Raw genomic sequence first — 110154 nt, forward strand, 5'->3', positions numbered from 1 at the left:
ATAGCAAAAGATGTCAATGCGAAAACATATTTTACACGACCATATACCTCTCAGGATAAAGGAACTGTCGAAAATAGAATAGGTGTTATAAGGAGGTTTTTTCCAAAGAAAACAGACCTTAGAGAAGCCTCAGTCAAGAGAATAAAAGAAGTAGAAAAATTGCTAAATTACAGACCAATTAGAAAGTTTAATTATAATAACCCTATTGAAGTCCTAAATAATAAGTGTGTTGCACTTATGGGTTGAACTCAGCAATAACGTTATTTAGTAATTTTAAATTAGTTTTTATGTTGTTACTGCTACGCTTTACGAAATATGCTAAAATCTAATTAAATGGTAGAAACTCCATTTAAATCGGTAGTCAATACGTTACTCATATAATTAAAATATGGACGAATAGCTTTAAATGAATCACTTACAAGGTCGGTGAAGTTAGGATCTAAAACTTCGGCATCAGTAAAGTTTTTAGTAAATATAAATTGCTTCTTTCTTATTAAATCTATGTTTTTATGATCGCGGCTAAATCCTTTGGGTGCTGTTTTTACTTCATCCCCAGTAAGTGTTCCCCAAGTGTTTTTTAAGACTGCTCCTTCTAAAACCTCACGCATTTCACTCGCATCAGTTTCAAATTCTTTGCGGATTCTTAATAAATCGGTTGGCTCTGGATTCCAAAAGCCTGCAGCCATAAAACTTTTATTATTAGGTTGGATTTGCAAATAATACCCACCTCTTAGTTCTGGTTTCACCCTATGAAAAGACCCTCCAAAATGTATTTTATAAGGTAGTTTGTTTTTAGAAAAACGCACATCGCGATAAATCCTAAAAATCTTCACTTTATCTACATTGTCGTGTGTATTCAGGACTTCTAAAATTGAATTATAGACTATTTTTATTTCGGTTTCAATATTTCTAAATTCTTGTTTATTGTCGGCAAACCATTCTCTATTATTATTTTTTTCTAATGCGTTTAAGAATTTAAATATAGGCTTTGCATTCATTTTTGTGACTTTTTTTAGTTTTTAAAAATAGAAAAAGCCTCGGAATACCCGAGACTCTAAGCTAATTAGTTATTATAACTAATTATTTTAATGGTGTACAGCACATTAATCTACTGCATCTTCAATATCATCTGCAACATCTTCAATAGCGTCTCCTGCAGATTTTTCTTCTCTACATCCTGTAAAAACAGTTGCCATTGTAAATAATACAATAAATGTATAGGCTAATTTTTTCATTTTTGTGGTTTTTAAAGTTAATATTAGTTTTTAGTTTAAATAAATATAATCAATTTTCAACTAATTTTCGCTTCTTATTATAATTTTATTATTGACTACATTTTATTGTTATTATTACTTTTTTAACCCGCCATTTATAAGTGACAGTATAAAAAGCACTATAAATATGAAGAAACATATTTTAGCTATTCCAGCTGCTCCTCCGGCAATGCCTCCAAAGCCTAAAACCCCAGCGATTAATGCAATAATAATGAATGTGATGGTTCAACGTAACATAATTTCTGGTTTTAAGGTTAATATTAAATTCTATTGCTTTTCTTCTTTTGGTTGTTTCTCAACGTTATTTTTGTCTAATGTTAATTCGTTATCAAATTGTAATGTTCTTATAGGGAACGGTATATTAATATCGTTTTTATCGAATGCTTTTTTTAATGCGATAATGGCCGTATTGATGGCTCTAAGTTTATAAATGGCTTTATCACCCTCAATCCAAAATCGGCATAAAAAATTAATAGAACTCCCCCCAAACTCTTGGTAATAAAATTCTACATCCTCCTCTTTTTCAATGCCTTTAAAAGCATTGACTATGGTTTTTTTTGTTAACTCTTCAACAAATTCAAGGTTAGACTCGTAACCCACACCGCAATTAAAAGAGACTCTTATTTTTGGCGTTAAAGAATAGTTTTTTACTGGATTTTCTAGAATATTCTTATTCGGTATCATTACCATATTATTATCAGCCTCTCTAACAACAAAATTTTTAAGGCTAATTTCTACAACTTCTCCAGAGAATCCATTGGTTTCTACCCAATGTCCTAATTCTATAGATTTTCTAAAACTAAGTACAATACCAGCAAATGTATTACTTAGTGTACCTTGTAATGCCAAACCGATAACCAATCCGGAAACCCCTGCCGCTCCAATTAACGTTTCTAACGTTTTGCTCAAATTGAGCACTCCTAACGCTAGAAATAACCCTATAGCAACAACAACAATAGTGGTCATTTTAGAAATGATATTGACTAGCGAATCTTGGTTTATGCGTTTAGAAATTAATCGTTTTACTAATTTTGAAGCATATTTGGCGATATAATAAAAAGCGACTAATACTATAATTGCTATTAGTAAATTAGGCAGATTTTTTACAAAAGCATTAAACCAACTTAAAAGTTTCTCTGATAATAAATTAAATGATTTGTTAATTTGATCTTGCATTTTTAGTCGTTAGTTATGGGTTAATCAATAGGTGGTTAGAACATTTTTGTAATGACATTATAAAACGGTGAGTTACCTTTTTACCGTTTTTAATTCATTTACGTTTAAATGTTCTTTTGCTTTTTTAGACCAAGCATTTAACATCCAACTCGATTTTTCTAACTCACGAATGTAAGCTCCAATTAAGTCGATAGTTCCCTCGTCGCCCGCACTGTTAGCTTTCTCGATAATTTCAGACATTTGCGCTAAGATTTTTTTATGATCGCCTATTAACTCAGTAACCATATCTTGGTCTGACACTAAAGCATTTCCTTCTTCTAATGATGATATTTTTAAGTAGTCACTAAATTTACTAACAGGGTGATGTCTTAGTGTTAATATGCGTTCTGCAACTTCGTCTATCTTAACTTTAGCATCGTTATACATTTCTTCGAACTGAATATGTAAATCGAAGAAGTTTTTCCCTAAAACATTCCAGTGAAACGTTCTTAGTTTTTGGTAGTAAATATGGTAATCTGCCAACAACGTATTGAGATCCATTACTACAGGTAATAATTTTTCGTCTTGTATATTTAAATAGCTCATAATTGAATAGTCTTTTTTGGTTTCCATTCAATATAAACAGAGTATTAGGCGAAGTCAATTATTTTAACATATTTTAACCTTACTGTCAATCTCTTAACGTAAATTATGTTAAAATAAAATATAATTACAAATAATTTTAACAGTTTTAAATCATATTACTCAAAATCTATTTTGCTTAGAATTAATCCTGAAGCTGGTGCGATATACTCCATTTTGGCAGTATTTTCTACGGTTAGTGAGTTCTTAATATCGTCTAAACTCAATTTACCTTTACCCAAATCGAATAAAGCCCCCATCATTAATCGTATTTGGTTTCTCATAAAACCTTTCCCCTTTACTCTTAACATATACGTGGTTTCTGGAAAGAAATTGGCAGTGTATTTTGTGTTTTCAACAAGTTCACACAACAAGAGGGTTCGGGTATAAATACCGTGATCGGTTGGCCGGTAACTATAGCTTTTAAAATAGTGTTCTCCCTCAAAGAGTTTGGCGCCTTCTTTCATTATCTCGATATCTAAATCGTCTAAAATAGTTGTTAATATAGGCGCACAAAAGGGGTGAAACTTATCTCCATAAGCGAAAACATAATTGTATTCTTTAAGTTTTGAATGCTGAATAATATTAAACTTAGCGTCGACTTCACGAATGCCCGTTGCTCGAATATCTTGTGGTAAGTTATGATTAAATAACGTTAAAAACGTGGTTAAATCTTCTATGGGCTCGTATAGAAATAATTCGAATGCAGCATTTTCTGCCGAAACCATAGCATCCGTTCTGCCGGAGCTTAAACTTTTAAAACGTTTTCCTTCTAAAATAAAATTCAGTGTTCTGTCCACCATTAAATGAACCGTTTTCAGGTTAGGCTGCTTTTGCCATCCGTGAAATCTATATCCTAAATATTGTAAAGTAATAACGTAGAAAAACTTCTTCAAAATTATATAATTTTGGCCGAAAGTAGTTTATAAAATTACATTTCGCAAAATTTTAATACCTTGTATTTTATAAACTAAATAAAACATTAATATATGTCTAAAATCATTAAACAAAAACTACCCATTTGGTATTGGATTATTGCTGCCTTTGCCTTGCTTTGGAATGCTTTAGGCATTTACAAATATTTACAACACGCTTACCAAACCGAAGCTTTTAAAGCGCTGTACCCCGATCTAGAAACCCTAACAATGGTTATAAACACTCCAGATTGGGTAATGGCTGCATTTGCTACCGCTGTCTTTTTTGGTTTTTTAGGAAGTGTGGCGCTTTTATTAAGAACAAAATGGGCGAAACCCCTTTTACTAATATCTTTAATAGGGATTACTATCCAACTCACCTATAATTTGTTTATAAGTAACGCTTTAGAAGTTTACGGACCAGGGGCGATTATTATGCCAATGATGGTTTTAGTTTTTGGTTTCGTGATTTTTTACTTGGCTAAAAAAGCGGAAAGTAAGGGTTGGATTTTATAGCGGATTTAAATTAAAAATATCAAGTCTTGATTTAACTTAAATATACTAAGGATAAACCAAGACTTTTAAAATAATAAGTCTCACTTCGCACGAAGTTATTTTGTTTCCTACTTCTCTCTCTCCTTTAAAACAGTTACCACATCGTCAATTTTAAAGCCTTTTGCTTGCAATAATAATAAGTAATGAAACAGTAGATCTGCACTTTCACTTAAAAATAGCACATCGTTATTATCTTTAGCTTCAATAACCACTTCAATGGCTTCCTCTCCTACTTTTTGTGCCACTTTATTAATTCCTTTTTCAAAAAGTGATGCGACATACGATTTTTCAGTATTACCAACTTTAATTCGAGCTTCAATAGTTTTTTCTAAATTAGAAATAAACCCATAATGTACCTCGTTTTTGGTGTTCCAACACGTATCAGATCCTTTATGGCACGTCGGTCCTTCGGGTTTAACGAGAATTAATAAGGTATCGTTATCGCAATCTAGTTGTATGTCGACTACGTGTAATACATTTCCACTTTCTTCACCTTTCATCCAAAGCCTCTGCTTTGTTCTACTATAAAATGTTACTTTTTTAGTTTTTTCAGTGGTGTTAAAAGCGTCTTCATTCATATACCCCAACATCAATACATTCTTGGTATTGCTATCTTGGATTATTGCAGGCACTAATCCATCATTATTTTTATTAAAATCTATATTCATTCTTTTATTTTTTTATGTTGTAGCCTTTTTTATATTATAATTTGCTTATAGACGCATAGGAATACCCTTATTTTGAAGTTCTCTTTTTAAATCTGGGATAGTGATTTCATTAAAATGAAAAACACTGGCAGCCAAAGCGGCATCTGCTTGTCCTAAAGTAAAAGCCGCTACAAAATGTTGTATAGTTCCTGCGCCGCCTGAAGCAATAATAGGAATATTCAGACTCTGAGATAATTTCGCTAACGCTGAATTTGCAAAACCAGATTTTGTACCGTCATTGTTCATAGAAGTAAACAAAATTTCTCCTGCCCCCCTACTTTCAACTTCTTTTGCCCAATCGAACATATTTAATTTTGTTGGTATGCTTCCGCCGGCTAAATGCACAATCCACTCCCCATCGATTTCTTTCGCGTCGATAGCCACCGTAATACATTGTTTACCAAATTTCTTAGATAACGCATTAATAAGCTCGGGATTTTTAATGGCTGAAGAATTTACAGACACTTTATCTGCTCCCGATTTTAAAAGCCTATCAACATCCTCTATTGAAGAAATACCACCACCAACAGTAAACGGAATATTAATGTGCTCTGCGACCTTTAAAACCATCTCTAAAGTGGTGTTTCGTTCTTCTAAAGTAGCAGAGATGTCTAAAAATACAAGTTCATCTGCCCCCATATCGGCATAGCGTTTTGCTAATTCTACAGGATCGCCGGCATCTCGTAATTGCTTAAAATTAATTCCTTTTACGGTGCGTCCGTTCTTTATATCGAGACACGGAATAATGCGTTTTGTTAACATAATATGTGATTTGGATTCTATAATATTCTTTAAATTAGTTAAACAAAACGTTCTAGTTCTTTTAAACTGATTCGGTTTTCGTAAATGGCTTTTCCTATAATTACAGCTTCACAGCCTAGCGCTTTTAGTTTTGGCAACTCATCGATACTTGAAATACCACCAGAAGCTATTAATTTTATAGATTGATCTGTACTGTTACCGTTAGAACATTCTGAAATAATTTTTTTATATAAATCGAACGACGGCCCTTCTAGCATTCCATCTTTCGCGATATCGGTACAAATAACGTATTGAATTCCTTTTTTCTGGTATTCTTTTATAAAAGGTACCACTTTTAAACTGCTTTCTTCTAACCAACCACTAATGGCAATATTTTCGTTTTTACAATCGGCTCCCAAAATAATTTTCTGAGAACCGTACTTAGCCACCCAACTTTCGAAAATTTCGGTATCATGCACCGCGATACTTCCTCCCGTTATTTGCTTTGCTCCAGAATTAAAAGCCGTTATTAAATCGTCACTAGATTTTAATCCGCCGCCAAAATCTATTTTCAAATTTGTTTTTGTGGCAATATTTTCTAACACTTTGTAATTCACAATATGCTTTGCTTTAGCCCCATCTAAATCCACTAAATGTAGGTAAGTAATCCCTGAATCTTCAAACTGTTTGGCAACCTCCAAAGGGTTTTCGTTATATATTTTTTTTGTGCTGTAATCGCCTTTCGTTAAGCGTACACATTTACCGTCTATTATATCTATTGCTGGTAGTATTCTCATAAGTTTCTTTGCTGCTAGTCATTATTAAAATGACGATCTCTTTCTTTATTTTTTACTGAATGTTTTTAAAATAGCTTACTCTAAGGTCAAAAAGTTCCTTAAAAGTTGCGCGCCAATTTCACCGCTTTTCTCCGGATGAAATTGTACCCCATAAAAATTATTATGTTGTAAGGCTGAAGCGTAATCCAAATCGTAATGGGTTGTTGCAATGGTTTGCGCGTTTGTTACCGCATAAAAACTATGCACCAAATACATAAACGCGTCTTCTTTAATGTTTTTAAACAACCCCGATTTTAAATTGGTAATAGTATTCCATCCCATTTGAGGCACTTTAACAGCCGTAGAAAATTGTTTCACTTCGGTGTTAAAGATCCCTAAACCTTTAGTACTCCCCTCTTCTGAGCTGTTACATAATAATTGCATACCTAAGCAAATGCCTAAAACGGGTTGTTTTAAAGTAGGGATAAGAAGGTCTAATTTACTGTTTTTTAACATTTCCATAGCGCTACTCGCTTCTCCGACACCAGGAAAGATAACTTTATCTGCCACACTAATCTCTTCTGGATTACTAGTTAGTTTTGCCGATACGCCTAAGCGCTTAAAAGCAAATTGCAAGCTTTTAATATTTCCAGCGCCGTAATCTATAATAACTACATTCATTATCTGTTCTTTAATATTCATTAATAAATACCTATAGCACACCTTTTGTGCTGGGTAACACCATTTTCTCTGTATCGCGTTTTACAGCCATTTTTATGGCTTTAGCAAAGGCTTTAAAAATAGCTTCAATTTTGTGGTGTTCGTTTGCACCTTCAGCTTTTATATTTAAGTTACACTTTGCCCCATCGGTAAAGGATTTAAAAAAGTGAACAAACATTTCTGTGGGCATTTTACCAATCATCTCGCGTTTAAAATCGGCTTCCCAAACTAACCAATTTCTACCGCCAAAGTCGATCGCTACTTGTGCTAAACAATCGTCCATTGGTAAACAAAACCCGTAGCGTTCCACTCCTAATTTGTTACCTAATGCTTCTGCAAAAACGTCACCTAAAGCGATTGCCGTATCTTCAATGGTGTGGTGTTCATCGACATCTAAATCCCCAACAACTTTAATGTTTAAATCTAATTGACCGTGTCGTGCAATTTGATCTAACATATGGTCGAAAAAAGCAATCCCCGTGTCTATTTCACTATTGCCTGTTCCGTCTAAATTTAATTCAATAGCTATTTTAGTTTCATTAGTATTTCTAATACTACGCGCAGAGCGTTCTTTAAGCTTTAAAAACTCGTAAATCACCTTCCAATCGTTTGTTTCTAGAGCTATAAAAGATTGTAAATCGGTTTGTTTTACTGTAATTTCACTCGTTCCTAAATTAGTATTATCATTTATAAAAATAGCCCGAGCATTTAAATTTTTTGCCAATTCTACATCGGTTAAGCGATCTCCAATAACAAAGGAATTTGTTAAATCGTAATCTTTAGAGAAATACTGGGTTAATAACCCTGTATTTGGTTTGCGTGTGGGCGCATTATCTTTAGCAAAAGTTTTATCTATAAATTGTTCTTTAAAGATAACACCTTCTGCTTCAAAAGTTTTTAGAATAAAATTCTGAACGGGCCAAAACGTGCTTTCAGGATACTCTTTAGTGCCTAAACCATCTTGGTTGGTAACCATTACAATTTCAAAATCTAATTCAGTCGCTATTTTACTTAGATATTGAAACACTTTGGGATAGAATTCCAGTTTATCGAATGCATCAATTTGTTCATCGGCCGGTTCCTTAATTAGTGTACCGTCTCGGTCTATAAATAATACTTTTTTCATTTTTAAATTCTATTTTAAAGCTTCTAAGCTTTGTATTAATAATGCATTTTCCTTGGCTGTCCCAACGGTTAAACGTAAACAATTATGGCATAACGACTCGTTTGTTCTGTTTCTAATCACAATGCCCTTATTAATTAATTCACTATACCGTTTTGTAGCATTATCAACTTTTATAAGCACGAAATTACAGTCTGACGGATAAATTTTCTCAACGCAATAAATGGACTTTAAAGCTGAAATTAGAGTGGATCTATTGTTTTTAATCCGTTCAATTTCTTCAGAAACAGTATCGATGTTTAACAGTCTCTCTTTTGCTTTTTCTTGAGTTAATGCGTTTACATTATATGGTGGTTTTATACTGTTAAGTACGCGCGTTATTTCTGCAGAAGCGTAACACACACCAAGTCTAATCGCCGCTAAACCATAGGCTTTAGATAAGGTTTGTGTAATAATAAGATTAGGGAATTGCTCTAATTTGTTTAACCAACTTTGTTGCTCTGAAAAATCGATGTATGCTTCATCTATCACTACAACACCCTTAAATTTACGCAATAATTCGTCAACACTATCTCCCGAGAAACTATTTCCAGAAGGATTATTAGGTGAACATAAAAACAAAATTTTACTATGTGCTGTGGCCGCCTCTAAAATAGCGTCGACTCGTGGTTGAAAGTCTTCGGTTAACACTACTTTTTTAACCGCTACAGCATTTATATTAGCCAAAACCTCATACATACCATAGGTTGGCGGCAGGGTGATTATATTGTCTTGATTGGGCTCACAAAACGCTCTAATGATTAGGTCTAAGATTTCATCGCTTCCATTACCTAAAACTATATTTTCTATCGGACACTCCTTTATTTGTGACAATAGATTTTTTACTTCTAATTGTTGCGGATCGGGATACCGATTAACGCCATTTTCGAACGGATTTTCGTTAGCATCTAAAAACACCATCGCATTGCTTTTTTCCTGAAACTCGTCGCGTGCTGAAGAGTACGGTTTTAAGGCCTTTATGTTTGCTCTTATTAAATGTTGTATACTCATTATAAATCTTTTAATCGGATGGAAACGGCATTTTTGTGAGCGTGTAGGCCTTCAGCTTCTGCCATTATTTCAATTGTTTTACCAATATTTAACAACCCTTTTTTAGTGATTTTTTGAAACGTCATACTCTTCATAAAACTATCTAAATTTACTCCCGAATAGGCTTTACTAAATCCATTAGTAGGTAAAGTGTGGTTGGTTCCCGACGCATAATCGCCAGCACTTTCAGGTGTAAAATTACCAACAAAAACGGAGCCTGCATTGACGATACCGTTACAATAGAACGCTTCGTTTTCTGTACAAATTATAAAATGCTCGGGGGCGTATTCATTTATTAAATCTAAAGCTTCTGCATCATTCTTCACCAAAATTAACTTAGAGTTTTCTATTGCTTTTTTTGCCATTGCCTGCCTTGGCAAAACCTTTAACTGTTTTTCAACCTCCTTTTCGACAGCAGTAATTAAAGGTTTTGAAGTTGACACTAATAGCACTTGACTATCGGCCCCGTGCTCTGCTTGACTTAACAAATCAGAGGCCACGTATTCCGCATTAGCGGTAACATCGGCCATTACCAATAGCTCACTGGGACCAGCAGGCATATCGATTGCAACACCGTATTTTGTAGCTATTTGTTTCGCAACGGTTACGAATTGGTTTCCGGGACCATAGATTTTGTAGACTTTAGGAATGGTTTCTGTACCAAAAGTTAGTCCGGCAATAGCCTGAATTCCACCAATTTTAATCACTTTTGAAACGCCACATAGCTGCGCCGCATACAAAATTTCGTTAGCTATTTTACCCTCTTTATTTGGTGGCGTACATAAAACAATATCTTTACAACCCGCAATCTGGGCAGGAATGGCCAACATTAAAACCGTTGAAAATAAAGGAGCCGTCCCACCAGGGATGTACAATCCTATTTTTTGAATCGCTCTTTTTTCTTGCCAACACGTAACACCTTCTTGGGTTTCAATTTCTATTTTTGTGGTCTTTTGAGCTGTGTGGAATTTTTCAATATTAGATTTAGCTTGCTGTATGGCCTTCTTTAATTCTGGCGAAACCGCTTGAGTTGCTTGATTTATCTCTTCTTCTGATGCAGTAAAGCGCGTTAATTGCACACCATCAAATATATGTGTGTATTTTGAAACGGCTACATCGCCATTTCTATTAATATCATCGAATATTTCATTGACAGTTTTTTCAATGTCATTTACTGTTTGAGTTGGACGCTTTAAAAGCTCAGCCCAACAGTCTCTTTTAGGGTTTTCAATTATATTCATTACACTACCATTTTTTCGATTGGACATACTAAAATTCCTTGGGCACCTGAGTCTTTTAACGCATCTATTACCGCCCATAATTCATTCTCATTAATTACTGAATGTACAGAACTCCAACCTTTATCATCCAAAGGCAATACGGTTGGACTTTTCATTCCAGGTAGTAATTTTATAATTTGCGCTAGTTTTTCGTTTGGTGCGTTTAAGAGTACATATTTCGAGTTTTGACCTTTTAAAACCGCACGCATTCTAAATTGGATGGTATCTAATAAGACTTTATTTTCTTCTGAAATTTTAGGAGATACAGCTAGCACAGCTTCAGATTTTAATAAGACTTCAATCTCCTTTAATCCGTTTTTAAATAAAGTACTACCGCTAGAAACGATATCGCAGATAGCATCTGCCAACCCAATATTTGGGGCAATTTCTACCGATCCACTAATAACGTGCAAGTCGGCCGTTAACTTATTTTTCTCTAAAAACTGATTGACCGTGTTGGGGTAAGAGGTGGCTATGCGTTTACCTTCTAAATCTCTTAAACATTTTGCTTTAGAAGACTTTGGCACAGCAATAGAGACCTTACATTTAGAAAAGCCTAGACGTTCTACAATAGGTAAATCTTCCCCTTTTTCGATTAAAACATTCTCCCCGATAATAGCGATATCTACAACGCCATCTCTTAAATACTGTGGAATGTCGCCATTTCTAAGATAAAACACTTCTAACGGAAAATTTCGTGCCGATGCTTTAAGTTGTTCTTTACCGTTATCGATTGATATTCCAATGTTTTTTAGAATTTGCATTGACTCTTCGTTGAGTCGTCCAGATTTTTGAACTGCAATTTTTAATTTACTCATTTTAATTAGATTTATTAAATTTGAGTAAATCGATAGTGAGTAGAAACAAAAAACCCGTTTGATTTACTCAAACGGGTTTTAAAAATATCTTGGTTTTATTCAATACACTTTCACTTCGCTTGAGAGCAACTATGAAAATGATGATGGAATTGAATAAATGTCATTGTTCTTGTTTTATTGAGTGCAAATATCGTTAATTTTATTCTGTAAAACCAAATGTTTTATGATAAAATTCTAACATTAGCTTATTAAGACGTTTAGTTTCCTAAAATTATTGGCATTCCGCTATCTCCAGCTCCAATTACAACCACCTTACTATTAGGTGATTCTGATAATTTTATCGTAGCTTCAATACCTTTGTCTTGAAGGATTTTATCGGTTATCGATGCGCTTAAAATTCTATTCGCATCTGCTTTACCTTGCGCTTCAATAATTTGTTTCTGTGCTTCTTTAGTAGCTTTAACTAATCTAAATTCATATTCTAAAGACTCTTGCTCTTGCTTTAATTTACGCTCAATAGCGTCTTTTATAGTGGATGGCAACGTTACATCTCTAACTAAGACTTCGTTTAACTGGATATATTGATCTTGCACTATATTTTTTGTTTCTACAAAAATTTCTTGCTGAATGGCATCACGTTTACTAGAGTATAATTGTTCTGGTGTATAACGTCCTACAACGCTACGAGCTGCCGATCTTATTGCTGGTAATAGCACACGATCTTTGTACATCTGACTTTTTTCTTGATGTAATTTAGCCAAATCTTCGAATCTAGGCTGAAACCAAACTGAAGCTTCTAATCTAATATCTAACCCGTTTGAAGATAACACATTCATTTGCTCTAAAATTTCTTGCTGACGCACTTCGTAAACAGTCACTCTGTTCCAAGGGGCAACAATATGAAATCCTTCACCTAAAGGTGGCTCGTCGGTTACTACACCGTTATCAAAGGTTCGATATAACACACCTGCTTTACCGGAGTCAATCGTTACTGTCGATTTAAATAATACTATTAAAAGTATTACAATTCCTATTATTATTGGTATTCCTACTTTTGGTAATTTGTCCATTTACTTCTTTTTTATTTATTTAAATTAATCCTTTATATTTTCTTAAAAACCATTCTACTGAAAGACTTAACGCTATTAATGCTAATAAATACTTCCAATCTATTAATGGCACTGTACTTTTATTACTTTTCTGAAGCGGTTTAAAGGCCTCATTTTCCGAGAGATTATTAAACATCTCACTATAATTATCTATATAATAACTTTGTCCGTTACTATTTTTGGCAATGTACTCTAATTTTGATGCATTAGCATTATAAAACTGTTGTTCTACGCTATATTCTAAAATTTTAAATTGGCCTGCTTTTGAAATATTTTCAGACTTAGTTCGCACTGTAAAACTATATTCGCCGGCGGGTAAATCGTTCAAATCGGCTTCGTATACATTATTATTTAACAAGAAAGGCACTGCTTTAACTAGTGTATTGTCCTTATTTTCAATCGATAAGGACAGCGCTTCTGTCTTATCAAACTCGTAATTTTTATTAAAATAGTGTGCTTTTATAACCACATTAGTCGCTCCTTGATAAAACGAATCGAAATCTAATTCCAGTCTATTCTTTCGTTTATTAGAACTTAAGTACTGAATAATTTTACCAAAAAAGTTATCAAACTCATTAAAATTTTCGGTATTTAGGTAGTTTTGAGCCCGCCATCTCCAAATGTTCTCTCCAAATAAAATGGCTTCACGTTTCGAGCCGACTTCAAAAGTGGCTAAAAGCGGCTCGTCTGTTTTAAAGTTTCCAATGGTTTTATACAATAGTGTTTCTAGAGGTACAGAAAATTCGGGTGCTCCAAAAGATGACACTAAAGGTGGTAAAGATACGAAATTTAAATCTTCAACAATAAACGCAGAATAACTCGTATTTAAATGGGCTTGGTAGTCTTCGGTTTGTGAGGTAATATCTTGCCTGTAATTTTCGGACTGCGCATTTAAAAAAGTCCAATCGGTTTTTGTGCCTGTTATTACAAATTTATTCTTGTTAACATCTTTCATTTCAGCAAATAACTGACTAAAACTATTGTCTGGCTGGTAAACAATAACCAACTGAAAATCGTCGAGCTTCCCTAGTAATTCATTCGGTTTAAAGAGGGTTACAGAGCGTTGCTCGTTTGTTTCTATACTTTTTTTCAATGCGCCTAAATCGGGATGTAACAACGCACTCACTAAAGCTACATTTGTTTTCTGGTCGATGACTTCAACCGCAAAATCTCTTACGTTATTAACTTTGTTTTTTTCGGTGTTAATTGGCACTAATGTCGCCTTGTAAGCGTGCACTCCAACCTTGTTTGCTGGTAAATTAAAAGAAATGACTTCAGACGTTTTTGTTTTTGAAAACGACACAATTTTTGAAAATACTACAGCATTACCCTGTGTGACTTGAAATGTAGTTGAAAAATTGCTGTTACCTGAATATACCGCTATCGCTTCAACTGGAAATTTATTTTTTAAAAACACATATTTATTCACATTTAACTGTTGCAATTTAATATCTACATACAGCGTGGTATCTCCTAAAATAATAGGATAAATTTCCTGATTATATTTCTTCGCCGAAAATTCGTAATCGTTACCAAAAGTCTGGTTTCCATCGGTAATTAAAAGGGTTGGTGAGACCGTGTTTTTATAAATTTGGTGTAAACTGGAAAACGCTGAAGAGATGTTGGTTTGATTTTCGCTAAAACCCAACGTATCTAATGATTGTAATAGGCTTCCGAAGGAGTATAAATCGACAGTAAACCGATCATTTATAGCTGTGTTTTCTTTTAACGCTATTAAAAACTGATTTACTTTATCGTCTTGATTCAAGTGTTTTATAGAGCTCGAATTATCTACAGCCACCACTAAGGTAGGTTTTTCTGTAGTAATAGTTAACTGTTCGAATTCCGGGTTAATTAACAACAGAAACACAGAAAACAAAGTAATCGTCCTTAAAATCACAAAAAGCGCAGTCTTGTTAGAAGCGCTTTTTGTTTTGTATTTGTATTGAAAAAGCGCTAATAAAAGAGCTGCAATTCCAGCTAGAATGATATATAAAAGAGTTTGATAACTCATTAATTTTTAAATTCTATTATGTTAGCATTCCGCCATCTACATTTATAGTTTGCCCGGTGATATAAGCCGACATATCGCTAGCTAAAAACACACACACGTTAGCGATATCTTCTGGAGTACCACCACGTTTTAAAGGAATAGCATTACGCCATCCTTTTACCGTTTCTTCATCTAATTTCGCCGTCATTTCAGTTTCAATAAAACCTGGCGCGATTACGTTACTTCTAATATTTCTTGATCCTAACTCTAAAGCTACAGACTTAGAAAAACCTATAATTCCTGCTTTTGAAGCCGCGTAGTTTGTTTGCCCCGCATTACCTTTTAATCCAACAACCGAACTCATATTAATTATAGAGCCTTTTCGTTGTTTAAGCATTGTGCGCTGCACCGCTTTCGTCATATTAAAAACCGATTTCAAGTTCACTTCTATCACTTTATCGAAATCATCTTCGGTAATACGCATTAATAAATTATCCTTTGTAATTCCGGCATTGTTTACTAAAATATCGATACTACCAAATTCTTTCACCACCTCTTCGGCAAGCGTTTGTGCTTCGTCGAAATTTCCAGCGTTACTTTTATATCCTTTTGCTTTAACACCTAAAGCGTTTAATTCTTTTTCTAAGGTGTTCGCCGCCTCTACCGAAGCGCTGTATGTAAAAGCCACGTTAGCGCCTTGTTGAGCAAAAACCTGAGCAATCCCTTTTCCTATTCCGCGACTTGCTCCTGTTATGATGGCTGTTTTTCCTTCTAAAATTTTCATTTTTCTCTATGGTTTATTCGTATTCAAATATAATAATTACTACCGGTTATAAATACAAAAAACCTCACAATTATAAGAAAAAGTGAGGTTTTACTGTAACTATATTAGTTTTAAAATACTAAGACTTTAAAGGGATTAGCTTTTTATTTCTGAAGGTATGGCGTAATTAAATAAATAATCGGCCTCTACTTCTTTCACTTCACCTAATTTTTTAAGTGTTTGGAAATCGATATCTTTTTTGTTTCCGATTACTATAACAGTGTATTCTTCACCTTTAATAGTGGTATTGAAAAACGTTTTTAAATCTGATAAAGTCATTTTTTCAATAGCGTTATAAATCGCTTCTCTATTATCGTTATCTATTCCTTGCTTTTGCAAACGTTCGTAATTCCAAAAAATATTGGCTTTAGTAATACGCTCTGCCGCTATTTTTTTAAGTGTAGCATCCTTAGCCGAATTAAATTGATCTTCTACTTCTGGCATCTCACTTAATAATGCTAACATCGCACTTACAGCCTCTGGCATTTTGTTGGCTTGAGTTCCCATATACGCCATTAAGTAATTAGAATTATCGTTGTCTCTTGCCATTGCATAATTTGCCCAAGCAGAATACGCTAAGGCTTTCGATTCACGGATTTCTTGAAACACAATGGAAGATAAACCAGCGCCAAAATAATTATTAAATAAAGTACTTACGGCAATATCTTCAGCATTGAACGTATTACTTTTTGCTAAAAACATCACTTCTGATTGTACCATATCGTAATCTACGAAATACACATTACCTCCTGTTTCATTTTCTGTAAACGTAAGCGCTTCTGGGTACGCCTTAAGCTCTTTAGCTGTTTTATAGCTCTTATTTAAAGCATTAATAGCAATATCTACATTCTTTCCGTAATAGAAAATGCGTTGCTTATAATTTTTTAAATCGTTAGTAATGTCTACTAATTCCTGCGGATTAATCGCTACCATTTCTGTGATAGGAATAATGTTACGCACTGCCGATTGCTCGCCATATTTAGCATAATTTAATAATCCACCTCGTAAAATAGCCGCTTTATTCGTTTTATTGTTTTGTCTACTTTTAGCAATAGACTCCACGTATTTAACATACGCTTCTGGGTCTGCTTTTGCAGTAGACCAAAGACTTTCTAGCAATTCTAACCCTGCTGGCAAATTTTCTTTTAAACCACTTAACGATACGTATGTATTTTCTAATCCTGTTCTAAATGAATAATCGATACCTAACTTATAAAATTCTTTCTTTAAGTCTTCAGCTGAAAACTTTTCAGTTCCCAAATAGTCAATATAACCGATAGCTAATTCTAGCTTTTTATCGTTATTAGCACCCATATCGAATATAAAATTCAGGCTAAATAAATCGTTAGTCTTATTATTAATATACGACACTTCGATTCCGCTTTCTGTACTTGATTTCTTAATTTCAGACTTATAATCGATATAAACAGGCGCTAAAGGTTTAGACTCTGTTGCATTGAAATTTACAATATACTCCGATGCTTTATCTCTATTTAAGTTAACTTGCGTAATCCCAGGATTGGAGACTTTAACAATAGAATTGTCTACACCTTTACGTTTGTACGTTAGCACATAATTTTCGCCGTAAAAAGACGCCGCAAATGCTACAATTTCTTGTTTTGTAATCGCTTTTAAATCGTCTAAAAACGACACTTTATCTTCCCATTTCTCGTGGTGAATAAACGCTTCGTAATAAGCAGAAGCTAAACCGGTATTATTTTCGTATTCCTCTAATTGCGATTTTTTAAGATCGTTAATAACAGCAGTTAACATCCAGTCTTCGAACGCACCTTTTTTAAGTAATTCAATTTGGTCTAAAAGCAACGTTTTCACATCGTCTAGCGTCTGCCCATCTTTTGGAGCGCCATAAAATCTATGATAGCCGTAGTCGTTAAAAAATGACGCTGAAGCACCGGCACTTTGCACTAATTGCTTTTGCTTTAAATTTAAATCGATAAGTCCCGCTTTTCCATTTGCTAATAACATATCGCAAAGCGTTACTAATTGTTGTTCTTTTGTATTTACACCTTTAGAACGAAATGCCAAAGACACACTTTCAGAGGTTGGCCCAAACACTTCTTTAATTACGATTTCTTCAATAGGCGCTTCCGTTGGTAATTTTGGATGAACAACTGCCTTACCTTCTAATTTTCCGAAGGTATTATTTACTTTTTCAATCGTTTTTTCGAAATCGATATCCCCCACTAAAACCATTGCCATATTATTAGGCACATAATACGTATCGAAATAATTATTGATATCTACTAACGATGGATTTTTAAGATGCTCTGCCGTACCTATTGTACTTTGTTGCCCATAAGGATGATTTGGAAATAACCCTTCTAACATTGCCGTGGCAGCCTTTCTACCATCACTATCTTGCCCACGGTTAAACTCTTCGAAAACAGCTTCTAACTCTGTGTGGAATAAACGTAATACTAAAGTACTAAAACGCTCTTCTTCTAAAGCTAACCACTTATCTAATTCGTTAACAGGGATTTTATTTTTGTATACTGTCTCTTCGTACCAAGTATGTGCATTGGTTCCTGTTGCACCAATAGAGCTCGTCATTTTATCGTATTCGTTAGCCACAGAAAACTGTGATGCGGCAAGCGATACTTCGTCTATCTGTTTATACAACGCCAATTTTTTATCTGGATCTTGCTCAACACGGTGTTGCTCGTAAAGACTAGAAATAGAATCGAGATATACTTTTTCTTTTTCCCAATCTAAGGATCCAATTTTATGCGTGCCTTTAAATACCATATGCTCTAAATAGTGCGCTAAACCAGTAGATTCTTTTGGATCGTAATTAGAACCCGCACGAACCGCAATATAGGTTTGAATTTTAGGCTCGTCTGTGTTTTTGCTTAAATACACTTTGAGGCCATTGTCTAAAGTATATAACCGCAAACCTGTGGGATCGTTAGCAACGGTTTCGTAAGCGAACCCATTAACATCCTTTTTAACTTCTGTTTTAGCAGTAATCCCCGCTTCGTTATTATTGTTTTTACAACTGTAAATAAATGCGACAAGCATTACAACAACAATCCATTTTAAATGTTTCATTTTTGGTACTGTTAGTTAACTACTTTTAGTAGCTATTATTATATAAAAAAGTTTGTGAGCTAAAGTACATCCAACGCATTGATAAGCACTATGGATTATACATATTTTAACAGTATTTAACAATAAGAATACGCTCTAATTATGAAATTACATTTAATACCATTGCTATAATAATTAACCTTTTTTTTCTTAAACCAAGTACACATTATTAAAACCTTCATTTATCATAGAAATACTTCTAATTACTCTCTTAACTAAATTTAAAACACCCTTCAGTTTAAAGCAAAAAAAAGGCTATCTAAGTATAGATAGCCTTTTTTAAAATTATGTAATGCTTATGCGTTAACTTTCGCTAATACTTCAGCAACTTTCTTACCTATTTCAGCTGGAGAATCTACTACGTGAATACCACATTCTCTCATAATTGCTTTTTTAGCTTGAGCAGTGTCATCACTTCCACCAACAATAGCACCTGCGTGGCCCATTGTACGGCCCGCTGGAGCAGTTTCACCAGCGATAAAACCAATAACTGGCTTTTTACTACCACTAGCTTTGTACCAATTAGCAGCATCTGCTTCTAACTGACCTCCAATTTCACCAATCATTACTACTGCTTCCGTTTCTGGATCGTTAATTAATAACTCAACAGCTTCTTTAGTTGTTGTTCCAATAATTGGATCTCCACCAATTCCAATAGCAGTTGTGATACCTAATCCTTGTTTTACAACTTGATCGGCAGCTTCGTATGTTAAAGTTCCTGATTTAGAAACGATACCAACGGTACCTTTTTTGAAAACGAAACCTGGCATAATACCAACTTTAGCTTCACCTGGAGTAATTATTCCTGGACAGTTAGGCCCAACTAAACGACAGTCTTTACCTTTAATGTAATCGGCAGCCTTAATCATATCAGTAACAGGGATACCTTCAGTAATTGTAATAATTACTTTAATACCCGCGTCTGCAGCTTCCATAATTGCATCTGCAGCAAATGCTGGTGGCACAAAAATGATTGTTGTGTCAGCTCCTGCTTTTTCAACAGCTTCTGAAACAGTATTGAAAACCGGTCTATCTAAATGTGTTTGACCACCTTTACCTGGTGTAACACCACCAACTACGTTAGTTCCGTATTCAATCATTTGTCCTGCGTGAAACGTACCCTCACTACCAGTAAATCCTTGAACTATTATTTTTGAATTTTTGTTTACTAAAACGCTCATCTCTATAGTTTATAATTTAAAACGCTGCAAAAATAAGGTTTTGAGCGCTATTTATTAATGATTTTTATATATTTATTTCTGAAAAGGTAGAGATATTTTCAGCTTTATCATCTAATAGCTGACTTATCTCATATCCTCTGTACAATTTGCCTTCTTTAACCTCCCAAATAGAGATAAAATGAGCTATTGCTTCTTCGTTGTTATCGTCATTATCTTGCTCGATTGGTGTTCCATAAATGGTATATCGTGCTGTAACTGTATTATTATCTTCTAATAAATGACTTAACTTATAATTGAAGGTTAAAAACGATTCTTTTATACCCGTTATTTTTTCTTCGATATCTTTATAATCTAAACTCGTATAGCCTTTACTACTATTCCAATTTAATTCGCATTCTGGATGAATAAACTCTAAAACGCCATTGTCTTTAGCAAAATCAAGAGCGTAAAATTGTTTAACTACTTCTTTAGCTGTCATATTATTTCGTTTTTAATTGTTCTATTATTTCTGGAAGTTTTCTAAGCGTCGCTATTTCTCTCAGTTTTGCGCGCGCTTCATTTATTGGCGTTCCAGAATATGTTTTATTACCGGGAATAGATTTGGTTACACCTGCTTGGCCCAAAACGACGGCATTTTCACCAATCGTAATACCGCTTGTTGTACCGACTTGTCCCCAAAGAGTTACGCCATCTTCAATAATACAACATCCAGCAATTCCTGTTTGAGAAGCAATTAAACAGTGTTTTCCAATAACTGTATCGTGTCCCACCTGGATTTGATTATCTAATTTGCTCCCCTCGCCTATTGTAGTATCTCCGGTTACGCCTTTATCTATAGAACATAATGCACCAATATGCACGTTGCTTTCTATAACTACGCGTCCGCCAGAAATTAACTGATCGTAACCTTCGGGGCGTTTTTTATAATAAAAAGCACTGGCACCTAAAATAGTCCCTGCGTTAATAACTACATTGTTACCAATAACCGTATCATCATAAATACTAACATTAGAATGAATAATACAGTCGTCTCCTATAGTTACGTTATGACCAATAAAACAGTTGGGTTGAATTGTGGTGTTTTTTCCAATAGTTGCTGAAGGTGAAATGCTCACATTGGCACTTTCAAACGGTTTAAAATGATGCGTTAAAGCATTGAAATCCCTGAACGGATCGTCGCTAATGAGCAACGCTTTTCCTTCTGGGCAGTCCACTTTTTTATTAATGAGAACAACAGTGGCTTCCGACTGCAGTGCTTTGTCGTAATATTTAGGATGATCTACAAAAACGATATCTCCTGAAGTTACCACGTGAATTTCGTTCATTCCTAACACAGGGAAATCGTCATCGCCAACATAATCGCAATTAATTAATTGCGCTATTTCCTTTAAAGAATACGATTTGGAGAATTTCATATAAAAACTAGTTTATGGAAAATAAAAAGATCTTGTTACTATTCTTTTACCCTTTCTTTATAGGTTCCTTTTTCAGTTTCTATTTTAATTTTATCGCCTTCATTTATAAATAAAGGTACGCTTACTTCTGCTCCTGTTTCTACGGTTGCAGGTTTAGAAGCATTGGTTGCTGTGTTTCCTTTAACCCCTGGTTCTGTATGTGTAACTTCTAAAACAACACTAGCCGGCATTTCAACAGATAATGGCATATTGTCTTCTGTGTTAATAATTACAGTTACAATTTGCCCCTCTTTCATTAAATCTGGTCTATCTAAAGCGGCCTCTAATAAACGAATTTGCGTATAATCTTCTTCATTCATAAAATGATAGAACTCTCCATCATGGTACAAAAACTGAAATTTATGGGTTTCAACACGAACATCTTCAATTTTATGTCCCGCAGAAAACGTATTATCTAATACTTTTCCGTTAGTAACACTCTTCATTTTGGTTCTTACAAATGCAGGTCCTTTTCCTGGTTTTACATGCAAAAATTCTGTTATCTTATAGATATCATTATTATATTTAATGCACAGTCCGTTTCTAATATCTGATGTTGTTGCCATTGTGTTTATTAATGTTTTAATATTTGATTGTTATAGCTATAGAGATTAATTAGACTTGAAATAGCCTTTCATTATTCCTCTTTGAGAATCTTTTATAAACTGAAGGATTTCGTCACGTTCGTGAGTTGCTTCCATTTCGGCTTCAATAATTCCAGCTGCTTGCGTATTGTTGTAGTTCTTTTGATATAAAATTCTATATATATTTTGAATTTCTCTAATTTTATCGGTTGTAAACCCGCGACGTCTAAGTCCTACAGAGTTTATACCAACATACGATAAAGGTTCGCGACCTGCTTTTACAAAGGGAGGTACATCTTTTCTAACTAGAGACCCTCCTGTTACGAAGGCGTGATTACCAATAGAACAAAATTGATGCACGGCTGTCATTCCAGCCAATACCACATAATCACCAACCGTTATATGCCCAGCTAATGTTGTATTGTTAGAAAATATACAATGATCTCCAATTACGCAATCGTGTGCGATGTGGCAATAGGCCATAATTAAACAGTTATTACCCACAACTGTTTTCATTTTATGGGTAGTTCCTCTATTTATAGTAACGCACTCTCTTATGGTAACATTATCACCAATAATAGTTAGCGTGTCTTCATCGTCGTATTTTAAATCTTGGGGTACTCCCGAAATAACTGAACCAGGAAAAATACTACAGTTTTTTCCAATTCTGGCACCTTCCATAATGGTAACATTGCTTCCAATCCAAGTGCCATCTCCAATAACAACATTGTTGTGTATGGTTGTAAAAGGCTCAATGACTACATTTTTAGCAATTTTAGCACCTGGATGCACGTAAGCTAGTGGTTGGTTCATTTTTTAATTTTTGTTATTGATTCTTATTTTACTTTTGATATTTGTGCCATTAATTCTGCTTCGGCACATAATTTACCATTCGCATAAGCGTACCCTTGCATATGGCAAATTCCGCGGCGAATTGGTGAGATTAAAGTACATTTAAAAATTAAAGTATCTCCTGGTACTACTTTTTGTTTAAACTTAACATTATCCATTTTCATAAAGAAAGTTAGATAATTTTCTGGATCTGGCACTGTACTTAATACCAATATTCCTCCTGTCTGTGCCATTGCTTCTACTATAAGAACGCCTGGCATTACTGGAGCACCAGGAAAATGACCTTGGAAAAACGATTCGTTTATCGTTACGTTTTTCATTCCTATAACGCGGTCATTTGTAATTTCAAATATCTTATCAATTAGTAAAAATGGCTGTCTATGAGGCAACATCTGCATAATTTGATTCACATCCATTACGGGCTCTTGACTCAAATCGATAGTTGGAACGTTGTTACGACGTTCATTTTTTATTAATTTAGACATTTTTTTTGCGAACTGAGTGTTTACAAAATGCCCTGGTTTATTAGCAATAACTTTACCTCTAATTCTCGTTTTTATCAGCGCTAAGTCGCCCATAACATCTAAAAGCTTATGTCGCGCTGCTTCATTAGGGTGGTGCAAGGTTAGGTTGTCTAAAATGCCGTTTGGCTTTACTGAAATAGAGTCTTTATTAAAAGCAACTTTTAACTTCTCCATTGTACTCTCAGATAATTCTTTATCTACATATACAATAGCATTGTTTAAGTCTCCTCCTTTTATAAGTCCGTTTTCTAACAGCATTTCTAGTTCGTGTAAAAAACTAAATGTTCTAGAACTTGCAATTTCTTCTTTAAAACGAGACATCGTATTTAAAGTCGCATTTTGAGTTCCTAGAACTTTTGTACCAAAATCGACCATTGTCGTTATTTGGTATTCGTTTGCAGGCATAATAAGAATTTCGCTTCCAGACTCTTCATCTACGTAAGAAATAACGTTTTTAACCACGTATTCTTCTCTAAAAGCATCTTGTTCTACAATTCCTGCTTCTTCAATAGCTTCAACAAAAAATTTCGAAGACCCGTCTAGAATTGGTGGTTCAGAATTGTTTAATTCTATAATTGCATTATCAATATCTAAACCAACAAATGCAGCTAAGACGTGCTCGCAAGTTTGAATTGTTACTCCATTTCTCTCTAAGCACGTACCACGTTGTGTGGTTGTAACGTAATTGGCGTCTGCTTCTATGGTGGGACTTCCTTCTAAATCTACCCTTTTAAAAGCAAATCCAGAATTTATTGGTCCTGGTTTAAAAGTTAAAGTGACATCTTTTCCTGTGTGTAAGCCCACACCCGTTAAGGATACTTCCTTATTAATTGTTTTTTGCTTTATTTCAGTACTAACTATTGCCATAATCTTTTTTTTCTAGTTGGTTTATGGATTTCGCCATTTTTGGTAAATTTTTAAAATATACGTAAGACTTATTATAATCTCCGTAAGAGAAAGCTGGAGAGCCTTGTAATACTTCGTTATCTTTTACATTACGACCAATACCAGATTGTGCTTGGATTTTTACATTGTTACCTATTATTATATGTCCCGCAAAACCCACTTGACCACCTATTTGGCAATTCTCTCCTATTTTTGTAGACCCGGCAATACCTGTTTGCGCTGCTATAACAGTGTTTTTTCCGATTTCCACATTGTGTGCAATTTGAATTTGATTGTCTAACTTTACTCCTTTTCTAATAATTGTAGATCCTAGAGTGGCACGATCGATAGTGGTTGCTGCCCCAATATCTACAAAATCTTCAAGAATAACATTACCTATTTGAGGTATTTTAGTATATTCTCCTTTTTCATTAGGGGTAAAACCAAAACCATCGGCTCCAATTATTACACCAGAATTAATGACACAATAGTTACCAATAATACATTCTGAATATATTTTAGCTCCAGAAAAGAGAATTGTATTATCACCTATCGTAGCATTATCACCAATAAAACAGTTTGGAAAAATTTTAACATTATCGCCTATAACAACATTTTCTCCTATATAAGAAAAAGCGCCAATATAAACGTCTTTTCCCATACGTGTGGATTCTGGTAAAAAGACAGGCTGTTCAATTCCAAACTTATTAAGTTTTACTTGATTGTAATATTCTAAAAGTTTAGAAAATGATTTATAAGCATCGTCCACCATAATTAAAGTGGGCGTTACTTCTTTCTCTGGATTAAAACTTTTATTTACAATTACAATAGATGCTTTTGTATTATAAATATGAGACGTATACTTCGGATTAGCCAAAAAGGTTAATGCCCCTTCAACGCCTTCTTCTATTTTTGATAGTTTGGAAACTTCAACACTTGGGTTCCCCAAGATTTCGCCTTCTAAAATATCTGCTATTTGTTCTGCTGTAAACTTCATGATTGACAAAAATAGAAAAAATGTATCAAAGTTTTTCCTTTGGGTAACATATAAAATATTTAGTTACTGATTTTGACAAGGCTTTTATGTTTAATTGATCTGATGCCTTAACGATATCTTCAATCTTGCCATTTTTTTGTAAAATTTTTATTCTTTGTTTTTTTTCTGTAAACGCCTGATTAGACACTTCTCCGGAAAACACAAAATAATCTGCTTCTGCTTTAGAGATGTTATATTTCTCAATTAATGCATCGCGATGCTTTATTAGCACTTCTTTTTTAACAGGTTTCTTTTTTAACTTACATTTTAATAAATCTCGATTAATAATCATACTGCAGAGGTTTTTTAGCACAAAATCATCTTCATATTGCCATTCTTTCATTGCAGAGACAATATCATAATCGTCTAATTTAGAAAATAATTCTAAAGCTTCAGCATTAAAATGTTCCATTGTTATATCGTTTTTAAGGAAATACAGTAAAGGTTTACTTGCTGTTAATTTGGCGCCATCGCGCGTTAACTCCTTTGCTCTTTTCAATACTCTAATCAATAATTGCTCTGCAGCTACTCCTGTTTTATGTAGATAGACTTGCCAATACATTAAACGTCGTGCTATAAGAAATTTCTCGACACTGTAAATCCCTTTATTTTCGACCACCAAACAGTCATCTTTAACATTAAGCATCGTAATTAAACGCTCGCTGTTAATATTTCCTTCGGCGACACCGGTATAAAAGCTATCGCGTTTTAAATAATCGGCGCGATCCATATCTATTTGACTAGATATTAATTGGCACATAAATTGACGCTTATATTTTCCTCTAAAAATTTCGATGGCAAGTGTTAAATCGCCGTTAAATTCTTCGTTCAGTTTTTGCATAAAAAGCATAGAGATATGCTCGTGCGAGACTCCATTTACAATACTATGCTCCATAGCGTGCGAAAATGGTCCGTGCCCAATATCATGTAATAATATCGCAATATAAAGTGCGTTTTGCTCGTCTTCGCTTATAGCAACCCCCTTAAAGCGCAATACGTTAACCGTTTTCTGCATTAAATGCATACAACCTAAGGCGTGTTGAAATCGCGTATGGTGCGCACCCGGATAGACTAAATATGACAATCCCATTTGAGAAATGCGACGCAATCGCTGAAAATATCTATGTTCGATTAAATCGAAAATCATCGAATTTGGTATAGTAATAAATCCGTAAATTGGGTCGTTTAGTATTTTGAGTTTGTTAATAGTTTGCAAGCTTTTAATATTTAAAATTAAATTTAAACAAATATACATGAACACTATTAATATACTTTGGGTTGACGACGAAATAGATTTACTAAAACCACATATTCTTTTTTTAGAGAAGAAGAACTACAACGTTACGCCCTGTAAAAGTGGCACTGAAGCTTTAGAAATTTTAGAAGATAACACTTTCGATATTGTTTTTTTAGACGAAAATATGCCGGGTCTTACGGGCTTAGAAACCTTGCACGGGATTAAAGAAAAAAAAGACACACTGCCTGTAGTGATGATTACCAAAAGTGAAGAAGAGTACCTCATGGAGGAAGCTATTGGTAATAAAATTGCCGATTATCTTATAAAACCAGTAAATCCGAATCAGATTTTATTGAGTTTAAAGAAGAATTTAGACCATTCGCGTTTAGTTTCGGAAAAAACAACATCTAATTACCAGCAAGAATTCAGGAAAATCGCGATGGATCTATCGGTGGTGAATTCTTACGAAGAATGGATTGCGCTCTACCAAAAGCTTATTTACTGGGAAATTCAATTGGAAGATATTGAGGATCCAGCAATGTTTGAAATTTTAGAATCGCAAAAAAGCGAAGCTAATATTCAATTCGGAAAATTTATAGATAAAAATTATCCGTCTTGGTTCGAACCAAATACAGACGCCCCTACTTTATCTCACAATTTATTTAAAGATAAAGTGGTGCCCGAACTAAGTAAAGAGCAACCTACATTATTAGTTGTAATTGATAATTTACGTTACGACCAATGGAAAGCCTTCGAACCGTTTGTTACTAATCATTATAAAAAAGAGTCCGAATCTCCTTTCTTTAGCATCTTACCGTCGGCTACACAATATGCTAGAAATGCCATTTTCTCTGGATTGATGCCAAAAGATATGGAGAAGATGCATCCTAAATTATGGAAAAATGATACCGATGAAGGTGGAAAAAATTTATTTGAAGCCGAGTTTTTAGAAGCACAATTGAAGCGTTTAAGGCTTACTAATCTTAAATTTGAATACTATAAAATTACGAATTTAAAATCTGGTAAGAAACTGGCCGAAAACTTCAAAGGATTAAAAGATAATGACTTAACAGTTGTGGTGTATAACTTTGTAGACATGTTGTCTCATTCTAAAACAGAAATGGATGTGGTTAAGGAATTAGCCTCTAACGATAAGGCGTACCGTTCTTTAACACAAAGCTGGTTTAAAAATTCTCCACTTTTAGAAATGATTGTTCAAGCACAACAAATGGGCTTTAAATTAATACTAACTACCGACCATGGTACTATAAACGTTAAAAATCCATCTAAGGTTATTGGAGATCGCGACACCAGTTTAAACTTACGCTATAAAACTGGGCGAAGTTTAAGTTACGAAGATAAAGATGTTTTAGTCGCTAAAAATCCCGAAACAATACACTTACCCTCACTATCTATGAATAGTTCTTTTATTTTTGCCAAAAGTGATTTGTTTTTCGCTTACCCTAATAATTACAATCATTATGTAAGCTATTTTAGAAACACTTACCAGCATGGAGGAATTTCTCTGGAAGAAATGATCATTCCATTTGTTGTTTTAAATCCTAAACAATAAATTTGTAAAAATTTTGTAGCGTTTGAAAATCGAATACACTTTAGAGACACTTACGGCTGTTGCCCATAAAATTATTGAAACAGCGTCCAGTTCTAACATCATACTATTTAATGGGGATCTTGGGGCAGGAAAAACAACACTTATTAAAGAGTTAGTTAAAGCCTTGGGCTGTACTGAAACCGTAAGCAGTCCTACATATTCTTTAGTTAACGAATATAAAGCAGACAAGACCTCCATCTTTCATTTCGATTTGTACCGATTAGAAGATGAAGAAGAACTTTATAATTTCGGGATTGAAGAGTATTTAAATACGCAACATTGGATATTTGTAGAATGGCCAGACTTGTTAAAACCATTGCTGGACGACAATTTTTACGAGATTACTATTAATCGATTAGAAAACGGTACTAGAAACCTAAATTTAATATATAACATTACTGATAATTAATTTTTTATTTAAAATAAAATGTTATTTTTGAACGATTACGGTTTTTGCCGTAACCGGTTAACGAAAAAACGGTGTTTTTAACATTTTTTTAACATTTTCATCGTTTTTGCACTAGTGTTTTAATTAGTTTAGCAGTATAAATTAATCTAATTAAAATCCTAACATTATGAAATCTAAAAAATTTTTAATCGCATTAGCCATTTTTGGAGGGGCTTTATTTACAGCTCAAGCCTCTAACATTATTGACTTAAATGATCAAGAACAAACACAAATTGACAAAAAAGACATCAAAATACCAACTCACGGATAGAAAAAGTTTAATAATGGGGAGTTTAGTTGCGATTGCAATTTCAATTTCCCCTTATTTCTTTTATTTATATGAAAGTGTTCCGAATCAACCGATTTGGGATACTTTTTTATTTACATACAAAAGTGAATTTTATAATAGTGCGAGTGTAGCATTTTGGACTATAACAGGAAAAGCCATCCCTTTATATTTCCTTACAATATGGTTTTTCACTTGTAGACATTGGTGGTACCATGCCCTTCTTATACCAATGACTATGTACATTTACCAATTGACAAATGTACTTAACGACGACCTCCATTATATAGACAGTTTTGAGTTGAAATATTTTATACCATTAATGGCAATAGTAATACCCTCTATTTATTTAATACGAGCAAAAATTTTTAACCGTATTAATTCGGTGAACAAAAGTACTCAGGAATTAGAAGACGAAATGCGTATAAGACCATTAACGTTTATTCAAAAAATAAAACAGTATTTTTAAATCTAAATACGGTCATTCAAAATTTATTCGTAATTTCATTTACTATAAATTCTAGCACTTAATCATGTCGTCACATCTATCTCCTTTTTCAAAAGCGCAATTACTTCCGCAAGAAGAAACATTAGAGATTTTTAAAAAGAAAAGCAACCTCTTTATAGGAATCCCAAAAGAAACTGCTTTTCAAGAAAAACGCGTTTGCCTAACTCCAGACGCCGTATCTGCCATAGTAAATAATGGACACAGAATTTTAATAGAATCTGGTGCAGGACAAGGCTCTAAGTTTAGCGACAAGGATTATAGTGAAGCCGGTGCAGAAATAAGTAGTGACACGGCAAAAATATATGCTTGCCCGATGATATTAAAAATGGTTCCTCCTACTTTGGAAGAAATTAAATATATTAACCCACAAACTATTTTAATATCTGCGCTTCAATTAAAAACTCAATCGAAAAAATATTTTGAAACATTAGCGAGTAAACGCATTACAGCGTTGGCTTTCGAATTTATTCGCGACGAAGACGGCGCTTACCCAGCGGTTCGTTCTTTAAGTGAAATAGCAGGAACTGCTTCCGTATTAATAGCCTCTGAACTATTAAGCAATGCTAGTGAAGGAAACGGTCTCCTTTTTGGAAATATAAGTGGAGTACCCCCAATTGAAGTTGTTATTATAGGCGCTGGAACAGTTGGAGAATTTGCAGCTCGTAGTGCTATAGGCCTAGGCGCAAACGTTAAAGTGTTTGATAACTCTATTACTAAGTTACGGTGCCTTCAAACTAATTTAGGACGTACTATTTACACGTCTACCCTACAACCTAAGTATTTAAATAAAGCTTTAAAACGATGTGATGTCGCGATTGGCGCCGTTAGAGGAAAAGATCGCGCACCAGTTATTGTTACCGAGGCTATGGTAGAGCAAATGAAAACAGGCTCTGTAGTTATTGATGTTAGCATTGATATGGGGGGCTGTTTTGAAACCAGCGAAATCACCACACACACAAAACCCACATTTAAAAAACACGGTGTTGTGCATTACTGCGTTCCAAATATCCCATCGCGATATGCAAGAACCGCTTCGGCATCGATTAGTAATATTTTCACCCCATACTTACTTAAAATTGCAGATGATGGGGGATTAGAACATTCTATAAGAATGGACAAAGGTTTAAAAAACGGATTATACTTTTATCACGGTATTTTAACAAATCGTTCGGTTGGTGAATGGTTTGGCTTAAAATATAGTGACATTAACCTTTTAATATTCTAAATTTGCGGTAAAAATATATTCTTTTTTTTACTTAAACATTTAACACATCAATATGTCTTTACTTCGCAGAATAGCCTATTACATAGGAGGATTCTCTATTGGATTAGTACTCTTAGCCTTTTTTCTAAACGGAAAAAAAGTATCGTGCAGCTACGGGCCAGAATCCCGAGTTTTAAAAAATATTACCACGAAAACATTAATTATTTCTGATGAGGCACTGTTGTTTGTGCAACAGAATAGTATAGACACCCTTCAAATCAATTACATTTTACATAAAGGTGATGTCGACTTTTCAAAAAGTAACACACGCAAAGAGCCTTGTGGCGAATACTATATTGAAGGAGAACTCAATAAAAAAGAAGCAGCCCTTACCGTTGAAAATTGCGAAAAACAAGCTGTTGTAAAACATATTCAGTTTTTAAACTAGATCATAACAAAAAAAATCTCATAATATATATTATGAGATTTTTTTTATCTATACTTTAAGCTTTTCTAGTTAATTTGCTTTTCTTCTTTTTCTTTCTTTTTTAAGCAACGACAACTCTCTACTCGTCTGCCCAGCAACCGAAGTGTTTTCCCCAGCACGTCTTATTAAATAAGGCATCACATCTTTTACAGGGCCAAAAGGCACATATTTTGCAACATTGTAACCAAGTGCCGCCATATTAAAGCTAATATGATCACTCATACCGTATAATTGACCAAACCATACACGATTATCATCCTTATCGATATTTAGATCCTCCATAATTTGCATCCCTAAATAGGTGCTTTCTTCGTTATGCGTTCCTATAAATATCGAAATATCATTTAAGTTATCTAATATGTATTTTAAACAATCATTAAAATTAACGTCTGTTGTAAATTTATCTTTACAGATTGGAGATTCGTAATCTAACTCGTGGGCGCGCTCACGTTCTTTTTCCATATAAGCACCTCGCACAATCTTAAACCCAGGCTTAAAACCTTCTTTTTTAGCACGTTTGTGTAATTCCTTTAAGTACTCTAACCTATCCCATCTGTAGGTTTGTAGTGTATTATAAACAATAGGTCTTTCTCTATTATAAGTAGACATCATTTTTCCGACCAACTCGTCCGCCGCATCTTGCATCCAGCTCTCTTCACCATCAATTAAGATCTCTACATCTCTCTCGCTTGCCAGTTTACAAATTGCGTCAAATCTAGATTCAATGCGTCTCCACTCCTTTTTCTCGTCTTCAGAAAAGGATTTGCCTTCTCCTTTTTTCTGATACAAGTAAAAACGCCCAAGACCAGTTGGTTTAAAAACAACAATGGGCAACGCTTTCTTTTCATCTGAAAACCCAACAATTTTAAGAAGTTTAAGCGTCGCTTCATCAAACTGCTCCTCTTCTTCCTTACCTTCAACCGAATAGTCTAAAACAGAACTCACTCCTTTAGTGTACATTTCTTCCACAACATCAAGACAGTCTTCTTCATTAATACCACCGCAAAAATGATCAAAAACCGTTAGTCTAATCAATCTTTCGACGGGTAATTTTAACTTTAAGGCAAAAGTTGTTAAGGCAGCTCCTATCTTAACCAAAGGTTGGCTAGAAATCATTTTAAACAAAAAATAAGCGCGTTCTAATTCTGAATCGCTCTTTAAAGAAAATGCTACTTTCGTATTTTCAAAAATTTTTACTTGACCCATTTTATTCATAAATAAGATATTTTGCAAATATACTTACTCGCGACTAATTATATTATAAAAAGACCTTATTTTCACAATCTATTTAGACAATTAAAAAAATGATTTCAATCACCACCCAAAATTACGCAATTCACTTTAGCAAGGCTAGTTACGACCACCTTAATGATTTCTTAAAAACCACAAATTATTCAAAATTGTTTTTTTTAGTAGACAATAACACTCACAATTATTGTTTACCTCACTTTTTAGCTCAGATTAAGACTGAAAAAGAGATTGAAATTATTGAAATTGAAGCTGGTGAAATCCATAAAAATATAGAAACGTGCTCTGGTGTATGGAGCGCCCTTTCTGAGTTAAACGCCGATCGCAAAAGCTTACTCATTAATATTGGTGGTGGGGTTGTTACAGATCTTGGTGGCTTCGTGGCTTCCACTTTTAAAAGAGGTATAGACTTTATCAATGTTCCAACCTCGCTTTTAGCGATGGTAGATGCTTCAATTGGAGGTAAAACAGGCGTCGATCTAGGTAATTTAAAAAATCAAATAGGAGTTTTTAATCCGCCTAAAATGGTTGTAGTAGACACGCATTTTCTCGACACTTTACCACAACTTGAACTACGCTCTGGCCTAGCCGAAATGCTTAAGCACGGATTAATACATAATGAATTATATTGGAGCAAGTTAAGCAATTTACCTAAACTTACACTTGAAGATTTAGATACCTTGATTTTTGAGTCCATAATTATAAAGAAAGACATTGTAGAACAGGATCCTAACGAAAATAACTTACGTAAAACTTTAAACTTTGGCCACACTATTGGTCACGCTATTGAATCTTATTATTTAAGTCAGCAAGACAAACCCACTCTATTACATGGAGAAGCAATCGCTATCGGGATGGTTTTAGCCACTTATATTTCTACCAAAATAGCAGGTTTTCCAGAAGAGAAAAACACTACTATTAAAAGTGCAATCAAGTCTATTTATGGCGACGTGACAATCTCAGAAAACGACTACGCTCCTATTATAGATTTATTAAAATACGACAAGAAAAATGAACACGGTGCTATTAATTTCGTCTTATTAGAGGATGTTGGTAAACCTATAATAGATTGCAAAGTTGATAATGAATTAATCATAAAAGCTTTTAATTTTTACAACAAATAACCTTAAACGCATTGTATTTTTTCGTAATTTTAGAACAACTAGACTAGCTTACACGCCTAATTGTATTAATTTAAACTTGTTGTTATGCGAAGAGTTCTTGTCGATTACAAAAAACTAACACCAGAGGTACTACAGTTACTAACCTCTAAATTTCCTGATGGTTATGGGGATAAGGATATTATTACTTTTGATAACCATAGAAACGAAACTATCGAGGCTATCGAAGTAAAAACAGAAGACACCACATACTTAGTAAAGGTAAGCTGCCGTTTGCATTACACTATGGCCAATTTGGATGATAATATTGACCTTTTAGCACTAAATGAAGCTGGACATATTATTGTTGAAGAGGCTTTCTTTACTAAAAAAGATGAAGAAGATGAAGAAGAATAAAACATTCTAATTATCTGTAAAAGTGTTAACTTCTAGTAATTTATGCAATTCCGGCAATATTTTAGACTAAATATTAAACAAAAACGCCCTTTAGCTTACACTAAAGGGCGTTTTTACTCTTACTTTAATTATAATTACATCTCTCTAAAAATGTCGTGCATTAAACGTTTCTTATCGTTTAAGCTTTCCTCTAAAGAAATCATAGTTTCAGTTCTATAAACACCATCGATATCGTCTAACATAAAGATGATATCTTTTGCATGTTCTGTGTCTTTAGCACGAATTTTACAAAAAATGTTGAATTTCCCAGTCGTTACGTGAGCAACAGTCACATAAGGCAGTAAATTAATACGCTCTAAAACAAATTTTGTTTGCGACGTATTCTGCAGGAATATACCAACATACGCTATAAAAGAGTATCCTAACTTCTTATAATCTATTGTTAACGAAGAGCCTTTTATAATACCAGCATCTTCCATCTTTTTTACTCTTACATGAACAGTTCCAGCAGAAATCAATAGCTTTTTTGCTATGTCTGTAAAAGGAACACGAGTATTATCTATCAACATATCAAGGATTTGATGATCTACCTCGTCTAGTCTAAATTTTGCCATTTCAATTAATTATTAAATATTATGCAAAAATACTATAATCTTATTAAGTTTTAGAGAATAAAAGTTAATTATTACCTAATTTTAATGATAATACTTCATTATTTAAAAGGACTGAATTCACGGTCATACCTACCTGCAATTCACCAGTATTTATCGAAATCAACGGTTTACCATTAGCATTTATCTCTCTATGACCATAATTTGATAATCCCTTATCGATTTTGACTATTTTCGGAATAAAAACAATAGAATCACTTAACAATTGTTCGTCATATTGAATAGCGACACTTCTTATAACACCACCAATTATGGCGTTTTTAATGATTATATCAAAGAACAATTTCTCATTTTGAGGTGTTTTAAGATACATTTCAACATCTTTTTCACTTAAAGTATTTAGTCTAATAGCGCTCAAAGCCACTAAATAAGACTGAAACACTAACCGCCGCACCTCTTCCCTATCGTAATCCTCCTTATAATGTCCCGCCTCAAATAAAACCGTTGGCACGTTTAACGCCTGAAAGGTATCGCCTACGCAGTCTATATTAAAGGAATCATCGTAAATCCCCACTTGACCAGGTATTTCTTTATATAAAGTCTCCGTCATTCTATTTATAACAGACATAGCAACTGCTCTTGTTTGGGTTACAGAGCGCTGTTCATCTTGCGCTGGAGACAAAAAAGATAAGGTCGCTACTTTATTATCATGTCCAGCACTAAAAATGGTACGCTGACCATGCAGATTAAAACAATAATGCGGTTTAAAGGCATCAAAACAAGCTCTTAACGCTCGGCTTTCTGGCTGAGAGAGGTTTTGCGCATCCCGATTTAAGTCTATTGAATTAGCATTTAAACGCGTATACGCTTTAGCACCATCTGGATTTAAAATAGGAATAATAGTCAAGGTAAAGTGCTTTAAAATGGTTTCAGACATTTCAGAATCCCCTTTTAATGTGTTTATTAAATCAAAAAGAGCTTTAGTTGTTGTCGCTTCATTACCGTGCATTTGAGACCACATCAATATTTTTTTATGCCCCGTACCTATTGTTATTGAATAAATATTATGATCGTTTACAGAAACGCCAATAACCGTAACTTTAAATTCTTTAGGCAATTTAGTTAATAAAGGTTCTATGTGGTTAGAGTGTATATAACGTCCAAAAAGAGAACGCTCTTTGTGCTTTAAAAAAAGAGATTGAAGTGCTTCTATTTCCATATGTAAATTTTAAGTGTTACAAAGGTAAACAATTGTTTTGTTACAATTGTAAACAGTTCTTTTTGCTTGGCCAGCGTACTAATGTATACAAATGTTACCAGTCTTTAACAGTGATTACTACACGGATTCCGAATAATGCATAGCAATACGTCTCGCATAGTTAATATATTGTATTTCAATAACTTATAATATTCTACTTAAAGCTTATGTTGACTATAAAATATTAAATATCTTATAATTATTGGTAGTTCTAAATAATAAGTTTACATTTGTAACGTTCAATAACGACTAACCCGTGTTTACAATGATAAACAATGCTGATTTTGCTAAACGCCTTCAAAAGGTGATCGATTTCAACAGTGAAAGTGCTTCTTCTTTCGCCGAAAAAATAGGTGTGCAGCGTTCTACTATTTCACATATTCTTTCCGGTAGAAATAAACCAAGTTTAGAATTTGTACTAAAGGTACTCGCCCATTTTCCAGAAGTAGAATTGTATTGGTTAATGAATGGAAAGGGACAATTTCCTGCTCAAACAAAAAACGACGTTCAAAACCAAAAACAAACTGAACCGAAAGAACATTTATTTTCAAACAGAAACTCGGATGAAAACTCAAAGAACAATTCGAAACATATAGAATCTGAGAACACCCCCTCTTCAATAATTTCAAATTCAAAAAAAGAAATTGATCGTATTGTTATTTTTTATAAAGACGGTAGTTTTTCAAATTTCGAGAATTAAGTACACGGCTAATAATAAAATGAAATACGCGATTCTCAGGACAATGATTATTACGCTATAATAGGTATGAAATTTTTCGTTTATCAAAATTTTATAAGCGCATTTGATTATTTCATTTTGTAGCTTTACAAAAAATATAATTTATGAAACATATAGCGTTATTCTCACTCTTATTATTAGTTCTAGGATGTAATCAACCAGACCGTAATTGCAACGATTTTAAAACCGGAACTTTTAAATTCAACTATATGGTAGATGGAGAAGAACAAGTAGGACACTTTATAAGAACTGAAGATTTACAAATTGAAACTTACGGAACCCGCATAGATTCTTCTATGGTTCGATGGGTTAACGATTGCGAAGTCATCTTTAAAACAATCAACCCTAAAAGTATGGCTGAACAGAAAGATGTGCACATTAAAATTATTACAACCACCGCAAACTCTTATACTTTTGAATATTCTTATGTTGGAGAAGTAGCTAAACAAAAAGGAGAAGCGACTAAAACTGACTGACTATGATTGAGTTTTTTACTTCGAGCGATGCTATTTTTGCTCTATTAACACTAACCTTCTTAGAGATTATATTGGGTATAGACAACATTGTATTTATTTCTATAGCCGCAAATAAACTTCCGGAGCACCAACGCAAGAAAGCAACCAACATAGGTCTTTTATTGGCAATGGTACAACGCGTAGTTTTGCTGTTTTTTGTATCGTTTTTAATTGGGTTATCTAAGCCTTTTTATGTCGTTGATACCGATTGGTTACACTTAGAAATAAGTTGGCAAGCTATTATTTTATTCTCGGGTGGGCTTTTTTTATTATATAAAAGCACCTCTGAAATTAGAGAGAAAGTAGAAACACCTCTTCACGATGAAAACCAAGTGAAAGGAAAGAAAATTCATTCCTTAAAACAGGCCATTATTCAAATTTTATTAATCGACTTTATCTTTTCTATCGATTCAATTTTAACTGCTGTAGGGATGACGAATGGCTTATCGGGCAACCATAATTACAATTTAATTTTAATGATTATTGCTGTGGTCATTTCAATTGGTATAATGATTGGCTTCGCTAATAAAATTAGAGACTTTATAGAAGAACATCCAAGTATTCAGTTACTTGCTTTAGCATTTTTAATCTTAATTGGCTTTATGTTAATTACTGAAGCCGCTCACCTATCCCACACCGAGTTTTTCGGTAATTCGGTTGGAGCAATTCCTAAAGGGTATTTATATTTCGCTATAGCATTCTCTTTATTTATTGAATTCTTAAGCTTTAAAGTGAGTAAAAAGCCAAAGAAATAACACGGGAATTTTACTATAAAAAAAGCCCATCTTTACTTAAAGATGGGCTTTTTTAGTGTTTGTTATTTATAAGATTAGAATAATGTAGACTGGCCATTATCATCTTCTGAATTTGAAGCTTTAGTCTCATCATCTGTTGTTTTTGAAACAGACATATCCTCTTCTTCAATTACTTCTAAATCTTCCGCTGGAATTTCTTCTGGTGCTTCGTAAGGAATAGATTCCATTATATGGATGGCATTTACCCTGTCTTTCGTTAATTGATTCCCTTGCGCAGCAATTCCTTTAATAGAGATAAATTCCTCTAAGTTTATGGGCTCATTCTCTTTGCGATCTTTACCTCTTTCTTTTTTAAATTCTATTTCGGCCATAGGCTTCCAATCGGTAGATACAATTTCTAAAAACGAATTGGGATGATTAGAAATAAACTGCTCTTCTCTATTTTCATTTTCGATAATAAAACGCTTTACGTAATACATCTCTTTCTCTCCATCAAAATAAATTGCTGAAATAGGTTTTTTAGGCACCCACTTTTCCATCACCAACATATCATTATCAAAATGCGTAGTCACTTCAGGAATTATAGTTTTCGCAATCCCTTTTTGGGTAATTACCAAAATACGATCTTCTCCTCTAAATTCACCAACTAATTCTCCGCGCTCATCAACATTAAGACGCTGCACAGTATCGTCGTACCAAATTTTTCTAGGCTTTAAAGTCGACACACCTTTTTCTTTTAATTCTATCTTTTTAACAGGATGTTTGCTCACTAAATTACCTTTAGAAGCTCTTCCTTTTATTAAAATATCAGCAAAATCGATATCCCATTTTAATTTTTTTACACTTCCCACTTGTCGTAAAAACACGGTAATTACCTCAGCTTCTCCATTAGGGTTCGCAGTGAAATATAGTGCTTTCGAACTTTTATTACCATTGGTTAAATCGTATTCTTTATCGCGAGTAATAGAAGTTACTGCAAAACGTTTAATATAAGAAGGGCCTTTGCTTCCATCTTTATACACCAAATTATAAATGGTACGTTTATCTTTCTTTTTAAATACTGCTACGTATATAATGCCTTTGCCAACAAAGGTTTTAGAATCTACCTTTGAGACCATCATTTTACCGTCGGCAGTAAATGCAATAATATCGTCTATATCACTACAATCGCAAACATATTCATCGCGCTTTAAAGACGTACCAATAAAACCTTCCTCTTTATTAACGTATAACTTTGTGTTTCTAATCACCACTTTGGTAGCATCGACATCTTCAAACGTTCTTAATTCTGTTTTTCGTTCTCTACCGGCGCCATACTCTTTTTTAAGTCGTGTAAAAAAAGCGATCGCATACTCTATTAAATGTGCTAAATGATGTTTAACCTCTGCTATTTGTTCTTCTAAAGCATCAATTTTTTGTTGCGCTTTATCGATATCAAATTTTGAAATTCTTTTAATTCGTATCTCCGTTAAACGCGCAATATCCTCAACAGTAACAGCACGTTTCAGGTGTTTTATATGTGGTTGAAGTCCTTTTTCGATAGCAGAAATAACGCCATCCCAAGTTTCTTCTTCCTCAATATCGCGATAAATTCTATTTTCTATAAAAATGCGCTCTAAACTCGCGAAGTGCCATTGCTCTTCAAATTCTCCTAATTTAATTTCAAGCTCTTGTTTTAAAAGCTGAACCGTATTATCAGTACTTCGGCGTAACATTTCGGTAACACCAACAAACAATGGTTTATTATTTTCAATAACACAACCCAATGGTGAAATAGACGTTTCACAATTGGTAAACGCATACAAGGCGTCGATAGTTTTATCTGGCGATAATCCTGATGGCAAATGAATAAGAATTTCCACTTCGGCAGCCGTATTGTCTTCAATTTTTTTAATCTTTATTTTCCCTTTATCGTTCGCTTTTAAAACAGAATCGATTAAAGAGGAGGTTGTCGTACCGAAAGGAATTTCAGAAATAACCAACGTGTTTTTATCGAGTTGCGAAATTTTAGCACGCACATGTACTTTCCCTCCACGCAAACCATCGTTATAATCAGAACAATCTGCTATTCCGGCTGTTGGAAAATCTGGTAAAATAGTAAAGCGCTTACCCTGTAAATGTTTTACCGAAGCGTCGATTAACTCTATAAAGTTATGAGGTAAAATTTTAGTAGATAATCCTACAGCAATCCCTTCTCCTCCTTGTGCTAAAAGCAACGGAAACATTACCGGTAAATTTATAGGCTCTTTTCTACGGCCATCGTAACTAGATTGCCACTGGGTAATTTTTGGATTGAAAACAACATCCATTCCAAATTTTGAAATTCTTGCTTCTATATAACGTGCTGCTGCAGCGCGATCGCCTGTAAGAATATTCCCCCAGTTTCCTTGCGTATCTATTAACAAGTCTTTTTGACCAATTTGCACCATTGCATCGGCAATACTCGCATCTCCGTGCGGGTGATATTGCATAGTATGCCCCACAATATTAGCTACTTTATTGTAACGCCCATCGTCTAAATCCTTCATAGAATGCATAATACGACGCTGCACCGGTTTGAAACCGTCTTCTATTGCAGGAACCGCACGTTCCAAAATTACATACGAAGCATAATCGAGAAACCATTCTTTATACATTCCTGTAATTCGGGTAATGGTTTCTTGCGGTTCCTGGGTATTTAAATCTTCTAAGTTATCGTTTGTTAGTTCGTCGTTGTCTTCTGCCATATTGCGTATTCCTTCGTGGGGAGGCATTTTATTAGTTTTGTTTTAAATATCACTGTATTTAAAATCCAATTCAATCCTTAAAATTTATACAGTGTTTTCAATTTCAAAATGAACTATAAATCACTGTAAATTAATAGTATAATCATTTAATTATTTGATAACTAATATAATTAAATCTGTTTTCTTCTCTAGGAAGTTATTCGATAACATCCAACTCGACCTTTAAATTATCTATTATAAACTCTTGTCTGGTGGGAGTATTCTTACCCATATAAAATGATAATAAATCGTCAATATTCATATTGTCATCTAACATTACAGGATCTAAACGAATATTATCACCAATAAAATGCACAAATTCATCTGGAGAGATTTCACCAAGACCTTTAAATCGGGTGATTTCTGGTTTTGGTTTTAATTTTTCTATCGCTTTAACACGCTCTTCATCTGAATAACAGTAAATAGTTTCCTTCTTATTTCGTACACGAAATAAAGGCGTTTGTAAAATATATAAATGTCCGTCCTTAATAATTTCTGGAAAAAACTGAAGAAAGAATGTTATTAATAATAAACGAATGTGCATACCATCAACATCGGCATCGGTAGCGATTACTACATTATTGTAGCGTAAATCTTCTAACGATTCTTCAATATTTAAGGCGGCTTGCAACAAATTAAATTCTTCGTTTTCGTAAACAATTTTCTTAGTTAAACCGTAGCTATTTAATGGTTTCCCTTTTAAACTGAATACCGCCTGCGTATTTACATCTCTAGACTTTGTAATACTACCAGATGCAGAATCTCCCTCGGTAATAAATAAAGTAGACTCTAAGTTTCTAGGGTTTTTAGCATCGCCAAAATGCACTCGGCAATCGCGCAATTTTTTATTGTGTAAACTTGCTTTTTTAGCGCGGTCTTTGGCTAATTTCCTAATACCAGAGAGTTCTTTACGTTCGCGTTCTGCTTGTAAAATCTTTCTCTGAATTTTATCGGCCGTTTCAGGATTTTTATGAAGGTAATTATCTAAATGTGTTTTTAGAAAATCGTTAATATAGGTACGAACGGTTGGTAATTCACCTCCCATATCTGTAGATCCTAATTTTGTTTTTGTTTGACTCTCGAATACGGGCTCCATTACTTTAATAGCAATGGCAGAGACGACAGATTTTCTAACATCTGAAGCTTCGTAATTTTTACCGTAATATTCTCGTATTGTTTTCACTAAAGCTTCTCTAAAAGCCGTTAAGTGCATTCCACCCTGGGTTGTATTTTGTCCGTTAACAAAAGAATGGTATTGTTCGCTATATTGTGTTTTACTGTGCGTAATGGCGACCTCGATATCCTCACCACGAAGATGAATGATAGGATAAAGTAAATCGGTAGCGTTTATATTTTCAGCTAAAAGATCTTTTAAACCATTTTCACTGAAAAATTTTTCACCGTTAAAAACTATGGTTAACCCAGGATTTAGGTATACGTAGTTTTTTAACATTTTTACAACGTACTCACTTCGGTATTTGTAATTTTTGAATATGACTTCATCTGGAACAAACGATACCTTAGTACCCTTTCTACGTGTGGTTTCCTCTAAAAACTCTTCATTAGTTAAATTTCCTTGCTCGAAATCTGCCGAAGCACTTTTTCCATCACGAGACGATTCTACTCTAAAAAAGGACGACAAGGCATTTACCGCTTTAGTACCTACCCCATTTAAACCTACAGATTTCTTAAAGGCTTTAGAGTCGTATTTTCCCCCGGTATTCATTTTAGAAACCACATCTACCACTTTTCCTAAAGGAATACCTCGACCATAATCGCGCACAATAACTTTGCTGCCTTGAACAGAAATATCTATAGTTTTACCGGCGCCCATAACAAACTCATCGATTGAGTTATCGAGCACCTCTTTAAGTAAAATGTAAATACCATCGTCTGGAGACGATCCATCTCCTAATTTACCAATATACATTCCTGGACGCATACGGATATGTTCCTTCCAATCTAGTGAGCGTATATTATCTTCGGTATAATTAGTTTGTTCAGACATAGTGATTAAGAGAAAGTTTAGATCGATTGCTAATATACCATATCCGTAGAAAAAATGAAAACTCAAAGCAACAAAGTAATTAACAAACTTTTACTTTTTTTAATAGCATAATGGTGTTAAAGAAATGTAGGATACTATAATGAATTTTAGATTTTGGTCTGACTTGTATAATTAGTTTAAAATACTAAAATTAAATCACTATGTAAGGGTTGTTATTTTTTGATTTTTAGTTCGCTTATTTTTCTTCTAATAAACAAGTGCTTAGTACCAATTCTGAGATAGGCGGAAGGAATGGTGATGTTGACTAATGATGTTAATTCAAATAAGTGTGAACCTTTTTAAATACACGTTCTATTCACTTATAGCTTGAAGGAGCCAAACGCCATTTGGTGATAACAATTGCGGCTTGAGTCTAGCAGTTTAAATGACACCATTAATAAACAGTATTATCGTAAAACATAAAAAAGCCAATATCGAGAGATATTGGCTTTTTTAATCGTGTATGGTATAAGAATTAGACGTTGAATAAAAAGTGCATAACATCGCCATCTTTAACGATGTAAGTCTTCCCTTCTACTCGCATTTTTCCTGCTTCTTTTGTTTTTGCTTCGCTACCGTAAGTTACGTAATCGTCGTAACCTATTACTTCAGCTCTAATAAATCCTTTTTCGAAATCGGTATGTATCACTCCTGCTGCTTGTGGTGCCGTCGCGCCTACATCAATCGTCCAAGCACGAACTTCTTTTACACCCGCTGTAAAGTACGTTTGTAACTTTAATAATTTGTAAGCAGAACGAATTAGTTTTGCCGAACCGGCTTCGTCTAAACCTATATCTGATAGAAACATCTGGCGCTCTTCATAATCATCCAACTCAGTAATATCAGCTTCTGTTCCTACTGCAAGCACTATAACTTCAGCATTTTCATCTTTTACAGCTTCTTTTACCTGGTCTACATAAGCGTTTCCAGAAACTGCCGATCCTTCATCTACATTACAAACATATAACACGGGCTTATCTGTAATTAAATGAGATGGGGTAACGTAATCGTTATATTCATCGTCTGTAAACTCTAAAGCACGTACAGATATTCCTGCTTCTAAACCGGTTTTAATTTTTAATAAAACCGCTTCTTCTTTTTGCGCTTCTTTATTTCCCGTTTTTGCCGCTCTTTTTACTTTATCAAGCTTTTTTTCTACAGTATCTAAATCTTTAAGTTGTAATTCGATATCTATAGTTTCTTTATCTCTAATCGGGTTGACATTACCATCAACGTGAATAATGTTATCGTTGTCAAAACAACGTAATACATGTAAAATAGCATCAGTTTCTCTAATATTTGCTAAAAACTGATTTCCTAAACCTTCTCCTTTACTTGCCCCTTTAACTAAACCAGCAATATCTACTATTTCTACAGTTGCTGGTAAAACACGCTCTGGATTTACTAAGCTTTCTAATTTTTCTAATCTAGTATCGGGAACGTTTACAACTCCAATATTCGGCTCTATGGTACAAAACGGAAAGTTTGCACTTTGTGCTTTGGCATTGGATAAACAATTAAATAAAGTTGATTTTCCTACGTTTGGTAATCCTACTATTCCTGCTTTCATATTATAATTTATTGTGGCGCAAATATACTATTAATTACAATTTTTTAATCTAAAAAACGAAATGTTTAAACATATAACTCACAGCGTTTTAAGTTATTTTATTAAATTAGTAGGAGAAAATGAACTCTGATTGTTATATCTATAAGATACTTAATATATAAATTAAGTTTTCATTTTTAAAGACTATTAACCATTAAAATAATTCTTATGAAACTATTTTTACTAAGTTGCTTATCGGTATTTCTATTTTTTTCTTGTTCTGAAGAAGATGAGCTTCAACCAGAACCACATCAAATTAATATCTCCGGAAAGCTATTAGCGCCTAACAACCTCGATCCCATTTCTAATGCTAAAGTGGAAGCTTATACGAATGCTACTCTTAAAGGAAACACAGTAACCAATAATAAAGGTGAATTCAACATCTCTTTGCCTGAAGGTGCTTATAAATTAGTGCTTTCTAAAGGTTTATTTTCTACCGAACACGAGATTGCAGTAACCACCGACACTACTCTAGACAGTTACAAATTAGATATTCTACCAAAAATTGGTGTAGTCACCGGTAATTACGATAATATAGAAAATGTTTTATACGATATTGGTTTAGTAAACCCGATAACCGGTGCGCCGTTATTCGATATTATTGAAGGTGTAAACACTAACCGAGTACCTTACCAAACAACTCCTAAACACGGTAATCACGGCTTATCTCAAAATAAAAATGCTACTCAAAATCCGCAATTAAACACTAATGTCTCTTTCGATTTTAGCGACTTAATTACCGATCCTGCACTTTTAGGGACTTACGATATTTTATTTCTTAACTGCGGTTTAAATGACGGTTTTGTATCTAGCGATAGTAACCTACTAAATTATGTTAATAACGGCGGATTTCTCTATGCTACAGATTGGGCTTCAGGCTATTTAAATAGTATAACCAATGCGGGAGCCGATTATTTAACCTTTTTAGATCCTGAAAGGAGTGGAATATCACTAACCACAAATGCAACCATTTTGAATGGTGATTTAAACGCGTGGTTGTTATTAAATTTCGGAATGACTATAGACGATAACATAGAGATTAATGCGTTTTTAAACAGCTGGCAGGTTGTCGATTCTTACGATCCTAATACGTGCGTATCTTGGCTAAACGGCCCCGTTACATACACTACCAACTCTGGTGTTGTAACAGCAAATAAAGACTTAGCCTTAACTTTTCTTGTAGGCAGTGGCGCTGTATTTTACGCGTCTTTCCATACCGAAAATACAGATCAAGGGTTCTCGGATGTCGATAGGATTATGGAGTATTTAGTTTTCGAAATGTCTGATGTGGAATAAAAAACTATTAAAACAAAAAAAATCTCAAGTTTAAGCTTGAGATTTTTTTTTATATCACTTGAAATATAATCTAGTCTTCTGGGTGCATAAAACGTTGTTTTGCTAATAACACCTCTTCTGTTTCTACGTGTTCGTCATCAGGAACGCAACAATCTACAGGGCAAACCGCGGCACATTGTGGTTCGTCATGAAATCCTTTACACTCTGTACATTTATCGGGTACTATATAATATACTTCGTCACTAATGGGTTCTTGAGTTTCATCGGCGTCTACTACTTTTCCGTTAGGTAAAACAACATTGCCGTCCAATTGAGTTCCGTCTTTATAACGCCAGTCATCCGCTCCCTCATAAATTGCAGTATTAGGGCATTCTGGCTCACAAGCACCACAATTTATACATTCGTCTGTTATTATAATTGCCATAGCATTTTCTTTTTCTAAATTTGCACAAATTTAAAGCCAAAACCATTCATAAGCAAATACTATATGAATTTACATCAAAGAATTAACGCTTTTACTAAGTTAGGAGCCTTTTTAAGTCAGTTTACAACGCCTGAAGCTGTAAAAAATGAAACAGTAGACTACAATGAACTTTTTTTCGATGGATTTAAACACCAATTAAAATTGGCCAAAGAGCACAATGGTTGGTTTACACAAAAAAATCTTATTTTTGCATTGCAAGGTTGGGCTCAGTCTTTAACACCTTCTCAATTAGAGCAATGGCTTAAAGAGTATAATTTTGATGCCGTTTCGCCCCAACAAGTAGCTATTATTATGGCGGGGAATATTCCGCTCGTTGGTTTTCACGATTTTATATCTGTGTTAATTTCCGGGCACGCGGTACTTGTTAAACAATCGTCTAACGATAAACATATTCTACCTTATTTAGCAAAATACTTAGAGCAGGTAGAGCCTGAGTTTAAAGGAAAAATAACTTTTACAGAAGGTAAATTGAAAGATTTCGATGCCGTTATAGCAACAGGAAGTAATAATACAGCGCGTTATTTCGAATATTATTTTAAAGGTAAATCCTCTATAATTAGAAAAAACAGAAACTCGGTAGCCGTTTTAACTGGGAACGAAACTGAACAGCAGATGCAAGATCTTTCCGAAGATATTTTTAGATATTACGGATTAGGATGCCGAAATGTGTCTAAGTTATTTTTACCTAAAGGATATAATTTTGATGCCTTCTTTAATGCTATGTTTCCTTGGAACGACATTATAAACGAACATAAATACGCCAATAATTACGATTACAATAAAGCGGTGTACTTAATGAGTGAATTTAAAATGCTTGAAAATGGTTTCTTAATGATTAAAGAAGATGAAAGCTACTCCTCACCTATTGCTACTCTATTTTACGAATATTACGAATCTACCGAAGCACTTCAAGACAAATTAAAAACGGAAGCAGAACAGATACAATGCATTGTTTCTAAAGGTTTTATTGATACGGAAATTCCGTTTGGAAAAACGCAAAAACCCGAGCTTTGGGATTATGCCGATGATGTAAACGTGATCGACTTTTTGTTAAAAATATAGATAATAAATTATAATTTAAATAACATAAAATAAGGCATTATTTATCACCTTTGCACTTATAACAATAAAAAACAGTCTTTTTAACGGAAGATTTTAAATACCATCTTAATGAAACTACACAATTTTAGTGCCGGACCTTGTATCTTGCCAAGAGAAGTAATTACTAAAGCCTCGGAAGCGCTTTTAGATTTCGATAACGGTTTGTCGTTATTAGAAATCTCACATAGAAGTAAGCCTTTTGTAGATGTTATGGATAAAGCCAGCGACTTAGCCCTAGAACTTCTTGGTTTAGAGGGTAAAGGTTATAAAGCTCTATTTTTACAAGGTGGAGCAAGCACTCAATTTTTAATGGTAGCGTTAAATTTACTAGAAAAAAGAGCTGGTTATTTAAACACTGGAACGTGGGCCGATAAAGCTATTAAAGAAGCCAGAATGTATGGCGATGTTTATGAAGTAGGATCGTCTAAAAAAGAGCATTTTAATTATATACCTAAAGGATACGATATCCCTTCAGACTACGATTATTTCCATTGCACGTCTAACAATACCATATTTGGAACACAAATGAAAAGTTTTCCAAAGACCGATATTCCTATGGTTTGCGATATGAGTAGCGATATTTTTTCTCGTAGTTTAGATTTTTCTCAATTCGATTTAATTTATGCCGGGGCTCAAAAAAATATGGGCCCAGCAGGAACGACACTTGTTGTTATTAAAGAAGATATTTTAGGAAAAGTATCACGCAAAATTCCATCGATGATGGATTATAAAATACACATCGATAAAAGCAGTATGTTTAATACACCTCCTGTCTTTGCGGTATATACGTCTATGTTAACTTTAGAATGGCTTAAAAACCTTGGTGGTATAAAAGCAATCGAAAAAGTTAACGAAATGAAAGCGCGTATTATGTATTCGGAAATCGATTTAAATCCGTTATTTAAAGGCTACTCGGCAAAAGAAGACCGCTCGAATATGAACGCAACCTTCACCCTTATAAATGACGACCTTAAAGAAACATTCGAAACAATGTGCCAAGAAGCAGGAATTAGAGGATTAAATGGACATAGAAGTGTGGGTGGTTACCGTGCATCAATGTACAACGCGTTATCAATAGATAGCGTTAAAGCATTAGTTGAAGTAATGAGCGAATTAGAAAGTCAGGCGTAAGTAACCCATTTTCTTATAAAAATAAAATTAATTTTAAGTTGAAGTGCTGGTAGTGAATCACATTGAAGTTCTTCAAAATTAAACCTTAAATAAATGAAAGTATTAGCAAACGATGGCGTTTCACAAAGTGGAATTAAAGCATTAGAGGAGGCCGGATTTGAAGTCTTAACAACCACTGTTTCTCAAGAGCAGTTAGCAAATTTTATAAACGAGAATAATATTACTGTACTCTTAGTACGTAGTGCAACTACCGTTAGAAAAGAAATTATCGATGCATGTCCGGGATTAAAAATAATTGGTCGCGGTGGTGTTGGTATGGACAACATAGATGTAGAATATGCGAAAGATAAAGGTATTCACGTTATAAATACACCTGCAGCCTCATCACAATCGGTTGCAGAGTTGGTATTTGCTCATTTATTTGGTAGTGTCCGTTTTTTACACGATTCGAACAGAAATATGCCTTTAGATGGTGATACACAATTTAAAAAACTTAAAAAAAACTACGCTAAAGGTATCGAGCTTAAAGGTAAAACTTTAGGTATTGTCGGTTTTGGACGTATTGGTAAAGACGTTGCAAAAATTGCTCTAGGTGTGGGTATGAAAGTAATTGCTACCGATAAATTTATTGGTAAAGAAGATATAAAAGTAGAGTTTTACAATGGGCAATCTATAAATGTTGAAATTGAAACAGTAGCCTTAGACGATTTATTAAAACAATCTGATTTTGTAACACTGCATGTTCCTGCTCAAAAAGGCTATGTTATTGGTAAGGAGCAATTCGAACTAATGAAAAACGGAGCCGGTATTGTAAATGCAGCGCGTGGAGGAGTTATTGACGAAGTTGCTTTAGTTGATGCCTTAGATAGCGGAAAAATTGCTTTTGCAGGATTAGATACTTTTGAAGAAGAACCTAAACCAGCAATTAAAGTATTAATGAATGGCCGCGTATCGCTTACACCACATATTGGTGCAGCAACAAACGAAGCGCAAGATAGAATAGGTACAGAATTAGCAGAACAAATTAGCCGTTTATTACTTACAAAGTAAAATAAAATACCACGCTGTGTTGTAATCTGTAAACAGAAATTAAAAAGCCGTAGACTTATGTTTATGGCTTTTTTTATGTAATTTTAGTACATCAATACTTTAATTAACAGAAAAACAAAGAAATGGCAGGAATTTTAGACGTACTAAACTCAGATCTTGGGCAAACAATTATAAGTGGTGTTGCAGGTTCTACAGGACAAGATAAAGACAAAACAAGTAGTGTACTTACAATGGCATTACCAGTTTTAATGAAAGCAATGGAGCGCAACGTCGCTACACCGAAGGGTGCAGAAGGTTTAATGAGTGCTATTCAAGGTAAACACAGCGGTGGAATTTTAGATAATTTGAGTGATTTGTTTTCTGGTGGCGTTGATGATAATGTAAAAAATGATGGCGATAAAATATTAAATCACGTATTAGGCAGCAAAAAACGAGGCGTAGAATCTATTATCGGACAAAAAGCAGGATTAGATGTGGGATCTGTAGGGCAAATATTAAAAGTCGCTGCTCCCATTTTAATGGGTATTATTGGTCAACAAGCACAGCAAAAGAACGTAAGCTCAACTAATGATTTATCTGGGTTATTAGGTGGATTATTGGGCGGAAACGACGCTAAAGAGGAACAAAATTTCTTAGAAAAAATTCTAGATGCAGACGGCGATGGTAGCGTTATCGACGATGTTGCTGGTATGCTACTTGGAGGTAGTAAGAAGAAAGGTGGACTTGGCGGATTATTAGGCGGTCTTTTCGGTGGAAAATAACCTAACAATGAATCTATAATAGTATTAATAAATCTAAAGAGTGAAACTTATGTTTTGCTCTTTTTTTATTACCCTTTAAAAATTGTATTTTTAATAAAAAAAAATGAAAAACATCTCTCTTATACTACTGTTTTCTGTTCTAGCATTTAGTTGTAAAACAAATGAAAAGACGACAGAAAATATAAAACAGACTACTAATACGGCAGTTGGAGATACCATTACAATCTCTGGTAAAAATCTAGAATACGATATTCTAATTATAGAACCTGGTTTTAATTATTGGCTAAAATCTACAGCGAAGCCTCAAGGTTTTCACAACCAAGGGTACTTAGAAAATAGAAATTTCCGTTATGTTACAGAGTGGAACCAAAGAGTATCGCAACCATTACGTTACAATTCAAAGCTTTACGAACTCCCTGTTAACTACCAAAACAATATTGATTACGGTTACGCGCTAAATTACAAGCTGTACAACTATTTTATTTACTTTCAAAACACTTATAAACAAAACCTATTAGGCGGCAGAATCCCCTCAAATTAATTATATTTGCGGCTGTATTGTATATTATGAAACAATTTAAAGCACGCTGGGATATCGATAGGAATTGGCAATTTATTTTCCCAATTTTCGGAGTACTAATTCTATTTTATTCTAGTTATAAATTAACTGGTTTATTTAGAGAAGAATACCCTAATGGTCTAAAAGTAATTTTTGCGCTTTTAATATTCTTTATTCTATTAAAGTTTATTCTTTTTCTATTTAAGAGGCTAGAGAAAAAATGGATTGTAACACACCGCTGGGAACTCATTCGTATTTTTATGGTATTTGCCATTACAGGATCGTCTTCTTTATTTGTTGGACGACCAATTATAAAACTAATGGGAATTACTAAAGAAAACCTAAATATCTATGTATATTGGTTTTTATATATTATCATTGGGATTCTATTTTATCAGATTCTTTTAGTTAGTATTGGTTGGCTTTTTGGTCAGTTTAAATTCTTTTGGGAATTCGAAAAGAAAATGATTCGCCGTTTTGGATTAGGAAGATTTGTAGATTAAATGCATCAGTTTAAACAACATATTAGTATAAAATTACTCGCATTGGCTTTAGTCTTTGCAGTGGCGATACCTACTGTTGTTAAATTCTGCCATATTTTCGAAGACCATAAACACGAAGTATGTACGGGAGAAAAAGATACTCACATTCACGAAATAGATATAGAGTGTGAATTCTATAAATTCAAATTAAATCACGTTTTTTCAGTTAATTTCGATACTTACGTGTTTTTGTCTATCGAAGAAAACTTCAAAATATCAAGTTCTCAATATCAGTTTATTAGCGATTATCAACGGTTACCCTACTCTCTTCGGGGGCCTCCGCAATTAGTTTAACCTATAGTTTTTTATTCTTTCGCTTCATTAGGAAGTGAAATACCACTATTTATTAAATTAATTACATTTTTCAATGAAATATTTTTATACACTACTGCTATTTTTAGCGGCAACACACCTGTATTCACAACAGAATATTACAGGAATCATTATAGATCAAGACACTAATCACCCTATAGAATTTGCAACGGTTTACATTCCTAAGTTAGAAAAAGGCACCACAACCAACCAAGAAGGGGGCTTTACTTTAAAAGGCATTCCGTTAGGTACACAAAATATTATTGTTTCGATAGTAGGCTATCAAACGGCATCACAGAATATCATTTTACCATTAAACACCCCACTAACTATGGCATTAAAACCTTCTGCTATAGAAATGGAGGAGGTCATCATTTCCACCCCTTTTCATAAATTACAAAGTGAGAACGTTATGAAAGTGGAACGTGCAAACATAAAAGCGTTACAACAACAAGGCGCTATGAATTTATCTGAAGGCCTATCCACTATCGCGGGCGTAGAAAGCGTTTCCACAGGGGTTAGCATCGGGAAACCAGTTATTCGAGGTTTAAGTTCTAATCGTGTTTTGGTGTACGCGCAAGGTATCCGTTTAGAAAATCAGCAATTTGGAGACGAACACGGTTTGGGTATTAGCGATGCCGGCATAGAAAGCGTAGAAGTCATTAAAGGCCCGGCCTCATTACTTTACGGGAGCGATGCGCTGGGTGGCGTTTTATATTTAAACCCAGAAAGGTATGCCTCTAGAAATTCTTCGGCGTCTAATATTGAAGGGAAATATTTTAGTAATACTAAAGGATATAGCACAAATGCAGGCTATAAATCGTCTGGAGAAAATTTAAAATTTCTTTTTAGAGGAAGCCTTGCAGAACACTCCGATTATAATACAGAAGACTACCGAGTGACTAACACCCGCTTTAGAGAACAAGATTTTAAAGCCGGTATTGGTTACCAAAATGATGGTTTTAAAACGGATTTTAGATATAACGTAAATCATTCAAAATTAGGAATTCCAGAAGAAATTGGTGAGCAATCTACCAATCGTGCACCTTTATTACCGTATCAAGACCTAACGAATCATATTTTTAGTTTAAAATCCACTTCCTTTTTCAAGAATTCACGTTTAGATTATACGTTTGGTTATACTTATAACGACAGAAAAGAGTTTGAAGAACACCATGAACACGATGATCATTCCGCAGAGGAACAACATCAAGATGATGCCTATGATCACACAGAGAAAGAAAGTGTTTTAGATCCTGCTTTATATATGAAGCTAAAAACGGCGAATTACGATATTAAATATAATTTGCCAAGAACTGAAACTATAGAAACTATTGTTGGTATTCAAGGTATGAATCAAACCAATAAAAACTATGGTGAAGAACAATTAATACCAGACGCCACCATTAACGATTTTGGAGTTTTGGCAACATCCCACATTCATTTTAATGCCGCCGACTTGCAATTGGGAGTTCGTTTTGACACGCGCGATATTAAGGTGAATTCTGGAATACATAAAAGTTATAACAGCTTTAATGGATCGGTTGGTGTGAAAACAAACCTTACAGAAAACACTGTTGTACGCTTAAATATGGCGTCTGGGTTTAGAGCGCCAAATTTGGCAGAATTAACAAGTAATGGTAGTCATGAAGGCACGAACCGTTATGAAATTGGAAATTCAGAGTTAAAAAATGAACAAAATATTCAAGCAGATTTAACTTTAGAACATGGTAGCAAACATTTTGAGTTTTTTGTTAATGGCTTCTATAATACAATCAATAACTATATTTATTTAACGCCTACTGGAGCGCTTATAAATAACGATCCTGTGTTTTTATACTTGCAAGAAGACGCTTCATTATATGGAGGAGAAATTGGGTTTCACTTACACCCGCATCCTATACATTGGTTGCATTTAGAAAGTAGCTTCGAGACCGTAACTGGTAAACAAGACAATGGCGCGTACTTGCCATTAATTCCCGCTAATAGTTTAACAAATAAAATCCGTGTAGAATTTGAAAATAATCAAGTATCTAAAGGCTATGCTTTTGTGAAGTTAAAATCCACATTTAAACAAAATAACACCAGTGCTTTCGAAACAACAACTGACGGTTATAATTTATTAAGTGCTGGTTTTGGTGGCGATTTTATCGTGTTTAATACCACTTGTGGCGTGTCGCTAAGCGGAAGCAACTTAACGAATAAAACATATTTTAATCATTTATCGCGATTAAAAAGTGATGGTATATTTAATATGGGGCGCAGTTTTAACCTCGGGTTAACTTTTATCTTATAGAATATTATCAACATTAAAAAAGCCAGTAATTAATTACTGGCTTTTTTAATTTATAGGGACTACTCTATTTCACTACTACTATCTTTCGAAGATGAAAGCACGAAGGTATAAAGCCACATTAAAGTAAACGACGGAATAATATCGAAACCGGGTAATAGTTCTTCTACAAAAGACACAACCGCTCCCACCTTACCTTTTTTCCCACTGTACATTTTAGTCATTAACCACGCCGAAATTGGTGCCCATATAAAATCTGTTAATTCTCCAAATCCTGGAATAATAAAACTAAGGTAACCAACGGTATCAAATAGTAATCCTAAGGCTAGTTTATTATATTTATTGCTATGTTCTAAATTCATCGATAATTTGTATGGTTGTGTTAAACCTAATACAAATTTTATTCCATTTTTATAACACTGACAATACAACCTTAATAATCAATAAATTAGCAACAGTAGCGCTGCGCTAGTTTATAAAGTTATTTAAATAAATAAATAAAGGCTTGAAACGTGAGCTAATTACGATAGTTTTTCACTGATTAGTTTTAAAAACTCAGTACGCGTTTCAATGTTTTTAAAAGCACCTCTAAAGCCAGATGTGGTGGTGGTAGAATTTTGTTTTTGCACACCACGCATCATCATACACATATGTGACGCTTCAATAACAACCGCTACACCTTCGGGTTTTAAGGTATCGTTTATGCAATTTAAAATTTGCTCTGTTAAACGCTCTTGAACCTGCAATCGTCGCGAAAACACATCTACTATTCTCGGTATTTTACTTAATCCTACAATATGACCGTTGGGGATATAAGCAATATGTGCTTTTCCGAAAAATGGTAAAATATGATGTTCACAAAGCGAATACAATTCTATATCCTTTACTATAACCATTTCGTTATAGGATTCTTTAAACATCGCACTTTTTAAAATTTCAGCGGCATCTTGCTCATAACCTTGAGTTAAAAACTGCAGTGCTTTTGCAGCGCGCTCTGGGGTTTTTAATAATCCTTCGCGTTCAGTATTTTCACCTAAATCCTCAATAATAGCTTTATAACGATCCTTCACATCGTCTGTAACTTGCATATTATACTCCTCAAATTTTTTATAGGGCATAGTCCAATTATTCTTTTCTATTAATCAATTCACTGTTCTTTTAATTTGTCGCTGTAATACGTTTTCAGCTTGTCTATTTTCGGGTTGATTACGAATTGACAATACGACTGTTCTTTATTATTATCGTAATATTCCTGGTGATCGTCTTCAGCGTTATAGAAAGCCCCCAAAGCTGTGATTTCAGTCACAATTTTAGATTTAAAGACTTTTTCAGACCCTAGAAAAGTGATAAAAGCATCGGCTTTATGTTTTTGTTCTTCCGATTCATAAAAGATAGCCGACCTGTATTGCGTGCCTTTATCGTGCCCTTGCTGATTTAAAGTTGTGGGATCATGCGTCGCGAAAAAGACTTCCATCAACTCCGTAAAACTAACGATAGCAGGATTGAAATAGATTTGAATAGCTTCTGCGTGCCCCGTTCTTCCAGTGCAGATCTCTCTATAAGCAGGGTTTTTTATAGCCCCTCCAGTATAACCGGAAATCACCGATTCTACTCCGTTTATTCTATCGAAAACGGCTTCGGTACACCAAAAGCAACCACCGGCAAAAGTGGCGCGTTGTAGATTATTTTCTTTCATAATTTAAATTTACTTAAAATGAGTGCGACTTCCTCGAAAAACCTTACATACTGTACGATATTTAACGTTTCGTTAGGCTTATAAGTTTAGTAGTTTCTTTTTTTTTGAGTAAAATTGTAACAATTGAAATTAAAACTCGTCTATACTAAAGTTAAACGTAAACTAACGCTAACCATTTCATTAATGAAACACCCCCTACTCTTATTACTTATTTTACTTTTTAATGTGCCCACTACGGCGCAGGCAAAGAAGAAATATACGATAACTCGAGCAAGTATTGCGCCTAAAATTGATGGTATTTTAAGCGATAATATTTGGCAAAATGCTCAAATAGCATCAGATTTTATACAGTTTAAACCAACGTTAGGAAAACCGGATCCTGAAAATAAACGCACAGAGGTAAAAATGGCGTACGATAATACAGGAATTTATATTTCGGCGTATTTGTACGATGTGCCAGAAGATATGATGCGTCAATTTAATCAGCGCGATAATTTTGGTCAAAATGATTTTTTCGGAGTCGTTTTTAATCCTAATAACGATGCTCAGAATAACACCGAGTTTTTTGTGTTTCCTACAGGAAATCAAGCCGATGCTGTTGAAAGGCCAAATATAGGTGAAGATTTTGGTTGGAATGCTGTTTGGGAAAGTGCCGTTAGCGTGATGCCCAATGGTTGGATTGTTGAAATAAAAATACCATACCGCTGTCTCCGTTTTACAAAGCAAGAAAACCCAACTTGGGGTATTCAGTTTCATAGACATTTTAAAAAAACAAGCGAGCAATCGACTTGGAATCCCATAGATATTACCACAGGTAGCAGCATCGGGTTGTACAATGGTGAACTAGTAGGTATACAGAATATAGATCCGCCAACGCGATTAAGTTTTTACCCCTACGCGTCTTCTCTGGTCTCGCAATTTGATGGGGAAACGGACACCGATTTTGCTGTCGGATTGGACGTAAAATATGGTATTACAGAAAACATAACGTTGGATGCTACTTTAATACCTGATTTTAGTCAGGCTGGTTTTGATAATGTGCAATTAAATCTTGGCCCTTTTGAACAACAATTTTCAGAGCAACGCCAGTTTTTTACTGAAGGTGTCGATTTATTTAATAAGGGTGATTTGTTCTATTCGCGACGCATAGGAAGAAACCCTTCGGTATATCCAGATATTGACGAGAATGAGGACATTGCGGAATATCCTGAGAAAATTCAACTTCTAAACGCCGTTAAAGTGTCTGGAAGAACAAAAAAAGGTTTAGGAATTGGTTTTTTTAATGCCATCACAAAGAAAACATCGGTAACTATTAATACGTCTGAAACTAAAATAAATCCGCAGTCAAACCTCGAAGAAACCATTCAATCTAAACGCAAACAAGTCATTGAACCTTTGGCCAATTATAATATAATGGTGTTAGATCAACAATTTAATAAAAACTCCTCAGCAACCATAATTAATACTAATGTGACTAGAAATGGTGATTTTAGAGACGCAAATGTTACGGCGTTACTCTTAGATTTAATAAATAAAAGCAACACGTATGGTGTGGTTGGAGAAGCCAAAATGAGTCTTCTTAACGATGTCGACGGTAATAAAAAGGGATATAGTTCGTACTTAGGGTTTGGAAAAACAAGTGGCGAGTACCGTTTTAATGTTTCGCATAATTATGCCGATAAAGATTTCGATATAAATGATTTGGGTATTTTAAACCGAAATAATTACAGTAACTTTTCTGCCAATGCATCGTACCGTATTTTTGAACCCACAGAAACTTTAAACAATTTGTATATTGGTGTTTCTGGTAATTATAATAATTTAAGCGCGCCACTTACCTACACTGGCGCAAATGTAGGCGCTGAGTTTAACGCTACCACTAAAACTCTACACAGCTTTGGAATGAATTTTAATTGGAATATAGGTAAACAATACGATTTTTTCGAACCTAGAAATGGGTTCGACAGTTTCTTTTTAACCGAAAATTATGCGCAAAGCAACTTCTGGATTTCTTCTAATTACAACACGTTCTTTTCTATAGATGCTAGCGCGGGTTATGCCAAACAATTCAACGCAGACCGATATGGGTTTAACAATTATTGGTTTTCTGTGGGCCCACGATTTAAATTTAACGATAAATTTCTGTTGGTTTTAGACTTTGAATTTGACGATTACACAAACGATCGCGGTTATGTTACTAAAGCAGATGGTAATATAATCTTTGGTCAGCGAGATCGCGTCGATATTGAAACCACTATTTCTGGAAATTATAATTTTAATTCTTTTAACGCGATTACTTTAAGCTTTAGAAATTATTTAGGAACAGTTACTTATGAAAACCAATTATATAACTTACAAGATACTGGCCGTTTACAAGAAAATCCGGCCTATACGAAAGAGTCTATTGGTTACGACCCCGATATAAATTTCAATACGTGGAATTTAGATTTAAGTTATAGCTGGCAATTTGCACCGGGTAGCCGTTTAACAGCACTGTATCGCAATTCTATATTCAATTTATCAGAAGCTTCACAAGATGATTATTTTGAAAGTTTAGGAAAATTGTTTGATGAAAATAAGCGAAATACCGTATCGTTGAAATTAGTGTATTTTATCGATTACAATGCGATAAAGACCCTTTTAAAAAAGAAATCTAAAACCATATAATTGTTGTGCCTTTTAAGCGAAAGCAGTACTTTGAGGCTTTAAATTTTATCTATGATTAAAGCAGAAAATATCCATAAATACTACGACGACCTTCACGTTTTAAAAGGCGTTAACATACATGTTAAAAAAGGCGAAGTAGTTTCGATTGTTGGCGCTTCGGGAGCAGGAAAAACAACGCTACTTCAAATTTTAGGCACTTTAGATCATATTTCTAAAAAAGACACGGGTTCTTTACTTATTAACGGTACGTCGATTCCTGATTTATCCGAAAAAAATCTCGCTAAATTTAGAAATCAACATATTGGTTTTATCTTTCAATTTCATCAATTATTGCCAGAATTTACAGCCTTAGAAAACGTTTGTATTCCTGCATTTATAAAAAAAACACCAAAAGCCGACGCTATAAAAAAAGCCCAAGAGCTGTTAGACTTCTTAGGTTTATCGCATCGATACGACCATAAACCCAACGAATTATCTGGAGGAGAACAACAGCGGGTTGCCGTTGCACGCGCTTTGGTTAACAATCCAGAACTTATTTTTGCCGATGAACCTTCGGGGAATTTAGACAGCGAAAGTGCCGAAAATTTACACAATTTATTTTTTAAATTGAGAGATGAATACGGACAAACCTTTGTCATTGTTACACACAATGAAGATTTAGCCAATCTTGCCGACAGAAAATTAACAATGGTGGACGGTAAGATTATGGACCAGTAAATATGACGATACTTTTAAAAACAATTACTAGCTATTTAAAAAATCCAACATGTAATGCCTTAGAACTCTCTATCACTGAGAAATTAAAACTCGTATTAAAAACGTTAGTTTTAGCTTTTGCCATTTCATTTTTTCTATCTATTTTAATTAGTATTCTAGAAAATTTTAGCGTTTTCAGCATGGACCAGCACGCCACCACCGAACTTTTTAAAGACTACTCTCCACCAGTTATTTTATTGTTGGTTGCCATTGTTGCGCCTGTTTTAGAAGAGCTGCTCTTTCGTGCTCCCATTACCTTATTTTGTAAAAATAAAACTTTTTTTAAAACGGCCTTTTATGCGTTTACTTTACTGTTTGGATTTATACATATTTTTAATTACGACCTCACGCTTAAGATCTTAATCTTCTCTCCTATTTTAGTAGCTCCACAACTTGTTTTGGGAGTTTTACTCGGGTTTTTACGCGTAAAAATAGGCTTAGTTTACGCTATGGTTTTACACGCATTATTTAATGCCTCTTTAATAATACCAAGTTTATTATTTTTAGAGTCTTAAAAAGGATTTTACAGTTAAAAGTCAGCAATTCATCTTTTATAGCGAATAACAAGTGGCTATTCTAAACACTAACAAAAATGACTACAGCAGAACTCAAAGAATTTTTAGATACCAAAGTGGAATTATACAATAATCCTAGTTTTATTGCTTCGGATCCTATTCAGATTCCGCACCAGTTTTCTATAAAAGAAGATATTGAAATTGCTGGTTTTTTAAGCGCTACCATAGCTTGGGGAAATCGAAAAAGTATTATCAATAACGCTAACAAGATGATGGAATTATTGGAGCATTCGCCCTATGATTTTGTTATAAATCACGAAGAAACCGATTTAATAAAACTTGAGAACTTTGTACATAGAACGTTTAACGGATACGATTTCGCCACGTTTATACAAGGGTTACAACATATTTATAAAAACCACAACGGGTTAGAAGCTGTATTTTCTAAACACGCTAATACGGAAGGTTTACAAGCTTCCATTCACCATTTTAAATCCGCTTTTTTCGAAATAGAACATTTACAGCGCACCCAGAAACATATTAGTGATCCTTTTAAGAATTCGGCCGCAAAACGCATAAATATGTTTTTACGCTGGATGGTAAGAGACGATAATACGGGCGTTGATTTTGGCCTTTGGAAACACATTTCGCCTAGTAAATTATCGTGTCCTTTAGATGTGCATTCTGGTAATGTAGCACGTAAAATAGGGTTATTAAAGCGAAAACAAAACGATGGAAAAGCGGTAAAGGAATTAGATGACGCCTTATATCAATTGGATCCAAACGATCCGGTTAAATACGATTATGCGTTATTTGGTTTGGGCGTTTTTGAGGGTTTTTAATAATTATAGACTTCGAAATACTGAATCTTTTATTTTTATATGATTATTATCTTAATTTTTTATATTTTTGTTTAACTTAATTTTAACATAATTCCGTGATAGCACCAAAAATACCCAGTAACGAGTCGGCAAGATTGGCTGCTGTTTACGAATATAAACTAATAGACACCCTACCAGAAAGCGATTTTGACAATATTACTTCTATAATAGCGGCAATATTTAATATTCCTATTTCGCTTATTACGTTACTGGATGTTGATAGAAATTTTCTAAAATCGCATTATGGTTTTCCTTTTAATGAAGCACCACGAGATTTATCATTTTGTGGCCACGCGATAATGTGTGAAGACGATATTTTTATTATTGAAGACTCAAGAAAAGACGAGCGTTTTCATGATAATCCCATTGTTAAAGAACATAACGCCATTTTTTATGCTGGAGTATCGTTAATAAATCCTGATGGTTTACCCTTAGGAACGTTATGCGTTTTCGATACGAAACCACGCAAACTTACCGCTTTACAAAAGCAGGTGCTAATTGCGATGGCCAAACAGGTAGTTAACTTATTCGAGCTTAGAAAACGTAATATTCAATTACGTGAAACAAAAGAAGAATTACACATTCAGAATGAAAATTTAAAGAATTTTGCTGGTCACGTCTCTCACGATATGAAAATGCCATTAGCAAATATGATTGTGACTACAGATATTTTAAGAAAGAAATACAATACTGTTTTAGACGCCAAAGGTATTGAATATTTAGATTATTTAAAACAATCTTCCTTTACGCTTAGCGACTATATTTCTGGGCTTCTTAATCATTATGAAAGTGATAAACTAGATAATGTAAGAGAAAGTTTCGATTTACATTTACTACTCGAAGAGATTGTCGATTTATTAAATATAAATATCGATTGCGAAATTAATTTTCCTGAGATAAACGAAGAGCTTTATTGCAATCGCGCGGCTTTAGAACAGATTTTTCTTAATCTTATAGGAAATAGTTTAAAGTATAATGATAAGGAAAAAGTTATTATTGATATCGCATGTAAAAAACGAAAAAGTCAATTAGAATTTAAGATTTCAGATAATGGAATAGGCATTCCTAAAGACAAGCAGAAAGAGATTTTTAACTTGTTTTCTACCGTTGGAAACTTGGATAGAAACGGAAATAAAGGACACGGTATTGGTTTGTCGACAGTTCAAAAACTAATCAATAATTTGGGCGGTAAAATTAAATTAGAATCAGAATTGGGTAAAGGCACCACGTTTTATTTTACGATTGCAATATAATTAAAACCTCCCTATTTTTGGATATAAAAAAAGCCAGATGATAATTCATCTGGCTTTTTAAATATGCTATATATATTATCCTTTTAACCAAGCTTGACGTAAGTCTTTTTGAGCTTGAGTTGCCTTAGGCATTTCTTTTAAACTTTGTCCTAAAGTATACGATTGTGTTAAGGTCGTTTTTACAACCACTTCTGTACCGTCGCGATCTAATTTAACATCTATTGCCGTTCCTGGTTGCCATACAAAGGCTTTAGAAAATATATTTTGTGCAGTCGCTAAAGTTAATTCTTCACCGTCAATTGTTTTAATAACATCACCTGGTAACACACCATTTTCAGCCCAAAAACTGTTGTTTTTTACAGCTTCAGAGAAAGCAATTGTTCCTTTAGCCATATCTGGTTTAAAGATAAACGCACCATTATTTTGAATATAGTTTGTTTTTACTTTAGATTCAGCAACCTCTAATCCTACCTTTGCAAAAAGTGCAGGGTAATCTATTGGCGTTGTTCCTGAAACGTGTGTTGTTAAAAAGTCCCCTATCGATGGGTATGTCATTGCTGTAATTTCAGCAAATAAATTATCGTCTTCAAACGGTTTGTTTTTTCCGTATTTTAAAGATAATTCCTTCATTAAAGATAAAATTCCTCTATTACCATTACTTTCTTCACGCATTATGATATCTATAGACATTCCTATTAAGGCACCTTTTTGGTATACGTTAAGATATTGTGCTGCATACGGTTCATCTAAAACATTTTCACTCATTACTGTAAAACTCATAGTATCATCCATTGCAGAAGCCGTTTGGATTTTACCCATTATTTTATCGTAAAACTCTTCTTCAGAGCCTAAACCTTGATCGACTTGAAATAACGTTGCAAAATATTCTGTTACCCCTTCATACATCCATAAATGCTTAGAAAAACTTGGTGAGTTGTAATCAAAATAATGAACATCTTCAGAGTGCACACTTAAAGGCGTTACAATATGGAAAAATTCGTGAGAAACAACATCAATCATACTTTCGTAAAGCGCTGCTTCTGGCATCGATTCTGGCATAACAACTACCGTAGATGTGTGGTGTTCTAAAGCACCGAAACCTTTTGGTGACGTTTCTGCACCATCAGAAAGGTATAAGTAAATATCGTAACGCGGTGTACTATTTACAGCTCCTAAGTACGCTTTTTGAGCTTGCATCATTTTTTGCATCACCTCCTTTAGCTGACTTGCAGAATATTTTTTGTTTGGAGAATAGACACTCAATACGATTTTAATATCGCCCACCTGAAATTCTTCAACATCTAATTCCCCATAAAACATAGGATTATCAGTAATATCAAAATAACGAGGTGCAAAATAAGTTGATGTTGTAATGTTACCATCTTCACTCATTTTAGAACCCGTTTCTTGCAAAGCAGACGTACGTAAAAAGGAACTTGGTGCTGTAACTTCTAAATTATATTGCGCATTCTTTAAAGCATCGAAGTACCCAATAAACCCGTGTAAATTTAACACGTAGTTTGTTTCTTCAATATTTGTTCCTGCTGGAGAAAAAGGCTGTTCGCCTCCAATACCGCCAACACTTTCCACATCGAAAGTATCGTTAACATAGTATTCAATTTTGTCTAATTGGGATGCATTTGTAATGGTCCAAGTATTAGTATCCAACTTATTAGAGGGCAACACATTCCCATTATAATCTAAGGCTTTAAAATCGTCTATATATTTTCCGAAATCACTAACAGAGTACGTCCCTTGCACCACTCTTGGTAATCTATAGGTTACCGTTTCTGCTGTAAAACGCCCCGGGTTAATACTTACAGGCACCTTGTCGTTTTCTACTTTTGTAAGGTCTAGAGCCGTTTCAATGGGGTTTGTTACCGCCAAATCGTTTCCGGTTGCCTTAGCTGTTTTTGCTGTGTTACAACCAACTAATAGCATACTAATGGCTACTGTGGTCAATACAATTTTCTTCATTGTTTTTTATTTAAGTTGATGTCTTAACGCGGTAAGACGCTCAAAAATAAATTATGTTACACGCTTATTACTTAACATTTTGTTAAAAATTGTTTCCTTAAATTCGCTTATGCAAAACTCATTAGTCAGTATCCTCATTCCGTTTAAAAACACGGAACACTACTTAACCGAATGTTTAGCGTCTCTTTTAAACCAAACCTATACGCATTGGGAACTTATAATTGTCGACGACCATTCTACAGATAATAGCTACAACTTGGTAAAAAGCGTTGCAGATGCTGATTCTAGAATTACACTTTTAAAAAATGAAGGCTTCGGAATTATTTCGGCGTTACAATTAGCTTTTTCTTATTCTGAGGGAAAACTCATCACCCGAATGGATAGCGACGATATTATGCATACTTCTAAAATTGAAACATTAGCTAAAAATCTTATAACACACGGAAGATACCACGTAGCGACGGGCTTAGTCCATTATTTTTCTGAAGAAGGCATTAGCGATGGCTACCGCCATTATGAAAACTGGTTAAACAAATTAACAATAACAGGAAACAATTATTCTGAAATCTATAAAGAGTGCGTTATCCCTTCCCCGTGTTGGATGGTTTACAAAAAAGATTTAGAAGCCGTAAATGCCTTTAATACCTCGCGTTACCCTGAAGATTACGATTTAACATTTCGGTTTTATGACGCGGGATATAAAGTAATTCCTTGCGAAAACGTGCTACATTATTGGCGCGATTACACCACACGAGCCTCAAGAACCAATCCCCATTACGCACAAAATAGTTTTATAGACCTAAAACTACATTATTTTTTGAAATTAAATAAGGATATCTCCCGACCGCTAGTGGTTTGGGGAGCAGGAAAAAAAGGAAAAACAATTGCCAAACGACTTATTACTTTAAACATACCTTTTTACTGGGTGTGTAACAACCCTAAAAAAATTGGTAAGCATATTTACAATCAAGAAATGAAAGCAGTCGGGAGTATTGCGACTTTAGAGCATCCACAATGTATTGTAAGTGTTGCAAATCCTGAAGCGCAATCTCAAATTAAAAACTATTTCGAAAGTAACGATAAACAATCTATGCAAGATTATTTTTTCTTTTGCTAAAGGCCGTCTAAATTACAATTCATTTTCTATATTTGTTTAATCCCAATTAGCCATGCAGTTTAAAAACCCAGAACTCCTTTACGCCCTATTCTTACTGCTAATCCCTATTATTGTTCATTTATTTCAGTTACGTAAATTTAGAAAAGAAGCATTTACTAACGTCGCCTTTTTAAAAAAAGTACAGCTACAAACGCGTAAAAGTTCACAAATTAAAAAATGGCTGATTTTATTGACACGAATGGGGTTACTCGCTGTAATTATCATCGCTTTTGCGCAACCGTTTACGTCACAAAACAATACCAGTAATGCACAGAGAGAAACCGTTGTTTTTCTAGACAATTCCTTTAGTATGCAAATTAAAGGGGATCAAGGCGAACTCTTAAAACGTGCAGCTCAAGACCTAATCTCCTCTTTCCCCGAAAACGAGACCTTATCTTTAATAACAAACGACGACACGTTTAGGACGACCACAATAAAAAGTATTACCAACGCCATTCTAACTATAGATTATGCGACAACGCAACTGGATTATGACGCTGCCTTTCTAAAAAGCGGAAAACACTTCTCTAACGGTAATAACACCATTAAAAACTTAGTGTTTATTAGCGATTTTCAGAATAAAGGGAAACCGTTATCGCTACCTAGAGACAGTACCTTTTCGACACATTTAGTGCAATTAAAACCTGTTAATATTAATAATACTGTTCTCGATTCGCTAGCCATAACTAAGCAAACTGCAACCTATTTAGAATTGACAGTATTCTTAAAAAATAATGGTGAATCGGTTACTAATTTACCCGTCTCGCTATTTAATAATGATAAGTTATTAGCAAAATCTACCGTTAGTTTTAAAGATAAAGTCACGACTGTTTTCACGATTCCAAATAACACTGTTATCAACGGAAAAGTAACCATTAGCGCTACCAATTTACAATTTGATAATAGTCTGTTTTTTAATATAAATTCGCCACAAACCATTAACGTTTTAAGTATAAATGAAGCTGATGATTCTTTCTTAAAACGGATCTATACTAATGCTGAATTTAACTACACTTCTTCCACTATAAACGATTTAAATTACAGTTTTATTTCCAATCAAAATCTTATTGTTTTAAACGAACTATCGCGAATACCAAGCGCCTTAAATACCGCGTTGAAATCGTTTACAAATAATGGCGGTAATTTAATTATTATACCCAATAAAGATATTGATTTACAAAACTATAACTCGTTTTTATTAAACAATAACTTAAATACATTTAGCGATCCCATTTCCTCAGAAAAACGGCTCACAACCATTAACTATTCTCATCCTATTTATAATAATGGTGTCTTTGAAAAGGAAATAAGTAATTTTCAATACCCAAAAGTAAATTCCTATTACAACCAGTCGTTAAACGCGGCTTCAAAAGTGCTTCAATTTGAAGATGGTTCTCCCTTTTTATCAGAGCAAAATAATCGTTATATCTTTACAGCAGCGCTCAATACAAAAAATACAACATTTCAGTCTATCAATTTAATTGTTCCGACATTTTATAACATTGCGAAACGCAGTTTGAAACTCCCTAATTTGTACTACACTATTGGCCAAGAAAACACGTTTGATGTGAACACAACTTTACAGCAAGACCGCATTTTAAGTTTAGCGAATGCAGAAGACAACATTATTCCACAACAGCATTATTTTAATAATAAAGTTTCTATTACCACCAACGAAACACCCGAGCGTTCTGGTATTTACAACATAAAAAATAAAGCAGAAATACTTAATAACGTGAGCTATAATTATAGTCGAGACGAGAGCCTTTTAAACTATCACGATTTAAGGGGATTAGATGGCGTATCGGTTTCAAATGATATTTCTTCTGTTTTTAATACTATAAAAAATGATTACAAAATAAATGCACTATGGAAATGGTTTGTTATTTTTGCAATCATACTTTTAATTATCGAAATGCTTATCTTAAAATATTTTAAATGAATTTACTTATAAAATCGGCCTTTATAATTGACACAAAAAGTGATTTTCATAACAGCTCACAAGATATTTTAATCGAAAAAGGCTCCATTTCAAAAATTGGCCAACAGCTGGACAACCCAAACAACTACAAAGAAATTGCTTTAGACAATTTACATATTTCTCAAGGGTGGTTCGATAGTAGTGTTTGTTTTGGAGAACCAGGATTCGAAGATCGTGAAACCATTGAAAACGGATTAAAAACGGCTGCAAAATCGGGGTTTACTGCGGTGGCAATGCAAGCAAATACCTATCCGGTAATCGATTCTAATTCAGCTATCTTTTTTGTTAATTCTAAAGCTCAAGATAGCGCTGTCACCTTACTACCTATTGGCGCATTAACCAAGAATAGTGAAAGTGTTGATTTGGCCGAGCTTTACGATATGAGAACTGCTGGAGCCGTAGCCTTTTCAGATTACAAATTGCCAATTAGCAATCCTAATCTTTTAAAAATAGCCTTACAATACGCTAGTAATTTTAATGGTTTAGTCTGTTCCTTTCCGCAAGAAAAACGCATTTCGGGAAACGGTGTAATGAACGAGAATGTAATGAGTACCTCTTTAGGTTTAAAAGGAAATCCTAATTTGGCCGAGGCCTTACAAGTAACGAGAGATTTATATATTTTAGAATACACCAACGGAAAATTACACATCCCGACCATTTCTACTGCCGAATCGGTAGACTTAATACGTCAGGCTAAAAAAAAGAAAATGGATGTAACGTGTAGTGTAGCGATACATAATTTATTGTTTTCAGATAATCATTTAAAAGAGTTTGAGACGGCTTACAAAGTGAATCCGCCATTGCGTACACAACAAGATATCGATGCCTTAATAGAAGGAATTAAAGACGGCACTATAGATATGGTTACTAGCGACCACAACCCCATTACCATAGAAGATAAAAAAGTAGAATTCGATCACGCGGCGTATGGTACAATTGGTTTAGAAAGTGCGTTTGGTGCGCTTCAAACGTTGTTTACTACTAAAAAAACTATAGCGTTATTAACAAAAGGAAAAACGCGCTTTAGTCTTGAAAACAGTAGTATTAACGAGGGTGAAATAGCGAATTTCACGTTATTTAATCCCGATACAAAATACACATTTGGTTTAGAGCATATCGTTTCGAAATCTAAAAATAGTATGTTTTTAAACACCAATTTAGAAGGTTCGGTGTACGGCATTATTTCAAATAAAAAAATCAGTTTATAAGTTATGGACACAGATACCATCGAACAAGGTAAAACAATGGCGATTATTAGTTATTTAACGATAATAGGCTCAATTATAGCGCTTGTTTTAAATAACGACAAAAAAAATGAATTTGCGGCGTTTCACATCCGTCAAGGCTTAGGCTTATGCGTAACGTACCTTCTTTTAGGATATTTTGTTGGGCAATTTGATAGCTGGATGATTTCTACTGCTTTCTGGGTAGGATTTGGGATTCTATTTTTTTATGGCGTTATTATGGCGGCTTCAGGAAAAATGCAAGAAGTACCACTAATAGGCGCTTTTTATCAAAAACTCTTTTCAAATCTTGGCAAATAATATGGCAAATTTATCTTTACACCACGTTGTACGCGAATCTTCATTACAAGAAAACGCACCTCTATTAATTTTACTTCACGGTTACGGCAGCGACGAAAACGATTTGTTTTCTTTTGCTTCAGAATTACCAGAAGAACTTCTCATTATTTCTGCGCGTGCTCCCTACCCTATGGAACCTTACGGAAATGCTTGGTATGCTATTAATTTTGATGCCGATAAAGGAAAATGGAGCGATAATGAGCAAGCAATTTTGTCTCGCGATTTAATAGCTAAATTTATAGACGAAGTAACCGAAGCGTATCCTGTAAATAAAAATAATGTCTCTTTATTAGGGTTTAGCCAAGGCACGATTTTAAGTTATGCCGTAGCGTTAACTTACCCTGAAAAAATTAAAAATGTAATGGCGTTAAGTGGTTATATTAACGAGGATTTATTCACGGCAAAAGATAAAAAAGCGTACTCGCATTTAGATATTTATAGTTCGCACGGAAGTGTAGACCAAGTTATCCCTGTGGATTGGGCTAGACAAAACCCTGTATTTTTAAAAGGTTTGAATATTAAGCATACTTACAATGAATTCCCTGTAGGACACGGTATTGCGCCACAAAACTTCTACGAATTAAAAGAGTGGTTAAAAAAACGATTGGTAGTGAAATAGTAATTTAATTACACCTTATAATTGAGTTACTCTTATTATTTTTATATATTACGTTATATATAAAAATATTATGGTGCTAAAAACTCTTTTGCTGACACTCCTTTCTTTTCTGAGTGTCCTTTTTATGTTTTCTCAAGAAGTAACTACAAATAGAGAAAATATTGTATTATTCGATAATATAGTTGGACTAGAAAACACGAGTCTATTTAATGGTAAACGGTATTACAATACTTACAAAACCATACCTAGTAACACTAATTTCTTCAAGTTTACGGACTATACCAAAGGCAATGTAACTTATAACAATCAGCCGTTTTACGAAGTAGATTTAAAATACGATGTAACCACAGACCAGTTAATAACAAAGTTAACCGGTGATAAAAGTTATATTAATATTGAATTAGTGAAAGATAAAGTGACGGATTTTCAAATTGATAAACATCATTTTATAAATAGTAAATCACTTCTGAAAGATGACGTATCAGATTTAGGTTTTCTAGAGATAGCGTACTCTTCTGACCATTATAAATTTCTTATAAAAAGAGATAAGAAAGTATCGAAAAAATTAGACAATAAAAAATATGTTTTCGTTTTTAAAACCGACGATGTATTTTATCTCTTTTATAATGACGAGTTACACCCTATAAGCTCTTATAGAACAGTCCATAAAATTCTCCCCAATCGCAAAAAAGACATAAAATCTTTTTATAAGTTCAATAAAAAATTATTTAAAAAAGATGAAGGGCAATTCTTTATTAGTCTTTTTAAAAATTTAGAATTTAAAACTCTTAATAAGTAAGTATTAAATGAAAAAAACTATCCTTTTATATTTCGCTCTATTTAGTATTTGCCTATTAAATGCTCAAAGTGAATACGTAACTGTTTCTTTTAATAACGCTAACACCGTCGAGGCTTTAACGCAATTAGAAGAACAATCTAGCCTTAAATTTTATTTTGTAGACCGTTGGTTCGACTCCAATAAAATAACCAAAACTTACGAAAACAAATCGGTACAATTTATCCTTAGTGATCTTTTTAGTCAGTCGTCCATTAATTTTTTAGTGTATGATAATAAAGTAATTCTCACTAATAACAGCGTCGTTTATAAAACCTTGCCCGACGATTTCTTCAAAACTAAAGAACAATCGTATTACCCAAAAAACGATGCTATTTTTTTTAATCAATACGACTCTAAAAACGTCATTACCGTTGGGAAACAAAATGTGAATTTAAATAGCCAAGAGTTTACAATCTCTGGCAGGGTTACAGATACTAATACAGGTAAACCTATTGACGGATTAATTATTATATTTCCCAATACAAATAGACAAATTACGACAGATAAAAACGGACGATATTCTGCGACTGTTACTTCTGGACTAAATACTATTGAAACTAAATTGTTTGGTTATCAAGAAGAGCGTTTAAATATTTTAGTTTATGGAAATGGAACCGTTAACTTTAAAGTCTCTGAGGCTGCCGAAAAACTTGATGAAGTTGTCATCGATTCCAAGAAAAATGATAATATAAAAGAAGCCATTGTTGGGATTACGAGAATTGACATTGCGGGATTAAAAAACATTCCTGTAGTATTAGGAGAGCGCGATATTTTAAAAATTGCCACAACGCTTCCTGGAATTAAAACTGCCGGAGAAGGTTCGGCTGGTTTTAATGTGCGTGGCGGTCGTGCCGATCAAAACCTAATTTTATTGGATGATGCTGTTATTTACAGTCCGTCGCATTTTTTAGGTTTCTTTTCTGCCGTAAACCCCTTTGCAACGGGATCTGTAGATATTTATAAAGCGAGTATTCCTGCCGAATATGGCGGGCGTTTATCTTCTGTTTTCGATATTAAAACCAAGGAGCCCAATTATGAGAAATTTTCTGGAGAAGGCTCCATAGGCCCTGTTACGGGAAGTTTAAGTCTACAAACCCCAATTGTAAAAGATAAAATATCTTTAACGACTGCAGTTAGAGCAACCTATTCTGATTGGATTCTTAAATCTTTAGATGACGAATCTTTAAAAAATAGTGAAGCTTCATTTTACGACGGTCTAATAAAATATGACCATAAAATAAATGAGAATAATAAATTTCAGGCCACAGGATATTATAGTAAAGATAGATTTAGTATCACCTCAGATTCCATTTTTAGCTATAATAATGCCTTAGCGTCACTTAAGTGGAACCATTCGTTTAACGATAAGCACAAAGCCGAAGTGATTGCCGTAAATAGTCAGTACAAATATGGAATTGAATATGAAGGACGCTCTAATAGCAACTTTGATTTTGACTATAAAATTAATGAAACACAGTTGAAATTAAAGATGAAATACTTACATAGTGATAAACATAAGTTTACCTATGGTGCCAGTACTAAACTATATCAAATTGAGCCTGGAAATTTAAGTGCAAAAGGAAGCGAATCTATTATCGAGTCTAAGCGATTAAATAAAGAAAGAGGCCTAGAATCGGCTGTTTTCCTTTCAGATAAATTTGAAGTCAATAAAAAATTACTGTTCGATGTTGGATTACGATATTCTGTTTTCTCTGCTTTAGGAGCCAACACTCAAAACGTCTACGAAGACAATGTGCCTAAAAATGAATCTACCATCACAGAGGTTATAGAATACGGCGATAACGAAACAATAGAGACTTATGGTGGCGCCGAATTTAGGTTGTCTATGCGTTACTTATTAACCCCAAGCTTATCGGTTAAAGCGAGTTTTAATAAAACCATTCAATACTTACATTTACTATCCAATAACACTACCATTTCTCCAACAGACACGTGGAAGCTATCAGACTTAAACACGAAGCCACAAGAAGCCTATCAATATTCTGTTGGGCTTTACAAAAATTTCGACCAAAGTGCTATAGAAGTAAGTGTTGAAGGCTATTATAAAAAAATGAACAATATTTTAGATTATAAAGTGGGTGCCGAATTAATTTTAAATGAAACTATAGAACAAGAATTGCTTCAAGGAGAAGGAAAAGCGTACGGTGTAGAATTTTTAATTAAGAAAGAGAATGGTAATTTAAACGGCTGGATAGGTTATAGCTACTCTAAAGCCCTTTTAAAACTACAAAACGAAATTCCTCAAGAACAAGTTAATAACGGCGAATATTTCCCTGCTAATTACGATAAGCCTCACGATTTTAGTATGGTTTTAAATTACAAATTAACAAAAAAATACAGTTTTTCTGCCAATTTTATATACCAAACCGGTAGACCAATAACCTACCCTATTGGAAAATATAATTTTGCGGGCAGCGAACAAGTTTTATATAGTGATAGAAACCAATTTAGAATACCCGATTATTACAGGTTGGATGTAGGTTTTAATATTGAAGGAAGTCATAAATTAAAAAAGCTAGCACACAGTTTTTGGAATATTTCAGTATATAATGTGTTAGGTAGAAACAATCCATATTCTGTGTTTTTTGTAAATGACCAAGGTAAAGTAAAAGCGTATCAATCATCTATATTTTCGATACCAGTGCCTACAGTCTCTTATAATTTTAAATTTTAAATAACCAGATCTTATCATGAAAATAAACTTTAGACATCCTCTTTTCTTACTATTAATGCTTTATCTCTGCTTTAATTGCACAGATGAAATCCCCTTAGAAACTGAAAGTTTTGAAGATATTTTAGTGGTTGAAGCTACACTGACTAACGCTTTAGGATACCAAGAAATAAAGCTTTCACGCACTTATTTATTAGAAGGAAGCACACAAAACCCTGAAGCTAATGCTACTGTACATATACAAGACGATATGAGTAATAACTACAGTTTTACACCAAATGATAAGGGTATTTATGTTTCTGATGTAGAATTTGAAGCCTTACCTGATACCAATTACGTGCTTTTTATTACCACTAGTAATGGTGAGCAGTATCAATCTAGTGAAGCAAAGCTTACACCTACAGCTACAATCGACAACTTATATGTTCAAGAAAGCCCTGAAACAGATAAAATAGAAGTTTTAGTAGATAGTAATAATGAAACCTCAGACGCACAATATTTTAGATACGAGTATGAAGAAACCTTTAAAATAGAGGTGCCTTATTATAGTAATTACAATGCGGTAATAACGAATATTGTAGGCTATGCCGGACAAGAATTTGATATTGAACTCGTCTTAAAAGAAGAAAATGAAAAAACATGTTATACAACTAATAGGTCCAAAAGCATTCTACAGACCTCTACAAATAGACTTGAAAATAATATAGTAGAGAAATTTCCTATACGTACCATAAATAAAGATAATAGTTTACTAAGAGAACGCTATTCTATAAAGGTCAAGCAATATGTTCAAAGTCAAGAAGCCTATAATTTTTACAAGACAGTAAATGATTTAATTTCAAGTGAAAGTTTATTGTCTGAAAGTCAACCAGGGTTTGCGTCTGGAAATTTAAGCGCGGTAAATAATCCAGCAGAAAAGGTAATGGGCTTTTTTGAGGTTGCCTCTGTATCTTCTCAGAGAATCTATTTTAATTATGAAGATTTAAATATAGCAAGACCAGACTATCCCTATGATTGTGATTTGCGACTTGATGCGACAAGCCTTTATAGTACTAACAAGAATCATTTACAATTAAATTATAATTTAGCGGGGGGTGGTCAGTTACCCAACCAAAGACTTTTGCTTTATACCCTGTTAGTGGACGGCGATTATTATAAATATTATTCTGGCGATATTGTTTATTATATAGTAAGTCCAGAATGTGGTGATTGTACGGCATTCTCATCAAATATAAAACCAGATTTTTGGATCGATTAATTATGAAAAAACATATAATATATAAAACAGTATGTCTTGCCTTAGTACTTTCTTGCTTTAATTGTACTGAAGAAATCCCTTTAGAAACGGAAGGTTTTGAAGATGTTTTGGTGGTTGAAGCTACACTGACTAACGAGGTAAAACATCAAGAAGTTACACTTTCTCGAACTTATTTTATAGAGGGAAACAGTCAAGTTTTAGAGAATGGTGCTAATGTATCTATAGTGAACACTATGGGTAATACTTATAATTTCTCACAAAATAACGAGGGTATCTATATCTCAAATACTGCATTTGAAGCATTGCCTAATACAAACTATACCCTTTATATTACCACTAGTAGTGGTAAACGATACAAATCTACAGAGGCCCAGCTTACGCCAATTTCTAATATAGATGAGTTATACGCAGAACTCACACAAGAAGGTCCAAATGCCGATAAAGTTCAAGTACTTGTAAATAGTAATAATGAAACAACAAACGCGCAATATTTTAGATATGAATATATAGAGACCCATAAAATTATTGTACCATATTACTCTAATCTTGATGCTCAAGTAAATAATGTGGTAGGAGATGGATTACAGTATAATATATATACAGTACCCAAAACGGAGAATAAACAGACGTGTTATATTACTAATAGTTCAAACACTATTATCCAAACATCTACCTCTGATCTTAATAATAATATTGTAAATAAGTTTCCTGTTAGAGTTATAGAAAAAGACAATGCTTTACTAAGAGAACAATACAGTATAGATGTAAAACAATATGTTCAAAGTTTTGAAGCCTATCAATATTACAAAATAATTAATGATTTAGGAGCTGATGAAAGTTTACTTTCCGAAAGTCAACCCGGGTTTGTAGTAGGAAATATAAAGCCTATGGATAATAATAGTAAACGTGTAATTGGTTATTTTGATGTGTCTTGGGTATCTTCTAAGCGACTATTCTTTAATTTTAATGACGTAAATATCACTCAACCCCCATATCCATATGATTGCGAGTATGAAACTGATGTATACGACCCCACTTTCCCCTACCCCTTTAATTATAATGTAAATCACTTAAAATTAGATTATACATTAACGGGGGGGGCTGGTAATCCACCTGTTCCTAACCAAAGAGCGCTACTATATAACTATTTAACTAAAGAGAATTATCAATATTTAGAACACGAATACCCGATATACACACTTGTAAGCCCAGTTTGTGGCGACTGCACCTCATTCTCATCATCATCTAACATACAACCAGATTTCTGGGAAGACTAATTATGAAAAAAACTATTTTAATAATCGCCGTATTTGCTTTCAATTTATCTTTATTTGGTCAAATTGATAAACCCACTTTAGAAGATTCAACTCCTTTTTCTAGTAAGGAAAGAACGGTTTTACAAACAAACGCAGACTTTGTTATTGCCGGTGAATATTTGTATTACAAACTTTTTACTATCGATAATAATACCTTGAGCACTATTAGTAAGGTCGGTTATGTAGAATTGGTAAACGCCAAAAAAGACGTTATTTTACAACATAAAATAAAACTTATAGACGGCGTTGGTTATAGTGATTTCTTTATCCCGTCTACGGTACTTACAGGAATGTACAAAATTGTAGGGTACACAAACTTTAGTAAAAACAATATAAATGAAAGCTATTTTGCTAAAGACATCTTTATAGTTAATCCTTTCACAGCCAATAGTCAGAAAGTTCAAGACAGTTTAAAAACGACGGCTACCCTAAATTTAAGAGACGCGTTCCCCACAGAAAACATAACCCACCCTCTACTGTCTATTTCCACACAAAAAAAGGAATATTCTCAAAGAGAACTTATCAGCGTTAACACTGAAATTAATGACAGAATAAAAAGTGGCAATTATAGTGTATCCATAAGAAAATTAGACTCAATAGAAGCTTTAAACCCTATTAGTAAAAATTATGTTTCAGTAACCAGTTCAGACACGTTATATATTCCAGAAATGAGAGGCGAGTTAATTAGTGGAAAAATAACTAATACGGTTAACACACTAGATGTTTCAAGTAAATATGTTGCCCTCTCACTGCCAGGTAAAGATTATACTTTTAAAGTCGCTAAAACCAATAGTAACGGAGCATTTTTCTTCAACTTAAATGAGAACAGTATCAGTCATCGCGCTATCATTCAAGTCATAGAGAAGAATAAAGAAGATTTTAAAGTGCAACTACAGTCTTTGAGCTCTAATAACTACAACGCGCTGTCTTTTGCTAATTTGAATATAGATTCTAAATTAAAACAGACCATTGAAGCACGTAACATTCAAAATCAAATAGAAAATGCCTATTATGAAGAGAAACGGGATAGTATTCTACCTACTGCTGGACCCCAATTATTTTATGACGGTTTAGGCATTAAGCACGAGTTGAATGCTTATACGCGTTTTAAAACTGTAAGAGAGACTTTTATTGAAATTGTAAACCAAGCAGGTCTGCGACAAAATAGTGACGGCACACACAGGTTTGTAGTCTATGATAATGTTCTTAATTACGACCTTATCTCCTCCAACCTAGAACCTTTGCTTTTAGTTGATGGAATTATTATTCAGAATAATAATGATGTAGTATTTTACGACTCTAAAAAAATAAAATCAATTACAGTTGTACAAGGGCAATACATCTATGGTTCTAAAGTGTTTGAAGGTATCATTGATATCGAAACGATAGCACAAGATTTTAAAACCTCTATAAAAGGCGCCTTTTTTATAGAAAAAGACTTAAAAAAATTAGAACCCCAAAAAAAATATTTTCAGCCGGAGTATTCTAATACAACACTTCTAAATAATCGTATACCCGATTATAGAAGACAATTATTATGGGTTCCAGAAATTTCTAAAAATGAGACTCAATTTAAAGCCTATACCTCGGACGTTAAAGGTGTTTTTGAAGTTAAATTGGAAGGCCTTAATAATTTAGGCACGTTTATTAGTACGTCTACTTTTATTGAAGTTAAATAAGATTGATATTTATAAAAATAATTCTTGTTACATAATATTGCCAGAAGTTATCAGCGCTAAACCTATTGAAAAACACTAAATACCACGTTATTTATTTATAAGAATTGTAGACGTAAAACTCAAAAAAGTAATAAAAGAACTCTATAAAATTTTAACATTAGCGCTCTTTTTAAGTTGTTTTAATTGCACAGATGAGATTCCTTTAGAAACTCAGGATTTTGAAGACCTTTTAGTGGTTGAAACCACACTTAAAAACGAAGTAAATTAACAAGAAGTAAAGTTGTCGCGCACCTATCTATGAGAGAGTAATATTAAAATAGTTGAAGAGAATACTTCTGTAGTTATAACAGATAACCAAGGCAACACTTATAATTTTATCCAAAATAATATAGGCGCTTACGTTTTTAATGTGGCGTTTGAAGCCCTCCCCAACACAATGTATACCCTTAGTATAAAAACCAGCGATGGTAAACAGTATATATCTTCAAAAACTGAGCTTGCTCCCTTATCGCAAATAGACGATTTATATGCCGAAGTTATTTCTGGCGGAAGAGACGCTAATAAGGTTTAAGTTTTACTGAGTAGCAACAATGAATCTACAAATGCACCGTATTTTAGATATGAATATACAGAGACACACAAAATAAGAGTACCTTATTACGCCTACTATAATCTTGAACTCTTAAATGTTTTAAATAACAGCAATGACTTTGATTTAACTTTATTACCAAAATTGGAAAGTCAACGTGTCTGTTTTACCACAAACTCTTCAATTCCCATTATACAAACCTCTACAAATACCCTAAATCAAAATAATGTTAGTAGACTCCCTGTAATAACCATTAATAAAGACGCTGCTCTTTTACGGGAGCACTACTCTTTAATGGTAAGACAATATATTCAAACCCCATAAGCCCATAATTTTTACAAAAAAATAAATGAATTAGGCGACCACGAAAGCCTACTTTCAGAAAATTAACCGGGCTACATAATAGGAAATATAAATGCCGTATATAATAAGGATGAACGTATTATTGGTTATTTTTAAGTGTCTTCAGTCTCTTACAAAAAACTCTATTTTAATTTTCAAGATTTAAACATTCCTCAACCCTATATCCTTACGACTCTGACTATAGAACGGATGAATTTGAGATTACTAATTATAATGAAAACCACCTAAAGTTAAATTATACTTTATATGGAGATAACCAAAACCAACGTGCGCAACTTTTCAAGTTTTTATCACCCAATTGGGCTTATAAGTATGTTGCTGGCGGCAATGGTATTTACAGAATAGTAAGCCCCTAGTGTGGAAATTACACCTCATATTGCTCTAACATACAACCCGATTTTTGGGAGAATTAATTACTAAAACCTACTTTTAATACCTAATTTGTGCGATATATTTAATATATTAGTTTACTGCAATAAAAGGGTTTAGTACATTGCAAAGCTTTTGCTTGTTAAAATAATTTGACTAAATTAAAATGAAAGAACTCTATAAAATTTTAGCATTAACACTCTTTTCGAGTTGTTTTAATTGCACAGAGGAGATCCCATTAGAAACTCAAGATTTTGAGGACGTTTTAGTTGTAGAAGCAACTCTTACAAACGAATTAAAACATCAAGAAGTAAAACTTTCACGAACCTATTTTTTAGAAGATAGCAATCTAATAATTGAAGATAATGCCTCTGTTTCTGTGTCAGATAGCTTAGGCAATACTTATAACTTTGCACAAAACAGCGAAGGCACTTATGTCTCTAATGAGGCGTTTGAAGCCTCTGCCAATACAAATTACACGCTCTTAATTACAACCAGCGATGGTAAAAACTATACCTCTTCAGAAACTGCGCTTTCTCCAGTATCGCAAATAGACGAATTGTATGCGGCAGTAAGTTCCGGCGGCACATCGGCAAACAAAATTCAAGTTTTACTAAATAGTAATAATGAATCGACGAACGCTCAGTATTTTAGATATGAATTTACAGAAACACACAAAATTGTAGTTCCTCTTTACGGTAATAGTGATGCTTTAATTACTAACATTGTCAACAATGGTTTAGAGTATGAAATCGTTATTGTACCCAAAACAGAGAATAAAGAAACGTGCTATACTACAAATTCATCAACAGAAATTATTCAGGCATCTACTAGCCAACTCGATAATAATATAATTGATAGATTTGTAATAAGAACGATAGAAAAAGATGATGTCTTAATTCGACAACGATACACTATACTAGTAAAACAGTTTGTTCAAAGTATAGAGTCTTATAATTTTTACAAAATAATTAATTCTTTAAGCGCTAACGAAAGCTTGCTTTCAGAAAGTCAATCAGGATATGTTATAGGTAATGTTAGAGCCGTAAATAATAAAAACGAACGTGTTATTGGTTTTTTTGAGGTGGCGACTGTATCCTCTAAACGCCTCTATTTTAATTATGAAGATTTAAATATCCCGCAACCGCCCTACCCCTACGATTGTTTATATCGTACAAATGAAATATCGGAATTTGTACCCTACCATTTTAATTATAACGAAAACCATTTAATCCTAGATTATAGTTTAAATGGTGGAGGAATAGGGGTTCCAAACCAAAGAGCTCAGCTTTTTAATTTTTTATCACCTTTTAAAAATTATCAATATATAGGCGGCGAATTTCCTGTTTATTCAATTGTTAGTCCAAAATGCGGAGATTGCACCTCGTACTCCTCTAACATACGCCCAGATTTCTGGGAGGATTAAGTTGGAAAAATTATTTTAAATACGCGTGTAATATTTCTTTAATCTATTGGTTTATTAGAAGATAAACTACTAAAAGCTATGATTACATACGGTATAAGAACGAGTCTTCAACGCTATATTCTAGCTCGCTTTTATCGTCTATAAAATACTTAATAAACAATTCACCCGAAAACTGACCATCGGTAAAATCGGCTATAATCCATTTATGATTTAAAATTCTAATAGAATTAATCTGCATTCTATTTCCTTCGCTAGACGCGTATGGAATAAGTGGGTGCTGACCTTTCGTTTCGTTTTGTGCATATAAACCATCTTTAATTAATGGTAATAATTTAGAAATGTTATAGCCGCTATCTTCAAAATAAGATAAAGCAGGATCGTTCCATTCAATATCAAAAAGAGCTAAATCGGTTATTTTATTATTCAGCTTTACGATAGAATCTTTATATTTTTCGGTTTGCACTTTATAAGTTGCTACTGTTTTATTACTATCATCGAAAATTTGTTTAGCCGTCATGTATTGAAACAACAATATTAACAACGTAAAAATAAACAAGTACATAAATATTTTATTCTTCATAATATAATTTTATATCTCTTCTTAATTATAGTTCAATTTCTAATTCGTCGTAAGCCAAAAACACATTTTCGGGTAAATTCGCTTGCACAGCGTCGTGAAATCCTAAATGATGACTAATATGCGTTAAATAGGCCTTTTTAGGTCTTAATATAGTAATAACTTCTAAAGCTTGTTCTAAGTTAAAATGAGAAATATGTTCTTCTTCACGTAACGCATTTATAACTAGAACATCCAAATTTTTAAGCTTTTGTAATTCAACTTTAGGGATAGTTTTCATATCGGTGATGTACGCAAAATTGCCAAAACGATACCCAAATACTTGCAATTTATAATGAAAGCCTTCAATTGGGATAACAGCCATATTTTGCAACATAAACGGTGCATTCTTCACTTCATTTTCAATGACATTTGGCACGCCAGGATATTTATTTTCTGTGGCAAAAATATAATCAAAACGACGACGCAATTCGCCTAAAACGCGTTTGTGTGCATAAATAGGAATATCGCCTTGTCTAAAAAAGTAAGGTCTAATATCGTCTAAACCAGCCGTGTGATCAGCGTGTTCGTGCGTAAATATTACACCATCAATCCGGTTGCAATTCGCTCTTAACATTTGGGTTCTAAAATCGGGGCCACAATCTATAACATAAGTATAGTTTTCCCACTCCACTAAAACCGAAACTCGGAGGCGTTTATCTTTATAATTTTTACTTAAACATACAGGGTGAGTGCTTCCTATAACAGGAATACCTTGCGAAGTTCCAGTGCCTAAAAATGTAACTTTCAAATAATATTTCTTTGGCACAAAAATAAACTATTTATTTTGTTTCATATAGTAATTTGGTACCTTTGTAGTATTCAAATAAATTCCGATTCTACTTATGGAAATCACATTAAAAGGAGATAAAATTATTGCAAGTGTTCCTTCATTAAAAGATAAAGCATTGCGCATTAACTTAAATGAAAACATTTACGGAACGTTCTCCGAAATTGGTGCTGGACAGGAAACGGTGCGTCATTTCTTTAGAGCTGGTGGAGGATCGGGAACCATTGCTAAAGCGATGTCTGCTTACGATAAAGATTTTAGTGATGCCATTTACGGTATTGAAAAAGACAGACGCTACGTTACCGAAGCACGTTTACGTAAAATGCTTGATCACGAAATTAACTTGATGGAGCAACGTATAACACGCGATAAACATCCGCATAAAATGTTTTTTAGTTATGCAAATACCGTGGCAACTATAGATTTTGCAAAAAAATTTAAAGGGCACGGTTGGATCGGTATAAAATACCAAATCGACGCAGACCAGGCCTATAATGAAATTGTATTACATGTGCGTTTTAAAGAAAATGATGCGCGCTTACAACAAGAAACATTAGGCAAATTAGGTACAAATTTAATTTATGGCGCCTATTATAAACATAACAAACCGAAGAAACTACTACGATATTTATACGATCATTTAGATCAAGATCAATTAGAAATCGACACCATTAACTTCTCTGGACCTGTTTTTGAAAATGTAGATAACCGTTTGATGAGTTTACAATTGGTAAAAAACGGAATGACCGATGCCATTATGTTTGCGCCAGATGGTAACAATGTGCTCCCTGCAAAAGTACTTTATAAAAAAAATATTTTAACGCTACGCGGAAGTTTTAGACCGGTAACGAAAGTAAATATGGATATGTATAAGAAATCTTACGACATGTTCATTAAAGAAAATAAAGTAGATGAAGATAATACGCAAGTTATTTTCGAAATTACGCTTTCTAACCTTCGTGCCGAAGGGGAAATTGACGAGCAAGATTTTATGGATCGTGCTAAATTACTATGCTCTTTAGGGCAAACGGTTTTAATTTCGAACTTTCAAGAGTATTATAAACTGGTAGAATACTTCTCGCAATACACCAAAAGTAGAATGGGCTTAGCGATGGGTGTAAATAATTTAATCGATATTTTTGACGAAAAATACTACCGTCATTTAAGTGGTGGTATTTTGGAAGCTTTCGGAAAACTGTTTTTTAAAGATTTACGTGTGTATTTATACCCAATGGAAAATGAAGATGGCACCATTACAACCAGCGAAAATTTAAAGGTACACCCAAGAATGAAAGAACTTTATAAGTTCTTTAAATATAACGGAAAAGTAGTAGATATTACAGAATACGATTCTACTACTCTAACCGTGTTTTCTAGAAAAGTTCTTTCTATGATTGCAAAGAATGAAGAAGGTTGGCAAAAAATGTTACCTCCGGGCGTGTCTAGTTTAATTATGGAAAAAAGCTTATTTGGCTGTGAGACGGAGCAAGCCAACTGTGACGAAAAGTAAAATATAACACTATAAATAAGGCTGCTATTTCTATAAATAGCAGCCTTGTAACATATTACTTTATTCTATTTATAAATTAAAATTCAATACAATATAAAGCTCTACAACTCTAGTATTTGAGCAGCGTGATCTTTCGTTTTCACTTTATCGATAACGTACGCTACCACCCCGTTTTCATCTACTATAAAGGTTTTTCTATGAATACCGTCGTATTCTTTACCCATAAACTTCTTTAATCCCCAAACACCAAAAGCATTAATAACGTCTTTATTTTCGTCGGCTAATAAGGGAAAAGGAAAGTCGTATTTCGTTTTAAAATTCGATTGTTTTTTTTCAGAATCGGCACTCACTCCTAAAATCTCGTACCCTTTATCTTGTAAAATTTTATAATTGTCGGTTAAGTTACACGCTTCGGCAGTACAGCCAGGCGTATTTGCTTTAGGATAAAAAAACACGATTAATTTTTTGCCTTTATAATCTGATAACGAAACCGTTTCACCATCTTGATTATTTACCGAAAAATCTGGCACTTTATCTCCTTGTTTTAATGTAGTCATAGTTGTATTTTTGATTTATACCAAAAATACAATATATGACGAAGCAAGAAAAGGTAGAATTTGTTATAAATACGTTAAAAGACTTATATCCAGAGATACCTGTGCCTTTAGATCATACAGATCGTTATACGTTGCTCATTGCTGTTTTACTCTCTGCACAGTGTACCGATGTTCGCGTTAATCAAATTACCCCATTATTATTTGCAAAAGCAGACAACCCCTACGATATGATTAAACTTTCAATAGAAGAGATTAAAGAAATTATTCGTCCGTGTGGCTTATCACCTATGAAAAGTAAAGGTATTTACGGATTGTCTAAAATTATAATTGAAAAACACAACGGAGAAGTCCCAAATACCTACGAGCATTTAGAGGAATTGCCTGCGGTCGGTCATAAAACAGCAAGCGTGGTAATGTCTCAAGGTTTTGGTTTTCCGGCTTTTCCTGTCGATACTCATATTCACCGTTTAATGTACCGTTGGAATTTAACCAATGGTAAAAATGTGGTACAGACCGAAAAAGATGCCAAACGTATATTTCCTAAAGACATTTGGAACGATTTACACCTTCAAATTATATGGTATGGTAGAGAGTATTCGCCCGCGCGAGGTTGGGATTTAGAAAAAGATATTATTACCAAAACGATAGGGAGAGCAACAGTACTTAAGGATTATTATACCAAAAATAAAAAAGCCTTGAAATAAATCAAGGCTTTTAAAAAACTAATTCTGAAGCGCTTCAAACTTCAAATTTTTATATTTAATAACACATAAAGCCTTTGAATAATTAAGAATAAAACTAATAGTCTCATCTCGTGGGTTCATTTTAATTTCTGTTTTATTTTTCTTAGAGTAGAGTTTCGCCATCTTTGGTTTTTAGTTGTTTACAAAATGTAAAACGGCGCACTTTACAAAATATTGTGCTAATTGGTTAAAATAATGTTGTGCTTCTCAATTACCTTCCTCATATTAATTAATGCATAACGCATACGTCCTAAAGCAGTGTTAATACTTACCCCTGTACGCTCAGAAATTTCTTTAAAACTCATATCATTATACATACGCATCATTAAAACTTCTTTTTGGTCTTCTGGGAGCTCATCTATTAAGCGTCTTACATCACTTTCTACTTGTTCTTTAATAAGCGCTTTTTCAGCGTTAAGCGTATCACAACTCAATACAGAAAAAATACTAAATTCGCCACTATTATCAAATTTTGGCATCCTGTTATTCTTTCTAAAATGATCTATAACCAAATTGTGAGAAATACGCATAACCCAAGGTAAAAACTTACCTTCTTCATTATAAGCACCTCGTTTTAATGTTTTAATAACTTTAATAAAAGTATCCTGAAAAACATCTTCGGCGACATCTCTATCGTACACTTTAGAGTATATAAAGCTAAAGATGCGCTGTTTATGCCTCTTAATTAAAATTTCTAATGAAGATTCATCGCCTTGAATATAGTTGCTAACTAATGTAGCATCTGAGATTAGTTTGTTTTGCATAATAATTACTTTTTCTTGAAGAAGAAGCCTTCTTTCAATTTGGGATTTATAAAGTGAAAAGTAATATTATGCTATAAGCGATGGATTTAAGATTGTTATTGAATGAATCAAATATAACAACAATCATTCCTAAAAAACAAAATAATATAAAGATTTAACACTTTATTGCACAATATTCTTTTTTTAATGCTGCTTCATATACCTTATCTTTGCACTTTATATATTAAAAACACTTATGAATACTATACTTTCCGAAGTTAACCCTAAACAAAACATTATTATTAAAGGTGCGAGACTGCACAACCTTAAAAACATTGATGTTGTTATCCCCAGAAACAAATTAGTGGTTATTACGGGGTTATCGGGTTCTGGAAAATCAAGCTTGGCGTTCGATACTTTATATGCTGAAGGCCAACGTCGTTATGTTGAAAGCTTATCGAGTTATGCCAGACAGTTTTTAGGCCGCCTAAACAAGCCTAAAGTCGATTATATAAAGGGAATCGCTCCTGCCATTGCCATCGAGCAGAAGGTGAATTCTACAAACCCACGATCTACTGTAGGGACAACCACCGAGATCTACGATTATTTAAAATTATTATTTGCTAGAATAGGCAAAACCTATTCCCCAGTGTCTGGACTTGAAGTAAAAAAAGATACGGTTAGCGATGTTTTAAAATATATTAAAACACTCGACGAAAAAGAAAAACTTCTCCTCCTTGCTCCTGTTTTTTTAGAGGAAGGAAGAACGATAGAAAATAAACTTCAAGCGTTAAACCAGCAAGGGTATGCGCGTATTAAATACAACGGCGAAATCTTAAAAATTAACGATGCTGAAAACATAAGTTCGTTAGATAATTTATTTTTAGTTGTCGATAGAATTGTCACCAAAAACGACGAAGATTTTTACAATCGGTTGGCCGATGCAGTTCAAACTGCTTTTTTTGAAGGAAAAGGAGAGTGTTATATTCAGTTGTTAAAAGAAGATTCGAAGCGTCACTTTAGTAATAAATTTGAATTGGATGATCTTTCATTTCTTGAGCCCAATGTGCATTTATTCAGTTTTAATAATCCTTATGGTGCGTGTCCTAAATGTGAAGGTTACGGCGATATTGTTGGAATTGATGACGATTTAGTAATCCCAAATACAGAACTATCCGTTTATGAAAACGCTATTTTTCCGTGGCGAGGAGAAAGTATGAGTTATTATCGTGATCAGTTGGTAAACCAATCGCATAAATTCGATTTTCCCATTCACAAACCGTACTTTAAACTAGACGCTGTTCATAAAACATTAATTTGGGAAGGAAATCAGTATTTTGAAGGGCTAAATGCTTTTTTTGCAGAATTAGAATCTAAAGCCTATAAAATTCAAAATAGAGTAATGCTATCGCGTTACCGCGGAAAAACAAAATGCAAAACGTGCCAAGGGAAACGTTTAAGAATAGAAGCTAATTATGTAAAAGTAGATGGTGTATCCATTAGCGATTTAGTCGAAATGCCGTTGGATAAATTGGCAGACTTCTTTAAAAGTATACAATTAAACGACCACGATAGCACGATTGCTAAACGCCTGCTTATCGAAATCAACAATCGCATCTCTTTTTTATCAAATGTGGGATTAGATTATTTAACCTTAAACCGTAAATCGAATACGTTATCTGGTGGCGAGAGTCAGCGTATTAATCTAGCCACGTCTCTTGGGAGTAGTTTAGTAGGCTCTATGTATATTTTAGATGAACCTAGCATTGGCTTACATCCAAAGGATACCGAGCGTTTAATTATCGTTTTAAAAGCGTTACGCGATTTAGGAAACACCGTTATTGTCGTCGAACACGATGAAGATATAATGAAAGAGGCCGATCAAATTATCGATATCGGACCAGAAGCTGGAACTTTAGGAGGTGAAGTTGTTGCCTCAGGTACTTTTCAAGATATTTTAAAATCGAATTCACTAACCGCTCAATATTTAAACGAAACACTTCTAATAAAAGTGCCTAAAAAAAGACGGACTACTAAATACAATGTTGAAGTTATTGGCGCTCGCGAAAATAATTTAAAAAACATCAATGTTAATTTTCCTTTAGGAATGCTTACCGTTATTACAGGAGTTTCTGGGAGTGGAAAAAGTACACTCGTTAAAAAAATATTATATCCTGCATTACAAAAAACATTAACAGGTTTTGGTGAAAAACCAGGGCAATTTTCTGAATTAAAAGGCAATTACGCTAATGTAAAAAACATTGAGTTCGTAGACCAAAACCCCATTGGGCGCTCATCTCGTTCTAATCCCGTAACTTATATTAAGGCTTACGATGATATTAGAGCGTTATATTCTAAGCAAAAATTAAGTGTCATCCGCAATTACCAGCCTAAACATTTTAGTTTTAATGTCGATGGTGGTCGTTGTGAAACGTGTAAAGGGGAAGGCGAAGTGACTATCGAAATGCAATTTATGGCCGATGTGCATTTAGAATGCGAAACGTGTAAAGGAAAGCGCTTTAAAAAAGAAGTGTTAGAGGTGACTTTTGCCGATAAAAACATCGATGATATTTTAAATTTAACAATTGACGATGCCATTATTTTCTTTGATGAAAACCACGTAACAAAAATTAAAAACAAACTTCAACCCTTACAAGATGTGGGGTTAGGTTATGTTACTTTAGGACAGAGTTCTTCTACCCTTTCTGGTGGAGAGGCACAACGTATTAAATTGGCCTCATTTTTAGGAAAAGGAAACACGAAGGAGACGGCCTTATTTATTTTTGATGAACCCACGACCGGGCTACATTTTCACGATATTCAGAAATTGTTAAAATCGTTTACCGCTTTAATTGAAAAAGGCCATTCCATTTTAGTTGTTGAGCATAACTTAGAACTGATTAAATGTGCCGATCACATTATTGATTTAGGGCCGGAAGGCGGAGAATATGGTGGACATTTAGTTGCATTTGGAACCCCTGAAGCATTGGTGGAGGATAAAAAATCTATAACTGGTAAATATTTAAAAGATAAGCTTTAGTGTTTTACACTACATTCTTATAAAATCATTGTTGCCTGAGAGAAGACACAAGAGCCATTTACTTTTAGAATTAAGAACCAAGACGTGATTTTAGCCATTTAACAAATCCATAGGTTTAAGAGAAAAACCCCTCAATATCTCTTTAAAAATCATTCACTGAAAAGTAAGTTGTCATTTCAAAAAACTAATGAGGTTCTTTGTTTTAAAGTGTTAAATAAATTAACTTATTTTTAGCGGAAACTCTACTGTAATAAACAAAAAAAACGCTCACTTATTAAAGTGAGCGTTTTTTAGTTACCTATTTTAAAGAGAAATTAATCGTAATTAATTTCCATCAAGTCGTTCTATTTTAGCACCTATCTTTTTAAGACGTTCTACAATATGCTCATAACCTCTGTCTATTTGTTCGATGTTATGAATGGTCGACGTTCCTTTGGCAGAAAGCGCTGCAATTAATAATGAAATACCTGCTCTAATATCTGGCGAAACCATAGTTGTTGCTTTTAATTGCGATTTAAAATCGTGACCAATTACTGTAGCTCTGTGCGGATCGCAAAGAATAATTTTCGCTCCCATATCGATTAATTTATCGACAAAAAACAAGCGACTTTCAAACATTTTTTGGTGTACTAGTACTTCTCCTTTAGCTTGTGTTGCCACCACTAAAACGATACTCAATAAATCTGGAGTAAATCCTGGCCAAGGCGCATCGGCGATGGTTAAGATAGAACCGTCAATATAATTTTGTATTTCGTAACCGTCTTTATGCTCAGGTATATAGATATCATCGCCCTTACGCTCTAAAGTAATTCCTAATTTAGCAAACACATTTGGTATTTGCCCTAAATCGTCCCAACTTACATTCTTAATTGTCAGTTCGCTTTTTGTCATTGCAGCCAAACCAATCCAACTACCAATTTCAATCATATCCGGCAGCATTCTGTGCGCGGTTCCGCCTAAAACATCTACACCTTCAATGGTTAATAAATTAGAACCCACACCAGAAATTTTAGCGCCCATTCTATTCAGCATTTTACATAATTGCTGTAAATAAGGTTCGCAAGCAGCGTTATAAATGGTCGTAGTACCTTCCGCTAAAACAGCAGCCATAACAATATTTGCAGTTCCTGTAACCGATGCTTCGTCTAAAAGCATATCGGTTCCTTTTAATTTATCGGCTTCAACGCCATAAAAATACTCTTCGCGATTATATCTAAATTTAGCACCTAAATTTATAAATCCTTCGAAGTGCGTGTCTAAACGACGACGGCCAATTTTATCACCTCCAGGTTTAGGAATATATCCTTTACCAAAACGTGCTAAAAGCGGACCAACAATCATTATAGAACCCCGTAAACCACGTCCTTCCTCTTTAAAATTAGCAGATTTAAGGTAGTCTAGATTTATGTCATCGGCTTGAAAAGAATACGATCCAGAAGATAAATGTTTCACTTTTACCCCTAAATTTTTTAAAAGAGAGATTAGTTTATTAACATCTATAATGTCTGGAATATTGTTTATGGTAACAACTTCTGGGGTTAATAAAACAGCGCATAATATTTGTAATGCTTCATTTTTAGCTCCTTGAGGCTGGATTTCACCTTTTAATTGATGACCTCCTTCAATTTTAAATGTACCCATAGACTTCTTTAGTATCTTTTTTTACCGCGATTGGAATTGTTAGTGTGACTTTTTTTAGCGTACGCTTTTTTTGAGTTAGAACTCGTAGTCGTATATTTTTTCTTATTGCTATTTTGTAGTAAACGGGTCGCGTCTGTTAACTCTTCTTCGGTGTTTTTAAGATTAATTTTACCGTCAGATAGTTCATACAAATGATTGTAAATTACAGAATCTTCAACCGTATCTTTATTCCAATTTAAAAAACATTTTTTCATATGATTTGCAATCGTAAAGACCAAGGCTTCTTTTAGCTCCCCCTCTTCCCACGTATTTGCAACGTCAATCATTGTTTTTATATTATTTCCGTAGAAACGATATTTTGGAAAATTTTGTGGATAGGGTAAAGTTTCAGGTCTTTCGTTAAGCGCTTCTTCTGAAGGCATTCCGTAAGGCGAATCGACATCTAATTCAAAATTAGACATAATAAAAAGCTGATCCCATAGCTTGTGTTGAAAATCTGGAACATCGCGTAAATGCGGTTGCATATTTCCCATTACGGAAATTATTGCTTTCGCTAGCTTATTACGTTCTTCCTTATCTTCTTGTGTTTTCGCGAAGTTTATCATTTTCTGGAGATGTCTTCCATACTCCGGAATAATTAAATGTTCACGTTCTGTATTATACTCTATAGCGTCTATCAAAATAAAAATGTGTAGAATTAATGTGTTGCACTGTAGTCTTTATGCAATCGCCAAAATACAAAAAATAGTTTATATCTCCTTATATATAAACTATTTTATACTCTATATTCTTTGCGTTCTTTTTAAAGCGAAATAACATCTTCTACCTTCTGGGTAACTTCTAGATATTTTGCAATAACAGCATCTGGGTTTTCCATAACAATATTAACAGAAATACTAGTATACTTCGCATTACTCGATTCTTTAGTTGTAATAACAGCTCCTGCGTTATCGAAAACAGACTCTACCTCAATAATTTTTTCCGGACTTGTTTTTACTATAAATTTATATAAATATTCTGATGGCCAATTTGAAGTTTCTGCCAATTGTTCTTTTAAATTAGCGTAAAACTCTTCTTGATTTTGTTTTTTACTCATTGTTCTTTTATGTATTACAAAGATACATTTTACTTTATATTTTTTTTATATCTTTTTAATTACGAATTTTACAGCCAAAATCCTGCCAGAATTGAATACAAAAAAAATTGTCATAGCCGGCGGCCCCGGCACCGGAAAAACAGCTATTATTAACGAACTTATTAAAAGAGGTTACACGTGCTTTGAAGAAGTCTCGCGAGAAATAACGTTAGAGGCACGTAAACAAGGCATAGAGCAGCTTTTTCTAACCAAGCCACTGCTCTTTAGTGAACTCTTATTACACGGTAGGATAAAACAATTCAATACTGCTAAAAACAGCCAAAAGGATGTTGTGTTTTTAGATCGTGGTATTCCTGACATAGTTGCATATATGGATTATAGCGGCGACATTTATCCTGCTTTTTTTACCGAAGCTTGCCAAGAACACGAATACGATTATATCTTTATTTTAGCTCCTTGGCAAGAAATATTTATAAGTGATAGCGAACGGTATGAAAGTTTTGAGCAAGCTAAAGAAATACACGATTACCTCATAAAAGCCTATAAAAACAATAGCTACGAATTAAAAGACGTACCCTTTGGCACCATTAATGCGCGCACAGATTACATTTTAAACATGTTAAAAAACCTATAATGCAGCACCCAGTAAACATATTGGAACGCTACTGGAACTTTACCTCCTTTAAACCGCTTCAAGAAGATATTATTAATGCGGTAATTACTGGCGAAGACACTTTCGCTCTGTTGCCAACTGGCGGCGGTAAATCGCTATGCTTTCAAATACCCGCTTTAGCAAAAGAAGGTATTTGTATCGTTATTTCTCCGCTTATCGCTTTAATGAAAAACCAAGTACAAGCTCTTCAAGATAAAGGCATAAAAGCTATGGCTTTAACAAGTGGCATAAGTTATAAGGACTTAGATACGATGCTCGATAACTGCATTTATGGTAAGTACAAATTTTTATATCTCTCTCCAGAACGTCTACAACAAGACATAGTGAAGGATCGCATCCGACAAATGAATGTAAATTTAATTGCCGTAGACGAGGCGCATTGTATTTCGCAATGGGGAAACGATTTTAGACCGTCTTATAAAAATATAGCTGTATTAAGAGAACTTCAACCCACTGCTAATGTCATTGCTTTAACAGCGAGCGCAACTCCAGAAGTTGTAGAAGATATCGTTTCTCAATTAGATTTTATTGCCCCAAAGATATTTAAACAATCTTTTGCTAGACCTAATCTAGCGTATATGGTGTTTACTGAAGAAGATAAATTTTACCGATTGGTCGCCATCTTAAAAAAAAATAAAGCCTCTTCAATAATTTATGTAAGAAATCGAAAAGCGACGTTCGATATTAGTCGGTTTTTAGAGCATAAAGGGTTTACGGCTACGAATTATCATGGCGGACTTTCGAATAAGGAGAAAGATGAGGCTATGGATGCCTGGATAAATAACCGAAAACAAGTTATGGTAGCCACCAATGCCTTCGGTATGGGTATCGACAAGCCTGACGTTAAGACAGTTATTCATTTAAATTTACCAGAGAGTATAGAAAGTTATTTTCAAGAAGCCGGTCGCGCCGGGAGAAATGGAGATAAAGCGTTTGCCGTTATTTTAAAAGATAAAAATGACGAGGCTTTAGTTGAAAAACAATTTTTAAACGTGTTACCAACTGTCGATTTTATAAAACTTATTTACAAAAAACTAAGTAGCTATTTTCAAGTGGCTTATGGTGAAGGAGAGTTTGAAACTTTCGATTTCAACTTTAACGATTTTTGTAAAACGTACAAATTCAATACTATTATAGCATACAATGCGCTTTTGGCACTAGACCGCACCAGTATTATTACGTTGTCGAAGCAATTCAAGAAAAAAACGCTTATTCAAGTGGTTACCAGTAATGCTTCGCTTTTTAATTATTTAGAAACACATCCAGGCTCTGCTATAATTGTTAAAACAATACTTAGAACCTATGGCGGTGTTTTTGAGCAAGAAACAAAGATAAACACGCTATTAATCGCCGAAAAAACGGGGATTCCTGAGTTTAAAGTCATTTCTAACCTAGAACAATTAGAAAAAGCTGAATTGATAACGCTTCAAAATTCTAAAACCGATGCACAAATCACCTATTTACAACCTCGCGAAGATGATAAAAGCATCAACAGAATTTCTACGGTTATAAAACAACAAAATAGCTTGAGACAGCATCAAGTACGGTCCGTTTTAAATTATATTTCTAACGATACCATTTGTAAAAGCGTACAACTCCTCTCTTATTTCGGTGAGAAAAATGTTGACGATTGCGGGGTGTGTAATGTGTGCTTACAGAAGAAAAAAGCTCCAAAAGTTGATGCTAAATCGGTTAAACACGGTATTATTGAATTACTAGAAACGAGCGATCTATCCTCGAGAGCTTTAGCAGAACAACTACCTTTCTCTGAGCAGGATATACAGTGTACACTAACCGAATTGCTAGAGTACGAGATTATAAAACTAACAAAAACAAACACCTATAAATTAGCACATATATAATGAAAGAGACACACAGAGAATTACGAATTGTATTTATGGGCACTCCAGATTTTGCTGTCACACAATTAAAAGCACTTTTAGAAAACCATTGCACTATTGTCGGGGTTATCACAGCTCCAGACAAACCAGCAGGTCGCGGTAGAAAATTAAACGAAAGTGCGGTAAAAGTATTTGCTAAAGAAAAAGGGTTAAACATATTGCAACCCACTAATTTAAAAGACGCGACTTTTTTAGACGAATTGCGTGCGTTAAATGCCAATTTACAAATAGTAGTAGCCTTTAGAATGTTACCTAAAGCGGTTTGGCAAATGCCAGAATACGGCACATTTAACTTGCACGCCTCCCTATTACCTAATTATCGCGGTGCTGCCCCTATAAATTGGGCGATTATAAATGGAGAAACAAAAACGGGCGTTTCTACTTTCTTTATAGATGAAAAAATTGATACCGGAGCAATGATTCTGCAGGAAGAACTCACTATAGATCCTCATGAAAATGCCGGAAGCTTGCACGATAAGCTTATGCACTTAGGAAGCGATTTAATTATTAAAACTGTAAACCTTATTGCTAAAGGCAACGTAAGTACTACCCCACAGCCTGAGAATGCCATTAGTAAAACCGCCTATAAATTAAACAAGGAAAACTGTAAAATAGATTGGAACGTCTCTATTAACGCTATACACAATCATATTCGTGGTTTGAGTCCGTATCCTGCAGCATGGTGTTTATTTCAGAATGGGGATGCTGCGTTAGACATTAAAATTTATTCGGTAGAAAAAGAACTAGAATCGCATAATTTAACTATTGGAACGATTATTACCACAAAAAAAGAACTTAAAGTCGCTGTTAAAAACGGATACATTTCAATACTAAATATAAAACTTCCGGGAAAAAAAACAATGGACATAAAATCGCTTTTAAACGGATATGAAGTGAAAGCTGATGCAAAAATGCTCTAAGGCCGCATCGTTGCTGATATTTTAAAAAATCATATTAAACCATCCTTCTTTATTAACAAATTGGACAAGTTATTAACAAAATAAGTGATTTACCCCGTCATTACTTGCATGGTAGGATAATCCGTATAAATTTGTAAAGGATTTAACAATTATGTTTAACCAACTTTTATTAATATTAAAATTAAAACTATGAACAAAACAGATTTAATCGATGCAATGGCAGAACACGCAGGAATTACTAAAGCAGCTTCAAAGAAAGCTTTAGAATGTGCGTTAACTGAAATTGAAGGGGCTTTAAAGAAAGGCGACAGAGTTTCATTAGTAGGTTTTGGATCTTGGTCGGTATCTCAAAGAGCTGCAAGAGACGGAAGAAATCCTCAAACAGGAAAAACAATTCAAATTAAAGCAAAAAACGTTGTAAAGTTTAAAGCGGGTTCTGATTTATCAAATGCTGTAAACTAAGTTTTTAGCATCAATAATATAACTAAGCCTTCAGCAATGGAGGCTTTTTTTATGGATTTTATTTTCAAAAAATTGCATTTAAATAAAAAAAAAACTACTTTTAGTTAAATTAAATCTTTCTAAAATGATTTTAACTAAGCCAACCAAAGGAGATTTATTAATTGCAGAACCCTCAATAATCGGGGATTTATCTTTTAATCGTTCTATTGTTTTATTAACAGACCACTCTGATGAAGGCTCTATTGGTTTTATATTAAATAAGCCCTTGGGGTATACGATAGACGAACTTATTCCGGAGATAGAAACCCCTTTTAAAGTTTATAATGGCGGTCCTGTAGAACAAGATAATTTATATTTTATCCACAAAATTCCAGAGTTAATACCCAATAGTATTGAAATTTCGTTAGGTATTTATTGGGGAGGTGATTTTAGTGAAGTTTCTAAATTAATTATCCAAGGTAAAATAACAGAAAAAGACATTAAGTTTTTCCTGGGGTATTCTGGTTGGGAAATTAACCAATTAGAAAATGAGTTAAGAACCAACGCTTGGGTAGTTACAAAGAATGTTCACAAAAAAGCAATTATAGAAAAAGACTACGAATTTTTCTGGAGAGAAAAAATGGTCGAATTGGGTGGCACCTACAGCATTTGGTCTAATGCACCAGAAAACCCAAGTTACAATTAACCCAACCTCACTTTTACATTAAGTTTTTGCAATAATCCTTTTGCAACGGTATTTGCATATTCCTTTTTTCTATATTTTGTTATAGGTTGTATTCCGGTAATAACATTTGTAATGAATAGCTCGTCGGCTTTTTGAAGCTCGAAAGGAGAAATAGACTCTTCTAAGAATTCGTACTCTGGTAATAGTTCTAAAACCTGTATTATTTGCTTTCTCATTATACCTTTTAGGCAACCATCGGTTAATGGCGGCGTTTTAATAGTGTTTCCTTTCACTAAAAAGACATTTCCGTTCAATGCTTCAACGACACTTTTATTCGTGTTTAAAAGGAAGCAATTGTCTAAATCATTTTCTTCAGCATAGACGCTTCCAACAATGTTTATTGCTTTATTATTCGATTTTAAAGTCGATAACATACTTGGAGAAACATAAAAATCTTTAAATAAATCGACTTCGTACTGTGATTCATTCATCAAATAAAAGTCTGACGCTACTTTTTTAGCTGAAATAATAAAGGCAACCCCATTGTTAGTTGGTAAATATAGCCCTCCCGAGTTTCTATGTACTTGTAATTTTACACGTGCTGACGCCTGAGTAAGATCTTCACTTTCTAAAATTTTCAAAATTTCGGCTTCTAAAAACTCCATTGTAAACGACATCGGTATTTCCATACGCATAATACGCATTGAAGACATTAATCTAAAGTAATGATCTTCCCAAAACAATAGTTTACCGTGTGAGGCTTTTACTGTCTCAAAGAGTGCGTCTCCATAAGAATAACCTCTATTACTAGGAGTTAGAACACTGTCGTTTTCTTGAATATTACCGTTAAAATTTATCATAAAAAAAGTCCTGAATTTCTTCAGGACAAATATATGTTTTAATTCTATTTTTTATGCTATGCAGAACCTAATACCTGCTTTAAATCTGAGATTTGATTTTCCCAAAGCATTTTCGCATCTTCAACTTCGTCTGCTTCTGCAAAATCGATTATTATAATAGAGACATCTTTAGTAATTTCATCCACTTGAATTTTAATTTCAAAGAAATAAGAATCTACTTCATCTGCCAACCATTTAAATTTAATACGTTCGCCACTTTTTTTTGTAACTAATTTTGCCTGCTCTTCTGCCCCGTCCCAAATAAACTTAAATAATTCACCTCTTGAGTTAACATTATCGGCAAACCACTCTGATAAACCCGATGGAGTTGAAATATATTGAAATAGTAATGAGGGTGAAGCGTGAATAGGAAATTCTATTTCGTATTTAACTTTATCTTCCATATTTTCTTTAAAAATTATGGCGACAATATATACATTAATTAGTAAGATTAACACTCTAATGAAATAAAAATTTTATTTCACCTTTTACTTGTTTGATTGAAAATTGTTACTATATTTGCACTCTCAAAAATATGGCGAGGTAGCTCAGTCGGTTAGAGCGTCGGATTCATAACCCGGAGGTCACGAGTTCAATTCTCGTTCTCGCTACAAATCTTATTCAATTCAAAACAAACGGTTTAGTTCACTCTAAACCGTTTTTTTATGCTTACTACAAACGAAATCATTACATTTGAACACGATAATGAACACGATTTAGAACACGATTTGGCACACAAAAAAGATTTTTCACCTCCAAAAATTTACATTGCAAACGGCGATTTATCAAAACGCTGGTACGTTTATTTTTCATTTAGAGATCCTAAAACTGGACGACTAAAACGGATGAAAAACATTTATGGAGCTGCTAACTCACACAAGACCAAAGAGGAGAGAATGATGCTCCTTTCTCGCTATCGTAGAAGGCTGCTAAAATTACTACAAGAGGGCTATAATCCGTATATTAATAATACCGATTATCATAAAGAGCAATTAGCCGAAAAAAACAAACCTGTAGTTCCAAAAATTAAGAAGCAAAAAGTGGTAATCGCTGCTACAAACTCTATAGAAACAGCTGTAGAGCCTGCTTTACCTGTAGCAACATTGGAGGTTGAAAAAGAAAATCCTAAAATGACTTTGCGTGAGGCTTTTGATTTTAGTTTGAAGCTAAAAGCCAAAGTAATCAACGAACGCTCGCTTCAAGATTACCTATACAGCACCAATGCTGTTGTAAAATGGGCTAAGGACAAGCGACCAGAAATAAAAACCATCGATCAATTTGATAAAAAAGCTGCTTTAGCTTTTCTGAATTTTATATTATTAAGATCGAGCTCTAGGAATAGAAACAATTATCGCCTTAACCTTAGTAGTTTAATGCAAACGTTAGAGGATAATGAGATTATTGAACATAACCCTATTAGAAAGATTTCTGTTCTTAAAAGTACCCCTAAACGAAACCAGACCTATAGTCTTACAGAACAAGAAAAAATATTTGAATACCTTGAAAAGGAAGACCCTATACTCTTGTTGTATATTAAATTCATTTCTTACAACCTCCTAAGACCAATAGAGGTGTGTAGATTGAAAGTAAAAGATTTTGACTTAGAGAATAACACGATACAGTTTAAAGCTAAAAACAGCCCTTTAAAAACGAAGTTAATTCCCAAACTGTTACTTAAAGAGCTGCCCGATTTATCGAAGCTTCATCCTGAAAATCACTTTTTCACTCCAACGAAAATTGGTGGAACCTGGGACGCTACAGAAAACAATAGAAGAGATTATTTTTCAAAACGTTTTAAAACAGTAGTGAAAGATCATTTTAAACTGGGTGAAAATCACGCTTTATACAGTTTTAGACATACATTTATTACGAAATTATACCGTGGTTTATTAGAAAACTCATCGTCTCACGCAGCAAAAAGTGAATTAATGGGTATTACGGGCCACTCCTCTATGGATGCCCTAGAAAAATATCTGAGAGATATTGATGCTGAACTGCCAAAAGATTATTCTGACCTACTATAAGCGCTATGAATACTTTAACAACACTAAAAGAGAATTTAAGTAAAGACTTTGTCATTTACGTACCAGAGGCTGCATTTACAATACTAAAGGGAAGTATTTATGAAGGCGTAATTCCTGTTAATACCGTAAATAAATTATACTATCTGGAAACTAAAGAGCAACATTTCGATGATCTCAACGATTTTTCTATGCTTAAATTAATAAACAAAAATGAGCACTTAGAAAACAACCTATTTCTTTTATTTGAAGCTAAAAAAGAAATAGATATTGCACCTTTTCAAATACTCCTAAATAAATATAAAACCTATTTGGAAGGCTATATGTTTATTACAAATTGGATGTATCATAATATTGATTCTGTATTTAAAAATCTAGATCTCAAAATTGTCAATCTTTTTAAATTACAATTAGATTATTTCGAAAGGCATACGAAAGAATTTGACTCCTATTTTGACACCTCGCCTAACGACGATTTAAAGTTTCTAGATCAATTTAAAACAATTACACCTACCGTAGAAGAGAATGTTAAACCTAGTCTTCTAGCACCGATTGAAACACCTATTGCCACTGAAAGTAATTCTGTGGTAGAAAGCACACCTCCTAAAAAACAAAAATTGGTGATAGATGATGAGGAAGTCGATAGGCTGTTGTTAACTTCAGTATTTAATGTAACTCTTGACTAAATTTTCATATAATATAGTTGAAAACTAATAAAAATCATTAATTTAGCGTCAAACAAACGTTTGTTATACGTTAAATTAAAAATATGAAATATTACACTTGCGAGTATTGTTTTACCGAATTTGAACCTAAAAGACGTCGTGTTCAAAAATATTGTAGTGCCACTTGCCGTTCGAAAGCCTACCATTTAAGAAAATCGACCCCGAATAAGACTACAGAACTAATTCCCTTTACTACTGCAGTTCAGGAAGCGCAACCACCCATACCACCAAGCAAAACTAAAATTGAAGCCGTTAGTACAGCTGGTATTGGAAATGCAGCAGCAGGAAGTCTACTCGCCGATTCATTAAAATCTATATTTACGCCATTAGATAACAAACCAGCTACAAAAGCAGATTTCAAACAACTTAGCGATAAACTCACAAAACGTTACCATTTAGTCAAAAACATACCCAATAGACACGATGGTGCACTCCCCTATTTTGATATAGAAACTGGGAATGTTGTGTATTTGTGGGGGCGGGTTTAGAGATGTTAGCGTGATTGTTTAACTTTAGTTGCGTGTTTTAAAAACTAAAGTTAGTAAATAATTCACAGATAAGAAGAATCTAAGAACTTTCTTAAATAGTCTAAATTTATAAATTAATTTTATACGGTGTTGGCAGAAGTTTGTTTCTATGAAATTAGTGATTCAACTAAACCATCTTTTGAAATATTACCTGTTTTCAAAAATTCATGCAAAGCAGAAATACAGTATTCAGAATTTATATAATACCGTTTCATTTCTGAAGTATAATTGATTCCGTCAATAAAATATGCCTTATTACTAGTTTTATTCACATATATTTCATCTTTTAATCTATCATTGAAGTGAACTTTATATGTTTCCCATATTGGACCAAAGAAAGCTTTTTTACTCTTTATTTTTTTAATTTCGTAATTATTATTAAGTCGACTATTTATGCTTTGTTGGTTTTTGCTTAAGTAATTGTCAATTAAAAAGTCATTTATATCTGCGACGCTATTAATTTCAAAGCCATACTTAGATTCATTAATCAAAAAAACATAATTGTCTTTACTATCCATTTTTAAGGCAAATATATTTTCGTCCAAAAAACCATGTCTGAATAGATAACTTTCACCGTCAATATCAATTAGTAGATTATTTTGTCCTATGTATTCCCAATTTTCCCTTTTAACTTTTCCGTTTTTTGAGATTATAACTTGGTTATTATCACGAAAAATAAAAACATTTTTATTATCATTAGATTCATCAATTAAAACCCAATTTTGATTTTTTAATAAAGTTAAATCATCAAGTTTTTTAGAAAACTGCTGAATTTTTGGAATTACATTTAAAAAGTATGCATTCATTTTTTTTAGTTTTTTAAAGTAATGCCAACTTTTAGCCTATGGCAAGTAGAGCAGTAGAAAGCGATAAACTTTCAATTTTGCTCTGAGCCAAAACGTTGACTTTTGTTTTTAAAAGCCAAATCAACGATTTGGCGGTATTGGTAAATAGGACTGAACTTTAATAAACCACTGAACTCCCTATTCCCTATATAGCTAGTTATGAGTGTTGTTTTTTCTTTTTACGATATTGAGTTTCAATTTTAAACTTATCGTCCGCAACAGGAGTTAAAATTTGCGTTTTTTTAGGTAAACTTCGTTCATAGAATTTCTTTATATTCTTTTCATAGAAGACAAGTAAATCTTGAATTAATTCAAAATACGCGATGAATTAAAAGCATAATCCTCTCTTAAATACCTCCATAAATAATTACTTCTGTATTGTCATTTGTTTCATTTGCTTTGAATGCCAAAAATCCAAATCCAATAAGTGCTACAAAGCGTACAAATTGATAGAATCCATAAGGCATATCCAACAAACATAAAAACAATAAAAGTGCTAACGCAATTTTTAGTATTGTTTTGCTATTCTTCATCATTTTGTTTTAAACTATCTAATGTTTTAGAATCGATTTGACTTATAAGTTCAAATTCATTTGAAATATGCGTATCAAAAAAGTCCGCTTGAAGTCTTGATAGATAAGATTCGCTTATAATATCCTGCTCTAAATAATCCTCAAAATCTGGATGCTTATCAAGAATTGGTTTGTTAGCGATTTTTAATTTTGAGCGAATGACCTTGAAAAACTTAATTTCACTATACTCTACTTTATCATCTGCTTTGATTGTAGCAATTGCTACTTCAATTATTTTTAGTTCGTCGGCTTCTGTTAATTCAAATTCGGTAAGTTGATTAAAATAGTCTTTAAGAAACTGATGACCATCTTTATTAATAGCAAGTAATAAATTATCCATTTCAGAATTAATATCAATTTCACCAAACGTTTTTCTCTCCTGATGTAATTGCTTTATCAATTTTATTTCTCTCTTATCTATATCTCCATCACAAGCCATACATGAAAACGCCGTTTTAAGTAATAATTTGTCAAAGTTTATTGTTTCCATATTAATTGTTTTTAAAACCAATAGCTGGTCTTTCATTAGTGTTTTCTGCTAAACCTTCCAATTTTGCCTTAATAGCAATGTAGCTATTTAACTCCTTAAGAGAAATTGAAGGTCGATTGTTTTTAATAGTTTCAAATAAAATTTCTTTTGAAATTCTTGAATTCATTTTTAATGCACTTCTCGAAGCTTCATCACACAGGAATTTTATATCACTCGAAACGTATTTTTCTGTTAATTTTGCAAAAGCAGAGTAATCTAAACCAATTTCTCTTGGCCTTTTATCTAAATACAATTTAAACATCATCTCACGAGCTTCAAAATCAGGTGGGGGTAAATAAATTACTTTATCTAATCGTCCTGCTCTCAATATTGCTGGATCAATTGAATTAGGTCTGTTGGTCGCTCCAATAATAAAAACGCCATCCTCTCCACAATTATTCATTTGTGCTAAAAATTCATTTACTGCACTCGTGTTCATATGATTTACACTTGAATTATCACGATTTGGAACAACAGCGTCCAATTCATCAATAAAAATGATACTTGGTGCGTTTTCACGAGCTTCATCAAAAAGATTTTTAATGTTTTCTTGCGATTGATTTACAAATTTGCTCTGAATATCAGAAGGCTTTATTTGGTAGAAATTAAACCCAATTTCTTCCGCCATTCGCTCTGCAAAAAATGTTTTTCCGCAACCTGGTGGACCGTAAAGTAACATTCCGTTGGGAATTGTTAAACCATATTCTGCATACTTTTCTTTATCATTTAACGCATCAATTACATCTAATTGTATGGTTTCTTTAAGTTCCTGCATTCCTGCAATTGCCTTAAAACCTTTACCGTTTTTTATGCTTTTTAATTTGGGCTTGGTTGATTCGTTTACATTAGAAACTTGCTTGATTTCTAATTCTCCGTTTATGGCTTGAATAAATTCCTTTACATTTTTAAAACGATTTTCTGCATTAGGCTGTAATGCCTTTCTTATTAAATTTACTGTTTGTTTGTCAATTTTTATATCAGAGCCGTCAAATTTTAAAGGTTTATTTCGTTCATCTAAAATAGCATCTTCTAATTTTATTCTATCGGATTTGTATTTTGATATTTCAACAAACCAAGGTGGCAAACCAAAAAGTAAATGATAATATAAGGCACCAACTGAAAATACATCACTTGTAACAGAGAACACTTTATTAAATGCTTCATTGGATTGATAAAAAGGATTCAGACCATCTTTTAAAAAATCTTTGGTTGACTGACTTACATATCTTGCATAACCAAAATCAATAATTTTTGGAATTACAACTTTGCCTGACAAATCAGTCATAATATTTAGATTCGTAATATCATTATGAATAACTGGATTTTCAAGATTATGTAAATAGCTCAATCCATTTAGAACGCCTGAAATTATATCTTTTGCGTCATAAGGATTAAGTGTTTGGTCTCGTTTCATTTTATCAGCTAGAGTTTCGCCACTAATAAAATCGAGAATTACAAAAGCATACTTTTGATTTTCTATAAGCAATTCGCCATTATCGCAATATTTTACCAAATTAGGATGTTTAATTTGCTTTAAAATCTCAATTTCTAAAACATCATCATTGTTGTTGAATTGTGTTCTATCTAATTTAGAATAAGAAAACAGTTTCAATAATTTTGTTTTACCATTTTGATCTTTTACACGGTAGGTTTCAGCATAACTTCCTTTTTTAAGAAAGAAGGTTACCTTATATTTTTCGTTAATTGTTTGACCTTTTGATAATATGTTCTGATTTTGGTTCATTTATAAAGCTTCTTCAGAATTACTAGGACGCGTACTGAAATTTCCGTTTTCTTGTAAAATCAATTGGTATTCCAAAACATTGTTACTCAATGTTTGTGGCTCATCCTTCCCAAAAACTTCATTATCTATAAAACCTCCTTTCATTGTCCCGCCTTTCATCTCCTTTTCAGGGTTCCATCCTTTACCGTAATAAAAGAATGTCTGATAAATCCCGTTAGGGAATGAGAATGTATAACTACTTCCTGAATTGATATAAGCGTGTCTTACTACGTTTCCATTTTTCTTGATAGTTACTATAACATCAGAGTTGCTAGTTCTTACTTTTATCTCTGAGCAACCATAATCAACACAAGTTGAGTTTGCACCATAATAACGAGAATAAGGCATTGCACCTGTATTCAATGAATTACCGTTAAACTTGGCATATATGGCTTTTTCTAGTCTTTCTTTTTCAAGACGAGCTTCTCTTATAATTCGTTCTTCTTCTTCTCGTTTTTCACGTTCAATGCGCTCTTGTTCTAATTGAAAGGTGCGTTCAGCCTCTTTTGCTACACGCTTTTCTTTCAATTCAATTCTATGTTCTTCTTCTATAGCTAAACGCTCTTTTCTATCTGCTTCATTTTCGCAAGAGAAAAGTGCTATTGCTAAACAAAATAGTGGAAGTTTAAATTTATTTTTTAATCTCATATTGTTCAATTTATCCTACTAAAACTGTATCATCACCACTAGGAACTTCATTTGGAGGTAACATATCGTATAGTGAAATTAGTATTTGTCTCAATTCTTCTGTATCAGGATTTTCTGATATTTTACTAATACCCTTATTTACTAGTTGCCTTGCCCTATTAGAATCACTCCAGCTATAATCTCCAAATTTCTCATTAAAATTTCTTAGCATTCCTATTAGCTGATAAATCATAGTTAACTGAAAAAAGAAGTTATTGATTTCTTCCAACAAAATATTGCCTAGTTTCACATCTTTTATTTTTATAACTTCCTCCAATTGCAAACGGAGTTCATTAACCAAGGATCTAGAATTATCATCTCCTAAATCATTGTTGGCTTTTTCTAATCGGTAGAATCTTTCTTTAAGTTCTGCTTCTAAATTTGGCCATTCAGTCCTTTCATTTAATTCATCGATCGCTTTTAATGACTTTCTTAAATTATTTAGCACTTCCGACTTTGCATCTACATCATTTTTATTATTCTCAAATGATTTATCCAACAGATTCAAGTCAGATTCCAATTTTTGAAGTTTTACATCATCAGATTTCCCATCTTGTTTTAGTTCTAAAATACTGCCTTTTGCTTTTCTAATTTCATTTGAAAGCCATTCTGTATCAATAGAAGAAATTGTTCTTTCTACTGTTGTTTCATATGTGAAATCTAAATAAGGAAAGTATGCCGTAACCATCACTTTTTCTGATCTATCAATACTTATTGTTAAATCGACATCTTGATTTTCTGGTAGTAAAGAAGGTAATTCTGCTCCGCTGATTCTTATATCTGTTACATGTTCGTTATAAATCGCTCTTGTCCCTTCCGCTTCATGTCCTCCTTCATAAATAGGTATCTTTAAGAAGTCCGCATCCTTTCCTGGTCTTATTCGTTTTTGAGTTTTTAAACCATTTTTTATTCCTACAGCTGGTATGGGCTGATTTTTTTCTAAATTTTTAATTGTTCTAAATCTAATTTTTCCTGTAGCTCTATCTTTAAGTTCTATCCCAAAATTGTAAGCAAGAGTTGAACTACCTATTTTAGATCCTTGAATTACACTAAAACTAGATGGTTCACTTTCTAAAATATTACCTTTATCATCATAAAGAATGACATCAAAAACATTAGTTTTACCTTCGTTTAATTGAATTTCAACAATATCTCCAATAGTATTTATTTCTACTTTTCCACTTGACCATGCTTTATCACCTCTCGTAACCTCTGCAAATACTTTGTCAGGGATTTCACCTTCTGTTTTGTCTGCTAAAATTTTGATTGGCACAAACTCTTCTGTTTCAACCGTAGACGATTCGTTAGCTATTTCTAACTGTATTTTAGTTTTATCTCTTGTTTGTTCTCTTACTTCTTCTGAAACGTTAACTGTAGAAGCATATAATGCAGCTCCTTTTGAAACTACTGTCATTGGATCTGCACTTATATCTGGTTTACAAATTTGTGCTTCTAACATTTTTCGTAATACAGGTGAAAATGTTGGCCCTCCAACAAGTATTAATGCGTCTAAAGACAAACCTTTTAAATTCTTACGCTCTAATAAGTTTTTACTTATGTCAATTGCTTTTTGGAAAACCGGTGAAAGTGCTTTTGTGATGTTTTCCTGTGTAACAGTAATATCTAACTCAATCTCTTCTCCTTCATCATCCTCACCAAGATCTCCTAAATCAGATAAAATATTATGAGTTTCCTTAAAAGAAAGGGCGACTTTAGTTTCTTCTGCGAAAAACTTCATTGCGTTTCGCAAAATTTGTTTTTTTGTGTCGTCTGCTAAAACAGAGTCAATCGCAAAATTGTCTTGTATGTATGGTATAATAATTTCATCAACAATGGCAAAGTCTAAATTTTTACCACCAAGATGGTTGTCCCCTTCAGTGTCAATCACCTTCATTATACCTTCTTCAACTTTTAAAAGTGCAACATCAAAAGTCCCACCACCAAAGTCAAACACTAACCAATAACCATCTTTTTTGTCAGTATCTAAACCATAAGCCATCGATGCAGCAACTGGCTCTTGTAATAATTCTATATGATTGAACCCTGCTAATTTTGCTGCTTCTCTTGTTGCTTCTTTTTGGTTGTTTTTAAAAGCTGCTGGAACTGTAATAACAATGGAATTTATATTTTCATCTTTTACAAAAGATTTTAAAGTCTTTAAAACTTCTGCCGATAATTCTTCTGAAGTTAAATCTTTTCCAAGATTTGAACTTGAATAAGATTTATCACTTCCCATTGTTCTTTTAAACTCGATATAAGAATTGGAATTAGAATCATTCCAAGTTTTCATTGCTTTGAGTTTATCTCGTTTCAGTGCATTGTAAGCACTATCTCCCACTTGTATTGCTTTCTTCTTATTAATATAAACAGAAGAGGGCATAGTATCTTTTAAAGTGTCCGTTTTTTTAATGATTGCATCTCCATTTTCCATTCTGGAAATTGCGGAATTAGTGGTTCCTAAATCAATTCCGTAGTCAATTTTTGTTCTTGCCATTTTATATTTTTTTTATTCACCTACGCTAACTTCAATTTGAGCTGCTTGTATCATCTCTCCTTTAAAGTTTACTTGTGGTTTAATAATTCGTGAAATAATTTGTTTTCCTGTTTCTAAATCCTCACTTGGTGTGAAATTTGCGGTTACTTTCATCCCTTCATTATATTCTTTACCTAGCATTTCAACTAATTCATATCCATTAGCTGCAAAGTTGTCTTGAATACGCTGCACAGAAGATTTTAATTGTTTTAATCCTTTTGTTTTTTCATCCATTTGGGTTAAATTCTTTTGCATTCGTACAATTTCATCCGCAACTTTTAAGGCTAAAGAATGGTCTGCCTTTTCATAGGAAATACTTGGCTTCGCTTTCGTTTCTTCTTGTTTTAGTTTTAATTGTGTTTCCAAAACCTCTAATAATTTATTATCTAACTTCACGCCTTCTTCTACTAAAACTGTTTTTGTGTTTCTGATCTGGGTTTCTACATCAATCTTGCTTGATGTGATACGTTTGCCCAATAACCAATAAACTAATCCACCTAGTAAGAGAGTTGACAAAGTGGCAATAATCCAATACAATTGGTTTTTTTCTACACTACTATCTAAATGAGCTATCTGGGAATTTGCTTTTTGTCGTGTTTCTTGAATTTTAATTCCAAGTTCAGACGAGTTGGTTACAATATTTTGACTATTCGTTTGAATCAATTGGATTAAACTATCGATTGAAGAATTTAGGTTTATATTCTCGTCTTGTAAGGTAGAAACTGATTGGCTTTGCTTTCCAATTGTAAAATTTTGATTGTTCAGCTTTTTTGTCAAAGCATCAATCTCTTGCCTTTGCTGAAATACGTTATTTTTTATGGTTGGTATTTCCTTAATTAAAATTGAATCTTGTTGCTGTTGAGCAAAAAGATTTGATGCTCCAAAAAACAGAGCTAAGAGTAACATTTTTTTCATTATTTTTTGATTGCTTTAATAAATTGGTTTAATCCTTTTCGGATTATGAGGTTAATACTTTGTTTGTTCTTTAACTTTTCGACTAAACTTGGCGAATATTTATAGTAAAATTTGATAAAACGTCTTCCACCTATGGTTTTGCTTAAAAAGTCATCTCTAAAATTTCGTAATTCAATTACTTGTGGATGGTCATAATCACCATAGGCCATAGTTGCAATATAGCAACCTCCATTATCATCACTTTTGTTCCCTTTAAGAAATTCTATATAGTTACTAATTCTCCGTTGGGTTTCCTTGAATATTATTAGAACTCCATCTTTTAAGTTATTTTCAATCCTACTAGAATCAATCATCGTTAAATACATTGCAAGTTTTTCAGGGTTTTCGTTTTGAATTAAGCTTTCGAAGTCTGTAGAAAACTTATCAAAAAACTTTTTAGCAATTTTGTCTGTAAGTCCTTTAAAGCTCTTTGGATTATTCTTTTTAATTGATTCAATTTCAGTTTTATTTTTTATTAAAAAATTTAATAAACAATACATCAAGCCATCATCAATATCATTTTTAAACTCAATTTTATTTAATGAATAATTTATTTCTTGATTTTCCATATCTAATTACAAGCTTTAATTAAAATGATAAATAGTATAATTCCTGCAACCCATTCTAACCAAGTTGGGATACCTTCACTTTCAGTCGAATGTGAAGTTGTTGCTGTTGTGCAAAAAGATTTGTTACTCCGAAAAAGAGCGAAATGAGTAATATTTTTTTCCATTGTTATTTGATTAATTTTATCTAATACTTTACTAATTCTAAGGTTAATACATTGTTTGTTTTTGGCTTTTTTACTATTCATAATAGATATCTCGAGGGGAGCTTAGTAAAACCTCTTAAAATTACGGATTTACTTAAAAAGTCTTATTTTAATTTTTCAAGACTCTAAAACTTATAGATAGCCATTGTCTCGATTGCAGAGCTAATAATATTATTGGATCATTAAATTTAAAACCCAAAACGCTGCGTTTTACAAATGTTTTAATCGCTCATATAATAACTTTATTAACTACAAGATTTGACTAATAAGAAAAAAAATAAAATCGCGCCAGCCCATTTTAACCACAATGGAATACCTTCGCCATCCGTTGATGAAGTAGTTGTTTGATCTTTATAACTAGATGTAGATGTCGACTCACGCTTTTTTGTTACTCTTGTCGATTCCCAGTATTGTAGATATTCAACTCTACTTCTATTGGTGTAACTCATTCTCTCTAACACACTTTCGACTAAACTCTTGTACTCCGAGATTTTAGAGGAATCTTGACTTCTCTTAATTTTAGCAATATTTTCTTTTGGTATTACCTTGTTAATAATTTCCGTGGCCTTATCCCAATCGATCGAATTTTTAATCAATTCAGAAACTTTAGAATAATTTATAGACTGGCCGTAGCTCATAGATGCCTCTTCTTCTCTGACCTGTTTCAAAATTTTTCTTTCATTATTTTTATAGGCATTAACAATAGTTTTTAAAATTTCTATTGCTTCCGAAAGCTCTTGATCTTTCATTTCGGCGAGGGTAACAAGATTATCTTTAGCCCTATCTTTGGTCAACTTACCAACTGCAATTCTATCTGCAATTTTTGTTAACTTTATAGCAAATTCAAGATAATTCTCATTAGCATCATTTTTAAGACTTGCATTGAAATAGTCTATTCCGCACTGCATAATTTCACTTGCTAACTGGTCTGCAATTGTTTTATACTTTAAGTCGGTTGTACCAGTTAGGGATTGTAGTAACACCAACTCTTTCTTACACATAGCAGCTAAATCTAACCCATATTTAAAGGCGTTACTTTTATTTTTATTCCTTTTGTTTTTAGTACTTTCAATTTGGCTTTCAATAAAGTGAATTGGTTCTTCTGTAAATTTTCTTGAAATATATTTTTGAGTTGAGCCATTACAATTACTAAACATTTGTAATGATTCTAAATTTGAGTACTGGGATTTAAAGTGCTTTAGTAATTCATCAACAAATTTTTCGATTTGTAAATCCTTATTTATTTTAACAGTCTCATCAGCAACGGAAAGAACGAATTCCCTAAAGCATTCAGATTCAATAAGTTTTATTTTAGCCTCAAGACCTTCTTTAATATCTTCCTTCCTATGACTTAACAGTTTGAAAGTTCCTAAATTATTGAATGCCGAGAAATTTTTAGAATTCACTCCTTTATCTCGCGTTACTTTTTCCCAAATCTCAACTGCTTTTTCTTTGTCTCCATTTTTTAAATACTCGATGGCAGTATTGTCATAAGGGTTTGCATTTAAAAACCAAAATAGAGAAAAGTTGACTTTGTCTTGACTTTGCTGAATTTGAGAAAAAGCTTGGGCTAAATTATCCTTATCTCGATTTATTAATTGAAGACTACTATTGAAATCATATTCAGATTCAATTCTTTTTCCAACTTCAGCAAATTTCAGAAATTTACTTTTATTTTTTTGTACTTCTTTTGCAGTTGCGTTTGAGAGAATCCCTGCAATTCGGTAAGGATTATTTTGGATTAACTCCATATTTTATCGGTTGGTTTATAATTCTTAAAAATAATACTCATTCTCATAGCTTTTTTACGGTTTCCCGTATTCTATTAAATTCTATTCTGAACATTAACTTTTGTTTCTTCTAAAAATCTAATCAAGTGCGTACATAAACTATTTAAATCTCATTTTAGAACTCAATTGTAACACAACTAATTTTTCCTTAACAAAATCAAATAATTGGCTTATCACAAAGTGTAAAAGTTGATCTTTAAAATTTATTAAATACTAAATAAATATAAGAGTTATCACAATTAGTGTGAAACCTGTCTATTAATAGCCCACACAATATAGAAATTACTTATTCTATTTTATTGTAAAAAATCGTAAATGCTGAAATTTCTTATAATTTTTCCTTAAAAAAATTTGAAAAACTAGTCTTTTATAACACTTTATATGGTCATATGGCAATTCGCAACTAAGAACAACCACTAGCCAGAACACTTAACTTGGCATATTAATTATTATTAAAAATACGACAAGGAATGTCTATATGAAGATTATAAAGTTATATTATGATTCGCTAGAATTCTGTTAACCTTGTTTAGATCTAATAACCGACCAATAGGATACCCGTTATTTTAGTATTACATAGGAAAGCAGGACTGGATGTGCTAATTTAGGGGACAGTACAAGTTAAGCATAAAGTCTTACATTTAACTTATGACACAAGAGCGAAAGAAATATGATCCAGCTTTTAAACGACAAGCTGTAGAATTAAGTAAGGACAGAAAGAACCTGTCAGAACTAGCAAGAGAACTAGGTATCAAGGTTACTCTTTTATACAAGTGGCGTAAAGAATTTGAAGCTTTTGAATCGGGAAGTTTCCCAGGCAATGGTAATT

105 protein-coding genes, 1 tRNA gene and 1 pseudogene are annotated in these 110154 nt (G+C 33.5%); 52 read left to right on the forward strand and 55 right to left on the reverse strand.

Features of this window, described 5'->3' with window-relative positions:
* Positions 1-246, forward strand: a pseudogene (locus tag ES677_RS15295) (IS30 family transposase); the annotation flags it as partial.
* A gap of 83 nt (positions 247-329) precedes the next feature.
* Here the strand turns inward: ES677_RS15295 and ES677_RS09260 are convergent.
* The 6 genes from ES677_RS09260 to ES677_RS09280 form a co-directional block, all read right to left on the reverse strand.
* Positions 330-998 carry a DUF2461 domain-containing protein gene (locus ES677_RS09260; protein WP_148369010.1) on the reverse strand — a complete coding sequence of 223 codons (669 nt, stop codon included), beginning with the start codon at positions 996-998 and terminating at the stop codon, positions 330-332.
* Between the two features lie 105 nt (positions 999-1103).
* The gene (locus tag ES677_RS15795) at positions 1104-1235 is read right to left on the reverse strand and encodes a hypothetical protein (protein ID WP_262484282.1); all 132 of its coding nucleotides are present in this window, start codon (positions 1233-1235) and stop codon (positions 1104-1106) included.
* Positions 1236-1349: 114 nt separating this feature from the next.
* Entirely contained in the window at positions 1350-1496 is a 147-nt protein-coding gene (locus ES677_RS09265; protein WP_246124457.1) for a DUF1328 domain-containing protein, read from the reverse strand.
* Between the two features lie 45 nt (positions 1497-1541).
* Positions 1542-2450, reverse strand: a complete 909-nt coding sequence (locus ES677_RS09270) for a mechanosensitive ion channel family protein (RefSeq protein WP_148369012.1) — start codon at positions 2448-2450, stop codon at positions 1542-1544.
* Between the two features lie 72 nt (positions 2451-2522).
* A complete protein-coding gene (locus tag ES677_RS09275; RefSeq protein ID WP_148369196.1) occupies positions 2523-3035 on the reverse strand; it encodes a Dps family protein in 513 nt (170 codons plus the stop codon).
* A 155-nt stretch (positions 3036-3190) separates the two neighbouring features.
* Complete coding sequence (locus ES677_RS09280) at positions 3191-3973, reverse strand: tRNA pseudouridine synthase A (RefSeq protein WP_148369014.1); 783 nt, start codon at positions 3971-3973, stop codon at positions 3191-3193.
* Positions 3974-4060: 87 nt separating this feature from the next.
* Between ES677_RS09280 and ES677_RS09285 the strand changes: the two genes are divergently transcribed.
* A complete protein-coding gene (locus ES677_RS09285) occupies positions 4061-4501 on the forward strand; it encodes a hypothetical protein (RefSeq protein WP_148381092.1) in 441 nt (146 codons plus the stop codon).
* A 107-nt stretch (positions 4502-4608) separates the two neighbouring features.
* Here ES677_RS09285 and hisIE read toward each other — a convergent pair whose 3' ends face one another.
* From hisIE to ES677_RS09385, 20 genes are all read right to left on the reverse strand, one after another.
* On the reverse strand, positions 4609-5208 hold the full coding sequence (gene hisIE, locus ES677_RS09290) for a bifunctional phosphoribosyl-AMP cyclohydrolase/phosphoribosyl-ATP diphosphatase HisIE (protein ID WP_148369017.1): 600 nt from the start codon (positions 5206-5208) through the stop codon (positions 4609-4611).
* A gap of 45 nt (positions 5209-5253) precedes the next feature.
* Positions 5254-6009 (reverse strand): imidazole glycerol phosphate synthase subunit HisF, encoded by a 756-nt coding sequence (gene hisF / locus ES677_RS09295; protein WP_148381093.1) that lies wholly within the window; start codon positions 6007-6009, stop codon positions 5254-5256.
* A gap of 38 nt (positions 6010-6047) precedes the next feature.
* Positions 6048-6785, reverse strand: coding sequence for a 1-(5-phosphoribosyl)-5-[(5-phosphoribosylamino)methylideneamino]imidazole-4-carboxamide isomerase (gene hisA, locus ES677_RS09300; protein ID WP_148369020.1), 738 nt, complete (start codon positions 6783-6785; stop codon positions 6048-6050).
* A gap of 75 nt (positions 6786-6860) precedes the next feature.
* On the reverse strand, positions 6861-7445 hold the full coding sequence (gene hisH, locus ES677_RS09305; protein ID WP_148381140.1) for an imidazole glycerol phosphate synthase subunit HisH: 585 nt from the start codon (positions 7443-7445) through the stop codon (positions 6861-6863).
* Positions 7446-7476: 31 nt separating this feature from the next.
* Positions 7477-8610 carry a bifunctional histidinol-phosphatase/imidazoleglycerol-phosphate dehydratase HisB gene (hisB, locus tag ES677_RS09310; RefSeq protein WP_148381094.1) on the reverse strand — a complete coding sequence of 378 codons (1134 nt, stop codon included), beginning with the start codon at positions 8608-8610 and terminating at the stop codon, positions 7477-7479.
* Between the two features lie 9 nt (positions 8611-8619).
* A complete protein-coding gene (hisC, locus tag ES677_RS09315; protein WP_148381095.1) occupies positions 8620-9657 on the reverse strand; it encodes a histidinol-phosphate transaminase in 1038 nt (345 codons plus the stop codon).
* On the reverse strand, positions 9657-10937 hold the full coding sequence (gene hisD / locus ES677_RS09320) for a histidinol dehydrogenase (RefSeq protein ID WP_148381096.1): 1281 nt from the start codon (positions 10935-10937) through the stop codon (positions 9657-9659). The genes hisC and hisD overlap by 1 nt, the downstream gene beginning before the upstream one ends.
* Positions 10937-11794 (reverse strand): ATP phosphoribosyltransferase, encoded by an 858-nt coding sequence (gene hisG, locus ES677_RS09325; protein ID WP_148381097.1) that lies wholly within the window; start codon positions 11792-11794, stop codon positions 10937-10939. The genes hisD and hisG overlap by 1 nt, the downstream gene beginning before the upstream one ends.
* Positions 11795-12051: 257 nt before the next feature.
* Positions 12052-12864: a prohibitin family protein gene (locus ES677_RS09330; protein WP_148369030.1), complete on the reverse strand. Its 813-nt coding sequence runs from the start codon at positions 12862-12864 to the stop codon at positions 12052-12054.
* 19 nt (positions 12865-12883) lie between these two features.
* Positions 12884-14917: a vWA domain-containing protein gene (locus ES677_RS09335; protein WP_148381098.1), complete on the reverse strand. Its 2034-nt coding sequence runs from the start codon at positions 14915-14917 to the stop codon at positions 12884-12886.
* A gap of 16 nt (positions 14918-14933) precedes the next feature.
* Positions 14934-15680 carry a 3-oxoacyl-[acyl-carrier-protein] reductase gene (fabG, locus tag ES677_RS09340; protein ID WP_148381099.1) on the reverse strand — a complete coding sequence of 249 codons (747 nt, stop codon included), beginning with the start codon at positions 15678-15680 and terminating at the stop codon, positions 14934-14936.
* A 135-nt stretch (positions 15681-15815) separates the two neighbouring features.
* Positions 15816-18788, reverse strand: coding sequence for a M16 family metallopeptidase (locus ES677_RS09345; RefSeq protein WP_148381100.1), 2973 nt, complete (start codon positions 18786-18788; stop codon positions 15816-15818).
* Between the two features lie 335 nt (positions 18789-19123).
* A complete protein-coding gene (gene sucD / locus ES677_RS09350) occupies positions 19124-20008 on the reverse strand; it encodes a succinate--CoA ligase subunit alpha (RefSeq protein WP_148369038.1) in 885 nt (294 codons plus the stop codon).
* 64 nt (positions 20009-20072) lie between these two features.
* Positions 20073-20486: a nuclear transport factor 2 family protein gene (locus ES677_RS09355; RefSeq protein ID WP_148369040.1), complete on the reverse strand. Its 414-nt coding sequence runs from the start codon at positions 20484-20486 to the stop codon at positions 20073-20075.
* 1 nt (position 20487) lies between these two features.
* Positions 20488-21423 (reverse strand): UDP-3-O-(3-hydroxymyristoyl)glucosamine N-acyltransferase, encoded by a 936-nt coding sequence (locus tag ES677_RS09360; RefSeq protein WP_148381101.1) that lies wholly within the window; start codon positions 21421-21423, stop codon positions 20488-20490.
* Between the two features lie 38 nt (positions 21424-21461).
* Positions 21462-22028, reverse strand: a complete 567-nt coding sequence (gene efp, locus ES677_RS09365) for an elongation factor P (RefSeq protein ID WP_148369044.1) — start codon at positions 22026-22028, stop codon at positions 21462-21464.
* 45 nt (positions 22029-22073) lie between these two features.
* Positions 22074-22859, reverse strand: a complete 786-nt coding sequence (lpxA, locus tag ES677_RS09370; protein ID WP_148381102.1) for an acyl-ACP--UDP-N-acetylglucosamine O-acyltransferase — start codon at positions 22857-22859, stop codon at positions 22074-22076.
* Between the two features lie 23 nt (positions 22860-22882).
* Positions 22883-24289 carry a bifunctional UDP-3-O-[3-hydroxymyristoyl] N-acetylglucosamine deacetylase/3-hydroxyacyl-ACP dehydratase gene (locus ES677_RS09375; protein WP_148381103.1) on the reverse strand — a complete coding sequence of 469 codons (1407 nt, stop codon included), beginning with the start codon at positions 24287-24289 and terminating at the stop codon, positions 22883-22885.
* Positions 24276-25304 carry a UDP-3-O-(3-hydroxymyristoyl)glucosamine N-acyltransferase gene (gene lpxD / locus ES677_RS09380; RefSeq protein WP_148369049.1) on the reverse strand — a complete coding sequence of 343 codons (1029 nt, stop codon included), beginning with the start codon at positions 25302-25304 and terminating at the stop codon, positions 24276-24278. Before lpxD ends, ES677_RS09375 begins: the two co-directional genes overlap by 14 nt.
* A gap of 25 nt (positions 25305-25329) precedes the next feature.
* On the reverse strand, positions 25330-26559 hold the full coding sequence (locus tag ES677_RS09385) for an HD domain-containing protein (RefSeq protein WP_211357872.1): 1230 nt from the start codon (positions 26557-26559) through the stop codon (positions 25330-25332).
* A 37-nt stretch (positions 26560-26596) separates the two neighbouring features.
* On the opposite strand from ES677_RS09385, the gene porX reads away from it, so the two are divergent.
* The 6 genes from porX (at position 26597) to ES677_RS09410 (ending at position 31086) form a co-directional block, all read left to right on the forward strand.
* Positions 26597-28153: a T9SS response regulator signal transducer PorX gene (porX, locus tag ES677_RS09390; protein WP_148381104.1), complete on the forward strand. Its 1557-nt coding sequence runs from the start codon at positions 26597-26599 to the stop codon at positions 28151-28153.
* Between the two features lie 22 nt (positions 28154-28175).
* Entirely contained in the window at positions 28176-28601 is a 426-nt protein-coding gene (gene tsaE / locus ES677_RS09395) for a tRNA (adenosine(37)-N6)-threonylcarbamoyltransferase complex ATPase subunit type 1 TsaE (protein WP_148381105.1), read from the forward strand.
* Positions 28602-28767: 166 nt separating this feature from the next.
* The gene (locus ES677_RS15300) at positions 28768-28911 is read left to right on the forward strand and encodes a hypothetical protein (protein WP_170235057.1); all 144 of its coding nucleotides are present in this window, start codon (positions 28768-28770) and stop codon (positions 28909-28911) included.
* Positions 28912-29158: 247 nt separating this feature from the next.
* Positions 29159-29395: a hypothetical protein gene (locus ES677_RS15660; protein WP_246124451.1), complete on the forward strand. Its 237-nt coding sequence runs from the start codon at positions 29159-29161 to the stop codon at positions 29393-29395.
* A 64-nt stretch (positions 29396-29459) separates the two neighbouring features.
* Positions 29460-30659 carry an alanine dehydrogenase gene (locus ES677_RS09405; RefSeq protein WP_148369058.1) on the forward strand — a complete coding sequence of 400 codons (1200 nt, stop codon included), beginning with the start codon at positions 29460-29462 and terminating at the stop codon, positions 30657-30659.
* A 52-nt stretch (positions 30660-30711) separates the two neighbouring features.
* Complete coding sequence (locus ES677_RS09410) at positions 30712-31086, forward strand: DUF4258 domain-containing protein (protein ID WP_148369059.1); 375 nt, start codon at positions 30712-30714, stop codon at positions 31084-31086.
* A 69-nt stretch (positions 31087-31155) separates the two neighbouring features.
* Here ES677_RS09410 and ES677_RS09415 read toward each other — a convergent pair whose 3' ends face one another.
* Positions 31156-32331: a proline dehydrogenase family protein gene (locus ES677_RS09415; protein WP_148369200.1), complete on the reverse strand. Its 1176-nt coding sequence runs from the start codon at positions 32329-32331 to the stop codon at positions 31156-31158.
* A gap of 98 nt (positions 32332-32429) precedes the next feature.
* Here ES677_RS09415 and aroB point away from each other — a divergent pair, with 98 nt between their 5' ends.
* Positions 32430-33497 carry a 3-dehydroquinate synthase gene (aroB, locus tag ES677_RS09420; RefSeq protein ID WP_148369061.1) on the forward strand — a complete coding sequence of 356 codons (1068 nt, stop codon included), beginning with the start codon at positions 32430-32432 and terminating at the stop codon, positions 33495-33497.
* A gap of 84 nt (positions 33498-33581) precedes the next feature.
* Positions 33582-33890, forward strand: a complete 309-nt coding sequence (locus ES677_RS09425; protein WP_148369063.1) for a hypothetical protein — start codon at positions 33582-33584, stop codon at positions 33888-33890.
* A 134-nt stretch (positions 33891-34024) separates the two neighbouring features.
* Here the strand turns inward: ES677_RS09425 and ES677_RS09430 are convergent, their stop codons facing one another.
* The gene (locus tag ES677_RS09430; RefSeq protein WP_148369065.1) at positions 34025-34504 is read right to left on the reverse strand and encodes an Lrp/AsnC family transcriptional regulator; all 480 of its coding nucleotides are present in this window, start codon (positions 34502-34504) and stop codon (positions 34025-34027) included.
* Between the two features lie 64 nt (positions 34505-34568).
* Positions 34569-35720 (reverse strand): M14 family metallopeptidase, encoded by a 1152-nt coding sequence (locus ES677_RS09435; RefSeq protein ID WP_148381107.1) that lies wholly within the window; start codon positions 35718-35720, stop codon positions 34569-34571.
* Positions 35721-36024: 304 nt separating this feature from the next.
* Between ES677_RS09435 and ES677_RS09440 the strand changes: the two genes are divergently transcribed.
* The 3 genes from ES677_RS09440 to ES677_RS09450 all read left to right on the forward strand — a co-directional run bounded on the left by ES677_RS09440 (position 36025) and on the right by ES677_RS09450 (position 37768).
* Positions 36025-36459 carry a helix-turn-helix domain-containing protein gene (locus tag ES677_RS09440; protein ID WP_148369069.1) on the forward strand — a complete coding sequence of 145 codons (435 nt, stop codon included), beginning with the start codon at positions 36025-36027 and terminating at the stop codon, positions 36457-36459.
* A gap of 143 nt (positions 36460-36602) precedes the next feature.
* On the forward strand, positions 36603-36974 hold the full coding sequence (locus ES677_RS09445; RefSeq protein WP_148381108.1) for a DNA topoisomerase IV: 372 nt from the start codon (positions 36603-36605) through the stop codon (positions 36972-36974).
* A 2-nt stretch (positions 36975-36976) separates the two neighbouring features.
* Positions 36977-37768, forward strand: a complete 792-nt coding sequence (locus ES677_RS09450; protein ID WP_148369073.1) for a TerC family protein — start codon at positions 36977-36979, stop codon at positions 37766-37768.
* Positions 37769-37842: 74 nt separating this feature from the next.
* Here the strand turns inward: ES677_RS09450 and ES677_RS09455 are convergent, their stop codons facing one another.
* From ES677_RS09455 to ychF, 3 genes are all read right to left on the reverse strand, one after another.
* Positions 37843-40494, reverse strand: coding sequence for a DNA gyrase/topoisomerase IV subunit A (locus ES677_RS09455; RefSeq protein ID WP_148381141.1), 2652 nt, complete (start codon positions 40492-40494; stop codon positions 37843-37845).
* A 196-nt stretch (positions 40495-40690) separates the two neighbouring features.
* A complete protein-coding gene (locus ES677_RS09460) occupies positions 40691-42541 on the reverse strand; it encodes a DNA topoisomerase IV subunit B (protein WP_148369075.1) in 1851 nt (616 codons plus the stop codon).
* A 514-nt stretch (positions 42542-43055) separates the two neighbouring features.
* The gene (gene ychF, locus ES677_RS09465) at positions 43056-44150 is read right to left on the reverse strand and encodes a redox-regulated ATPase YchF (RefSeq protein WP_148369077.1); all 1095 of its coding nucleotides are present in this window, start codon (positions 44148-44150) and stop codon (positions 43056-43058) included.
* 207 nt (positions 44151-44357) lie between these two features.
* Here ychF and ES677_RS09470 point away from each other — a divergent pair, with 207 nt between their 5' ends.
* Entirely contained in the window at positions 44358-45485 is a 1128-nt protein-coding gene (locus tag ES677_RS09470; RefSeq protein WP_148381109.1) for a carboxypeptidase-like regulatory domain-containing protein, read from the forward strand.
* A gap of 70 nt (positions 45486-45555) precedes the next feature.
* Here the strand turns inward: ES677_RS09470 and ES677_RS09475 are convergent, their stop codons facing one another.
* On the reverse strand, positions 45556-45909 hold the full coding sequence (locus ES677_RS09475) for a 4Fe-4S dicluster domain-containing protein (protein ID WP_148369081.1): 354 nt from the start codon (positions 45907-45909) through the stop codon (positions 45556-45558).
* A 63-nt stretch (positions 45910-45972) separates the two neighbouring features.
* Between ES677_RS09475 and ES677_RS09480 the strand changes: the two genes are divergently transcribed.
* From ES677_RS09480 to ES677_RS09515, 8 genes are all read left to right on the forward strand, one after another.
* Positions 45973-47031, forward strand: coding sequence for an acyl-CoA reductase (locus tag ES677_RS09480; RefSeq protein ID WP_148369082.1), 1059 nt, complete (start codon positions 45973-45975; stop codon positions 47029-47031).
* A 108-nt stretch (positions 47032-47139) separates the two neighbouring features.
* Positions 47140-48201, forward strand: coding sequence for a 3-phosphoserine/phosphohydroxythreonine transaminase (gene serC, locus ES677_RS09485; RefSeq protein WP_148381110.1), 1062 nt, complete (start codon positions 47140-47142; stop codon positions 48199-48201).
* Between the two features lie 93 nt (positions 48202-48294).
* Positions 48295-49251 (forward strand): D-2-hydroxyacid dehydrogenase, encoded by a 957-nt coding sequence (locus ES677_RS09490; RefSeq protein WP_148369086.1) that lies wholly within the window; start codon positions 48295-48297, stop codon positions 49249-49251.
* Positions 49252-49373: 122 nt separating this feature from the next.
* Positions 49374-50012 (forward strand): DUF937 domain-containing protein, encoded by a 639-nt coding sequence (locus ES677_RS09495; protein ID WP_148381111.1) that lies wholly within the window; start codon positions 49374-49376, stop codon positions 50010-50012.
* Positions 50013-50115: 103 nt separating this feature from the next.
* The gene (locus ES677_RS09500; protein ID WP_148381112.1) at positions 50116-50553 is read left to right on the forward strand and encodes a DUF6146 family protein; all 438 of its coding nucleotides are present in this window, start codon (positions 50116-50118) and stop codon (positions 50551-50553) included.
* A 26-nt stretch (positions 50554-50579) separates the two neighbouring features.
* A complete protein-coding gene (locus tag ES677_RS09505) occupies positions 50580-51074 on the forward strand; it encodes a DUF6787 family protein (RefSeq protein ID WP_148369092.1) in 495 nt (164 codons plus the stop codon).
* Positions 51075-51407 (forward strand): hypothetical protein, encoded by a 333-nt coding sequence (locus ES677_RS09510; RefSeq protein ID WP_246124453.1) that lies wholly within the window; start codon positions 51075-51077, stop codon positions 51405-51407.
* Between the two features lie 73 nt (positions 51408-51480).
* Positions 51481-53721, forward strand: coding sequence for a TonB-dependent receptor (locus tag ES677_RS09515; RefSeq protein ID WP_148381113.1), 2241 nt, complete (start codon positions 51481-51483; stop codon positions 53719-53721).
* Between the two features lie 59 nt (positions 53722-53780).
* Here ES677_RS09515 and ES677_RS09520 read toward each other — a convergent pair whose 3' ends face one another.
* The 3 genes from ES677_RS09520 to msrA all read right to left on the reverse strand — a co-directional run bounded on the left by ES677_RS09520 (position 53781) and on the right by msrA (position 55414).
* Positions 53781-54080: a hypothetical protein gene (locus ES677_RS09520; protein WP_148381114.1), complete on the reverse strand. Its 300-nt coding sequence runs from the start codon at positions 54078-54080 to the stop codon at positions 53781-53783.
* 159 nt (positions 54081-54239) lie between these two features.
* The gene (folE, locus tag ES677_RS09525) at positions 54240-54836 is read right to left on the reverse strand and encodes a GTP cyclohydrolase I FolE (RefSeq protein WP_148369098.1); all 597 of its coding nucleotides are present in this window, start codon (positions 54834-54836) and stop codon (positions 54240-54242) included.
* A 29-nt stretch (positions 54837-54865) separates the two neighbouring features.
* Complete coding sequence (gene msrA, locus ES677_RS09530) at positions 54866-55414, reverse strand: peptide-methionine (S)-S-oxide reductase MsrA (RefSeq protein WP_148381115.1); 549 nt, start codon at positions 55412-55414, stop codon at positions 54866-54868.
* A 123-nt stretch (positions 55415-55537) separates the two neighbouring features.
* On the opposite strand from msrA, the gene ES677_RS09535 reads away from it, so the two are divergent.
* The 5 genes from ES677_RS09535 to ES677_RS09555 all read left to right on the forward strand — a co-directional run bounded on the left by ES677_RS09535 (position 55538) and on the right by ES677_RS09555 (position 61486).
* On the forward strand, positions 55538-58081 hold the full coding sequence (locus ES677_RS09535) for a DUF5916 domain-containing protein (protein WP_317130610.1): 2544 nt from the start codon (positions 55538-55540) through the stop codon (positions 58079-58081).
* Positions 58082-58132: 51 nt separating this feature from the next.
* Positions 58133-58798, forward strand: coding sequence for an ABC transporter ATP-binding protein (locus ES677_RS09540; RefSeq protein ID WP_148369102.1), 666 nt, complete (start codon positions 58133-58135; stop codon positions 58796-58798).
* 2 nt (positions 58799-58800) lie between these two features.
* Positions 58801-59352: a CPBP family glutamic-type intramembrane protease gene (locus tag ES677_RS09545; RefSeq protein ID WP_148369104.1), complete on the forward strand. Its 552-nt coding sequence runs from the start codon at positions 58801-58803 to the stop codon at positions 59350-59352.
* A gap of 77 nt (positions 59353-59429) precedes the next feature.
* Positions 59430-60194, forward strand: coding sequence for a TIGR02757 family protein (locus ES677_RS09550; protein WP_148381116.1), 765 nt, complete (start codon positions 59430-59432; stop codon positions 60192-60194).
* A gap of 95 nt (positions 60195-60289) precedes the next feature.
* The gene (locus ES677_RS09555; RefSeq protein WP_148369108.1) at positions 60290-61486 is read left to right on the forward strand and encodes a sensor histidine kinase; all 1197 of its coding nucleotides are present in this window, start codon (positions 60290-60292) and stop codon (positions 61484-61486) included.
* 75 nt (positions 61487-61561) lie between these two features.
* Here the strand turns inward: ES677_RS09555 and ES677_RS09560 are convergent, their stop codons facing one another.
* A complete protein-coding gene (locus tag ES677_RS09560) occupies positions 61562-63463 on the reverse strand; it encodes a M61 family metallopeptidase (protein WP_148381117.1) in 1902 nt (633 codons plus the stop codon).
* Positions 63464-63572: 109 nt separating this feature from the next.
* Here ES677_RS09560 and ES677_RS09565 point away from each other — a divergent pair, with 109 nt between their 5' ends.
* From ES677_RS09565 to ES677_RS09620, 12 genes are all read left to right on the forward strand, one after another.
* Positions 63573-64580, forward strand: a complete 1008-nt coding sequence (locus ES677_RS09565; RefSeq protein ID WP_148381118.1) for a glycosyltransferase family 2 protein — start codon at positions 63573-63575, stop codon at positions 64578-64580.
* Between the two features lie 52 nt (positions 64581-64632).
* Positions 64633-66561: a vWA domain-containing protein gene (locus ES677_RS09570; RefSeq protein WP_148381119.1), complete on the forward strand. Its 1929-nt coding sequence runs from the start codon at positions 64633-64635 to the stop codon at positions 66559-66561.
* The gene (locus ES677_RS09575; protein WP_148381120.1) at positions 66558-67808 is read left to right on the forward strand and encodes a dihydroorotase; all 1251 of its coding nucleotides are present in this window, start codon (positions 66558-66560) and stop codon (positions 67806-67808) included. Before ES677_RS09570 ends, ES677_RS09575 begins: the two co-directional genes overlap by 4 nt.
* Before the next feature lie 3 nt (positions 67809-67811).
* Entirely contained in the window at positions 67812-68144 is a 333-nt protein-coding gene (locus ES677_RS09580) for a DUF4870 domain-containing protein (protein WP_148369118.1), read from the forward strand.
* A 1-nt stretch (position 68145) separates the two neighbouring features.
* Positions 68146-68802, forward strand: a complete 657-nt coding sequence (locus ES677_RS09585; RefSeq protein ID WP_148381121.1) for an alpha/beta hydrolase — start codon at positions 68146-68148, stop codon at positions 68800-68802.
* 88 nt (positions 68803-68890) lie between these two features.
* Positions 68891-69601, forward strand: coding sequence for a hypothetical protein (locus tag ES677_RS09590; RefSeq protein WP_148381122.1), 711 nt, complete (start codon positions 68891-68893; stop codon positions 69599-69601).
* 7 nt (positions 69602-69608) lie between these two features.
* Positions 69609-72335 carry a TonB-dependent receptor gene (locus tag ES677_RS09595; RefSeq protein WP_148381123.1) on the forward strand — a complete coding sequence of 909 codons (2727 nt, stop codon included), beginning with the start codon at positions 69609-69611 and terminating at the stop codon, positions 72333-72335.
* Between the two features lie 16 nt (positions 72336-72351).
* The gene (locus ES677_RS09600) at positions 72352-73590 is read left to right on the forward strand and encodes a DUF4249 domain-containing protein (protein ID WP_148381124.1); all 1239 of its coding nucleotides are present in this window, start codon (positions 72352-72354) and stop codon (positions 73588-73590) included.
* Positions 73591-73592: 2 nt separating this feature from the next.
* Positions 73593-74867, forward strand: a complete 1275-nt coding sequence (locus tag ES677_RS09605; RefSeq protein ID WP_148381125.1) for a DUF4249 domain-containing protein — start codon at positions 73593-73595, stop codon at positions 74865-74867.
* 2 nt (positions 74868-74869) lie between these two features.
* The gene (locus ES677_RS09610) at positions 74870-76585 is read left to right on the forward strand and encodes a hypothetical protein (RefSeq protein WP_148381126.1); all 1716 of its coding nucleotides are present in this window, start codon (positions 74870-74872) and stop codon (positions 76583-76585) included.
* Between the two features lie 316 nt (positions 76586-76901).
* Entirely contained in the window at positions 76902-77156 is a 255-nt protein-coding gene (locus tag ES677_RS09615; RefSeq protein WP_262712718.1) for a DUF4249 domain-containing protein, read from the forward strand.
* Between the two features lie 916 nt (positions 77157-78072).
* Entirely contained in the window at positions 78073-79332 is a 1260-nt protein-coding gene (locus ES677_RS09620) for a DUF4249 domain-containing protein (protein WP_148381128.1), read from the forward strand.
* Positions 79333-79414: 82 nt separating this feature from the next.
* On the opposite strand, the gene ES677_RS09625 is transcribed toward ES677_RS09620, so the two are convergent.
* Both ES677_RS09625 and ES677_RS09630 read right to left on the reverse strand, forming a co-directional pair.
* Positions 79415-79912 (reverse strand): hydrolase, encoded by a 498-nt coding sequence (locus ES677_RS09625; RefSeq protein WP_148369134.1) that lies wholly within the window; start codon positions 79910-79912, stop codon positions 79415-79417.
* 25 nt (positions 79913-79937) lie between these two features.
* Positions 79938-80699: an MBL fold metallo-hydrolase gene (locus ES677_RS09630; RefSeq protein ID WP_148381129.1), complete on the reverse strand. Its 762-nt coding sequence runs from the start codon at positions 80697-80699 to the stop codon at positions 79938-79940.
* A 94-nt stretch (positions 80700-80793) separates the two neighbouring features.
* Between ES677_RS09630 and ES677_RS09635 the strand changes: the two genes are divergently transcribed.
* On the forward strand, positions 80794-82248 hold the full coding sequence (locus ES677_RS09635; RefSeq protein WP_148369138.1) for a TonB-dependent receptor: 1455 nt from the start codon (positions 80794-80796) through the stop codon (positions 82246-82248).
* Between the two features lie 101 nt (positions 82249-82349).
* On the opposite strand, the gene bcp is transcribed toward ES677_RS09635, so the two are convergent.
* Positions 82350-82805 carry a thioredoxin-dependent thiol peroxidase gene (bcp, locus tag ES677_RS09640; protein WP_148381130.1) on the reverse strand — a complete coding sequence of 152 codons (456 nt, stop codon included), beginning with the start codon at positions 82803-82805 and terminating at the stop codon, positions 82350-82352.
* Positions 82806-82840: 35 nt separating this feature from the next.
* Here bcp and ES677_RS09645 point away from each other — a divergent pair, with 35 nt between their 5' ends.
* Positions 82841-83509 carry an endonuclease III domain-containing protein gene (locus tag ES677_RS09645; protein WP_148381131.1) on the forward strand — a complete coding sequence of 223 codons (669 nt, stop codon included), beginning with the start codon at positions 82841-82843 and terminating at the stop codon, positions 83507-83509.
* A gap of 218 nt (positions 83510-83727) precedes the next feature.
* On the opposite strand, the gene ES677_RS09650 is transcribed toward ES677_RS09645, so the two are convergent.
* Positions 83728-84312: an RNA polymerase sigma factor gene (locus tag ES677_RS09650; protein ID WP_148369144.1), complete on the reverse strand. Its 585-nt coding sequence runs from the start codon at positions 84310-84312 to the stop codon at positions 83728-83730.
* Positions 84313-84547: 235 nt separating this feature from the next.
* On the opposite strand from ES677_RS09650, the gene uvrA reads away from it, so the two are divergent.
* A complete protein-coding gene (uvrA, locus tag ES677_RS09655) occupies positions 84548-87331 on the forward strand; it encodes an excinuclease ABC subunit UvrA (protein WP_148381132.1) in 2784 nt (927 codons plus the stop codon).
* A gap of 324 nt (positions 87332-87655) precedes the next feature.
* On the opposite strand, the gene murA is transcribed toward uvrA, so the two are convergent.
* The 3 genes from murA to ES677_RS09670 form a co-directional block, all read right to left on the reverse strand.
* The gene (gene murA, locus ES677_RS09660; RefSeq protein WP_148381133.1) at positions 87656-88972 is read right to left on the reverse strand and encodes a UDP-N-acetylglucosamine 1-carboxyvinyltransferase; all 1317 of its coding nucleotides are present in this window, start codon (positions 88970-88972) and stop codon (positions 87656-87658) included.
* Between the two features lie 8 nt (positions 88973-88980).
* Complete coding sequence (locus ES677_RS09665) at positions 88981-89652, reverse strand: DUF4290 domain-containing protein (protein WP_148369150.1); 672 nt, start codon at positions 89650-89652, stop codon at positions 88981-88983.
* Positions 89653-89774: 122 nt separating this feature from the next.
* The gene (locus ES677_RS09670) at positions 89775-90068 is read right to left on the reverse strand and encodes a DUF493 family protein (RefSeq protein ID WP_148381134.1); all 294 of its coding nucleotides are present in this window, start codon (positions 90066-90068) and stop codon (positions 89775-89777) included.
* A 91-nt stretch (positions 90069-90159) separates the two neighbouring features.
* Between ES677_RS09670 and ES677_RS09675 the strand changes: the two genes are divergently transcribed.
* The 5 genes from ES677_RS09675 (at position 90160) to ES677_RS09695 (ending at position 94709) form a co-directional block, all read left to right on the forward strand.
* On the forward strand, positions 90160-90702 hold the full coding sequence (locus ES677_RS09675; protein ID WP_148369154.1) for an AAA family ATPase: 543 nt from the start codon (positions 90160-90162) through the stop codon (positions 90700-90702).
* Positions 90702-92603, forward strand: coding sequence for a RecQ family ATP-dependent DNA helicase (locus tag ES677_RS09680; protein WP_148369156.1), 1902 nt, complete (start codon positions 90702-90704; stop codon positions 92601-92603). The genes ES677_RS09675 and ES677_RS09680 overlap by 1 nt, the downstream gene beginning before the upstream one ends.
* On the forward strand, positions 92603-93562 hold the full coding sequence (gene fmt / locus ES677_RS09685; RefSeq protein ID WP_148381135.1) for a methionyl-tRNA formyltransferase: 960 nt from the start codon (positions 92603-92605) through the stop codon (positions 93560-93562). The genes ES677_RS09680 and fmt overlap by 1 nt, the downstream gene beginning before the upstream one ends.
* Positions 93563-93751: 189 nt before the next feature.
* The gene (locus tag ES677_RS09690; RefSeq protein ID WP_148369160.1) at positions 93752-94024 is read left to right on the forward strand and encodes an HU family DNA-binding protein; all 273 of its coding nucleotides are present in this window, start codon (positions 93752-93754) and stop codon (positions 94022-94024) included.
* A gap of 124 nt (positions 94025-94148) precedes the next feature.
* Complete coding sequence (locus ES677_RS09695; protein WP_148369162.1) at positions 94149-94709, forward strand: YqgE/AlgH family protein; 561 nt, start codon at positions 94149-94151, stop codon at positions 94707-94709.
* Here ES677_RS09695 and ES677_RS09700 read toward each other — a convergent pair.
* On the reverse strand, positions 94706-95548 hold the full coding sequence (locus tag ES677_RS09700; RefSeq protein WP_148369163.1) for an aminotransferase class IV: 843 nt from the start codon (positions 95546-95548) through the stop codon (positions 94706-94708). The genes ES677_RS09695 and ES677_RS09700 overlap by 4 nt on opposite strands.
* Before the next feature lie 56 nt (positions 95549-95604).
* Positions 95605-95991 (reverse strand): START-like domain-containing protein, encoded by a 387-nt coding sequence (locus ES677_RS09705; RefSeq protein ID WP_148369165.1) that lies wholly within the window; start codon positions 95989-95991, stop codon positions 95605-95607.
* Between the two features lie 133 nt (positions 95992-96124).
* Here ES677_RS09705 and ES677_RS09710 point away from each other — a divergent pair.
* From ES677_RS09710 to ES677_RS09725, 4 genes are all read left to right on the forward strand, one after another.
* A tRNA-Met gene (locus ES677_RS09710) sits at positions 96125-96198 on the forward strand.
* A 54-nt stretch (positions 96199-96252) separates the two neighbouring features.
* Positions 96253-97611 carry a tyrosine-type recombinase/integrase gene (locus ES677_RS09715; RefSeq protein ID WP_148381136.1) on the forward strand — a complete coding sequence of 453 codons (1359 nt, stop codon included), beginning with the start codon at positions 96253-96255 and terminating at the stop codon, positions 97609-97611.
* Positions 97612-97616: 5 nt separating this feature from the next.
* The gene (locus ES677_RS09720) at positions 97617-98294 is read left to right on the forward strand and encodes a hypothetical protein (protein WP_148381137.1); all 678 of its coding nucleotides are present in this window, start codon (positions 97617-97619) and stop codon (positions 98292-98294) included.
* An 83-nt stretch (positions 98295-98377) separates the two neighbouring features.
* Positions 98378-98821, forward strand: a complete 444-nt coding sequence (locus ES677_RS09725; RefSeq protein ID WP_148381138.1) for a hypothetical protein — start codon at positions 98378-98380, stop codon at positions 98819-98821.
* A gap of 146 nt (positions 98822-98967) precedes the next feature.
* Here the strand turns inward: ES677_RS09725 and ES677_RS09730 are convergent, their stop codons facing one another.
* From ES677_RS09730 to ES677_RS09770, 9 genes are all read right to left on the reverse strand, one after another.
* Positions 98968-99666 carry a hypothetical protein gene (locus ES677_RS09730; protein WP_148369172.1) on the reverse strand — a complete coding sequence of 233 codons (699 nt, stop codon included), beginning with the start codon at positions 99664-99666 and terminating at the stop codon, positions 98968-98970.
* Between the two features lie 386 nt (positions 99667-100052).
* Positions 100053-100241 carry a DUF6804 family protein gene (locus ES677_RS09735; RefSeq protein ID WP_148369174.1) on the reverse strand — a complete coding sequence of 63 codons (189 nt, stop codon included), beginning with the start codon at positions 100239-100241 and terminating at the stop codon, positions 100053-100055.
* Entirely contained in the window at positions 100228-100767 is a 540-nt protein-coding gene (locus tag ES677_RS09740; protein WP_148369176.1) for a hypothetical protein, read from the reverse strand. The genes ES677_RS09735 and ES677_RS09740 overlap by 14 nt, the downstream gene beginning before the upstream one ends.
* Position 100768: 1 nt before the next feature.
* A complete protein-coding gene (locus ES677_RS09745) occupies positions 100769-102550 on the reverse strand; it encodes an AAA family ATPase (protein WP_148369177.1) in 1782 nt (593 codons plus the stop codon).
* The gene (locus tag ES677_RS09750; RefSeq protein ID WP_148369179.1) at positions 102551-103237 is read right to left on the reverse strand and encodes a hypothetical protein; all 687 of its coding nucleotides are present in this window, start codon (positions 103235-103237) and stop codon (positions 102551-102553) included.
* A 10-nt stretch (positions 103238-103247) separates the two neighbouring features.
* Positions 103248-105770, reverse strand: a complete 2523-nt coding sequence (locus tag ES677_RS09755; protein WP_148381139.1) for an Hsp70 family protein — start codon at positions 105768-105770, stop codon at positions 103248-103250.
* A 12-nt stretch (positions 105771-105782) separates the two neighbouring features.
* Positions 105783-106724, reverse strand: coding sequence for a hypothetical protein (locus ES677_RS09760; RefSeq protein WP_148369183.1), 942 nt, complete (start codon positions 106722-106724; stop codon positions 105783-105785).
* Positions 106724-107332, reverse strand: a complete 609-nt coding sequence (locus ES677_RS09765; protein ID WP_148369185.1) for a CFI-box-CTERM domain-containing protein — start codon at positions 107330-107332, stop codon at positions 106724-106726. The genes ES677_RS09760 and ES677_RS09765 overlap by 1 nt, the downstream gene beginning before the upstream one ends.
* 448 nt (positions 107333-107780) lie before the next feature.
* Positions 107781-109286 carry a hypothetical protein gene (locus ES677_RS09770; RefSeq protein WP_148369187.1) on the reverse strand — a complete coding sequence of 502 codons (1506 nt, stop codon included), beginning with the start codon at positions 109284-109286 and terminating at the stop codon, positions 107781-107783.
* Between the two features lie 687 nt (positions 109287-109973).
* On the opposite strand from ES677_RS09770, the gene ES677_RS09775 reads away from it, so the two are divergent.
* A partial coding sequence (locus ES677_RS09775; RefSeq protein WP_148380285.1) for a transposase occupies positions 109974-110154 on the forward strand: 181 nt, incomplete at its 3' end.

The sequence above is a fragment of the Bizionia gelidisalsuginis genome (assembly GCF_008086185.1).
In the GTDB taxonomy this organism is placed as follows: Bacteria; Bacteroidota; Bacteroidia; order Flavobacteriales; family Flavobacteriaceae; genus Bizionia; species Bizionia saleffrena.

Excerpts from the sequence above, each read along its gene's own strand:
- ES677_RS09550 (WP_148381116.1), top strand. The coding sequence starts at position 59,430 with ATGACTACAGCAGAACTCAAAGAATTTTTAGATACCAAAGTGGAATTA.
- ES677_RS15300 (WP_170235057.1), top strand. The coding sequence starts at position 28,768 with ATGAAATCTAAAAAATTTTTAATCGCATTAGCCATTTTTGGAGGGGCT.
- ES677_RS15660 (WP_246124451.1), top strand. The coding sequence starts at position 29,159 with ATGACTATGTACATTTACCAATTGACAAATGTACTTAACGACGACCTC.
- ES677_RS09330 (WP_148369030.1), bottom strand. The coding sequence starts at position 12,864 with ATGGACAAATTACCAAAAGTAGGAATACCAATAATAATAGGAATTGTA.
- serC (WP_148381110.1), top strand. The coding sequence starts at position 47,140 with ATGAAACTACACAATTTTAGTGCCGGACCTTGTATCTTGCCAAGAGAA.
- ES677_RS09495 (WP_148381111.1), top strand. The coding sequence starts at position 49,374 with ATGGCAGGAATTTTAGACGTACTAAACTCAGATCTTGGGCAAACAATT.
- fmt (WP_148381135.1), top strand. The coding sequence starts at position 92,603 with ATGAAAGAGACACACAGAGAATTACGAATTGTATTTATGGGCACTCCA.
- ES677_RS09585 (WP_148381121.1), top strand. The coding sequence starts at position 68,146 with ATGGCAAATTTATCTTTACACCACGTTGTACGCGAATCTTCATTACAA.
- ES677_RS09610 (WP_148381126.1), top strand. The coding sequence starts at position 74,870 with ATGAAAAAAACTATTTTAATAATCGCCGTATTTGCTTTCAATTTATCT.
- ES677_RS09705 (WP_148369165.1), bottom strand. The coding sequence starts at position 95,991 with ATGGAAGATAAAGTTAAATACGAAATAGAATTTCCTATTCACGCTTCA.
- ES677_RS09410 (WP_148369059.1), top strand. The coding sequence starts at position 30,712 with ATGTCTTTACTTCGCAGAATAGCCTATTACATAGGAGGATTCTCTATT.
- ES677_RS09595 (WP_148381123.1), top strand. The coding sequence starts at position 69,609 with ATGAAAAAAACTATCCTTTTATATTTCGCTCTATTTAGTATTTGCCTA.
- ES677_RS09540 (WP_148369102.1), top strand. The coding sequence starts at position 58,133 with ATGATTAAAGCAGAAAATATCCATAAATACTACGACGACCTTCACGTT.
- ES677_RS09425 (WP_148369063.1), top strand. The coding sequence starts at position 33,582 with ATGCGAAGAGTTCTTGTCGATTACAAAAAACTAACACCAGAGGTACTA.
- ES677_RS09725 (WP_148381138.1), top strand. The coding sequence starts at position 98,378 with ATGAAATATTACACTTGCGAGTATTGTTTTACCGAATTTGAACCTAAA.
- folE (WP_148369098.1), bottom strand. The coding sequence starts at position 54,836 with ATGCCCTATAAAAAATTTGAGGAGTATAATATGCAAGTTACAGACGAT.
- ES677_RS09580 (WP_148369118.1), top strand. The coding sequence starts at position 67,812 with ATGGACACAGATACCATCGAACAAGGTAAAACAATGGCGATTATTAGT.
- aroB (WP_148369061.1), top strand. The coding sequence starts at position 32,430 with ATGATTTCAATCACCACCCAAAATTACGCAATTCACTTTAGCAAGGCT.
- ES677_RS09505 (WP_148369092.1), top strand. The coding sequence starts at position 50,580 with ATGAAACAATTTAAAGCACGCTGGGATATCGATAGGAATTGGCAATTT.
- ES677_RS09670 (WP_148381134.1), bottom strand. The coding sequence starts at position 90,068 with ATGAGTAAAAAACAAAATCAAGAAGAGTTTTACGCTAATTTAAAAGAA.
- hisD (WP_148381096.1), bottom strand. The coding sequence starts at position 10,937 with ATGAATATAATTGAAAACCCTAAAAGAGACTGTTGGGCTGAGCTTTTA.
- ES677_RS09765 (WP_148369185.1), bottom strand. The coding sequence starts at position 107,332 with ATGGAAAATCAAGAAATAAATTATTCATTAAATAAAATTGAGTTTAAA.
- ES677_RS09355 (WP_148369040.1), bottom strand. The coding sequence starts at position 20,486 with ATGACAGCTAAAGAAGTAGTTAAACAATTTTACGCTCTTGATTTTGCT.
- ES677_RS09520 (WP_148381114.1), bottom strand. The coding sequence starts at position 54,080 with ATGAATTTAGAACATAGCAATAAATATAATAAACTAGCCTTAGGATTA.
- ES677_RS09770 (WP_148369187.1), bottom strand. The coding sequence starts at position 109,286 with ATGGAGTTAATCCAAAATAATCCTTACCGAATTGCAGGGATTCTCTCA.
- ES677_RS09260 (WP_148369010.1), bottom strand. The coding sequence starts at position 998 with ATGAATGCAAAGCCTATATTTAAATTCTTAAACGCATTAGAAAAAAAT.
- hisA (WP_148369020.1), bottom strand. The coding sequence starts at position 6,785 with ATGAGAATACTACCAGCAATAGATATAATAGACGGTAAATGTGTACGC.
- ES677_RS09515 (WP_148381113.1), top strand. The coding sequence starts at position 51,481 with ATGAAATATTTTTATACACTACTGCTATTTTTAGCGGCAACACACCTG.
- ES677_RS09360 (WP_148381101.1), bottom strand. The coding sequence starts at position 21,423 with ATGAAATTCTCCAAATCGTATTCTTTAAAGGAAATAGCGCAATTAATT.
- ES677_RS09570 (WP_148381119.1), top strand. The coding sequence starts at position 64,633 with ATGCAGTTTAAAAACCCAGAACTCCTTTACGCCCTATTCTTACTGCTA.
- ES677_RS15795 (WP_262484282.1), bottom strand. The coding sequence starts at position 1,235 with ATGAAAAAATTAGCCTATACATTTATTGTATTATTTACAATGGCAACT.
- ES677_RS09460 (WP_148369075.1), bottom strand. The coding sequence starts at position 42,541 with ATGTCTGAACAAACTAATTATACCGAAGATAATATACGCTCACTAGAT.
- hisC (WP_148381095.1), bottom strand. The coding sequence starts at position 9,657 with ATGAGTATACAACATTTAATAAGAGCAAACATAAAGGCCTTAAAACCG.
- murA (WP_148381133.1), bottom strand. The coding sequence starts at position 88,972 with ATGGGTACATTTAAAATTGAAGGAGGTCATCAATTAAAAGGTGAAATC.
- ES677_RS09695 (WP_148369162.1), top strand. The coding sequence starts at position 94,149 with ATGATTTTAACTAAGCCAACCAAAGGAGATTTATTAATTGCAGAACCC.
- ychF (WP_148369077.1), bottom strand. The coding sequence starts at position 44,150 with ATGAAAGCAGGAATAGTAGGATTACCAAACGTAGGAAAATCAACTTTA.
- hisF (WP_148381093.1), bottom strand. The coding sequence starts at position 6,009 with ATGTTAACAAAACGCATTATTCCGTGTCTCGATATAAAGAACGGACGC.
- ES677_RS09445 (WP_148381108.1), top strand. The coding sequence starts at position 36,603 with ATGAAACATATAGCGTTATTCTCACTCTTATTATTAGTTCTAGGATGT.
- ES677_RS09545 (WP_148369104.1), top strand. The coding sequence starts at position 58,801 with ATGACGATACTTTTAAAAACAATTACTAGCTATTTAAAAAATCCAACA.
- msrA (WP_148381115.1), bottom strand. The coding sequence starts at position 55,414 with ATGAAAGAAAATAATCTACAACGCGCCACTTTTGCCGGTGGTTGCTTT.
- ES677_RS09455 (WP_148381141.1), bottom strand. The coding sequence starts at position 40,494 with ATGGCAGAAGACAACGACGAACTAACAAACGATAACTTAGAAGATTTA.
- ES677_RS09285 (WP_148381092.1), top strand. The coding sequence starts at position 4,061 with ATGTCTAAAATCATTAAACAAAAACTACCCATTTGGTATTGGATTATT.
- ES677_RS09345 (WP_148381100.1), bottom strand. The coding sequence starts at position 18,788 with ATGAAACATTTAAAATGGATTGTTGTTGTAATGCTTGTCGCATTTATT.
- ES677_RS09650 (WP_148369144.1), bottom strand. The coding sequence starts at position 84,312 with ATGCAAAACAAACTAATCTCAGATGCTACATTAGTTAGCAACTATATT.
- ES677_RS09490 (WP_148369086.1), top strand. The coding sequence starts at position 48,295 with ATGAAAGTATTAGCAAACGATGGCGTTTCACAAAGTGGAATTAAAGCA.
- ES677_RS09470 (WP_148381109.1), top strand. The coding sequence starts at position 44,358 with ATGAAACTATTTTTACTAAGTTGCTTATCGGTATTTCTATTTTTTTCT.
- ES677_RS09450 (WP_148369073.1), top strand. The coding sequence starts at position 36,977 with ATGATTGAGTTTTTTACTTCGAGCGATGCTATTTTTGCTCTATTAACA.
- ES677_RS09620 (WP_148381128.1), top strand. The coding sequence starts at position 78,073 with ATGAAAGAACTCTATAAAATTTTAGCATTAACACTCTTTTCGAGTTGT.
- sucD (WP_148369038.1), bottom strand. The coding sequence starts at position 20,008 with ATGAGCGTTTTAGTAAACAAAAATTCAAAAATAATAGTTCAAGGATTT.
- ES677_RS09270 (WP_148369012.1), bottom strand. The coding sequence starts at position 2,450 with ATGCAAGATCAAATTAACAAATCATTTAATTTATTATCAGAGAAACTT.
- ES677_RS09690 (WP_148369160.1), top strand. The coding sequence starts at position 93,752 with ATGAACAAAACAGATTTAATCGATGCAATGGCAGAACACGCAGGAATT.
- ES677_RS09510 (WP_246124453.1), top strand. The coding sequence starts at position 51,075 with ATGCATCAGTTTAAACAACATATTAGTATAAAATTACTCGCATTGGCT.
- bcp (WP_148381130.1), bottom strand. The coding sequence starts at position 82,805 with ATGACTACATTAAAACAAGGAGATAAAGTGCCAGATTTTTCGGTAAAT.
- ES677_RS09560 (WP_148381117.1), bottom strand. The coding sequence starts at position 63,463 with ATGAAGAAAATTGTATTGACCACAGTAGCCATTAGTATGCTATTAGTT.
- hisH (WP_148381140.1), bottom strand. The coding sequence starts at position 7,445 with ATGAATGTAGTTATTATAGATTACGGCGCTGGAAATATTAAAAGCTTG.
- ES677_RS09750 (WP_148369179.1), bottom strand. The coding sequence starts at position 103,237 with ATGAGATTAAAAAATAAATTTAAACTTCCACTATTTTGTTTAGCAATA.
- hisB (WP_148381094.1), bottom strand. The coding sequence starts at position 8,610 with ATGAAAAAAGTATTATTTATAGACCGAGACGGTACACTAATTAAGGAA.
- uvrA (WP_148381132.1), top strand. The coding sequence starts at position 84,548 with ATGAATACTATACTTTCCGAAGTTAACCCTAAACAAAACATTATTATT.
- ES677_RS09605 (WP_148381125.1), top strand. The coding sequence starts at position 73,593 with ATGAAAAAACATATAATATATAAAACAGTATGTCTTGCCTTAGTACTT.
- ES677_RS09635 (WP_148369138.1), top strand. The coding sequence starts at position 80,794 with ATGGAAATCACATTAAAAGGAGATAAAATTATTGCAAGTGTTCCTTCA.
- hisG (WP_148381097.1), bottom strand. The coding sequence starts at position 11,794 with ATGAGTAAATTAAAAATTGCAGTTCAAAAATCTGGACGACTCAACGAA.
- ES677_RS09715 (WP_148381136.1), top strand. The coding sequence starts at position 96,253 with ATGCTTACTACAAACGAAATCATTACATTTGAACACGATAATGAACAC.
- ES677_RS09275 (WP_148369196.1), bottom strand. The coding sequence starts at position 3,035 with ATGAGCTATTTAAATATACAAGACGAAAAATTATTACCTGTAGTAATG.
- ES677_RS09625 (WP_148369134.1), bottom strand. The coding sequence starts at position 79,912 with ATGAAGAATAAAATATTTATGTACTTGTTTATTTTTACGTTGTTAATA.
- ES677_RS09600 (WP_148381124.1), top strand. The coding sequence starts at position 72,352 with ATGAAAATAAACTTTAGACATCCTCTTTTCTTACTATTAATGCTTTAT.
- ES677_RS09645 (WP_148381131.1), top strand. The coding sequence starts at position 82,841 with ATGACGAAGCAAGAAAAGGTAGAATTTGTTATAAATACGTTAAAAGAC.
- ES677_RS09335 (WP_148381098.1), bottom strand. The coding sequence starts at position 14,917 with ATGAGTTATCAAACTCTTTTATATATCATTCTAGCTGGAATTGCAGCT.
- porX (WP_148381104.1), top strand. The coding sequence starts at position 26,597 with ATGAACACTATTAATATACTTTGGGTTGACGACGAAATAGATTTACTA.
- ES677_RS09755 (WP_148381139.1), bottom strand. The coding sequence starts at position 105,770 with ATGGCAAGAACAAAAATTGACTACGGAATTGATTTAGGAACCACTAAT.
- ES677_RS09730 (WP_148369172.1), bottom strand. The coding sequence starts at position 99,666 with ATGAATGCATACTTTTTAAATGTAATTCCAAAAATTCAGCAGTTTTCT.
- ES677_RS09480 (WP_148369082.1), top strand. The coding sequence starts at position 45,973 with ATGAATTTACATCAAAGAATTAACGCTTTTACTAAGTTAGGAGCCTTT.
- ES677_RS09475 (WP_148369081.1), bottom strand. The coding sequence starts at position 45,909 with ATGGCAATTATAATAACAGACGAATGTATAAATTGTGGTGCTTGTGAG.
- ES677_RS09415 (WP_148369200.1), bottom strand. The coding sequence starts at position 32,331 with ATGGGTCAAGTAAAAATTTTTGAAAATACGAAAGTAGCATTTTCTTTA.
- ES677_RS09440 (WP_148369069.1), top strand. The coding sequence starts at position 36,025 with ATGATAAACAATGCTGATTTTGCTAAACGCCTTCAAAAGGTGATCGAT.
- ES677_RS09745 (WP_148369177.1), bottom strand. The coding sequence starts at position 102,550 with ATGAACCAAAATCAGAACATATTATCAAAAGGTCAAACAATTAACGAA.
- ES677_RS09680 (WP_148369156.1), top strand. The coding sequence starts at position 90,702 with ATGCAGCACCCAGTAAACATATTGGAACGCTACTGGAACTTTACCTCC.
- fabG (WP_148381099.1), bottom strand. The coding sequence starts at position 15,680 with ATGAAAATTTTAGAAGGAAAAACAGCCATCATAACAGGAGCAAGTCGC.
- ES677_RS09760 (WP_148369183.1), bottom strand. The coding sequence starts at position 106,724 with ATGAAAAAAATGTTACTCTTAGCTCTGTTTTTTGGAGCATCAAATCTT.
- ES677_RS09740 (WP_148369176.1), bottom strand. The coding sequence starts at position 100,767 with ATGGAAACAATAAACTTTGACAAATTATTACTTAAAACGGCGTTTTCA.
- ES677_RS09700 (WP_148369163.1), bottom strand. The coding sequence starts at position 95,548 with ATGATAAATTTTAACGGTAATATTCAAGAAAACGACAGTGTTCTAACT.
- ES677_RS09435 (WP_148381107.1), bottom strand. The coding sequence starts at position 35,720 with ATGGAAATAGAAGCACTTCAATCTCTTTTTTTAAAGCACAAAGAGCGT.
- ES677_RS09565 (WP_148381118.1), top strand. The coding sequence starts at position 63,573 with ATGCAAAACTCATTAGTCAGTATCCTCATTCCGTTTAAAAACACGGAA.
- ES677_RS09500 (WP_148381112.1), top strand. The coding sequence starts at position 50,116 with ATGAAAAACATCTCTCTTATACTACTGTTTTCTGTTCTAGCATTTAGT.
- lpxA (WP_148381102.1), bottom strand. The coding sequence starts at position 22,859 with ATGAACCAACCACTAGCTTACGTGCATCCAGGTGCTAAAATTGCTAAA.
- lpxD (WP_148369049.1), bottom strand. The coding sequence starts at position 25,304 with ATGAAGTTTACAGCAGAACAAATAGCAGATATTTTAGAAGGCGAAATC.
- hisIE (WP_148369017.1), bottom strand. The coding sequence starts at position 5,208 with ATGAATATAGATTTTAATAAAAATAATGATGGATTAGTGCCTGCAATA.
- ES677_RS09735 (WP_148369174.1), bottom strand. The coding sequence starts at position 100,241 with ATGATGAAGAATAGCAAAACAATACTAAAAATTGCGTTAGCACTTTTA.
- ES677_RS09375 (WP_148381103.1), bottom strand. The coding sequence starts at position 24,289 with ATGGCAATAGTTAGTACTGAAATAAAGCAAAAAACAATTAATAAGGAA.
- efp (WP_148369044.1), bottom strand. The coding sequence starts at position 22,028 with ATGGCAACAACATCAGATATTAGAAACGGACTGTGCATTAAATATAAT.
- ES677_RS09405 (WP_148369058.1), top strand. The coding sequence starts at position 29,460 with ATGTCGTCACATCTATCTCCTTTTTCAAAAGCGCAATTACTTCCGCAA.
- ES677_RS09430 (WP_148369065.1), bottom strand. The coding sequence starts at position 34,504 with ATGGCAAAATTTAGACTAGACGAGGTAGATCATCAAATCCTTGATATG.
- ES677_RS09720 (WP_148381137.1), top strand. The coding sequence starts at position 97,617 with ATGAATACTTTAACAACACTAAAAGAGAATTTAAGTAAAGACTTTGTC.
- ES677_RS09575 (WP_148381120.1), top strand. The coding sequence starts at position 66,558 with ATGAATTTACTTATAAAATCGGCCTTTATAATTGACACAAAAAGTGAT.